Below are 109,359 nucleotides of genomic sequence, written 5' to 3'. Positions count from 1 at the left end.
TGTTTCACTGGCCGGTGTTTCGTATCGGTCATTCTCATGTTTGTGTGTTACCCGTTTGGGCAACTCATTTAGTCTATCGCGTTTCTTTTCTGTGTGTCAACTCGGTGTTCCGTGTTGTGTCTCACAGTGGCTTTTGGCTGGTGTGTTACCTCAAAATCTCACTCGTGTGAGTGGGGTTTCTTGGTTCCGGCTGTGGCCTGAATTCGCTATGTGACTAGTTGTTTTGTCGCTGGGTGGGTTTCCCCTGTGCCGTGGCGACTGGTAATACTTTACGCAGGTTCAAAACGCTTGGCAAGTCGAAAAAGACCCCAAAATCCACTCACACGCGCCCAAACACCCCTTTTTACCCCCATAAACCACACCTAAAGCTATCGTTTCTCCTAGTCACAAGCTCAAAGTGAGGCACATCTATGGCTCACATCTATGACCCACTACACCTAAAAATCTTTTAAAAACCTTCAAAAGCACCCCAAAACACCCCTAGAGCACCCCTTATTCAAGGAATATTGGGGTCCTGCTACCCGTTGCGCCAGATATAGAGACCCCTATATATAGAAAGGCACCCCTATGCCAGCCCTCTCCCTGCTCGACTTTGCCCTCATCTTTCCCGGCGAGCGCCCCGCAGACAGCTTCAAACGCTCCGTAGCCCTAGCCCAGCACGCAGAAAAACTAGGCTACAAACGTATCTGGTACGCAGAGCACCACAATATACAGCGCATTGCATCAGCAGCTCCAGCAGTCCTCATCGCCCATATAGGTGCCCACACCTCAACCATCCGCCTAGGGGCAGGCGGCGTCATGCTCCCCAACCATTCCCCTCTTACCGTCGCAGAACAGTTCGGCACCCTAGCCGAGCTATACCCCAACCGCATCGACTTAGGCCTGGGCCGAGCACCAGGCACCGACATGCGCACCCTAGCTGCCCTGCGCCGAGACCCACAGGATGCAGAGAACTTCCCCCAAGACGTCCAGGAGCTAGCAGGTTATCTGAGCGGAAATACCCGGGTGCCCGGAGTGCAGGCAAACCCAGGGGCAGGCACCAACGTGCCCCTCTATATTCTGGGGTCCTCCCTCTTTGGTGCCTCTCTAGCAGGTGCCCTGGGCTTGCCCTACGCCTTTGCCTCCCACTTCGCACCCACACATCTAGAAGAGGCCATCGCTGTTTACCGCCAACGCTTCGCCCCCTCAGAGCAGCTAGAACAGCCCTATGTAATCGCCGCAGCCAACGTCATTGCCTCCGACACAGAAGAGGACGCCCGCGCCCAAGAGGTCATTGCCCACCGGCAACGGGTCAAATCCATGATGCGCATGGATGACCGCCACCTAACCGATGATGAGCTAGATATGCTGGTCGCCTCTCCCCAGGGCCAGCAGATTCTAGATATGCTGCGCTACACCGCAGTGGGCACCTCGGAGCAAGTGGGTGACTATCTCACCCGTTTCGCTAACTCAGTACAGGCAGATGAGCTGATGATTTCTAACCTCTCACCCAGCACAGAAGAGGCCCACCGCGGCCTAGAGGTACTAGCACAGGCCATGATTCAGGAGTAGGACGATGAAAGAGAAGTGCAGCTAGCCTTCTAGGAAAGCTAGAACAGCGCGGACGCGGCGGTTGCCGGTATCAGCTGGTAAATCCAGCTTGTCAAAAATATTGCCCACATGCTTAGCCACAGTGGCCGAAGAGATAAAGAGCTCGGCCTCAATCTCTGCATTTGATCGGCCCTGGGCCATAAGCCGCAGGATTTCTAGTTCACGCGGGGAGAGCCGGGCCAGCTTGCCCTCAGCAAGATGGCCAGCTCTCATACCTGGGCGAGAGACTAAGGAACTGCCGGTAGTGTCTGATTCAGGTAAGGAAGAGGGGGTGGGGGCGTCCGCACCGGAAGTAGCTACCGCCCTTTCCTGGGCGGGCTCGACGGGCTGCTCCCGAGACGAGGTTCCCCCTAAGAGGTGCTGCACGACGTCCGGGTCAATAATGGTGCCGCCTGCCACCACAGTATCGAGGGCGCGGGCGAACTCTTCGATATCCCCCACCCTATCTTTTAGCAGGTAGCCCAAACCTGCCGCCGAGCGGGCGAAGAGCTCACGGGCGTAGGCTGTGGTGATGTACTGAGAAAGCACCACAATAGGTAGGCCGGGGTAGGTCTCGCGCAGCTCTAAAGCGGCCTTGAGCCCGTCAGAGGTATGGGTCGGTGGCATGCGCACATCGGTGATAACAGCATCAACCCCCTCCCCCGCCATAGCCGCATCAACGGCGGTGAGCAGGGCGGGGGCGTCCTCAACCTCTGCAAGCACAGAGTGCCCCAGCGCTCCTAACACCATGGTCAACCCCTGACGGAGCAGGGCGGAATCTTCGGCGAGGATAATGCGCATGGGGCACCTTTCATGACAATGTTTCACGTGAAACGCTACAGGGTTGCAGAACCCTTGGGTAGAGGCAGAACCAGAGTCAAGCGGGTAGGGCCACCTACTGGGGAATCCACCTGAACGGTGCCACCCAGGGCAGCAGCACGCTCCACCAGGCCAGCCAGACCGGTGCCACCAGCAGCATCAGCACCACCAACACCGTTATCTTCGATAGTAGCCACCAGAGAATCCCCAGCAACAAAAATCGACAGAGAAAGGAACTGGGCCTGGGCATGCTTGAGAGTATTCGTCAGCGCCTCATTGACCGTGTAATAGGTAGTCCGTTCAAGATTACGTGGCAGACGATCCGGAGCATCATAGGTCAAATGAACAGGAAGGACGCTATGACGCACTAGCTCCTCCAGGGCAGCCTTCAGGCCGTGATCTTCAAGAACAGCCGGGTAGATACCCCGGACAGTATCGCGCAAGGTCTGCTGGGCGTGAGAAAGCTGGGCACGAGCCTCAGTCACATGGTTGAGCAAAGCTGCCGCACGAGCGTCCTGACTATCAGCAACCAGATTCTTACCTTCCATCTCAGCCAGGCCAAGACGCAGGTTAAGATTGACCAGCTCCTGCTGGACACCATCATGCAGGTTACGTTCAATACGGCGACGCTCCCCCTCAAAGGCATCAACAATCTTGGCGCGTGAAGCAGTCAGACGAGCCAACTCGCGCTCCTGCTCCTCAGGGCGAGAGGAAAGAATCAGCTTGGAAAGGCTAGCACCAGCAGCAGCCAACAGACCATTGAGGTAGGCAAAGATAATGAGCAGCACGGGAATAGCTGCCAGGAATACCCACCAGTACTGGGGCATAATCTCAAAGATCTGACCAGTCGAAGGAAGAATCTCCCGGCTCATGTAGTAGTCCAGCTCCCACTGGGAGTAAAGGGAAAGGTGCTGCCAGTCAAGGTAGAGCCTGTTCCCCACGCCGGTGTAATAGCTAAGGCCAGTAAGCACGCCCAGCAGGCTCACCTCAGCCACAAGAATCATGCCAGCAAGAGAACCCCACAAGATCGTCAGAGCCAAGGACCCAACCTCACGCCAGGTAGCAATCTCTTTAAGACGGAAGAGGGCACCCTCCCAAAAACTGGCGTTAGGGTAATCGACGTGGCCATTAGCTACAGCACCATGACCGGTCTTAGCCAGACGCCAACGCTCATAAAGACCAAAGGCAATAGCAACAAAAGGCAGGGCCACAATACCAATGAGGGAAGCGGTCAGACCCATCACCAAAGAGGCAATAACACCCTGGGCAAGCAGAACAGCAAGCGCAATCCAGGGGCCAGCAGTAAAAATATAGAGGGTTAGCCATGCGGCGCCACAAATTCTGGGTGGGCTGATGGTCAGAATCAGTATCAAAGGACGCCGGTGAGTTACTCCCTGCCGCAGGGGCGGCAGGTGCGGCATCATGCAGGGTGTAATCAGTGCTTGTCATACTTCTATTCTTCCGCGCCCCATACCCGTATGCAGTGGGGCCGACTCTACTCTTACCCCACCCACACCCCAGCGGATAGGTAGAGCTAGCTCTACCCCAGGCGCTTCGACCCCTCACGCACACTCAAAGGGGCCATGCGAGCGCCATGACGGGCCATAAAGTCAGCCACCCAGTCAGGGTCAGTTTTAGAGTATTCACGCAAGGCCCACCCAATGGCCTTATTAATAAAGAACTCTTGCGAACCAAAGTTGAGGGTAATGATTTTTTCGAGTAGGGCGGTGTCAGTTGCGGCCTTGCGGGGGCGCTGGTGGCCGATAGCGACCCGGCGAACCCAAAAGTTGGCGTACTGGAACTCGCGCTCAGGGGCCTGCCAGCAGGCCTCAACAAAGCCACGGTCGATTCCTTGAGTTTTAGCTTCGGTGCGGGCCTGGGCAAGGAAGGATTTAAGCAGTTCTCGGCGTTGTGGGGTTTTGATGCCCAGAAAGAGAAATTGGTTGCGCATATAGGCGGCCATCGGCACAGCCTGGGCGGGGTTAGACACTGCGATGAAGGTTTCATAAAGGGCTGGAAAGTTCATGGGGGCTCTTTCCGGTGATGAAGCTGACGGGTGCTGGGTACCTTTCTTGTTCCACCCTACATAATTCAACAGGTGAGGATATTACTCTACAGTTGAAGAATTAAATCTACAGGTGAGGAATTAAGGGGTTAGACTAAAAGCATGGCAGCTCAGAACACTCACACCCCCACAACACCCCGCGGACGACGCAGCGGCGGCACCCGCTCACGCAAGGACATTCTGCAGGCAGCTACCGCACTCTTCGCTGAGCACGGATTCGAGGGCACCTCCGTGCGAGCTATCGCCGCACAAGCACAGGTCGACCCCGCTCTCATCCGACATTTCTTCGGCTCCAAAGAAGCCCTCTTCACAGCCCTACTCGATAACATAAGTAACTGCCCACTCTCCCCACCATCAGGGCAAAAAACAGAAAGTCAGGGTGCAGCAGTAGTAAGAGCCTACCTGCAGATGTGGGAATCAGAAGATACCGGCCCCCTACTTGCAGGGCTAGTACGATCAGCCCTCGCCACATCTGAAGGAAACCCCGCCATCAAAGAAACACTGGCACGGCACCTCACCCAAAGCTGCACCAGCCCCCTACTAACCAATCTCGATCAGGCGTCCGCTGAACTTCTCAGCACCCACCTCTTAGGGGTAGCGGTAGGGCGCTACCTGCTACCCCTGCCCCACCTTGCTGCCCTCAGCCCCGACGAACTGGTTGAACGCACCGCACCTGCTATTCAAAGCTACCTTGAGAGAACCCAACAGCCGCGCAAAACCCAGCCCGCCCCGAAAAAACAAAGCACCCAGGAGCAACTACCGCTATTTGACGGGCTGTTCTAACACGACAGCAAAGCTCCTGGGCGCTTACACCAGGTGGGGCTAGAAAGTTTCGGTGCCAGTGTACGAATCGTGCACCATGTTGGCAAACCGTGAATAATGCCCCTGGAAGGCAACCGCAATAGTCTTAGTAGGGCCATTACGGTGCTTAGCGACAATGACGTCCGCCTCGCCTGCGCGGGTTGATTCCTTCTCGTAGTAATCCTCACGGTGCAAGAGAATGACCATGTCAGCATCCTGTTCAATAGAGTTATGAACGGTGATGCCGTTGGCGATGAAGTTGTGGTTCCCTAGCACAGTGGCGTCGAAAACCTCTTCTTCCCCCTCGTACTCGATAGAAGTGACGGTGTCCCAGAAAAGGTCATTGACTGCAAGCATGTCGAGCTCAGCGGCATCAAGGACGCTAGCTACCTTTGCTAAACGAGAGCGGGACGGTGCGCTTTTATAGTAGGCCGAACCACAATACTTTGAACCCATGGCAGCTTGGAATTCACGATGCGTCATTCCCTTCTCAGACAGGATTTTCTTAACATCGTTCCACACCTGCACCGGAGCAGTATCAACGTTGGTGTTAGAGCGAACGCCTTCAGCAGTAATTGCCGCAAGCAGTTTCTCGCAACTCTTAGCGCGTTCCCCGTAAACAGAGATTTCATGCAAGAAGCGGAGCTGTTCATCGCGTCCGGAGATATCGAGACTGTACCCCTGACGATACTCGCCCTTAATGGTGGTACCGCGGACACGAGTGTTAATACCAAAACGCAGAAGCAGAAGAGACAGCTGGTCCAGTATGACACGAGAAGTTGAGGCGTAGTAGATACGTCCTGAACGCCCGTTCTTATTTACGGTAACAGAGCCGTCAGTTGCCCATAGATGTCTGATAAAGAGGGCAATCTGCTGTTTAGGCAGGGCAAAAACCTGATCTGGAATAAATTTTTCCCACGACCGCTTATCGAAAAGACCTAAATCATCGAGCCATGCAGCGAGCGGATTCCGCTTACCGTGGGTTAGCTTCTCCGGCGAGCGCAGTCGCAAAGAAGTGCAACGCGCTACTTCGTGAGTATCCCTGACGCTTTCAATTCCGAACTGCTTGTATGCAGATTCAGCAACTATAGAGAGGTTCTCTTCGTCAATAGATGCATAACGAATTGGCTGTCGAGCTAAAGCAGATCCGTCACCAATCATGTGAGCCAGCAAAATGACCTGCTCGTCGCTCCAGTGCGTCCGGGCAGACGGCCCGTTAACATGGCGGGGTACGCCCAAACGATCGCCCACTGCAAGCTCACCCAGCCCCTTCCAGCCTGTGTAGGTAAAGAAGGGGTGATTGGCGGTAGCGCGCAGGGTCTTACCCGAAGCTAGCGTTAGACGATAAACAGGTTTCACGCCCGTAGAAAAGACATGGGTCAGGTGCCGCTCCACGAAACGCATATCGTCCCCCAGGGACCATACCGGGACGTCCTGAGCGCCCTGCTCAAAAAGCTCACCCATCGTTGTTTCAGCTCCAGTATCAGAGCGAAGCACACGAGTATCAGCAGTCAGACAGCCCGACTCACGAAGATCCGAGACTTGCGGCTTCTTATCAGTGCGTTGCTCAGAACCACGATTCAACTGCGACAAAGCAATAACCGGAACCTCAAGCTCCTTAGCCATCAGCTTGAGAGCACGCGAAAACTCCGAAACTTCCTGCTGACGCGACTCAACCTTCTTACCCGAGCTCATCAGCTGTAGGTAGTCCAGAACAATCAGCTTGAGGTTATTCTTCTGCTTCAGGCGGCGGGCCTTAGCGCGAATCTCCATCAGGGTCATGTTGGGTGAATCGTCAATAAAGAGCGGAGCCGAATCCATTTTGCCCATGGCGGTAGCAATCTTGGCCCACTGGTCATCGTCCAGCTTGCCCTTGCGTAGGTCTGACAGATTGATGCCGGCCTCAGCCGAAAGAATCTTCATGGCGATTTCGTTGCGGCCCATTTCCAGGGAGAAGAACACCGTGGTCATACCGTGCTTAATGGCAGCAGACCTGGCGATGTCTAGGGCAAACGTCGATTTCCCCATGGCCGGACGCGCCGCAATCACGATCATCTGCCCAGCCTGCAGACCAGCGGTGAGCTCATCAAACTCAATAAATCCAGTAGGCACACCATGGATACCACCATCGCGAGAACCATTAGCCTCAATCTCTTCGACCGTGCTATTCATGGCCTCAGAGAGGGGAACATAGTCTTCCTTGGTGTTATTCGAAGAGACACCATAAATCTCGGCCTGGGCGGCATTGACCAGGGCCTCAGCCTCGCCGTCACCTGAATACCCCAGCTGCACAATCTTGGTGCCAGCCTCAACCAGGCGGCGCAGCATGGCACGCTCGGCCACAATCTCAGCGTAGAAACCTGCGTTAGCTGCGGTGGGCACGCCCGCAATCAGGGAATGCAGGTAGGCGGCCCCGCCCACGCGATTCAGTTCGCCGCGCTTGGTCAGCTCATCAGCCACGGTGATAGCATCGGCCGGTTCGCCGTGCCCGTAGAGGTGGATGATAGCCTCATAGATCATCTCGTGGGCAGGCTTGTAGAAGTCTGCCCCGCCGCCGATAACCTCGACAACGTCGGCGATGGCGTCCTTGGAGAGCATCATGCCGCCCAACACTGATTGTTCGGCGGTGTCGTCGTGCGGCGGTGTGCGGACGAACTCAGACTGGCTCTCAGACAAGGCGGCCCCCTCGGTAGTAAAACGGTGAGCTTCTATCATCTCACCTGCGAGCGCTCCCGGCGATATCGCTTCGCTGTGAGACTAGACGTTGGTGAGGCAGTAGTAGGCGGCAAAGAGGGCATAGAGCAGTACCAGGGTGGGAGCGGTGGCTGCTGCGAAAAGGCGGGGTACGGAGGGGGCGCGGCGTAGGGCTGCGAGGAGGCAGAAGTAGCCGGGGGCCAAGGCCACAATGGCAAGAAGGATATTGGCGCCGAAAGGGTCGTAGCTGAGTTCTACCCAGTCTTTGGCGACAGGCACTCCTAGGAGGCCGAGGGGAACAGCGAGCAGGTGCGCTACGGGGGTCAGGAGGAGGACGACACCGATGATAGTGAGGGTAGTAGCCGCTCCTGTGGGTTGGGGGTCGGTGGTGTGAAAACCGGTGACGTGGGGTTGGGTGCTGTCTGACATTGTGTTCTCCGGGGGGTTAGAAGGTGGCGCTCTGGGCGATAAGTGCCCCTACCCAGAAAATAAGAAGAGCGCTAACTACCAGTGAGATGGGCAGCCATAGGGCGGTGCGCAGCACCTGCCCGGCTTGGCCTCTGTAGACTGCGACCAAACCGAGGATAAGCCCTAGGTTGAAAACAATGATGCCTCCGCCGAAAGTAGCAGGGAGAAGGTTGAATAAAACCCAGGAGGGTTCGGAGTAGGTCAGTCCAGCGATAAAGGCAGCAAGGGCAAGCCCAATTCCACCCCAGATCAGTAGTCCTGCTGCTCGATTGAGGGCGGGAGTGCCGGGGGCAGGGGAAAGAGTCATAACTACCTCCTTTGGTGTCCACAGCGACGGTGATGTGATGGGCTTAACTTTATCTCGGTAGCATGGGTTCTAGCTAGAGTACTTAAGTACTAGAGATTGAGCCGGCCAGTGCCAAGAGGGGCTGGTCGTAGCCAGAGAAAGGACGCCTGTGGGCAGCACAAAGAGCAAGGGCAAGGACGCCAAGGAGCAGCTCAAGAGCCTCAAAGCTGAGGTGAAGTACCTGAAGAAGGGGCAGAAGCAGCTGCTCAAGCGGGTGGAGAAGCTGGAGAAAGCGCTCGCCGCCGGGCAGGGTTCGGCGCTCGCGGCCTCCCCCGTGCAGAGCCCACCCCGGCCCCAAGCTGCCGGGGGCAGCCGGGGCGGGGCGGGAGCGTCCTACCCCCAGCCCATGAAGTCGGGCAAGTACCGGGGCGGCTACACCCACTACCGGGTGACCGAGGTGGGGCAGCTGACACCCACCGTCATGCGGGTGGTTGCCGAACCCGCTGACGGCAAGTGGGTTGAGGCCCAGGGGCTAGCGGGTGAGTACGTCTACCTGGTGACCGGCAAGAAGGGTGAGGTGCTGCCCGCGCCGACCTTCGAGAAAGGCAAGGCGCGATGGAGCCAGCCGACCACCACCGCCAAGTACACGGTCAGGCGCTTTGATGAGCGCACCGGGGCCCTGGAAATTAACATCATGCTGCACGAGCACGGGGCTGGAACCACGTGGGCCCGTACCGTTGCCGTGGGCGATAGCGCGCATTTTCTGGGTGCGAAGTCGGGCTATTCCATCAGCGACGACTACGACTTCTACCTGCTGGCCGGTGACGAGAGTGGCCTGCCCGGTATGGCCCGCTGGATTGAGAGTCTGCCCGCGAGCGCCCGGGGCGCGGCCTTTATTGAGGTGCCCGGGGAGGCGTCGCAGCAGGTGATTGCTACTCCTGAGCATTTTGAGGTGGTCTGGGTGGATTCTGCCCGGCGCGGGGCGCTGGCTGAGGCCGTGATGGCTTACCCCCTGCCGGAGGGGTCGGTGTGTACCTGGTTGGCGGGCGAGTCCGGGTCTATCCATCCCTTACGTATCTGGGCGCGGCGACAGCTGGGCGTGCCCAAGGGGCACGGCTACGCTAAGGGGTATTGGAAGAAGAAGTAGTTTGGGTACAGGGGTGTCATCAAACAAAACAAATTTTTAGGGTAACTCAAACAAAGATTTAGGAGGCTTATTCATAAGGGGTGCCCCGCAGCCAAAAACACCAACCCACACACCAGAAGAAAACACCCGCCCATACAACCCCAACAGCCGCCTGAACCCAGTATGAAGAATCCACCAGGTCTTTACCTGAGCAATCACCAGCTCAACCACCGACCGCACACGATTGAGCACCCGATTATTCATCTTCTGCTCCCGATCCAACCGCTGGCCAGGCCTACGCTTGGTCTTAAGCTCGTATATACCGTCCCTGTGCACAGCCTGGGAATCATGAGGTTCCGAATGAGTAGGCAGGACGCCCACCGGTGGCGCCAACACTTGCGGAAGCCCACCCTTGCCATAGGACATCCGCCGGTGCAGGGCCTCTAGCGGGCCGGGCTTGCCCGCCGCTTCAAGAACCATTACCAGCCACCCGGCGGTGCCAACCAGCAGGAGCACGAAGGCCCCGGCGTCCGCAAAGAGCTCCAGAGCATAAGCCCGCGGGCAACGTCGGGCACCAGCATGCGCGAGCGGGCAGACGCCACCGGGGCTTGCAAGACGGAAGACTGCGAGGGCTGAGCCTGTGGTGGTTGTAGATGAGAGGGCTGGGTGGGGTGCTCCATTGCTACCTTTCGTGTGTGGGTACCTACTTCTACCCTAGAGAAAACGAGTAGGTGGCGCATCCGCCGGGCGGGTGAAAAACGCTTTAAACACCGATGGCGAGACCCCCATACTGGTCTCGCCACCTGTAAAAGAAAATCAGGTTCAGCATTACCCGATTTTCGAAGCACACACATTCGCTTCTTCCAGCCTTTCGAGCTGTTACATCTATATAACCGCACAAGCCTTAGCCTGGGTTCCAAGTTCCCTGGGAGCAAGCTGGGTATTTTGAAGGACGCTGGTGAACGCTACCCGAACAAACAGTCAGATATGCCCACCCCTCATAGCAGCCTACGAGAAATAGCCAATCAGGAAGACCCAAAGAACCGGATTAGCCAGAACAGATAAGACCAAGATAGCGACAAACCACCCTGTATGCCGGGCAAAGCGCAGCAGGCCCACCAGCGCCAAAATGAAGGCCAAGGTAGCTGCTACAACAGAGACAACAATAAACCCCAAGAAAGTCGCTAGAACCGTTGAGGGTGACCCCACGTTCACCACAAAAGCTAATACCAGCATCAGAACCGCCACAGCCTCAGTCACAGCAGCCGCAATCAGAGTCTGGGTGCTCTGTGGGTGGCGGGTACGGGCAGAAGACGTAGATGATTGTAAAGCCATACCCTCTAGCATGCCAGACTCCCCTGTGAAAACCGCACTAGCTGCACACGCAAAAACGCCCCGCTCCCCCACAGAGGGGGCGCGGAGCGTCCTAATGCTGCTAGAACCCTAGCGAATAATCCTCAAGGGAATTACTCGGCTACAACGTCCAGCTCAACGTTGGCTACAACGTCTTCGTGCAGACGCACGGTAACGGTGTAAACGCCGGTGCGCTTGATAGCGGAACCAAGGTTGATTGCGCGCTTATCAATGGAACCTGCACCTGATGCCTCAATAGCATCAGCAACGTGCTCAGCCTTGACGGCGCCGAAGAGACGGCCGTCAGCGCCAGCCTTGTGAGCAACAACAACGGGCTTTGCTGCCAGAGCAGCTGCGGTTGCCTTTGCTTCTTCAAGGTTAGCCTTGGCGCGAGCAGTGCGTGCTGCGCGGATGGACTCAACCTGCTTTTCGCCGCCTACAGTCCAGGTGACTGCGAAGCCGCGGGGCAGCAGGTAGTTACGTGCGTAGCCGTCCTTAACGGTGACGACGTCGCCAGCGGCGCCGAGGCCGGTGACTTCCTGAGTAAGAATGATCTTAGCCATGTTCTTCTACTCTCCTATCGATTTAGCGGCCAGCGCCTGAGTAGGGCAGCAGTGCAACTTCGCGGGCGTTCTTGATTGCCTGAGCGATCTTGCGCTGTTCCTGAACAGTCACGCCGGTGACGCGACGTGCACGGATCTTGCCGCGGTCGGAGATGAACTTACGCAGAAGTGCGACATCCTTGTAGTCGATTACGGTGACGTCAGCAGCCTTCAGGGGGTTCTGCTTGGGTTTGGGCTTACGGATTTCAGCCTTAGCCATCGTGGTGCTCCTTTTTCTGGTGGGAGCCCGCGGGATAAACCGCGGGATGGATGAATATTTGTCTTGTTTCAAAGAAGGACGCCGGGGCGCCCCTTCCCGTCTATTGTGCAGGTGATACCTGCGCGAGGTTTAGAAGGGAGGTTCGTCGTCTGAGCCTGATCCCCAGTCGTAGTTGCCACCGGACTGCTGGCCCCAAGGGTCAGCAGCAGGTGCCTGCTGGGCAGGAGCTGCTTGGGGGGCTGCGGCCGGTGCGGCAGGGGCTGCCTTGTAGCCGCCCTGCTGGGCACCGCCGGTGTTACCACCGAAGTTGCCACCCTGGTTGCCGTAGCCTGCCCCGCCGTTGTAACCACCTTGGTTGCCGGCGTTGAAGCCGCCACCTTGTTGGTTACCGTAGCCGCCACCGAAGTTCTGGTCGCCACCGAAGTTGCCACCTGAGCGCTGGTTGCGGGTTACGTTAGCGGAGGCGAAGCGGAGTGAGGGACCGATTTCTTCGATCTCTAGCTCCATGCTGGTACGGCGTTCGCCTTCTTTGGTTTCATACGAGCGAGACTTCAGACGGCCCTGCGCGATAACGCGCATGCCCTTCTTGAGGGTCTCGGCGACGTTCTCGGCAGCTTCACGCCAGACACTGGCGCGCAGGAAGAGGGTTTCGCCTTCTTTCCATTCGCCTGATGCACGGTCGAAGTTGCGGGGAGTTGAAGCGATCGTGAAGTTAGCTACCGCTGCACCGTTAGGGGTGAAGCGAAGCTCAGGATCGCCGGTCAGGTTACCGATGACGGTAATGACGGTATCGCCAGCCATGTGATGCCTCCAGTCGTAATAAGAGTAAGTATTTGAAGTCTTGCACGGGGGTCTGACATTTTAGTGAACAGGGCCCCGTATCAAACATTTACTTGGAGGAGATCTGCTGATCTTCCGGGCGGATGATCTTGGTGCGCATAACGGATTCGTTCAGGTTCAGAACGCGGTCCAGTTCAGCAGCAGTCTCGGGGGTTGAGGTGAAGTTAACGACGGCGTAGATGCCTTCGGACTTCTTCTGGATTTCGTAAGCGAGCTTACGGCGGCCCCAGATGTCCATGTTGTCAACGGTGCCGTTGTCTTTGGTGACAACTTCGAGGAACTTGGTGAGGGTGGGCTCTACAGCCTTGTCCTCAACCTCGGGGTTGAGGATAACCATCAGTTCGTATGCACGCATGATTAAACCCCTCCTTTGGGCTAAGCGGCTATGGGATTTCCATAGCAGGAGATTACGTACGGTCTGGCCGGTCTCAGGTGTTGGCCAAGCGCCAGCACAGACCTGACCAACTTTACCGCAGGACGGCCGGTTTGGGCAGGGTTTAGAGGTTTAAAGCGGTGTTCTTCACAGCACCAAACAAGAAGAAAAAGCCCATGGTTTCCCGCCTTGAGACACTAGGGCTAGGGTGAGGGTACAAATTTTTGGAGAGTGGAGGTGGAAGATTCTTCTTCTCTGATGGCTTGCTGTACCTGGGCTTCGCTTTCTTCGCTCCCTCCCAAACCTACGTTAATAGTGGCCTGGTTCCCATCTGAGACTACTTCAGCATTGATATAGAAGGGGATGACTTCTCGTTGGGCTTTACCATCGGCAAGATAGGTAACTTCAAAGGTCGCTTGGCGGTAGCGGGAGGCCCGCCAAACTCGCGGGTCAGTGCGGTCTGGCACCAGGTAGAAGGCAGGGCGGTCGGTAAGCTTCCAGACGACGTTGCTGACCGTGGCAGTAGACTCTGAACCATGCAAGGTAGAGGTGGGGCAGCCTGCAACATCCAACCTGCGGGCACTTTCGCAACGCTCTAACCAGGAGGTAATGAAGTTATTAGTTTCGTTCCACATGCGCGGTGAAGGGCGCACCTGAAGGGTAAGTTCTTGGTGGTTATCTGCTGAGCCAGGCAAGGGTGCAGTGACTGTGTGGTCAGTATGGCTCAGGGTGTAGTAGGAGCTAGCTGGCAGAGTGAAATTATAGGTGCCAGGCAAGGTAGGAATAATCCACTGATAACCAGCTTCAGTTTCAGTACGGCGAGTCACCGGCAAGCTCAGAGACTGGTCGTTAACCTGCACCCCGGCAAGGGCAACAGGTGCGGTAAGAGTCAGATAAGACTGGGCGGGGGTAGCTAGATCCCAGGTGTCATTAAAGGGCCCGGTTCGATGCACCTTGCTCAAGGGCAGGATCATCTCGTGGTCTTGACCGTCGATAGTAGCAAGGACGCTGGCGTGAGCTTGACCGTCTGGCCCTTCAGTTGCGCCCGTAACCGTATATTTTTCTACCCGCCCTGGGGCTGAGCGGTAAATGGAGTTAGTCAGATAGGTGTAATCAAAGTTGCTGTAGGCGTCACTGTCGATACCTGCAACATAGTCCCCTCTTTCTAAAGCACTCATATAGTGCTCCACACTGCCTTCCGGGGTGCGCGTCAAGGAAAAATAGTTACCTACAGCAGCTACCAGCATTGCTAAAAAGGTAACGAAGAGGGTAGTCAGAATCAGGCGGACGCGCACAATCTGCACGTCCTTACGGGTGAGGATGCCAGCGGCCCGGCCAGGAATCCGGTTAATGCGCTCAATGGAGGTGGTGACGGTTTGACGCACAGCATCGGGTTTAGTCTGTGCAACAGCACGGGCCAGCCACGTATTGCTAGCACGGATTAGTCGTCTTTCACCATCATGTTTACGCTCAACCATGGTTCTAGTTTACGAGCTAAGGGGTGCAATGAGGCGCAGGAGGTGGGGTTAGCCAATCTATGAGACAGATAGATAAAGGGCCGGGCACCCCTTCGAGTGACCGGCCCATAGCTTATGTAAAGGCTAGTTAGTTTTAGCCGCGGGTATCAGTAAAAGCGAAGCGCAGGTAACCCAGCAGGGCAGGGACTGCACCCCACAGGGCGAACCAGGAGCCAGCCTCAAGATAGCTAATCTCAGCATCAGGGGTCAGATCATAGGTGAGAATGATGCGCCCCAGGGCTGAGGGCAGGTAGTTGTAGGCATCTGCTACCCACTCGAACTGGCCCATGAAAATCGCGGCAATAATAGGCAAGATGAAGAGGAGGAAGACCACCATGACAATACCGCCAGCATTATTGCGGAAGAGGGCACCGAAGCCGTAGCCCATCCAGACCATGAACATGAAGTAGAGACCTACCGCCACCCAGTTCAGCAGTAGCCCATCGGTAAAGGGTAAGGAATCCTGCAGAGTAGAGTTCAGCACAGGGTAACCGACCGCATAGGCTAGGGCAGCAAGAATGAAGCCGATGACAAAACCGTAGATACTCAAGACCACAAGCTTGGCCAGGTAGAGGGATGCACGGCGGGGAACAGCGGTCAGGCTCGTCTGTATAGACCGGGTGGCATATTCAGAACCAATGAAGACCGCCGCTACAGCAGCAATCAGCATATTAGCCAAATCAACACCAGAGCCTCCCATCGCGTAGGCCAGGCTAGTAAGAGACTCAACCCCAGCATTAGTCTGAGCCATACCCTCAGAGGCTTGAGCCATCACCTCAGGGCTATCAGCCATAGAGTTCAGCATCAGGGCATAGAGCGGGGCCATGCCCAGCATGACCAGAGCCAGCACCAGGGTCATCACCCAGTTGGTGGTCAAGGTGCGGAACTTCAGAAATTCAGAACGTAGCACGCCCCAGAAGGTCAGCTTACGTTCAGCAAAACGAGAATGGTTGGCCTGCGCGGACGCGACAGAAACAGGTGCGGTAGTCATAAGTTAGTTCTCCTGTGCTGAAGTTGAGGACCAAGGGGTTTCTGAGTCTGAGGCATCTGCCTGAGCCGGGGTGCTATCTGAGGTGCTTGCACCAAGGTTCTGCTGAGGGGTAGCAAAGCTAGCCGAAGTGTATTCCACATCGTCGCGGGTCATATTCATATAGACCTGCTCCAGGGTAGATTTTTGCGGGGTCAGCTCATGCACAAGCACACCGGCCGCCTGCGCCAGGCGGGCTAGGCCGCGGGCGTCCGCATGTTCGACCATCAGCCCATCTGTTTCAAGAGCAGTGACAGTGTGACCGGCTTCCTTCAGAATCGGAGCCAAAACATCACGGGCGTCGGTACGCACCAGCACCTTATTCTCATCACCAATTTTCAAGAACTCTTCCATGGAGCAATTAGCCAGTAAACGCCCACGACCAATCACGATAAGGTCATCTGCGGTCTGAGACATCTCGCTCATCAGGTGGGAGGAAATCAGCACAGCACGCCCCTCTGAAGCCAGGTAACGAGCTAGATTACGCACCCAGATAACACCCTCAGGGTCAAGACCGTTCACAGGCTCATCAAGAATGACGTTCTGAGGGTCACCCAGCAAGGCCGCAGCAATACCCATACGCTGGCCCATGCCCAAGGAGAAGCCCTTAACCTTCTTCTTCGACACCGCAGCCAGACCGGTCATCTCAATGACCTCATCAACACGAGATTTAGGGATACCGTGGGTCAGCGCCAGCGAGCGCAGGTGGGCTACCCCATTACGCCCGGGGTGCATGGCTTTAGCATCAAGGAGGGTACCAACGGAAGTTAGCGGGCTCTTGAGGCAGCGGTAGGGCTGCCCATCGACCAGGGCGCTGCCCTTGGAGGGGTTTTCTAGGCCTACTAGCATGCGCATGGTGGTGGATTTGCCGGCACCGTTGGGCCCAAGGAAGCCGGTTACCTTGCCGTTGGGTACGGTGAAGCTGATGTCGTTGACGGCTATTTTGGGGCCGTAGTTTTTGGTGAGGTTTCTGACCTCGAGCATGAGTCTCCCCTTGTTGTGTGACGCTATCGTTATTTAACACTAGGGGGTTAGGCTAATAAAATCATCAGCCTGCGGAATGAGTTTTCGCCATTCCCCGGTATGAGAACTCAGCGAGAGGGGCGGTTACTGGCCTGGCTAGGCCAGGTTGTCTTTGCCCCATTCCAGTAGGCGGGCAGTGGCTTCGTCCTTACCTAGGGCACCTTCGTCTAGGCGCAGGTTGAGCAGGAACTTGTAGGCTTGGCCTACCTGGGGGCCAGGCTTAATGCCGAGAATCTGCATGATTTCTTCGCCGTCCAAATCGGGGCGGATAGAGTTGAGTTCTTCTTGCTCAGCAAGTTCGTCGATACGGCGTTCTAGATCATCGTAGGCGGAGGCGATGCGGTTGGCTTTGCGCCTGTTGCGGGTGGTGACGTCCGCCCGGGTGAGCCGGTGCAGGCGCTCTAGCAGGGCCCCAGCATCGCGAACGTAGCGGCGCACAGCCGAATCTGACCAGCCGGCGTCCCCGTAGCCGTAGAAGCGCATGTGCAGTTCTACCAGGCGGGCAACAGCCTTGATGGTGTCATTATCGAAGCGCAGTTCGCGCATACGTTTCTTGGTCAGCTTAGCCCCCACCACATCGTGGTGCAGGAAGCTCACTGACCCGTTGCTCTCAAATTTGCGGGTGGCAGGCTTGCCAATATCGTGCATAAGCGCAGCAAAGCGCAGGATGAAGTCGGGGCCGGGCACAGGGCCGTCCGCGCCGGTTTCTAAGGCGGCCGCCTGCTCCATAACGGTCAGGGAGTGCTGGTAGACGTCCTTATGGTGGTGGTGCTCATCGACTTCCAGTTTCAGGGCCGGAATCTCAGGGAGAACAAAGGACGCTAGCCCCGACTCCACCAGCAAGTCAACACCGCGGCGCGGTGCCTTGCCGCAGATCAGTTTGACCAGTTCATCGCGTACACGCTCAGCCGAAATAATCTGGATACGGTCGGCCATATCGACCATGGCCTCAAAAACCTCGGGGGCCAGGTCAATATCTAGACGTGAGGCGAAACGGGCAGCGCGCATCATGCGCAGCGGGTCGTCAGAAAAGGAGGCCTGCGGGGTGCCAGGTGTGCAGATAAGGCCCCGTCGGAGGTCTTCTTGCCCACCGAAGGGGTCAACCAGTTCCAGGGAGGGCAGGCGCAGGGCCATAGAGTTAATGGTGAAGTCGCGGCGGAAGAGGTCTTCCTTCAAATCTGTGCCGAAGGCAACGACCGGTTTACGAGAATCAGGGTCATATTTTTCAGCGCGGTAGGTGGTAATCTCAACCATCTCATTACCCTTACGGATACCGATGGTGCCGTATTCCTTACCGATTTCCCAGGTAGCGTCAGCCCAGCCTTCCACTACGGTCAAGGTTTCATCGGGGCTGGCGTTGGTGGTGAAGTCTAAATCTACCGAGGTCTGCCCCAAAAATAGGTCGCGGACAGGCCCGCCGACTAGGGCCAGTTCAAAGCCCGCGCGGGCAAAGAGCTCGCCGGCCTCAAGTGCTACCGGGTGAATAAGGGAAGTATCAAAAACATGCGCCATAACCCTTCAATCGTGCCAGCAAACCGCACAAGTTACCACTTACACCCTCAACTTTTAAAACATCACCCCTTTCTATCGGTTAAGGTAGAGACATGACTTTTCCTATTCCCCGGGCACCCAAGAGGCGGGCTTTCATGCCCGTTGCTGCCATGCCCACGGTTGAGGAGGTCTCTGCAGGCGGCGTCATCGTCAACTTTGACGACCGCAACCTGCCTGTTGCCATCATCGCCCGCGTCAACCGCGGCGGACGTCTAGAGTGGTGCCTGCCCAAGGGTCACCCCGAAGGGGAGGAAACCAGGGCGGTAGCGGCGGCCCGCGAAATTGAAGAAGAAACCGGTATCTCTGGTGATGTGATTACTTCGCTGGGGTCCATCGACTACTGGTTCAATGTGCCAGGGCACCGCGTCCATAAGACGGTTCACCATTTCTTGTTCTCTGCAACCGGTGGTGAGCTGACCACAGAGAACGACCCCGACCATGAGGCGGTAGATGTCGCCTGGGTCAACATTGATGATTTGGGGCGCAAACTCTCATTCCCCAACGAGCGGCGCATCGCTGAGATTGCCCGTGAGTACATCATTCACCAGCTCTCCTAGCTGACTGAGTAGATAAGGATTCCCGTGGCACGTTCCGGTGCTTTATCCAGCGCAATTATGGCCGCTGGTACGCTCGTTTCGAGGGTTCTCGGCTTCGTTAAAACCTTCCTCATTACTGTTGCTCTCGGTGCTACTGCCACCGTGGGCGACATTTTTGAAACCGCCAACACCCTCCCCAACCTGATTTACGTGCTAGTAGCTGGCGGTATTTTTAATGCCGTGCTGGTACCGCAAATCATTAAGGCAGCCAAGCACGATGACGGCGGCTCCGACTACGTCTCGCGCCTAGTGACACTAGCAGTCAGCGGCATCGCCGCAATTACCGCCCTGGTTTTGCTCTTCTCTTGGCCCATTATTGCCATCATGGGTAGCAAATGGACGCCAGAGCAGCAGCACTTCGGCTGGATTTTTGCCCTCTGGTGCCTACCCCAGATTTTCTTCTACGGCCTCTACACGATACTGGGGCAGGTGCTCAACGCCAGGGGTGCCTTCGGCTGGTACATGTGGGCACCTGTGCTCAACAACATCGTAGCCATTGCCGCCCTCATAGGCTTCATCTTTTACTTTGGCCCGCAGGACGTCACCACCAACCCGCCCTTCCACAATCTAGAGAGCTGGACCTCCACCCAGACCCTGGTGCTCGCCGGTTCAGCAACCCTGGGTGTGGCCCTGCAAGCCCTCATTCTCTTTATCCCCTTGCGAAAAGTGGGCCTCAAGCTCAAGCCCCTCTTCGGCTGGCGCGGCATCGGCCTGAGCACCGCAGCTAACCTGGCAGGGTGGACCCTAGCTACCGGCATCATCTCCAATTTGGCCTTCCTCTACCTGACTAAAATAGCTGCCGACGTGGTGGGCTCCCGCGAAGATTTCCTAGCTCTAGGGCAACAGATTCCCGGTGTGCAGGCCCTGAACTATTCCTCCATGCTCTACTCCCTACCCCACGGCGTCATTGGCTTATCCATTGCAACGGTACTTTTCAACCGTATGTCAGCTGCCTCCCAGGGGAATGACCAGGCCTCAGTAGCCGCCACGCTCTCATCTGGCCTGCGCACCGCCTCCATCGCCACCATCTTCTGCACTGTAGCCCTGATTGTCTTCGCCGGGCCCATCGGCATGATTTTCGGTGGTGGCTCCCAACAAGCAGGTGCCGTCATCGGCCAAACTATCACCCTCATCGCCCTCGGCGGCCCCTTCCTCACCATCGCCTTCATGATGGGCCGCGTCTTCTACTCCCAAGAGGACGCCAAAACCCCCTTCTACATTCAGCTCATCTCAGCGGTGCTCATCCTCATCATGGGCTTCATCGCCTCACGTTTAGCACCCCAGTACATCATCTACGGTCTAGCCCTCACCTATGCCCTCCAGAACGTGCTAGCGGTCTACCTGAGCCACCGCGTCCTCACCCGCCGCCTAGGCGACTACGGGGTACGCGAACTTGTTTCTACCCACGCCCGTGTATCTTTTGCCTCCATGAGTGCAGGGCTAGCCGGTGCCGCCGCTCTCTACCTACTAGGTGGCTACACCTTCGACGGCTTCGCCTGGGCCTCACGTAGCAGCGCCTTCATCACCGTAGCCGTCGGCGGTGTGGTCATGGCAATCGCCTACTACGCCATGCTCATGATGTTAAATGTGCGTGAGCTTGACACCCTCATGAACCCAATACTGGCCAAAATCGGAATACGCCGCCACATCGCCCGCCACAGAGGGTAAACTCAGTAACCTAACTAATCACTCACCCATTCGCCACGGGAGGCCCCACTTGACACAGCAGATTCCCCTCAACACCCTGCTGGGAGATCGCTATAAAGTCACCGCACACCTGCTCGACACAGCCAGCGGCAATACCGTGCTCGACGGCCTCGATACAGTGCTTGGCCGCAAGGTCTCCATCATCGTCGCCGCACCCGACCAAAGCCGCCTACTAGTCACCAACGCCCGCAACTCCAGCGCACTCTCACGCTCCGCGGTACAGGTACTCGACCTAGGCAACCACAGCGAGCGCACCTACCTGGTGACCTCCCACTCCCGCCCCGAGCACCTGCTCAATGTTCTACTGACCGAAAGCGGGGCCAACTCTACCGAAGAGTTTGGCGAAGAAATCTTTGGTGACACCGGCTCTATGACAGCCCCCAACAGGTACGTAGTAGCCAAGGGCACCCCTGCCAGTGAGAGCACCCGCGCCATGGCAGGTGCAACAGCAGGCGCAGCAGCTATCTCTGCAACCCGCACCCCCTCCCCCACAGAAGAAGCCGCCAACGAGTTCGAAGAATACGATGCCGAAGAAGAAGGCTACTACGAAGGCGGTGAGCCTACCGAACGTAACGGCGGCATGTGGGTGGTTGGTATCGCAGCAGCCCTCCTACTGGTCATCGGTGCCGGGGCGGTCTTTGCCACCCTCGGCGGCATGGTGGACTCCGATGCTTCTCAAGAAGTTCTGGACGCTAACGGCACAGCCATAGCCACCACAACAGCTAATGCACCTGCACGCACCTCAGCTAAGGCGTCCGCCTCCCCCACGCCCAGCGAGACCACCCTGCCTGCCCCCAAGATTGATGGCACTTTCACCCGCACCGTGCCCTCATCTGCCAACCTTATGGCAGAAAGTGATGCCACACTGGGGCACCTAACAGATGGCAACCCTGCCACAACCTGGATGTCCCTAGCTTTCGGTTCGGCTAACTTTGGTGGGCTCACCGACTCCTTCTACCTCTCAGCCAAGCTCGATGAGGCCACCACAGTCAACAGCATCACCATTAACCAAATCTCCGGTGTAGGGGGCGCTTTTACTATCTACGCTAATGACTCGGCCTCTCTTGAAAGTGCCACCGAAGTTGGTTCTGGCACTTTTGCTGCCCCTGGTGAGACCACCGTAGAGCTCAATAGGGACGCCCAGGACGGCAAGACCGAGTACATCATTGTGCAGTTCACCAGCGCACCTCAGCTCAGCCAGCCCATCGTACCCGGCTACACCTACGGCCTGCGCCTGGCAGAAATTTCCGTCAAATAACAGCACATCTACCGCCGGCGGGTGGGTTGGGAATAAAGCCCACCTGCCCGCCGTTTCTTTCCATAGCGCACTACCCCACCGTCATCAAGGAGAACAATGACTACCAACGCACTTGGCGGCCTCTTCGGCAACGCCGCTACCAGCCTCAACCTGGCAGGCGCAGCTACCAGTGAAACCGCATCCGCCGCTTCTACCCAAGACGGCGAGCAGACCGTTCACAAGGTCATCATCGTTGGCTCAGGCCCCGCAGGCTACACCGCCGCCATCTACACTGCCCGCGCCAACCTCAACCCCCTACTCTTTGCCTCATCTATCTCCCCCGGCGGCGATCTGATGACCACCACCGAAGTTGAGAACTTCCCAGGCTTTATCAACGGCATTCAAGGCCCTGAACTCATGACCAACATCGGCGCCCAGGCTGAGCGTTTCGGTGCAGATATTCGCTATGAGGACGTCGCCAGCCTTGAGCTTGAGGGCGACATTAAGAAGGTTATTCTGACTGACGGCTCAGTTCACCTGGCGCAGACCGTCATTATTTCCACCGGATCGGAGTACCGCAAGCTGGGTGTGGACGGCGAATCTCGCCTCTCTGGCCACGGCGTCTCCTGGTGCGCCACCTGCGACGGCTTCTTCTTCAAGGAGAAGGAACTGGCCGTTATTGGTGGCGGCGACTCAGCCCTCGAAGAAGCCCTCTTCTTGACCGCCTTTGCCTCTAAGGTCTACCTGGTGCACCGCCGTGATTCCTTCCGTGCCTCAGAGATCATGGCCCAGCGTGCCTTAGCCCACGAGAAAATTGAGGTTATCTGGGATTCAGTCGTCAAGACTATCGACGGGGAAGAGAAAGTCTCTGGCCTGACCCTATCGAATATTAAGAGCGGGGAGGAAACTTCACTGAGCGTTGAAGGTGTCTTTATCGCTATCGGCTCTGACCCCCGCACGTCCTTGGTGCAGGGGCAGCTAGACCTTACTGAGGCTGGCACTATCGCTGTAGAGGGCCGGTCCTCACGCACCTCTATTCCCGGCGTTTTTGCCGCAGGCGACGTCATCGACCCCACCTATCGTCAGGCCATCACAGCGGCCGGTTCAGGCTGCGTTGCGGCTCTGGATGCCCAGCACTACCTTGAGGCCCTCTAGGTTCTCTCACCCCTATCTACGAAAGGTTATTTACCATGGCACAGCAGGTTACTGACGCTACTTTTAGCGACGAGGTTCTTAAGTCAGATAAGCCCGTCATTGTCGATTTCTGGGCTGAATGGTGCGGCCCTTGCCGCATGGTTGGCCCCGTCATCGACCAGCTCAGTGAAGAGTACGGCGATAAGGTCAAGGTACTCAAGCTCGATGTTGAGAACAACCCCGCCACCGCAATGAAGTACGGCATCACTTCTATCCCCGCCATCTACGTCTTCAAGGACGGTGAGGTTGCCAAGCAGACCGTCGGCGCTAAGCCCAAGGCTGCCTTGGAGCAGGAGTTTGCAGAATTTCTTAAATAGGCCTTACCTTCCACCGGGAGCCTCTAGCCTGCCGATATTTTCTCTCGACACCCATACACGGCACTATTCATTAGGCACTCACAAGCCCCTCAGCTTCTTCTGAGGGGCTTGTTAACGCCCTCAGAAGGTTGCTAGAAGAACAAAAGATAAAATCAGAATGTTTCACGTGAAACCCAGCAGATTTATTCTAGGGAAAGCAGCTAGGGGGCGAGATGCGCATGATAGGAGAAAACGCATAAGCCGTGTTGCGTCATCACGAGTAAAGAGAGTATCAAGTGCTTGATTGAACTCTAGTTGAGGTCGGATCCCTGGGTTAGGGCTATTTCGCGTAAGGTCGCGGGAGTAGGCTCTGTTTTTCCTTGGGTGATACGGAGCAAAGTTGAGCGAGCTATACCAGCTTTTCGAGCTGTTTGGGTAGGCTGCCCAAAAGACTAGATCCCCCTAATAAAAGCACCAGCGGTGTCAACAGGGTCGATAAAGGTGGGTAAATTTTAACGCCCCCTAGGGAAAGAATCCCAAGTGCAGGCATATCCCAACGGAATAAGAGAAACTCCGGCATCGCCATAGATTAATTCTAGATTTGTTGGGCACGAAGTAAACATACGAGAAAAAACAAATACTTCAATAAAGGCAACAAATACCCACAAAGAGAGAGCCATAAAAAAAATAATTTTTTATACATATCTTCAACCTCCACACATGATATATATTCATCAAAGGGTGACTTATAAACGGGTGATGTTTCGCATGAAACGGTAAAAAACTCGAAATTTATACCAATTCAACCTTGAAGAGGCGCTTTTAAGATTCTAGAGGGTCTTTGTCGGGGCCATAAATCGACGAGCTCTCCCGATTACTTTTCTGAGGTGCTTCAGATCTGACTGACCGCCCGGGGGTAAAAGAAGAACCATTTAATTCTATAGGCTGGGCTAAACTATCACCCAACGTCGATTTATCAACGGAACATGTATCACCTTTACTAGCGACAGGTTTATTTTTAGATTTTCCAGCTTTAGATTTTTCTTTAATAATCACACGACGCACAATGACGACAAAGGCAAGGAACATCAACCCGTAAATAATGAAACCGCCAAACCAGGAAATAAGTTCATAGAAAAAATTCATTATTATCACCTCCTTGGGATACCCTCATCCTACAACATATGACATTCACCCCACACCCCTTCAGCTCCACTTCCCGCCCCTCTTGCACAGCACTCACAATAGGTTAGAGAAATCAGAGCATCCCATGAGATAAGGACCAGATGAGTTCCGATTGCACGCATACACATCAAGGAATTCAGGAGGATTTTGGCCCATGCCGCAAAAAGTGGAGCTCCAGAAGCCGCCCTCAGCGCCTAACTCAACACATTCCTAGTTCCATACAGGGGGAGCCCCTGTAAGGCCTACAGGGGGCCATATAGAGGTTTTCACCATCTCCAAGGCCTCATAAAACCAAAAAACAGGCCCCGGAGTAGTACCTCATGGCATGTTTCACGTGAAACATAGAGAAGCGGCACCTGCACTTCTGGCAGATACCGCTTCTACATTTCAGGGGTAGAAATAGCACCCCTACCCCTATTAGGCTCCCCTATTTTCTCTTGAGCTGAGGGTCAATCAGATCCAGGATGCGGTTGAGGTCTTCCACCGAGGCGAACTCAATAGTCATCTTACCCTTACGTGCCCCCAGATTAATGGTGACATTAGTATCCAGTTTGTCAGCCAAAGCATCGGCCAGATAATCCAGCCGCTCAGTATGACCCTGAACCTTTGTGGTTTTCTTAGCTCGCTCAGCATCAGAAGTAGAGCCTGCTGCTACGAGTTCTTCCACCGCTCGAACAGAGAGCCCCTCGTTGACAACTTTCTGAGCCAGAGTCTCAATATCAGCGGCCTTCTTCAAGCCCAGCAGGGCGCGGGCATGCCCGGAAGAAATAGTACCGGCGGCAACGCGGCGCTGCACCAGGGCCGGCAGCTTCAGCAGACGAATAGTGTTGGAAATTTGGGGGCGAGAACGTCCAATGCGCTGGGCTAGCTGTTCCTGGGTAGTTCCAAACTCTTCGAGAAGCTGCTGGTAGGCGGCCGCTTCTTCAATAGGGTTGAGCTGCGACCGGTGCAGATTCTCCAAGAGAGCGTCCCGGAGTAGGTCTTCGTCCTGGGTTTCACGGATAATTGCCGGGATGGTGGTCAGCCCAGCTCGTTGGGTGGCACGCCAGCGGCGCTCGCCCATAATGAGCTCGTATTTTTCGGCACCGCTCTCCCGGCTGGGGCGCACGACAATCGGCTGTAGCACACCGATTTCTTTGATGGAGTGCACCAGCTCCTGCATATCCTGTTCATCAAAATCTGTGCGGGGCTGCTTGCGGTTAGGGTGAATATCGGTGACGTTCAGGGTGGCAAAGTCTGCGCCGGGCACCGGCACAAGGTTCTCGCCTGCCCCAGCGGTTTCGTCACCAAAGAAGAAATCGACAGGACGCCGGGAAGGAGTGGTGGTGCGTAGGGCAGCTCCCATATCTGCCCGCTTCTTCTTTGATGTTTCACGTGAAACACTCTTCTGAGAAGGAGTGGGAATGTCTGCGCCCAAGCCTAGGTCTAGCTGTTCGGTAGCCACCGGCTCAGCTTTTTTCTCTTCTACTGGGGGCTTGGCGCTCTCTGGGATGAGGGCGCCCAGGCCACGCCCTAGACCGCGTTTCTTCTCTGCCATATTGACCTCCGTGCTCAAAAGTTTTCCTCACCCAAGTCTAGTGGAGTGAGCCCCCCAGCAAAGACCAACGGCGACCTGGGATGACAGAGGGCGCCGTTGATCCTTAATTTTATGGGTGAAACATATCGTATAGGGTGTTTATGCTTTCTTTGCCATTTCTACGGCAGCTTTCAGATAGGCTACAGCACCAGGTGAGGCTGGGTCGTAGCTCATGACGGTTTGCTGGTAGCTGGGAGCTTCAGAGATACGCACGGAGCGGGGAATAGCGGTTTCAAGTACCTGTTCAGGGAAGTGTTCTCGCACTTCGTCGGCGACCTGGGATGAGAGGTTGGTGCGGCCGTCATACATGGTGAGCAGGATGGTGCTGATGTGTAGTTCAGAGTTGAGGTGCTTTTGAATCATGCCAATGTTTTTGAGTAGTTGGCTGAGCCCTTCTAGTGCGTAGTATTCGCATTGAATAGGGATGAGCACCTCGCGGGCTGCGCAGAAGGCGTTGATAGTGAGCAGGCCCAAGGAGGGCGGGCAGTCGATAAAGATATAGTCTAGGCGGGGCAGCCCGGCTGCTTCTCGGGCGGCGGCGTAATCAGATAAGGCGGTTTTTAAGCGGGTTTCGCGGGCGACCATGGAGACCAGCTCGATTTCGGCTCCTGCCAGGTCGATGTTGGCCGGGGCGCACCAGAGGTTTTCAATATCGGGGCAGGGTTGCACAATATCTGCCAGGGGTTTGTCGTCTATTAGCACATCGTAGGTGGAGGGTACTTCTACCCCGTGTTCTATGCCCAGCGCGGTTGAGGCATTACCCTGGGGGTCGTTATCGACGACCAGTACATTCATACCTTTGAGGGCGAGCGCTGCTGCGATGTTCACGGCGGTTGAGGTTTTGCCAACCCCGCCTTTCTGGTTGGAGATTGTGAAGATGCGAGTTTCTTGGGGGCGGTTCAGTGTCTCACCGGTGAGCTTTTCGAACTGTTGTTTTGCCGATTGAGCCTGTTGGGTGATGGGGCTGGTCTGGGCGGAGATAAGGTCAGTGCGCTCCAGTTTTTCACGTGTTTCACGTGAAACATGTGAGCCGCGGTCGGGCTTGGCGGGGACGTTCTGGGGTTCAGGCGGTAGCCCAAAGTCTGGGATATTGGAGATGGTAGACACCGGCTATACTCCCTTGGTAGGTATGGTGGTCTCGCTTATCTAAGATTACCTGCTCTCACCAGCCTCTCGAAACAGGGAAAATTAAGCACCATGAATACGTTGTTTTATGAATAAAGAATCTATGTTTCATGTGAAACATTCCCACTCAGCCTTATAACCACTGCCCACCATCACCGCTCGCCACACTTTCACCTAAGACGCGCAGGCTCTGGCAGCTTCATCTGCCACCACTTACACTCAGGGCTAGGTAGCAGGTATATAAAAAGCCCGGCTACCTCACACAGGAGGTAAGCCGGGCTTTGCTAGAGCTAAGGCTCTTAAAGGCTCACACGCACCACAGTGGTGGGTTCTTCGAGCAGGGACTCACCAGCGATAAGAATCTCGGTCTGGCGAGCACCGTACTTATTGAGCTTCTTCTGGGCCTTGGTGATTTCATCAGCCGCACTGCGCCCCTTCAGAGCTAGGAGCTGGCCAGTGCCGCGCAGAATCGGCAGGGTGATGTCCAGCAGTCCAACCAGGGCAGAAACTGCACGGGCGGTCACATAGTCTGCTTCTACCTGCCCTACGGCCTGTTCAGCACGCGAACGTAGAATATCAACGTTCTCTAACCCTAGGTCATCTACGACCTCTGTCAGCCAGATGACGCGGCGTTCTAGGGGCTCGATGAGGGTCAGGTGCAGGTCAGGGCGGGCGATAGCCAGGCAGAGCCCTGGGAGGCCCGCTCCTGAGCCTACGTCAGCCACGCGAGCACCGTCCTCAATGAATTCCTCAACCACGGCACAGTTGAGCACGTGACGCTCCCAGAGGCGGGGAACCTCGCGAGGGCCGATGAGACCGCGTTCGATGCCGCTGGTTGCCAGATGTTCAACATAACGCTCTGCCAGGGGCAGGCGGTCACCGAAAACTTGGTCAGCAGCTACCAGGGTAGGGCCAGCTAGCTCCGGCAGGTGGGTGTTTCCTTCGCTCATGGTTTAGCCCTCCTCTAGCATGATGACGATATGGCGGTCAGGCCCAGAGCCTTCTGATTCTGAGTAGAGCCCGTGGGCTGCCACGATGTCGTGCACGAGTTTACGCTCGTAGGGTCCCAGGGGGTCTAGGTGCACTTCGTCGCCGGTGTCTTGGACCTGGGCGATGGCAGTTTCAGCCATCTCTACCAGGGCTTTTTGGTGGCTAGCGCGGTGCTCGGCGATATCGAGAATTAGGCGGGTGCGCTGGCCGGTGGCAGCTAGGACGGAGAGGCGGACGAGCTCTTGCAGGGCGTCCAGCACTTCACCGTCCTGGCCGACGAGAGCTTGTAGATCGGTGTTGTTGCCATCTTCGGTAACGACCGACAGGTGGGTGCGGCCATTGCGCACTTCGATGTCGATGTCGCCGTCGATATCTGCGATGTCGAGGAGTTCTTCGAGGTAGTCTGCGGCGATGTCGCCTTCGTCCTCAAAGCCCTGCTCTGGGGCGTCGTCTAGGACGATTTCTGCGGCGTTTTCTTCGTATGCTTCAGTCATGGGGGTTTCTCCTGTAGCTGCCGCTATTTCTTCTTCTTTTTCTGCTGCTGCTTTTGGCGTTTCTTGCTCATGGGCTGCTGACGTTGGCCGCGGTTGGCACGCTCACGCTGGGCTTCGATTTCAGCTTCGTGCTCTTCCTTGGTCTTGCCGACAGGGGGCAGGCCCTTAGCGGCGCGGCGTTCGTTCAGTTCACGTTCGGCCTGGGAGCCGGGGGTGGGGTTGTTCTTAATGACCCAGTACTGCTGGCCTACTGACCAGAAGTTTGAGACGGTCCAGTAGACGAGCACGCCGAGGGGGAAGTTAATACCTGAGATAGCGAAAACTAGGGGCAGTACGTAGAGCATGATCTGCTGCTGACGGTACATGGGGGACTGTTTAGCGGCGTCCGACATGTTCTTTGCAGAGAGCTGCTTGGTGGTGTAGAACTGGGCGGCGCTCATAAGCACAACCATGATGGCGGCGATAAGGATGGTGGCGGTGTGGTTACCATCGCCAGGGCGCATCATGGAGGAGAAGAGGGGGGCACCAAAGATGTAGGCGTCGTTGAACTGCTCAATTTTGGCATTTTCGAGCACCAGGATACCAGTGTTGTTGGCTGCTGCGGTGGGCACACCGTTGAGCACCTGGAAGAGGCCGAAGAAGATGGGCATCTGCACCAGGATAGGCATACAGGAGGCTAGGGGGTTGGAGCCCGATTCGCGGTAGAGGGCCATCTGTTCCTGGGCCATGGCCTGGCGGGAGAGCTGGTCGGTTTTGCCCTTGTATTTAGCCTGTAGTTTGGCCAGTTCGGGTTGCAGTTCCTGCATACCGCGCATGGCCTTGATTTGCTTCATAAAGAGCGGGATGGTGAGGGTTCGCATGACCAGGGTCAGGCCGATGATGGCAAGTACCCAGGTGATGCCGGAGGCGGGGTCCATGCCGATGGTGGTGAAGAGTTCGTGGAATGCCCAGAGAATCGCAGAGACGATCCATTTAAAGGGCCAGAGAATGATGTCGAACATAGTTCTCTCCCTGGCTCGATGAGGTGAGCCGGTTGTGGTGGATTGCAGCCAGGACCTGTTAGTGGTTCAGGTGCTGGTGCGGGTGGTTTAGAAGAATTATTTTGGGTTCTTTGCCCGGTGCAAAGGTGCGTGGGCCCTTAGGTACGGGGTCCAGGCCGCCGGTGGCCCAGGGGTGGCAGCGCAGTATGCGGCGGACGGTCAGTGAGAGGCCGCGTATTGCGCCGTGGGTGGTGAGCGCTTCAAGCCCGTAGGCGGAGCAGCTCGGGTAGTACCGGCAGACGTTGCCGTAGAGTGGCGAGACGATTGCACGGTAGATCTTGATAAAAGCGATGAGGACGTTCTGGGGCAGGGTGATGGCTGCTTGGACGATGCTGGTGGGGACCACAAATTCGTGGGGGGCTTGGGTGAGTAGGACGTCTTCGTCCTCTTGGCCCCGGGTAGGTGGGGTGTGGGAGCTGCTCATGGGTTAGAGCTCCTCGGGGGCGGTGGCACCGAGTTTTTTGAGGGTGGTGGTCAGGGCGCTTTTTAGGTCTGTTTCTAGGTCGCTGTAGGGTGCGGACGCTGCGGGGGGCAGGGCGCGCACAACTATCTGGTAGCCGGTGGGATGGGTGGCAATGAAGGGGGCGATGATTTCGCGTAGGCGTCGTTTGGTTTTGTTGCGGGTGACCGCGTTGCCGACGGCTTTTGAGACGATGAAACCGATGATGGTTGGTTCTTGGCCTGTTTTGGCTGTATATAGAACTAAGTTCCGACGCCCTGAGCGGGCGCCGGAACGTGTAGTTGCTGAGAATTGAGCCGAGGCTCGCATCCGGTGCTGTTGTGCCAGCACGTGTTCTCCTTTGTTTTCTTCGGTCGTCTCTCGGCGGGCTGCGTGTTCACGCTGGCCTGCACAAGGGGCTAGGCCGAGGCGAGGAGATGGGAAGCCTTATGCTGAGAGGCTTGCGCGGCCCTTTGAACGACGGTGCGCGAGGATAGCGCGGCCTGCACGGGTGCGCATACGAAGACGGAAGCCGTGCTTCTTGGCGCGACGGCGGTTATTCGGCTGGAAAGTCCGCTTGCTCATTTGGTTACTCCAAAAATGGTTGGTACGGGGGCCAACCTTTCAACAGTTCTTCGAACAGGTTGACGCTTCTTGCTGTGTGCTAGCTCCGACACTGAGGGGGCGGATATCAGGCCTTAGATATAGGCATAGTCCTAGCACACTTTGACTAAACAACTCTAGAAGAGGTTGCGATATAAGGTCAAGCCCGCTAGGGGTAGGTCTTTAATCACAGGAGGGCAGGAGAGTTTGCCCACACCTGTGGATAGTCTGCAACTGCACCCACCCTAGCGAGAGTTATCCACAAGGTGGCCGAGAAAAGTTGTAAGTTACAAAATCTGCGACTTTGAGCTAGCGGTGCACGGTTTAATCACATACTGTAAACAGGTAACCCACTCGTTAAATCACAAGTTTTCCACCCTGTGGATAACATGGTGATAAATTGGTGGAGCCTGTGGCTAAGCTGTGGGTAAGTTTTTTTGCGTGACCTGAGATTATAGGAGAGCCAGTGGGCGATTACATGGACCCGGAGCTTCAAAAGAAGTGGATGCACTTGGTAGCTCTGTTGCGTGCAGATACTTCGGTGGCTCAGCGTCACCGTGCACATATTGGTTTAGCTCAGCCTCACGCCTTCATGGGAAATGTGCTCCTGATTGCGGTACCTAGTGAGTTCACCCGCGACATTTTTCAGCACGAGCTGAAAGAGACTCTACAAGAAGCGATTACCGCCACTTTCGGTCAGGGCGTGACTGAGGCTTTCATTATTGATACCAGCCTAGAGAACTCCCCCGAGAAGGTAGCCCTACCTGCCACCGAGCGTCCTACTGCACCTTTCTCTGCCCCTGTTGAGCGGGAACCTGCTCCTGGGGCAGGGTTCGAGGAAGTAGCACCCCAGCGTCCGGCCCACTCCCCCACCGAGACTCCGGCTGCAAGTGCTGAGAGCATTCAGACTTCCCAGGAACCAGCCCCGGTCCAAGAGCCGGCAGAAGCTGGGCAGATGGTAGAAGCATCTGCCGAGCCTGGTGAGGTAAAAACCTGGGATTCCACCGCACGCCTGAACCCCAAGTACACCTTCGATAGCTTTGTGATCGGCCAGTCCAACCGTTTTGCCCACGCTGCGGCCTTCGCCGTCTCGGAGACTCCAGCCTCAGCCTATAATCCCCTCTTTATCTATGGCGGATCAGGCCTGGGCAAGACCCACCTGCTGCACGCCATTGGCCACTATGCTAAGAGCCTCTACCCCGGTTTGCGGGTGCGCTATGTGAACTCTGAGGAGTTTACCAACGACTTTATTAATTCCATCCGCGATAATAACGGCATTACTTTTAAGCAGATTTACCGCAACGTCGATATGCTGCTGATTGACGATATTCAGTTCCTGGCTGGGAAAGACAGCACCCAAGAAGAGTTCTTCCATACCTTCAACGCCTTACATAATCACCAGAAGCAGGTAGTGATTACCTCTGATTTGCCCCCTAAGCAGCTGACCGGTTTCGCTGAGCGTATGCGCTCGCGCTTTGAGTGGGGTCTGATTACAGATGTGCAGCCCCCGGAGCTTGAGACCCGTATCGCGATTCTTAGTAAGAAGGCTCAGAATGAGGGCCTTGATGTGCCTGATGATGTAATGGAATATATTGCCTCGCATATCTCCACGAACATTCGTGAGTTAGAAGGTGCGCTGATTCGTGTGACGGCTTTTGCTTCTTTGCAGGGCCAGCCGGCAGATATGCAGTTAGCGGAGCAGGTGCTCAAAGATCTTTTGTTGGACGATGGTGCCCAGGAAATTACCGCTTCGCAGGTTTTGCAGGCAACAGCTGAGTATTTCGATGTGACGATTGAAGATCTTCGTTCGAAGTCTCGTAGCCGTACCTTGGTGAATGCTCGTCAGATTGCTATGTATCTCTTGCGAGAGCTGACTGATATGTCTTTGCCGCGTATTGGCCAGGAGTTGGGCGATCGTGACCATACCACTGTCATGTATGCAGACCGTAAGATTCGTAATCTCATGGCAGAGCGGCGGCCTATCTTTAACCAGGTCACAGAGCTAACTAACCGTATTAAGCAGGGTTCTCGCGATTCGTCCAAGTCTTAAAGGCCCTTGTCAGAGGGTTGTGGATAAGTCTGGGGCTTAAGGGGTTTTGCTGTGGATGTTAAGTGCATGAATATGCATAGCCTGTGTAGTTCTTAGATTGCATAAATATCCATCCACTATTCATTCACAGTGAAGCTAGATTTTCTACACAGATACCCCACAAGCTCTGAGGCTAGATTCCGGGCTGAAAGAGAGTTTTCCACAGTTTTCACAAGGGTTATTAACACTACGATTCTTAAAGAAAAAACGTCAAATAACAAAAAACCTTGTGCTCGTGCTGCCGTGAGGTTCAGGCTCTTGTAATTACAGATTTCAGTGCGGTAAGGTCGGTGCAGGGTCACTGCTTGTAATTACAGAAAAACAGCGTTAGCACTCAGGCAGTCCGGTAGACTGAACACTTGAACTTCGCCCACTGTCAGGGCTTCTTACGTTTAACCTTTGGAAGGTACTCCGGTGAAATTTACTGTCGAACGCGATACCCTAGCCGAGGCTGTCAGCTGGACTGCTCGCTCCCTCTCCCCCCGTCCGCCAGTACCCGTACTCTCTGGCCTGCTCATCAAAGCAGCAGCCGGTGAAGTCTCCATCGCAAGCTTCGACTACGAAACCTCAGCCAAGCTCAACATCGCAGCTGACATCGCTGAAGAAGGCGAAGCTCTCGTCTCTGGCCGACTACTAGCCGATATCTGCCGCTCTCTTCCTAAAGCAGATGTACTCTTTGAACTCCGTGAAGGTAAAGTTCACCTCTCCTGCGGTTCCTCTAACTTCAACCTTTCCTCCATGCCAGTAGCCGATTACCCCGAGCTGCCTGCCCTACCAGCAGTATCAGGCACCGTCGAAGGCTCCGAATTCGCTAAAGCCGTAACCCAGGTATCGGTAGCAGCATCTAAGGATGACACCCTTCCGATTCTGACCGGCGTGCGAATGGAAATTGAAGGAAACCAGATCACCTTACTGGCAACTGACCGCTACCGTCTGGCCATGCGCGAACTGACCTGGAACCCCGCAGACCCCTCCATCTCCACCGCAGCTCTGGTCAAGGCCAAAACCCTCTCTGAGGTCGCAAAGACCCTAGGTGGTGCTGGGGAACTAGCTATCGCCCTCTCCGATGCCCACGAACTCATCGGCTTTGAATCTGACTCACGCCGCACCACCAGCCTTCTGGTTGACGGTGAATACCCCAAGATTCGCTCCCTCTTCCCCGATGTAACCCCGGTACACGCTATCGTCCGCACCTCAGACCTCATGGAGGCTGTGCGCCGTGTTTCCCTCGTGGCTGAGCGCAACACCCCCGTGCGCCTGTCCTTCAGCCAAGGCCAGGTCACCCTGGACGCTGGCACCGGCGAAGATGCCCAGGCAACTGAGGTCCTACAGGCTCACCTGCATGGAGGAGATATCACCGTAGCCTTCAACCCCAGCTACCTCTCTGAAGGTCTGCACACCTTTGCCGCTAACAAGTTCGTACGGTTCTCCTTCACCGACCCCCGCAAGCCCGTTGTACTCTCAGAGCAAGAGGACTGGCAGGCAGACAATGAGAAGAACTACCGCTACCTGCTCATGCCTATCCGCCTACAAAACCAGTAAAACCCTAGAACACCCCCTTTATCTCAAGGAGAGCGCGCTGTACATCGACCACCTTTCGTTGATGGACTACCGCACCTACCAGTTGCTGACCCTGCCCCTGAGCCCCGGCGTCACCGTCTTTCTCGGGTCAAATGGGGTGGGCAAAACCAATATCGTCGAGGCCATTGACTACACCGCGCAATTAGCCTCGCACCGAGTCAGTCAGGACGCCCCGCTGGTACGTGTGGGTGCTGACCGCGCCTATATCCGTACCCGCACGGTACGGGGTAACCAGCAAACTATCCTTGAGTTTGAACTGGCACCGGGTAAAAGTAACCGGGTGCGCATCAATCGGGCAGCGCCCGTGCGTGCCCGTGAAGCCCTGGGTGTTACTCGCACCGTGCTTTTTTCCCCCGAAGATCTGCAACTGGTCAAGGGGGATCCCGCCGGGCGTCGCCGTTTTCTCGATGATTTGGCGGTCTCCTTACGTCCGTCTGTGGCTGCTTACCGGGCTGATTATGAGCGTATTGTGCGCCAGCGCAATTCCCTGCTCAAATCTTTGCGCTCGCACAGGCGGGCAAAAGCGGACGATAGCTACACTCTAGAGGTGTGGAACAAGCAGCTAGCGGACGTCGGTGCCCACCTCTTGCAGGCCCGTTTGCGCACTCTGGCCCTGCTGCTGCCGCAACTTCAGAGAGCTTATGGGGAGCTAACAGAGGGCTCTAAGATGGCAAGCCTGGTCTATGACTCCACCGTCTTCCCTGCGATCTCAGCTGCCGTTTTACCCTCTGCTGCGCTGATGGGTGTGGATGATATGCGGGCAGCATTGATGCGTGCTTTTGCTGAGAAACAGCAAGAAGAAATAGAGCGCGGTGTGACCCTAGTGGGCCCTCACCGTGATGATGTGGTCTTAGAGCTGGGAGGAATTCCAGTTAAGGGTTTTGCCTCTCATGGGGAAAGCTGGTCCTATGCTTTGGCTTTGAAATTGGCGTCCTGGTATGTGCACCTGGCTGATCATGATGCTCCTGGTGCCTCTCCCATTCTGATTCTTGATGATGTCTTTGCAGAGCTTGATACGGCCCGCCGTCATAAACTGGGGGCCATCGTAGCGGGTGCTGAACAAGTGTTGGTGACCTGCGCGGTTGCAAGCGATATTCCTGAGGAACTGGGCGATATCACCCTGGTGCGGGTTGAACCTGGCAAAGCCTGGGTAGATAGCCTACCACTAGGTGATATTCCAGATAAGGAATAGCTTCTGATGCCTAATGATATGACTCATTCAGAATACGAGGCAGAATCGGTTGACGCCCCCCACGCCCTACTTAGCCGCATACGAGCTGCAAAAGAGGCCCGCGGCGAACACCGAGTCAAAGGGGCCGCAGGGCGAAAAATTATCAAAGACTTTGGCCGCGTCATGAACACCGAACCCGGCACAAAAAAACGCCGCTTCAAACCCGCCGAATCCACCGGGCAGCTTGGCGGCTACACCGGGTCAGGCCCTAGCGCCCGCGACCCCCAAAATCTCAGTGGGCTACTAGATCGCGTCATCATGGAACGAGGCTGGAGCACTCCCCTAGCTGTCTCATCCGTTATGGCCCGCTGGGATAAACTGGTCGGCCCCCAAATTGCCTCAAAAGCCACCCCTGAGAGCTTTGAAGATGGGGTGATGACCGTACGCTGTGAATCAACCGCCTGGGCCGTGCAAATTCGCCAAATGAAATACGACATCATGCGCCGCTTCAACGGAGAGCTAGGTGATGATGTGGTGAAGGACGTCCGCGCCTTTGGCCCTGCTGCCCCCTCCTGGAAAAAAGGGCGACGGGTTGCCCCCGGCGGTCGTGGGCCGCGCGATACCTACGGGTAAAAAACGAAGAGCAGAAAATGATAAAAATCGCTTCTGCGCCCCTGACCCCCTCACCCTGTGAGAACCCACAGTGTAGGGGTTCCATTCGCTCTCATGGCTCACTCAGGCTCTTGTGGCCCTAAGTGCCCTGCTAAAAGGTCACAAAACAGGCTCAAAAATAGCCCTGTGCGGTAGAATTGAGAGCATATATACGCGCGCCTGCCCGCCCGCACAGTAGCCACACCCCGCAACCTAACCGCCGGGCGTCCGCGCTGAAGGGCCGCCGGTGCGAGACCGACCATGCAAGGAGCCTAATTACCTGTGGCAACTGAAGAAACCTCCCACGAATACGGCGCCGCCGACATCATGGTCCTCGAAGGCCTTGAAGCTGTGCGCAAGCGCCCCGGTATGTACATCGGTTCAACCGGCGAACGCGGCCTACACCACCTGGTCTATGAAGTTGTCGATAACTCCGTCGATGAAGCCCTAGCAGGGCACGCCGACCTGATTGAGGTCGTCATCCAGCAAGACGGCGCAGTACGAGTTGCCGATAACGGTCGAGGCATCCCCGTCGACGAACACCCCACCGAAAAGAAACCTACCGTCGAAGTCGTCATGACCATTCTGCACGCCGGCGGTAAATTCGGCGGCGGCGGCTATGCGGTCTCCGGCGGTCTGCACGGTGTAGGTATCTCCGTGGTCAACGCACTGTCCACCAAGGTCGAAACCGAAGTACGCCGCCAAGGCTACAAGTGGCACATCAGCTACGCCAACGGTGGTCACACCACCCAGCCCCTTACCCGCGGTGAAGCAACCGAAGAAACCGGCACCACCCAGACCTTCTACCCCGACCCCGAAATCTTCGAAACCGTTGAATTCGACTTCGAGACCCTGCGCGCCCGCTTCCAGCAGATGGCCTTCCTCAATAAGGGTCTAACCATCCAGCTCACCGATGAACGCGAGCTCCACGAAGGCGATGAAGTCACCGGCGAAGAAAAGCCCGAAAAGCTACCCCTCAACCAGGTAGGGGCCAACGCCCAGGGCCACAAGACCGTCACCTACATGTACAAAGACGGCCTCTTCGACTACGTCAACTTCCTCAACACCTCCAAGAAACTCACCGTAGTTCACGATGACATCATCGCCTTCGACACCGAAGACACCGACCGCATGATGAGCCTGGAAGTGGCCATGCAATGGACCACCGCCTATAAAGAATCGGTGCACACCTACGCCAACACCATCAACACCCACGAGGGCGGTACCCACGAAGAAGGCTTCCGCACCGCCCTGACCACCCTCATTAACCGATTTGCCCGCGATAACAAGATGCTGCGCGAAAAGGACGATAACCTCACCGGTGAAGACGTCCGTGAGGGCCTTACCGCCGTCATCTCCGTAAAAATCTCTGAACCCCAGTTCGAGGGTCAGACCAAGACCAAACTGGGTAACTCCGAAGCCAAGGCTTTTGTCCAGCGTGAAACCATGGACCAGCTGGGCGACTGGCTGGGGCGCAACCCCAGCACCGGTAAAGAAATCGTCCGCCGTGCCATCACCGCATCCCAGGCCCGCCTGGCAGCCCGCAAAGCCCGCGAAACCACCCGCCGTAAAGGCCTGCTAGAAACCGGCTCCATGCCCGGCAAACTCAAAGACTGCTCATCAAAAGACCCCTCCATCTCAGAGATTTACCTGGTAGAGGGTGACTCAGCAGGCGGCTCAGCAGTGCGCGGCCGCAACCCCGAAACCCAAGCCATTTTGCCCCTGCGAGGCAAGGTGCTGAACGTGGAGCGCGCTCGCATAGATCGTGCCCTCTCTAACGCAGAAATTCAGTCACTGATTACCGCCTTTGGTACCGGCATCGGTGAAGAATTCAACATTGAGAAAGCCCGCTACCACAAGGTCGTGCTCATGGCTGATGCGGACGTAGATGGCCAGCACATCACCACCTTGCTGCTGACCTTGCTCTTCCGCTACATGCGTCCGCTCATTGAAGCTGGCTACGTCTACCTGGCCCAGCCCCCGCTCTACCGCATCAAGTGGTCCAATGCCCCCCATGACTACGTCTTCTCAGATGCCGAACGTGACGCTGCCTTAGCGGCAGGTTATGCCAAGAACCAGCGCATCCCCAAGGACAACGGCATTCAGCGCTATAAGGGTCTGGGCGAAATGGACTACACCGAACTGTGGGACACCACCATGGACCCCGACCGCCGCACTCTATTGCAGGTCAAGATGGAGGACGCAGCCGCGGCCGACCAGATCTTCTCCGTGCTGATGGGTGAGGATGTCGAAGCCCGCCGAGAATTCATCCAGCAGAACGCAAAGGATATCCGCTTCCTTGATATCTAAGGCTTATAAGTGTGAAACAAACGCTATATAGCCACTATGGAATATAAACATCAAGGACGAAATACGAGGAACTTATGAGCGACGAGAACACCACCAGCTCACCCCAGCCCATCGACGGCGAAACCGTTGCAACTGACGCAACCCCGGCACCTGCCGGCGGCAAGGTCGAAGTTGTAGACCTGCGTTCTGAAATGGAACGCTCATACCTGGACTACGCCATGGCCGTCATCATCGGTCGCGCCCTACCTGATGTGCGCGATGGCCTCAAGCCCGTCCACCGCCGCGTCATCTACGCCATGTACGACGGCGGCTACCGCCCCGAACGCTCCTTCAACAAGTGCGCCCGCGTCGTTGGCGAAGTGATGGGTCAATACCACCCTCACGGTGACGGGGCTATCTATGACACCCTGGTGCGCCTCATCCAGGACTGGGTCATGCGCTACCCCCTAGCCCTCGGTCAGGGTAACTTCGGCTCCCCCGGTAATGACGGTGCCGCAGCCCCCCGTTATACCGAAACCAAGATGGCTCCCCTGGCCCTGGAGATGGTACGAGATATCACCGAGGAAGCCGTAGACTTCCAGCCCAACTACGACGGCAAGAACCAGGAGCCGGTCGTCCTGCCCTCGCGTATCCCCAATCTGCTGGTTAACGGCTCATCCGGTATCGCCGTTGGTATGGCAACCAACATCCCGCCGCATAACCTGCGTGAGGTAGCGGACGGCGTGCAATGGTTCCTGCAGAACCCCCAAGCTAGCAACGAAGAGCTGCTTGAGGCCCTGATTGCCCGCATTAAGGGCCCTGACTTTCCCACCGGCGCCACCATCCTGGGCCATAAGGGAATTGAGCAGGCCTACCGTACTGGCCGTGGTTCAATCACCATGCGCGCAGTGGTCAACGTTGAAGAAATTCAGGGGCGCACCTGCCTGGTCGTCACCGAGCTGCCCTACCAGGCCAACCCCGACAACCTGGCCATCAAAATCGCTGAATTGGTCAAGGACGGCAAAATCAGCGGCATCGCTGATTTGCGCGATGAAACGTCTGGCCGCACTGGCCAGCGCCTGGTCATCGTTCTCAAACGTGATGCTGTGCCCAAGGTGGTGCTGAATAACCTCTACAAGCACACCCAGCTCCAGGAAAACTTCTCAGCTAACATGCTGGCGATTGTGGACGGCGTGCCCCGCACCCTCTCCCTGGATGCCTTCATCCGCCACTGGGTCAACCACCAGCTCGAAGTGATTGTGCGCCGCACCCGCTACCGCCTGCGTCAGGCCCAAGAAGAAGCGCATATTCTGCGCGGCCTGCTCAAGGCCCTCGATGCCCTCGATGAGGTCATCGCCCTGATTCGCCGCTCTCCCACCGCCGATGACGCCCGCGCAGCCCTGATGGACTTCCTCGACATTGATGAGGCCCAGGCTCAGGCGATTTTGAACATGCAGCTGCGCCGCTTAGCCGCCCTGGAACGTCAGAAGATTCAGGACCGCCACGACGAACTCATGCGCATGATCGATGAGTACAACGCGATTATCGCCTCTGAGGATCGTCAGCGCGCCATCATCTCTGAAGAACTGGCCGAAATTGTAGCCCGCTTTGGTGATGACCGCCGCTCCAAGATCCTTATGGGCTATGACGGTGATATGTCTATGGAAGATCTCATCCCTGAGGAAGAAATGGTCGTCACCATTACCCGCGGTGGCTATGTCAAGCGCACCCGCAGCGACCAGTACCGCTCCCAGCACCGCGGCGGCAAGGGCATTAAGGGTGCCTCCTTGCGCGGGGACGACGTCGTTCAGCACTTCTTTGTTACCTCCACCCACTCCTGGATTCTCTTCTTCACCAACCTGGGTCGGGTCTACCGCACTAAGGCCTACGAGCTCATGGAAGCAGGCCGCGACGCCAAGGGCCAGCATGTGGCTAACCTGCTGGCCTTCCAGCCTGAGGAGACCATCGCTAAGGTCATGGAGCTTAAGTCCTATGAGGATGCCCCCTACCTGATTTTGGCTACTAAGAACGGTTTGGTGAAGAAAACTGCCCTGTCGGATTACGACACCAACCGTGCCGCTGGCGTCATTGCCATTAATCTGCGTGAGGGCGATGAGCTGGTCTCAGCCCAGCTAGCCAGCGCTGACGATGATTTGCTGCTGATCTCCCGCCAGGGCCAGTCCTTGCGTTTCACTGCTTCTGACGAGGCCCTGCGACCTATGGGCCGTGCAACCTCTGGTGTGACCGGTATGAAGTTCCGTGACGGGGATGAGTTGCTCTCAGCCAACGTGGTCACCGATGATTCCTTCGTCTTTGTGGTGACCGCAGGTGGTTATGCTAAGCGCACCCAGGTTGATCAGTACCGTGTTCAGGGTCGTGGCGGCCTGGGCATCAAGGTTGCCAAGCTGGCAGAGGACCGCGGCGAGCTCGTGGGCGGTCTGATTGTCAGTGAAGAGGACGAGGTCATGGTCGTGATGCAATCCGGTAAGGTCGTGCGCACCTCAGTTGCAGAGGTGCCGGCTAAGGGCCGCGACACCATGGGCGTTATTTTTGCTAAGCCTGGCAAGAACGATGAGATCCTTGAGGTTGCCCGCAACTACGAACGCAACATCGATGAGGTAGACGACACCGAGGAAAACGGCGCTGAAAGCCCCGAAAAGCCGGCAGATGAAGTACCTTTAGAAAACAAGACCACCCCGGCAGTAGCCGACACCGCAGACGCACTTGGAGGTAAGAGTGAGCACTAGAAGCACCGGAACCGCACCGCGGCCAGCGCCGCGAGCCGGCACCCCGCGCGCTGCCCAAGGTAAGGCACGCCCCCAGGGTGGAGCGTCCGCAAATGCCCAGCGTAAGCCTCTGGTGCGCCCGGCCCCTCGCTCCAAGATTCGCCGTGCGCGCCTGGTCATTGCTAAGGTCGATACCTTCTCTGTAGCTAAGCTTGTCTTCCTGCTCTCGGTTGCTATTGGTATCGCTACCGTTGTTGCAGCGGTGATTCTCTGGCTGGTTATGCAGGCCACTGGCACCTTCCAGAGCCTCAATGATCTGCTGACCTTGCTAGGTACCACTGGTGATGCTGTGGATATATCCCAGTACCTCTCCTTGGGGCAGGTGGCTCTTTATAGCACCATTATTTCCGTCGTGAATGTAATTCTTTACACTCTGCTAGGCACTCTAGCTGCCATGTTGTATAACCTGGCAGCCAGATTGGTTGGTGGTGTGGGCGTGACCCTCACCGACGAATAAATCTGAGTTAGAGCCCTGATGTAGCCTCGTGGTGCCCTGTATTTTTAGGGCGCCACGAGGCTTTTAACTACCAATTTAGATGATGTGTCTCAGAACACCCATTTTTAATTTGGCAAGGTGTCAAAACCTGTGTAAAGTTATATCTCGTTCTGATGAACATCAAGGGCGTATAGCTCAGACGGTTAGAGCGCTACACTGATAATGTAGAGGTCCCAGGTTCAATTCCTGGTACGCCCACTCACCTTGGTTGAAAGGTTGACATGAAGAAATTTATGACAATCGCACTTGCTGCACTGGCAACAGTGATGGCGGTGAAGAAAGCTAAGGATTCTCAGGAGAATAAAAAAACTTGGGAAGAAGCTACAGATAAAATCTCATAGGTAGCACCCGATGGGGGCGTGGCGCAATTGGTAGCGCACCTGCTTTGCAAGCAGGGGGTTAGGGGTTCGAGTCCCCTCGCCTCCACTCTTCGGTGATTATAGCAAGAGGGAAACACCCGGTCCCATCCCGAACCCGGAAGTTAAGGCTCTTAGCGCCGATGGTACTGCACTGGCGACGGTGTGGGAGAGTAGGTCATCGCCGAATTATATTTGGTAAGGAACCCCAGTCGAAAGACTGGGGTTCCTTTTTGTATGTGCGGTTCTTTTTTTGGGGGGGGCTCGCGCTACTTGTGCCCTTTAGTGGGATTATGGGTTATAGGCAGAAAAGTGTGTCCCACCCCTGCGAGCGTGCACCATATCACTGAGCGTGCGTTTACCCTGCGCACGCTCAGCGATATGGTGCACGCTCGTTACTTTGGTTGATGCTGTCGAGGTATGTGTCTCAAGAATAGGTTTCAAGTAAGCCTTGAGCTTTTATGGCAGTTTATGAGCAACCCCACGGGAGTATAAAATGAACAAATGGTAAACAACATCGCTCTGCATGTGGGTTTGCCGCTGTAGAAGGGGCTGCCTGCTCAGGTAAAACCATGTAAAACCACATTTCTTTAAGGAGCAGTATCGCAAAAAATATCCCCTAACCAGGTGAAACGAACATATCTTCACCTCTATCGTTGCAGGTATCTCTGCCCAAAATATGTATCTTGTGGGTTTTAAGAAACTTAATCAACATTTCACCCTTGCCTAATCCCTCAGACGCCTGATGTTTCCCAAAACCTGCCTTGCCTACAAGAATAGAACTGTGACTACAGAACTCATCATTCTGGTGATCGTAGTGCTCACCGCACTAGCCTTCGACTTCACCAACGGCTTTCATGACACCGCCAACGCCATGGCCTCATCCATCGCCACAGGAGCCCTCAAACCTAAAGCGGCTGTGGCGCTCGCGGCCGTCCTTAACCTAGCGGGCGCCTTCCTCTCCATTGAGGTAGCTAAAACCGTCGGCTCTGGCCTCATCGACCTGGAGACAGCCGGGGGCGGACCCAGTCTCATGCTGATTGTCTTTACCGGGCTGGTGGGTGCAATCCTCTGGAACGTCTTCACCTGGCTGTTAGGATTGCCCTCCAGCTCCTCTCATGCCCTCTTTGGTGGCCTCATCGGCGCGACCCTGGCTTCACTGGGTGCTAACGGTGTGCTGTGGAATGGCGTGCTGATGAAGATTATTATTCCGGCCCTGCTGGCCCCGCTCATTGCCGGTGTAGTTGCTGGTGTGGGTGCTGCTCTGATTTATGCTCTCACCAAGACCGTGCCTGAGCAACAGAAGAAAAAGAACTTCCGCTTCGGCCAGATTTCCGCCGCTTCTCTCATGTCTCTAGCTCACGGCACCAATGATGCGCAGAAAACCATGGGTGTTATCTTCCTAGCCCTGGTTGCAGCCCAGGAAATCAACCCCGAAGCAGATATTCCTTTCTGGGTGCGCCTGGTCTGTGCGCTGGCTATCGCCCTGGGAACCTACCTGGGTGGCTGGCGCATCATTAAAACCTTGGGTAAGGGCATTGTTGATATTGAAGGCCCCCAGGGCTTTGCTGCGGACGGCTCCTCGGCAGCTATTATTCTGACCTCCTCCCATTTCGGTATGGCCCTGTCTACTACCCACGTGGCCACCGGTTCTATTATTGGATCCGGCATTGGCCGTCGCGCCAAGGTAAGCTGGTCAACCGCCCGCCGTATGGTCATCGCCTGGGTTATTACCCTGCCGGCTGCTGGCTCCGTCGGTGCGCTGACCTGGTTCGTGGGTAACGGCATCAACTCTTTGACCGGTAGCGCCTGGATAGGTGAAGCTGCTGTTTTCCTCCTTCTGGTGGGCTTCTGTGTTTGGATGTGGGCTCACTCCCGCAAGAGCGCCGTCAGCCATATTGATATGCACTCGGGTGAGGCTGTCACTACCCGTGAGGTACACACCGAGTCGATTCCCATCGTGAAGGCTGGTTCCTAAATGCTGATTGTTGATATCTTCCACAAGATTTACCCCGTCTTCCTGGCCGGTCTGGGTTTTGGTGCTGGCCTGCCGATTCTCTATGCCCTGGGTGTGCGCCTGATGAGTGGCATAGCTGTAGAAACCCCTGAGGGTACCGTCTACACCGAGCCTGCCCCGGCAGCGCGTGCTGCCGCCTATGTACTGTTTGCGGTGCTGACTCTGGCTGTTGTGAGCGGTATTCTCTGGATCGCCAAGGACTTCATCTACGCCTACACCGGCTTCAACTTCCTAGGGACTGCAGGCTAAATAGGGCAGTTATGGCCTGTTCTTCAGGTTTTTATCTTAAACCTGTGGTGGAGCTAACCGTTTATTTGGTAGAATTAGTTTGCGCGTGCAAAAAACCTGTAGTAAGGTAGAAGCATAACACCACGGGGGCGTGGCGCAATTGGTAGCGCACCTGCTTTGCAAGCAGGGGGTTAGGGGTTCGAGTCCCCTCGCCTCCACTCTTCGGTGATTATAGCAAGAGGGAAACACCCGGTCCCATCCCGAACCCGGAAGTTAAGGCTCTTAGCGCCGATGGTACTGCACTGGCGACGGTGTGGGAGAGTAGGTCATCGCCGAATTATATTTGGTAAGAAGCCCTGGTCGAAAGACCAGGACTTCTTTTGTATTTCCTTCCCGCTACGATTATCTGCAAAGCCTCACAAGACCGTCGGCATACGTCCTCACGTTACAAGAACATCAAAGTCCCTGCCCCCGCCGTTCTCGGCCGGTAAGCTAAGGACTATGACATCACCAACATCATCTCCTCCACGCATCCTTGCTATCACAGCCTGCCCCACGGGTATCGCCCACACCTATATGGCCGCTGAAAACCTAGCTGCTGCGGCAGAAGAAAAAGGAATCAATCTCAAAGTTGAGACTCACGGCTCCATCGGCGTCGAAGGAGCCTTTACCGCTGATGATATTAAAGAAGCGGACGCTATTCTTATCTGTGCTGACATCGACGTTGATAAAAGCCGTTTTGCCGGGAAAAAACTACTGGCCACCCCCGTAGCCCAGGCTATTAAGAACCCCCAAGCTCTACTCACTCAGGCTCAAACCGCCCCTATCTACCAAGAGGGCAGAGCACAAACTGACCAAGAAAACACTCAAAAACCCACCAAACAATCTATCGGCCAGCAACTCTACCAGGCACTCATGAACGGCGTATCGCACATGATTCCCTTCGTGGTAACTGGCGGTCTGATGATTGCTGTGGCCCTATCACTGGGAGGAACCCCCAGCACTGAAGGCCTAGTAGTCCCAGAAGATTCTTTCTGGAACACCCTCTTGCAAATGGGTGTACTGGCCTTTAGTCTCATGGTGCCTGTTCTCTCAGCCTTTATCGCCTCGGCTATTGCTGGTCGGCCTGGTCTAGCCCCAGGCTTCATCACCGGTCTCATCGCTGTGACTGGGTCCCTCTACGGTTCCGAAGCCGGAGCAGGGTTCATCGGAGGTATTCTCACCGGTTTTCTCTCCGGTTACCTTGCTCTTGCCATCAAAAAAATACCGGTGAACCGCTACCTGGCCACCATCTGGCCGATCCTCATTATTCCCATCGTCACCACCGCAGTCGTAGGCTTCCTCTTCGTCTACCTGCTCGGGCACCCCATCTCTCTTCTCTTTGAAGCACTCACCCAGTGGCTAGCACATTTGGATGGCGCTTCTGTACTGGTGCTTGGTGCTGTGTTGGGAGCTATGATTGCCTTTGACATGGGTGGGCCCTTTAACAAGACCGCCTTTCTTTTTGCCGGCGGCATGATTACCGCCGGTAATGCTGCACCCATGGGTATGGCAGCAACTGCTATCGCCGTCCCGCCTATTGCAGTAGGTATTGCCACTCTTATCCGCCGACAGGTCTTTAGTAAGGCCGAACAAGAATCTGGTATTGCAGCGCTACTGATGGGCTTCTTCGGTATCACCGAAGGCGCTATTCCCCTGGCCGCTGCGCGCCCCCTTCAGGTAATCCCCGCTAACGTACTCGGTGGAGCTACCGCTGGGGCATTAGCTGGTCTCTGGCAGGTAAAAGATAACGTCATGCACGGTGGACCCATCGTGGCAGTTCTTGGCGCTGTAGACAATACTCTTTTCTTCTTCCTAGCACTTCTAGCAGGTGTGGCTACCACCGTGGTACTGATGCTGGCCCTTATCCACATCAGTAACCGCAGCTCTTCTCCTGCCATCTCCAAGACGGAAGAAGATAGTACTCAGAACACCGCAGGCTCTATGCGCTCTGAAACTACCCTCACACCAAAGGCTCATCATGAGCACCAGAGCGCCGCTGAGCTCATCGAGAGTGACCTTATCCTGCTCGATGACCAGGCACCTACCGGTTCACCGGATACCGTTATTCGAGGCCTAGTCGATGCCGCCTCAGCACGATTCTCAAATCCCCAAGCTGTCATTGAAGCTGCCTTAGCGCGTGAAGAGAAAACCTCAACCGCGGTAGGCCACGGAGTAGCAATTCCCCACGCCCGCACCGCGGCAGTCGTAACACCCACGTTGGCCTTCGCCCGTTTACCCGAAGGAATTGACTGGAAAGCCCCCGATCAGTCTCCGGTACGTCTGGTCTTCCTCATCGCGGTACCTGAGAGCTCTGGCAACGAACACCTACGCATCTTATCGACCTTAGCTCGTGCCTTGATGCGTGATTCTTTCCGCCAGCAACTCCTCACCGCACCAGACCAAGAATCAGTAGAACAGGCCATTCAGCAGGTAATTGTTCAGACTAAGACCCCTGCTAGCTAGTCACTGCCAGTACATAGCAAAAGGCCCCGGCCTCCCGCTAGGGGAGCCGGGGCCGGGCGTCCGCGCTCGCAATCAACGAGGGGCGGACGCGCGTGAGTAACTAGTGAGGACTAGGCGGCAGGAGTCTTCCAGGGGTCCTCAACGGGGCGAGAAGCCTTGAAAGCAGCTGCGCCAGCAGCAACACCAGCAACAACCAGGCCAAAGACCAGCAGACCCTTGTTGCTCTTAGAAGCCTTCTTCTGCTCCTTGGCGTAGCTCTTAGCGGCCTTAACGGCAGCCTTCTGAGCCTTCTTCAGGGCCTTCTTGTCGCCAGTGACCTTAGCGGCAAGGTGCTCAACCTGGGTGGGAACCTCAGCATCAGAGAGCTTATCTGCAACGGTGTTTGCAACGTCAGCAGCCTTCACACGGGCGGTTGCTACAGCGTTTTCAACGGCGGGGGTGACGTCGTCGATGGTGTGCTGAATCTTATCGGCCAGGGTGGACTGGACGTTCTCAAACTTCTTAGCGCCATCCTTAGCAGCAGACTGGGTGGCCTTGGAGACGTTCTTACCGTACTTCTCAGCAGCCTTCTGCAACTGGGAGAACTTCTTACCGGTCAGCTTCTCAGCACGAGAAGCCTTCTTCTGAGCCAGGCTGGTCAGCTTGTCAGCCTTCTTGCCAGTGGTCTTAGCTGCCTTTGAGAAGAACTTCTCTGCCTGCTTCTGAGCTTTCTTAGCCTTGCTCTTCTTGCACAGTGCCATGGTTATTTCCTCCATGTCTGGGCCCGCCCCGGCAGGTTGCCGATCTTCACAGACCAGCTCACGGCCGAATGCGAGCGACTTACATTTAGTATCAGCTTACTTTCTAAAACTCTAAAGTTCTCTGTACTAGGGCAAAAACTCGTATGTTTCTCTGCCCGCTAAAGTAGTAGACAGTGAATCAAGATCTTAACCCCTTTACCCCCGGTGCAGGGCTTACCCCGCCTGAACTCACAGGGCGAGACCAAGAAATCATCGACTTCGATAGGCTCGTAGCCCGTAGCAAAATGCGACTGACCGATAGAGTCTTATGCTCTACGGCCTGCGCGGAGTCGGTAAGACCGTTCTGCTTCGCAGATTAGAAAACCACGTAGAACGCTCCGGCTGGCTCACTCTCAGGCTCGAAGGGAGCCTTACTCCCTCTGCCCAGAAACAACTTCGAATCAAACTCGCACGAGACCTTGCCCAGCAGACTATAGAGTAGCTACCCAGGGGCACACTGGAAGCGCAATACAGCGAGCAATCGCCTCTATCGCCGAACTATCGCTCACGCTGGGCTTTGCCCAAGCCCGCCTAGTGCTCAAACCTAAGAATGACGAGCCTGCCTTCACCACCGGCGTCCTCGATATAGACTTCCCCGAAGCAATCTTGAACCTAGCAGAAGCCCTCAAAGAACTTCCCCAGCCTAAAGCTATCGGTTTTTTCATTGATGAAATCCAAGACTTTGATAGTGAACTACTCGATATGCTCCTGACAACCCAACACGAAGCAGGGCAACGGGAACTCCCCTTCTACATTATCGGGGCTGGTCTGCCCTCAGTTCCCACGCGGCTAGGAGAAATAAAAACCTACGCTGAACGTCTCTTTAGCTACCGTGAAATAGGTGCTCTCACTCCTGATGCAACCCGCCGGGCTTTCATAGAACCCATCTGCAGGCCAGGCGGGAACATCATAGAAAGCGCCCTCGAAAAAGCCACTGCCGCTTCGCAAGGCTACCCCTACTTCATCCAGCAATATGGGCAGGCCATCTGGAACTCTGCTGCTCAACAGACAATTACTGATGATGACGTGCTTGCTGGCCTTGCAGTAGGGCGAAGCGAGTTAGATAGCGGTTTCTATCTCACCCGCTGGCAGCGGACTACCGATGCAGAACAGGACTACCTGGTTGCTATGGCCCACCTGATGAAAGGTAATGCCGCCCGCACCGGAGAAATCGCAAAGGCTCTGGATAAGACCACTAACGGAACCAGCGTAGTGCGTAAATCCTTGATTGAAAAAGGGTTGGTGTATTCGCCCGGTGTGGGTCAGCTGGCCTTTACAGTACCAGGAATGCAGGACTTCGTACTTAGGCAAGCAGAAGTAGGCTAGGGCACCTAGTGCCGACCATGCCCTTTCACTGACCGCAAAAGCCCAGTGCATACCTAGCGGCTGCCCACCTACCCGTGCGAGAATAGGGGCATGACTGCAACTGCAAAAGCAACAATTCACACCAACCACGGTGACATCGTCGTTAACCTCTTCGGTAACCACGCACCGGCAACCGTCAAGAACTTCATCGGCCTCTCCGATGGCACCCAGGAATGGCGCCACCCCCGCACCGGTGAGGTGCAGGAAGGCCCCCTCTACAAGGACGTCATCTTCCACCGCATCATCCGCGACTTCATGATCCAGGGTGGTGACCCCCTCGGTCAGGGTATCGGCGGCCCCGGCTACCAGTTCAAGGACGAAATTCACCCCGAACTGAGCTTCAACAAGCCCTACCTGCTGGCTATGGCCAACGCAGGCCCCGGCACCAACGGCTCACAGTTCTTCATCACCACTGTTGAGACCCCCTGGCTCAACGGCCGCCACACCATCTTCGGTGAGGTCGCAGATGAAGACTCCAAGGAGGTCGTTGACGCTATTGAAGGTGTAGCAACCGGTGCTATGGACCGCCCCGTTGAAGACGTCGTCATCTCTTCCATCGACATCGAAGAACTCTAAACCTCACAGAGGTTAGTACCAAAGGCCCGCCCATCTTGGGTGGGCCTTTCTTCTACCCCTAGAAAAATTTTTTATGTGAGCGGCTAAGGCCGCAGGTGAAAGGACGAGCGCGTGAGTGAGCAGGTAGGCCGATACGGCTATTCCAGTGATGAGGTGCCGGTGTGCCCCCGTCACCCCAACCAGGTGACCTATGTGCGGTGCGGACGCTGCAACCGGCTAGCCTGCGGGCAGTGCCAAATACCGCTAGAAGTGGGCATGATGTGCGTGGACTGTATGGCAGCAGCACAGCGTTCAGCCCCGCGTCCTTCTTACGCCAAGGCCCGCCCCACTCTTACCTATGCTCTCATCGCTATTAACAGCGTGGTGTGGGTTCTGCAGCTTCTCTTCCCCCAGGTGACTATGTGGGGTATCTATAACCCTCTCTACGTGGAATATTCGGGGCAGTGGTACCGTATGCTGAGCGCGGGCTTCTTGCACGCGCCATCTAATATCACCCACCTGCTGCTTAATATGTTTACTCTCTACCTCTTTGGTCAGATGTTAGAGCCGCTGATGGGCAGATGGAAGTTCCTTGCAACCTACCTATTCTCGATTGTTGGTGGGTCTGTGGCTGTGCACCTGCTGGCTTCTGTTGTCGGTGGTATGAGTGTGAGCACCCTGGGGGCTTCTGGGGGCGTCTTTGGTCTTTTTGGGGCGTATTTTTCTCTGGCTCGTGCCCGCCGGCAGAGTACCAATGGCATCGTCGTTCTGGTAGCTATCAACTTTGTTTTTGGTTTTATCATGCCGGGTATCTCGTGGGAGGCTCACCTGGGTGGGCTGGTGACAGGTGCGCTGGTAGCAACGATTCTTGATCGTTTACCGAGTAAGCCTGGCAGGTTCTAGGGCAATAAAGAGAGTGTGGGCCCACCATCATGGTGAGCCCACACTTTTTGTCCACAGTGCTTATCCACAGCTGTTAATAACTACAAGAGTGTAATTCCACAGTTGTTAAAAACCTGTGTATATGGCCCAAAGGCCTTAAGAATGGGCTGTAATTACACTGATGTAAGCGATTTCCCCAGTTTTATCCCCACCTGTGGATAACTTCTATCCGCAGGGTGTAGACAACCTGTAATTTCAAAAATCTACTCTTACCGCTTACTCGCTACTTGCCTGAGGCCTCGATCAGCTCGGCAACAGTCTGCGGTGCGCTGGCTGCAGAAGCAACAAAAGATCGCTCAGCAGTGCGAACGGTGGGCACCACAGCATTACCGTCATTAACGCTCTTGACGTAGGCCTCGGCGTCCGCATCCTCCCAGATATTGACCCATAGGGCCCGCTGGCCTAGCTCACCTAAGCCAGTTTCAAGTCGTTGGCAGAAAGGGCAGCCCGGCCGCCAATAAATGACAACACCGCCTTCGGTAACAAACTTCTCAGCCTCAGCGTGGGTAGAAGATGTGCGTGGCATTGGAAAACTCCTTAGAAAATAGGGTGGTAGGGAAGTGGCAGTCAGCATCAGATTGCCAGAGTTAATAGATGGGGTGGAGATAGCAGTAGGGGAGGCTGCCGTAAACGGCAACCTCCCCTTCTAAAGTTAGCAAGGATTAGTCCTTCTTGAAGGAATCCTTAATGCCATTGATAGCGCCTTTAGCCTTATCAATACCATCTGAGAGTACCTGCTTGACCTCATCGACCTTGTCCTTGGCTTCAGCCTTGGCCTGATCGGTCTTGCCTTCAGATTCTAGGCGGTCGTTGCCGGTGAGCTTGCCGCCAGCCTCCTTGGCCTTACCTGCCAGGTTGTCGAGGCCGTTTTCAAACTTGTCTTCTGTAGCCATGATGGGCTTCCTTTCATCTCTCGCTTCTGCGAGCTTGGGCTGCGGGATAGTTCGCAAGCTTCCCTTATTGATAAGTTTACGCATTAACGCCATAAAAAGAAAGTCCTGCCCCATATCAGCTAAAAATCCCGATCCGCCGGGAAACCCGCCACCATAGGCAAAAACTCAGGGTCAGCATAGCCTCGCTGAGCATACGCTAACGCCACCTGCTCCGCAGCCGACTCCAGCAAATCAACAGGAAGCAGGGCCATCACAGCCCCACCAAAACCGCCACCCACAATACGAGCACCCAAAGCACCAGCGGCCAAACAAACATCCACCGCACAATCAATCTCCGGGCGCGAGACCCGCAACTCATCGCGCATAGACACAAAACTCTCCGTAAAAAGCCTGCCCAGCTCATCCCAATCAACCCGCTCACCGGCGTCCTGACGGCCCAAAAGATAAGCAGCCCGCTCCACCAGCGTCATATCATGCAAAGTATGGCGAACCCAGCTGCGCGGGAAAGTACGGGGTTGCCCACTCTCCTCCAGGGCAGTCAAAGCACGATTAACCGTCTGATCCACCAAATCCAGGCGGCACCGCTTAGCCTCACGCTCGCTCAAACCAGAACAGGTCAAATCCTCAGGCAAGGCATTACGCAGATAATCAAGCCCCATCGCCTCAGTCACCGCCTCATTAGCCGCACGACGAGCCGCAAACTCACCCCCCGCCAGCTCATGAGGAGTATGAGTATCAATCACCAGCCAACCCAAACCAGCGCTGGTCACATCAACAGTCAGCGGAGTAATCGAAAAATCACGGAAGTCCACCACCAGGGCCTTACCCGGTGCTGAACGCAAGGAAGCCGTCTGGTCAAGGCCACCAGTACGAGCCCCAGCCACCTCATTCTCAGCCCGAATACAAACCTGGGCCAGGCGAGCCCGCAGGCCATCATTAGCGGGGGAGAGATCAGAGGGAAGAGCCTCAGCGCAAACACACCCCTGGTGCAGGGGGCAAGAAAGATCCAGCAGAGCCAGGGCTGTGGAGCACTCCAAAGCAGCTGACGACGATAGCCCCCCGCCCACCGGCACCTGGGAGGTAATCAAGAGGTCAGCCCCGAACTGGTGGGGGAGAGCAATATCTTTACCACCCTCCCGGTTCATGGCCCAGGCAACCCCCGCCACATAGGTAAACCAGCCCTTAAAAGTGCCCGGAGCAATTTCACGGATTACGACCGTGCGGTCATCCCCCGGCATCTGTAAGGATGCTGCCCGCAAAACCCCATCTGTGCGTACCTTACCTGCCACATAGGTACGGTAGGGCAGGGGCATGGGCATGCACGAGCCTCCCAGAAAATCGATGTATTCCCCCAAGAGGTTGAGACGCCCGGGGGCTGACCAGACTCCATCCGGCTCTACCCCGTACTTCTGGGTAAAGGCACGACGGGCCGCCTCAACTTCAGCACGATGATCTGGCAAGGTAGCCCAGGTGGGCTCAACACGGAGGGTCACGGTCTTATTTTCCTTCTGCGGGGTTTGTGAACGTTGAGGCATATTAGGCGGTGAAGCCCTTAATGATGGCCGTGAGCGCAGCGATATAGGACGCCGGTGGTTCAGCAGACGGGGTGATGGCAGTGAGAAGAGCTCGGGTCTGCTCCTGCTCAATCAGACTCAGGCAGGTGTGCATGAAAATCTCAGCCGCTAGAGCTGGTTGTGGGGTGCCGGTTGCGGCAGCAAAGTCATCTTCTAAGGTATCGAGTAAAGTGAGTCGGTCGGGGGCTAGGGGTGAGGGGCGAAGGGCTAAAGCTAGGCGTATGACTTCGGAACATTCCTTAACAGGAATAAGTTGCTGGTAGGTATTGTGAGCTACCAGTAAGAGACTGTTACTACTTGCAGGGCCGCTGGGGTGCTCTACCCTAGCTAGCATGCGTGAAGCTAAAGAAGCCAGCAGTTCCTGCTTATTTTTCACATGGTAGTAGAGCGCACCGGGCGCTACGCCAAGCTCGGTAGCTAGGCGGCGCATGGAAAGGTCAGCCAGACCGAATTGGCACAGTACATCAAAAGCAGTGTTAAGAATCTTCTCACGGGATAAAGCCACCCCCTCATTGTGACCTACTTTCGGCCCGTACAACAGCTGACAGCAGGTCTATCGAGTAAAGAGTAGTAAATTTGAAGCCATGACCCTCAACTTCTCAGATCTCGTTACCCGCCTACGTGCCGGTGAGAATGCCTCCCTGGGCGACCTGCATAAGGTACTTATCGCCAGCCCTGCTGCCACCTTCGCCCTCATCGAATTAGCCGCAGAACTGCGTATTGAACATTTCGGTACAACTCTTACCGTCACCAACCTGCTGGGTGCACCTGGTGATCAGGTGGCGTCCGCCCCGGTGGAAGTCAGTGCCCCGCTTGATGCTCATGCTTTGGCGGCGACTCTAGTAGAACTAGCAGCTAACACCTCGGTGCAGCGCATTGACCTGGACTATGTGGGCCAGCCTTCTCTCACCCCCATGGAGGCCCTGTGCGTGCTTGCTGCTACCCGCCTAGCTGCACCGGCAAAGAGCCTGCACCTGGGGGAGGGGCGTGAGACTACCCTGCGCTCCTTGCAGCCCCTGGCGGTGAGAGCCCTGGATTCTCTGGTGCTCACGGTGGACCCTGCCCAGCCGTCCTTGGTCTTTGAGGATCTCAAGTTGATAGTGGGTGCTGGTTTGACCGTTGCTCATGCAGGTGACCGTGACCTGGTGGCTGACTATGTGGCCTATTTGCGTAATGCCGGAGTTGAGGGCGCGGACGCCTACGCCCACAGTGCACTGGAGGGTGCGGACGCTGGTGGCGGCTGCGGCGGGAATTGCGCCTGCGGGGCAGGAGGGTGCGGCGCATAATCGCCCTTCTCTTCCTTCCCTAAGGGGGTGTATGAGCGGTGGGTGATGAAGTAACAATTTGAACACCGTTCAAAATCAGTGTTGACTAGTTCCATGACTGATTTCTCTTCCATCGCCGAACGCGCACTCAAGGGCCAGCCCGCAACCCGCGAAGAAGCCCTCGCCGCCCTCACCGCCAGTGACGCCGAAACCTTCGCCCTCGTTGACGCCGCATCCCGCCTCCGCCGCCACTACTTCGGAAACACTGTCAAGGTTAACTACCTGGTCAACCTCAAATCCGGCCTCTGCCCCGAAGACTGCACCTACTGCTCCCAGCGCCTAGGCTCAGAAGCTGAAGTGCTCAAATACTCCTGGATCAAAACAGACGAAGCCGTCAAACAAGCCGGCTACGGAATCGCCGGCGGCGCCTCCCGCGTCTGCATGGTCGCCTCAGGTAAAGGCCCCACCGACCGCGACGTGGAACGAGTAGCCACCATGGTCGAAGACCTCAAAGAAGAGCACCCCCAGGTAGAAGTCTGCGCCTGCCTAGGCATCCTCAAAGACGGCCAAGCCAACCGCCTCAAAGAAGCCGGTGTAGACGCCTACAACCACAACCTCAACACCAGCGAAGACCACTACGCAGATATCTGCACCACCCACACCTACGCCGACCGCCTAGCCACCGTCGATAAAGCCCAGGACGCCGGGCTCTCAGCCTGCTCCGGCCTGATTGTGGGCATGAAAGAAACCGACGAGCAACTAGTCGATGCCATCTTCGCCCTGCGTGATCTGGGTGGTGACTCCATCCCCGTCAACTTCCTCATGCCCTTTGATGGCACCCCGCTTGCAGGCACCTGGGAACTGACCCCCATGCGCTGCCTGCGCATCCTAGCCACCGTGCGCCTAGTAGCCCCCGAAAAGGAACTGCGCATGGCAGGTGGCCGCGAGATGCACCTACGCACCCTCCAACCCCTGGCCCTGCACGTGGTCAACTCCCTCTTCTTGGGTGACTATCTGACTTCTACCGGCCAGTCAGCACTTGATGACCTGAAAATGATTCGAGACAGCGGGTTTGTGGTACTCGGTGCAGAAGACCGTGACCTGGTCGCTGAACACGAAGACTATCTACGAGCTCACGGGGTAGACCTGGCCGAAGAAGCTACCCCTGAAATCACCCCCTGCGGCTCATCTGCTGGCTGCGGTGGCTGTAGCACCGAAGCCTGCGGCAGCCACCCCTCCGCAGAAGAACAGAGCGAGCACGCAGGCCCTGCTGATGCGCAAGATGGCCAGGTGGTAGTGCCTGAGATTCGCCGCCGGGGCGTAGGAACGGACGCCACCCCCAACTTCTAGTACCAGGGGATGTGGTGCATAAGCCCACCTCAGAGGCAGGCTCACCCCAACCTGAAGGACTAGAATTATAAATTGGTAGATTAAACCAGTTGTGAAGGGGTGGGCGTGGAAGTCCTCATTGTTATCGTGGTGCTTTTGCTAGCGACAGTGGTGCTGGTGAGCGTGGGAGAGCGGTTAAACCTTCCCTGGCCGGTGCTACTGACGCTGGTAACCACCGTGGTTATCGTGATTCCGCAGATGCCTAGTCTACACATTGAGCCTGAGATTATTCTGCCGATTTTTCTGCCACCTTTACTGTGGGCTATTGGCCAGCGCGTCTCTTGGGGAATGCTACGCAGAAGCTGGCGGAGCGTCCTCATCTACTCCATTGCCCTTACCACCGTCTCTGCCCTGGCAGTAGGCTGGACGACCTGGATGATTGTACCCGGTATTAGTATCGCCCTGGCCCTGGCCATTGGTGCTGCTGTTGCCCCGCCTGACCCTGTGGCGGTAGAAGCTGTTGCCGAGCCAGTAGGCATTCCCCGCCGTGTTATTTCTAACCTGCAAACTGAAGGTATCTTCAATGACGCGGTTTCTCTGGTCCTTTTCCAGATTGCCCTAGCTGCCCTAGCAGCTGGTACTGACCCCCACCCGCTCTCTGCCCTGGGTAGTTTCGTCTATAGCGCCCTTGTGGCTGTGGCCTTAGGGCTGACTATGGGGTGGGGCGGCAGCATGCTACGCCGTAACCTCTCCGATACTGTAGCTCGTAGCGCACTGACCCTAGTTATTCCTTTCGGTGTATATATTATCGCTGAAGAACTCCACGCCTCAGGTGTGGTGGCAGTGGTCATTGCAGCAATTCAGATGGCTAGCTACAGTGCGGATCTAACAGCCGAAGAGCGCCTGGCTAATGCATCCTTCTGGAGCGTGCTTGAAATGCTGGTGACTGGTCTGGCCTTTGGGCTCATTGGGCTACAAGCTGGCGAATTACTCTACAGTGCAGATAACAATGTGCTGACTATGGTGTGGCATGGGGTGCTAATTTCGGCTGTGGCAATTGGGACCCGTCTAGCCTGGATGACTGGTCTATGGCTCTGGGGTCGCTGGCAAAACTCTCGTCGCACCACTCCGCGTTCTTTCGCTGAAGTGCTGGTGATGACCTGGGCTGGTATGCGTGGTCTAGTAACCCTGGCCTTAGCCTTAATCCTGCCTGAGATGACCGATAGGTTGCGTGCCGAAGCAGTCTTCATTGTGTTAACCGTTCTCTTCTTCACTATGGTATTCCCCGGCTTGACACTGCCCTGGTTGGTGCGGGTGCTGGGTGTAAGTGCCACAGCCGAAAAGGATGACCATGAGGAAGAAGAACTCCTGCAGATTGCCCAGCAAGCCATGTGGAAGTCCATGTATAAGACGGTTGCAGAGAGCGGGGATTTGAAATCCTTTGAGCAACTCAAGAATGCGGTAACTAGTATGATGAATCGTGCTGAGGAGGGGCAAAAGACAGGGGACTTCCAAGAGCGCTCGGCTGAGCGGCAGCGTCAGCGTGAACTGATGAACCTGATGCGGCAGAAATCTGTGCTAGCTGCTCAAGCGGCTGTTCTGGATGTGCGTAATGAATATGACTATGAGGTAGTAAGTAGCGTACTCTATCAGATTGATGTGCAGGTAAGGGCTCAGAATGTTATGGAGCAAGGCCCTGAGGCGCTTACCATGTCATTGTCTAAGTCTCTTATTAACAGTGACTACAAGCTTGATTATGAGAAAGCAGAGGAGCTGTTCAAGACCACCGAGATGCGTATTATTTCAGCCCAGAAAGAGCTGGATGATGAGGCTCTGAGGGTAGCTACCCGGCAGCTGCCGGTCGTAGGCGGTAAGGACGCTGGCAGTCGGGAATAATTCGATGTGTTGGCTCGGTGGCACTCAAGAAATTTGCAGAATCATCACCTACTATGGGTAAGTACTTATTCCGCTGTGGGTCTGCATCTGCTCAGAGTTGTTTTCTGGGGGCTGGCGGGCACACCGCCACTATATTCTCTCAATGGAATATTAAGTTTTCTTATAGAATCAGGATCAATGGACATTAAAGACCTCTCCCCGGCATACCTCACCTCCCTTGCGGCCATCTTCGCAGCAGCCCTGATGGTAAGTGCAAACTCTACCTGGGTTTCGGTGCTGGGCTGGGTCTTGCTACTGGTAAGTCTGGGTTTGAACGCCTTTGCCACCCTGGTTATGGTGCAGCGTATCAAGGGCGGGCCCCTGCCTGCCCTGATTACCGGCGAGAGCTCCCACCCCCAGGTAGAGTATGAGGAAGAAGAGGGTGCTGAGGCCAGTGTTGACCTCTACGAGCCTGAAGCTACCACCGAGTCACAGCCCCTCGTCTCACCCGCACCATCTAGCGCAGCAAGCGACGAGCGTATCTTCCGCTCCCGTGCCCCGCGTCCGCGCGTCCGCTAGAAACACCGAGAGGACCCCATGGACACCCGCTTTCTTCTCTCTCCCGCCTACCTGGTCTCAGTTGCTGCCCTCATTATTGGTGCAGTCCTCAGCGGCACCGCCCTAATGGTCGTCGGCTGGATTATCTTCATCATCGGCCTGGCCCTGAACTCCCTAGCCCTGGTAGTGCTGGCTAACCGGGAGCAACTCTACAAGGCCCAGCGCGTTGGGATTATCCCTAAAGCCCCCAAACCGGGCACAACTGAGCAAAAGTAAAAACCTTGGACGCACCCACCTGCCGCCGGGTGCGATCAGTTACAATTTAGAGACTTTTAAAGAATGGCGGGGAGAGTTTCTGCCCTCCCCGCCATTGCTGTATCGGTAGATCGCCCCCTAGATACTCGGTGTGTTCCCTTTAAGTAATTCCTCAAAAGGGGTGACCGTCAGGGCTTCTAGCCCCGGGGCCTTGTAGGCTGCCGCAGGTGCCTGGCCACCCCGCTCTTTTTCAAGAATTCCAAAGAAGGAACCGGCGTTGGCGTCCTGAACTGTCTGCTGCTTGGCCGTCCTAGCCCCGCCCTTACTCGCCTGCTGGGCTGCCTGTTCTGCGGAGGTTGCCGCCCCGAGCGCCCAAAGCACCAACTGGGCAAACTCGGTAGCTGCCTTGGAGATGCGCGAAACCAAGCTCCTGTCGGAACCGAAGTCCTCGGTCGCAGCAAAGACGCCCGAGGGGGCTACGATTGCTTTGAGATAGCTAAAGAGCGGACGCATGGCCGTCTCCAATACCAGAGAGTGGCGGGCGGTGCCGCCGGTAGCAGCAATCAGCACGGGCTTACCTGCCAGAGAACCGTCCTCGACAAGGTCCCAGAAGCTTTTGAAGAGCCCCGAATAGCTGGCCTTGAAGACCGGGGTTACCACAATCAGAGCGTCAGCCTCCCTCACCTGATCCAAGGCGGTAGCCAGCTTGCCCATAGGGAAACCGGTGAGGTAGTGGTTGGTGATATCGGTAGCTAGAGAGCGGAGCGAAATCTGGGTGAAGCTCGCCTCAACTCCAGCAACAGCTAGGGCGTGGGCGGTAGCCTCACTGAGGTTCTCACCCAGCAGAGCGGTTGTGGACGGCTCACCCAAACCTGCCGTGACAACAAGGATAGAAGGAGTGATCATGATGGGGTTCCTGCTCTCTACTTACCCTGCTCGGCCAAGTAGGCAGCATAGCGAGGGTGGACGGGGGCCTCAGGTACACCGGAAGGACGTAGCTTAGCGAACTCCTCGCGCAGGACGGGCACAACCTGCTCGCCCAGCATCTCAATCTGATGTAGGACCTCCTTGAGGGGCAGGCCCGCGTGATCTACCAAGAAGAGCTGACGCTGGTAGTCGCCAGCATAGTCGCGGAAGGATAGAGTCTTTTCAATGACCTGCTGGGGTGAACCCACGGTCAGCGGGGTCTGGTCAGCAAAATCTTCCAGAGAAGGGCCGCCGCCGTAGACCGGGGCATTGTCGAAGTAGGGGCGGAACTTAGCAACGGCGTCCTGGGAGTTCTTGCTCATGAAGACCTGACCACCCAGGCCCACGATGGCCTGCTCGGCGGTGCCGTGGCCGTAATGCTCATAGCGCTCGCGGTAGAGGTTGATCATCTGCTGGGTGTGTTCCTTGTTCCAGAAGATGTTGTTGTGGAAGAAACCGTCCCCGTAGTAGGCGGCCTGCTCAGCGATCTCGGGGGTGCGAATCGAGCCGTGCCAGACGAAGGGGGCGGTGCCGTCCAGGGGTTGCGGGGTTACGGAGAAGGCGTTGAGCGGGGTGCGGAAGTTGCCGGACCAGTTGACCACCTGTTCGCTCCAGAGCTTACGCAGCAGGGCATAGTTTTCAATGGCCAGGTTGACACCCTGGCGGATGTCCTTACCGAACCAGGGGTAAACGGGGCCGGTATTACCGCGTCCCAGCATGAGGTCCATACGGCCGTCGGTTAGGTGCTGTAGGGTGCCATAGTCTTCGGCGATGCGTACGGGGTCGGTAGTGGTAATCAAGGTGGTGGCGGTTGACAGCAGGATGTTCTTGGTCTGAGCTGCAATGTAGGCCAGGGTGGTGGTCGGTGAGGAGGCAATGAAGGGTGGGTTGTGGTGCTGGCCGACGGCAAAGACATCCAGGCCAACCTCGTCAGCCTTCTTTGCAATTTCAATGATGGCCTTTTGGCGCTCGTATTCGCTGGGGGTCTTGCCTGTGGTGGGATCCATGGTGATGTCGCCGACGGAGAAGATGCCGAATTGCATAATGGTGACCTTTCGAGATTGTGGTGTTGTTTTTATGGTTTTAATCTACTCCCAAATACTTTCCTTGTAAAGTATTTGGGTGGGGTGAAGAGGTGAGGGCAAGATGATTTTTTGTGTAGGTTGGTGTGGTGTGCGTTGTAGCTAAAAAGGGTAGTGTAGGCGGTATAAAAGTACACTGATGAATTATGTGAAAGGTTTTCTGACATGCCAACCATCTCAACCGCCCAGCAACTCACTAATGCTCTGCCAGCCGGCACCAGCGTCCTTGATATCTCCAGTCGCATCGCCCTACTCTTTCTCTCATGACCCTAGAGGTTATCTCGGGGTGAAGAGAGAAAGAATAGGGTGTTATTTGTGACGGGAAAGGGGCAACTTCTAGCGATCTTATCCACAGGCATTTGACGAGCAGAAATGAGGGTTATCCACAGAAATGAATAGGGTTGCTTGAAACGCCCAAACCTTTTTTGCCACAGTAACGGCATGGAACTCAACCTCTCACATATCTGTTCAGCCATGCACACTCACCGCGAACTAAAAGACTCAGGTATGAGCAATAACCTCATCAGTGCAAAACGCCGCAGAGGCGAACTTATACGCTTGACCCGCGGGATCTACCTCAAAGGCGACATCGCACGACACTGCACAGACAGCGACCGAGCCAAAGCTATGACAGTAGCCCTTCAGAAAAACCGTCCCACAGCCGTAGTAAGTCACCAGTCGGCCGCCCTGCTATGGGGCGCACCGCTGCTGACCCTACCCCCTAAGGTGCATCTTTCCCTCTTAGGTACCAATAAGTCGGGGCACCCACAGGCAGTCCTACATAGCCATAAGGTAACGGAATGCTCTCTGGCTACTGATTTAGGCGGAGTCAAAGTCACGAACCCGCTAACTACCGTCGTAGACTGCGGAAAAACTATGCCTCTGCAAGAGTCGCTAGCTATCGTAGATTTCTTTTTAAAACATGGGAATCTTAAACTCGACATGGTGCGAGAAGAACTAGAGCAAATTGTGGGACGAGGCTCCCAGAAAATACGTGTTGTGGCTCATCTGATGAGCCCGCTGAGTGAATCCCCTCTAGAGTCCTTTGCCAGACTTCGCCTCTATCAGGGAGGAATCGAACAGCCTATTCAACAGTTTGAGATCATGACCCCCTCCGGTCGCCTGTACCGAGCTGACTTTGCGTGGCCTCACCTCAAACTACTTCTTGAGGTAGACGGTCTACATAAGTATTACGGAGCCTATCGGCCCACCGATGCGCAGTTGCGTAACGATACGCTGCGGCAACGGGAATTAGAACTGGCAGGGTGGACGGTCCTGCGTGCTACCTGGGGCGACCTGGCGCAGCGTCCGGAACTGTTGATATCGAGATTGCGTCACCTTGGCGTCCGGAAAACAAGCCAATGACCCTACTCTTTCTCTCTTCACCCTAGAGGTTATCTCAGGGTGAAGAGAGAAAGAATAGGGCCAACAACGCTAGGAGATACCGTACTGGTCCCGGGCCAAACGGGCAATATGAATCGTCAAATAGGTCAGCTCATCGTCCGTCAGGTTCTGCCCCAGATGCACCTCAAGCACCAGCTTCACCTTAGTAGCTACAGCAAAAGCGCGGGGGTGAGCCTCCTTCAAACTCTCCAAGAGCAGGGGGACGCTAGTGCCCACGTCCGTAGCCTGGGCGGCGCTCGCGCGGGCAAAGAGATAGCGCAGATGCGTCACGAAACGAGCTGCGCTCATCAGTGACCGTTCCATAGGGCCGCCAAAACCGGCCCCAATCACCTCAAAAATCTGGGCAAAAACCTCGGTCATACGGTAGGTGCCACCCATGCTCTCAGAAGCGAACTGCGAATTTACCAGGTGCATAGCCAAGGGGATAGCCTCCACCTCAGGCAGTTCAACCCCCAGACGCTCCTTCACTAGCTCCAAGGCGCGCCGACCAAAGCGAACCTCTTGCGGGTAGAGCTGAGAAACTTCAAGAGCCAAAGGGTAATCCACGGACAAGCCCTCACGGGCGCGCACCACCGCATAACTTATATGGTCGGCCACCGGCACAATAAAGGAATGAGAAATCGTAATGCCCTCAGCCTTGACCAGAAACTCAAGCTCAGTAGCTAGCCCCAAAATCTCAGAGGGAATCTTGGCCAGGGACCCGGCTAAATGCTCATCGGGGGTACCATGTTCAGGGACAAAAGTCTGCTCAATTAAGGTGGGATCTAGCATGTCGCCCTTGCGCTTACCAAAGGCTAAACCCCGACCAATGACCACCATGTGGTCACCTGTGTAGGACTGGGCCAGCGCCACATTATTGTTATAAATACGTGAAATACGCATTACGGCCCCCTTTCGCCTCAGTTTCACAATGCGAACATCCTTATCAGTTTACAGACCTGAAACTTAGAAGAAGGCTCTAACGCCCCTTTCTAGCTTTTAAGAGGAGTAGACTGACTCCATTCGTCCATACACAGAACTACCCCTTTCTTTTACCTATGAAATCAACATCCGTTAAGTCATCATCACCCATGATGAGCATCGTGTTTATCGCACTGATGCTCTTCTCCATGTTCTTCGGCGCAGGAAACCTCATCTTCCCGGCCATGCTCGGCGCAGAATCAGGAGAGAAATTCACCCCCGCCATTATCGGCTTCCTTGTTACCGGCGTCCTTATGCCTATTCTTGCGGTCATCGCGCTGGCTGTGACCGGCCGCGACATGCAAGATCTGGCATCACGCGGTGGCAAGATTTTTGCCCTGCTCTTCCCGCCCCTGGTCTACCTGTCTATCGGTGCCCTCTACGCCCTGCCACGTACCGCTACCGTCAGCTACGCCATGGCCGTTGAACCCCGCTTCAACGAGGGGGGCATGCTTCCTACCATCATCTTTGCCGCTATCTTCTTCGGTATCTCCTACGCCCTGGCAATGAATCCCACCGGCATTGTCGATAAGCTCGGTAAGTATCTGACCCCTGCCCTAGTTATTCTGCTGGCTGTGCTGGTGGTCATGAGCTTCATTACCTTGCACTCCCCGGCCTCTGCCCCCACCGAAGATTACGTCAACGGTGCTTTTGCTACCGGCTTTGTTAAGGGCTACCTCACCATGGACTCCCTGGCAGGTCTGGCCTTCGGTATTATCGTCATCGCCTCCCTGCGTGAAAAGGGCATCACCGGTCGTAACGAGCTGCTGCGCGGTGTGATTCTTGCCGGTAGCATCGCAGGCGTCTTGCTGGGTGCCTTCTACCTGGGCCTAGGCTACATCGGTAAGCACATCGCTGATGGCCAAGGCTATAAGGACGGTGCAGCCCTGCTAACCGATGCCGCTGCTCAGACTATGGGCGGCCCCGGCGCTATCATCTTTGGTCTAATCGTACTGCTAGCCTGCTTGACTACCGCCGTAGGTTTGATTGGTGCCACCAGCTCCTTCTTCAATAAGCTGCTCCCTGGGATTTCCTACCGTGCCTGGGCTATCGTTTTCACCTTCATTGCCTTTGTGCTGGCTTCCTTCGGCCTGGAAAACCTGATGAGCTTCGCTGTCCCGATTATTACCACCCTCTACCCGCCGGCGCTGACCCTGGTCGTCCTGACCCTGGTTGAGGCTGCCTTACGCGCCCCCTGGATGAACCTGACTCACCGCTTTGCTCTGGTTATTTCAGTGATTTGGGCTCTTCTGATGACCCTGAACTCTCATAGTCTGGGTTCAAGCGTCATTGAGCCTCTGATTGGCTGGGCTCCTGCTCACTCCTACGATTTGGGCTGGGTCCTACCTACCTTTATCGCCGCTGTTGTAGGTGCAGTTATCGATATCGTGCAGCACCGTAGCCGTGCGGCTGTCGCCCACTAAGGAGGTAACACCTTCATCCCGTTGAGGGTAAAAAGAAAGGGTCTTGCTCCCGCTTCTGCGGGGCAAGACCCTTTGCTATAGAGAGGCTCGCGCTGAGGGGAACCACAACCATCAACGCGAGCCCGTCTAACGAGTTGCAAGGTGGTTCATTCAACTCAAACTTAGAAAGCCTTTGGGCAACCCGTCATAAAGTTTCTTAAAAAATAAACAATTGACAGCCTCAGTAAAACTCTACCCGATGAAGCTGAGGAAAGAAACCCGTAAGGCTCATAAAGACAGGTCTTTGTGAAAAATTACATCTATATGTCACTTCAATTACACCTAGACTGCTCCCCCTGTTATTCAGCGCACCACCCCTGCCCCCCATATACAGCGCTAGCCGCAAGTGCCGGTCTTGCCCTAGGAGCCCTCACCCAAACCCCTCGCACAGAACCTAACACTCCCTGTAAAGACCCAGCTAAAATCGATACACTCAAGCACACAGCACCCCACCACCTACGAGGCCATGCGGTACTACTTCTACTTCTCCATCCCAGTGCTCCACCAAGCACTCTCCCTCTGGGCCCTGCTCATGATATTTATCGTGCCCACCCTCTGTTGGCGCGGCCGTAAACTACCTACCCGCAGGCTCCTACGCCGCATAGCTGCCACCAGCGTCCTCGTCCTCTACGCCACCGGGGTCATCGCCTACACCTTCCTACCCCTACCCGATCAAGACACCTTCATCTGCCCCGACGGCTGGGGCAACACCTACCCCCGCTTCTACCTCGGCTGGAGCCTCCAATTCGCCATAGCAGCAAACGATGGCCTACTCGGCGCCCTCTTCTCCACCTACATGCTGCAGATGCTACTCAACGTCTTACTCTTCCTACCCTTTGGCTTCCTAGCCCGCTGGCGCTGGGGAGCAAGCTTCCGCACCGTCATGTTCAGCGCCTTCAGCGCCTCCCTCACCATCGAACTAACCCAAGTAACCGGCATCTGGGGCTACTACGACTGCGCCATCCGCACCTTCGACGCAGAAGACATCTTCAACAACACCCTAGGAGCCCTCATAGGGTGGAGTGCCCTAGCAGCCTGGCAACACCGCCACACCCTGCCCAGGCACCTCCGCCACCTCTTCGGACGCCAAGGGACTACTGGCCCCTAGCCCACTCCAAGACCTTCACCATAAAACGATCACACGCCTCAATCTGACTCAAATCAATCCACTCATTAGGGGTATGAGCCTGGGCAATATCACCAGGGCCACAAACCACCGCCTGCACCCCACCATAAAGGGCAAACTGGCCAGCCTCAGTACCATAAGTCACCTTCTGCGACTCCATAGAACCCGCACGACCAGCCCACCCATTAGCCAAGCCAATCACCTCAGCCCCATCAGCAGTACCCAAAGGCGGCACCGCAGCAAGCAACTCATGAGTAATACCCACCGCGCCCACAAACTCACCAGAAGCAGCACCAGCCAAAACCTCAGCGTCCGCCGCCCGCGCCTTCAAAGCAGGCAACAAATCATCGGCAATCTTCGCCTCAACCTGAGCCACCACCTCAGCGGTAGTCATCTGCGGAACAGTGCGGAAATCATACTCCAAAACCACATGCTCACCCACAATGTTGTACTGAATACCACCACGAGCAAAATTCACCCCGCCCGTAGAATAAGGCACCACAAAACCCTCATCAAAAGGGCCCTCAGCCCGCCAAGTAGCAGCCAACTTCTCAAAGAAAGTAATAAACTCCGCCGCCTGCGCCAAAGCATTCACACCATGCGGGCCCAAAGACGCATGCTTAGCAATACCCTTAAAGGTCACCCGGCCACGATGAGAACCCTTATGAGCCGAAATCACCTGCATCATCGACGGCTCACCAATCACCGCGAAATCAGGGGCAATACCGCGCTCCCGGAAATCCTCAATCATGGCAGGAGCACCCGCACAACCAACCTCCTCATCATAAGAAAAAGCGAAATGCACCGGCCTCACCAAATCCACCTGCATCAGCTGCGGCAACAACCACATAGCCGACCCAATAAAAGACTTCATATCCGAAGCCCCACGGCCATACAGCTTCCCGTCCTTAACAAGAGGTGTGAAAGGGTCAGTGACCGTCCAAGCCTGCCCCTCAACCGGCACCACATCCGTATGCCCCGACAAGACCACACCACCGTCCGTACCGCCATCTGCTGCAGGTACGGTCACAAAGAGGTTAGCGCGCTCGCCGTCCTCGCTATAGGTGTAATAGGACGTAAGGCCATGAGCCTCAAACTCAGCCGCCAAGAGGGCAAGCACGGGCAGATTACTGGTCTGGCTGATGGACTGGGCGGCAATCAGCTTTTCAGTCCAAGGAAGAGATGCAGGAAAAGTCATAAGAACCAGTCTAAAACCAGAAACCTGCCGTACACCCTTTAGGTCGTGAGATTACAGAAGCGAATGATCGCCCAGACCATGGAAACAATGAGCCTGAGAGGCAGACGCTCTGGCAGCCAGAATATCTAAGGGGCGGACGCCGATGAGCAGCTCACATAGCTACCGGCGGTGACAACAGTAACAAGCATGACATGCCAGAAGGGCAGCCCGCAGGCAAGAAGGTAAATCATAATAGACCCAGCACTACAAAAGTTGCCACCCACACCTAGAAAGAACAGGTCAGTATGCCTCTTCCCGATGATTGGACCCCGACCCTCACCGCCGGTCCCCTCCTCGCCCTTGCAGCTGGTGCCGTCCTGTTGCTCCTGCTGCTCATTATCAAATTCAAGCTCCACGCCTTCCTGGCCCTGATTATCGTCAGTCTGGTCACTGCCATAGCAGCAGGCATCCCCCTGATGAGTATCGTTACCGTCATGCTCGAGGGTTTCGGCTCAACCCTCGCCACCGTCGTCCTTCTCGTGGGTCTAGGGTCCATGCTCGGGGCCCTGCTAGAGCACTCCGGCGGCGCACAAGTGCTAGCCCACAAACTCATCTCAGTCTGTGGTGAAACCCGCGCCCCCCTAGCTCTAGGCATCGCAGCCCTCCTCTTTGGCTTCCCCATCTCCTTCAACGCCGGGCTCGTCGTTATGCTCCCCATCGTCTTCTCCGTAGCCCGCTGGGTGGGTGGATCGCTCCTCTACTACGGCCTTCCCGTGGTCGGCGCCCTAGCCGTGATGCACGTCTTTGTGCCACCCCACCCCGGAGTGGTTCTGGCAACCTCCTTCTTCAAAGCAAACATCGGCACGCTCCTGCTCATCTCCCTCCTTATCGCTGTGCCCACCTGGTACATCGCCGTCTACCTCTATAGCCGCTTCGTTGGCCGCCGCATCAATGTGCCCGTACCTGCCCTCCTTGGCCACGAAACCGCCCAAAAAGACCCCCACAACCCCCCAAGCTTCGGCACCGTCCTTTTTATCTTGCTGCTCCCCATGCTGCTGATCTTCCTCAACAACGGCCTAGAAATGCTGGTCGCCGGCGAAGTTCTCCCCCCAGAAACCACACAAGAACCCTGGTTCCAAGGCATCAAACTCCTGGGCGAAACCCCCGTCGCTCTTCTTTTAACCTGCCTTCTAGCCATGTACCTGCTGGGTTATAAACGCAAAGAATCAGCCCTAAGCATTCAAAACATCATGGACAGTGCCCTGCCCTCTGTCTGCTCCATCCTGCTCATTACCGGGGCAGGCGGCATGTTCGGCGGGGTGCTCCGCACCTCCGGCATCGGAGACGCTATCGCCGACACCCTAGGCGACCTAGGTGTTCCCCTCATCGTGGCAGGCTTCCTCATCTCAGCCATGCTGCGTGTAGCACAAGGGTCAGCCACCGTCGCTCTCACCACCTCAGCAGGGCTCATTTCCCCCGGCGTCCTGGCAGCTGACTACAACCCCATCCAACTTGCTGCCCTGGTTGTCTCTGTTGCGGCAGGATCCATTGTGCTCTCCCACTTCAACGACTCCGGCTTCTGGCTCATCAGCCGCTTCTTCGAAATGGACGAAAAAACCACCCTCAAAACCTGGACCGTCATGGAAACCCTCATCGGCCTCGTCGGTTTTACCGGCGCCCTGACCGTCTTCGGGGTAGCTAGCCTGCTCTAACATCCCCAGGGCTATGACCCTAAACATGTCTACAGATTTAGAACTGTTCCCAAGAGCTAGCTAGCTAAGCACTAGACTTGGGGAGGACGCTTTACCCCCGTGGACATACACAAGGAGAACGATGAGCTGGTTCGAGATTGCAATGCCTTTCACTCTAGGGCTGCTGTACTTGTTTATTCCGGGGCTGCTGATGGCCACCGCCTTGCGGGTGCGCGGCTTCGACGCATTCGCCCTGGCCCCTGCTCTTTCTATTGGGGCAATCATGATAGGTGTGATAGTCGCCCCTGCCTTGGGGGTAACCTGGGGGCCCTTAGTGCCCTTTATTGCTGCCCTGGTGCTCGCCTTGGTACTGGGTGGGCTGGGGCTAGTTGCCCACCGGCTGGGAATCTGGGACGCGCCTGCCCCCCGCAGAGCTCAGAGGGAACCTGCTGGAAGTGTAGCCGGAAGCCTAGCTGCTCCCCGCCTAATCCAGCGCACCCCCTGGTACTCCACTGAACAGGGAATTTACTGGCTCAGCGCCCTGATAGGTGCCGCCTTCTTGATGCGAAACGTCACCAATGCCCTGGGAAGCCCGGAATGGATTTCCCAGACCTGGGATAACAACTTCCACCTCAACGCAGTACGCTACATCGAGAACACAGGCAGCGCCTCACCGCTTACCCTGGGTGCTATGACCGCAGGCGAAGGGGAGCCCACCTTCTACCCTGGAGCCTGGCATGCCCTTGTATCGCTGATTTTCATGGGGTCAGGAGTCGATATCCCCGTGGCTACCAATACTGTAGCCCTGCTAGTGTGTTCAGTAGTGTGGCCTTTAGGTATGGTCTTCATGGTGCGTCAGCTCCTTAACCTTAGCGCCCCGGCTGTACTGGTTACCGGTGCCCTGGCGGCGTCCTTTACTGCCTACCCCATTCTGCTTCTGGACTTCGGGGTGCTCTACCCCAATCTGCTGGGCATCGCCCTTATCCCCCCGGTTCTTGCTCTTCTTGCGCAGCTCTTCCGTGTGGTGAAGGTGCGATATGTGGCAACTGTTCCGGCAGTCTTGCTGGGAATCCCCGCGGGTCTTGCCCTGTCGTTGGCTCACCCCAATGCCCTGATGTCAGCTCTTGTCATGGCAGTTCCTATTTTTGCTGCCCGTCTGTATGCCCAGTGGGCGGCAGTCTTTAGCCGGCGAGCCTCCTGGGTCAGTGCGGTGCTTACTTCTGTAGGTATTGCAGCTCTACTTGCTGTGATTTATACCCTCTGGGTAGTAATACGCCCGCCGAAAGAAGCGGGTGAAATGTGGGGCCCGGTTCTGTCACCTGCCCAGGCTATTGGAGAATCCTTTGTGCAAGGGCCTATGGGGCAGGGGGTTCAGTGGCTTCTCTTCGTGCTGTTTGTGATGGGGCTTTATGCTCTGGTGCGAACTCGCCACGCCCCCGTGTGGGTTTTCTTCTCATGGGTGGTCGTGACCTATTTCTATGTTGCTGCCCGTTCCTTGACCTGGGAAGAAGGCCGCTATTTTGTGGTGGGCATCTGGTACCACGACTCCTACCGCTTGGCCGCCATCCTGCCCATCATGGCTATTCCCCTGATGGTACTGGGTGTTGATTGGCTAGTAGGTAAAATTCAGGACGCCCGCGATTGGTCAGGTGCGACCAGCTGGTCACCGCGCACTGTAGTAATCGCACTGAGCGTGGCCGCCTTGGGCCTGGTAGGTGTGCTGGGTCAGATCTCTCAGCCCCTAGAGGACCAGGTTCGAGCAAGCTACTTCTCTTATCAGCCGACGAATGATTCCCCGCTGCTGACTGAAGATGAGCGGGCTTTGCTGGAAAATCTTGACGAGTATGTGCCTGAGGAATCAGAAATCGCCGTTCAGGCCTTTACCGGGGCACCGCTGGCCTACGCCATTGCTGACCGTAAGGTAACGGCCTACCACACCATTTATTCGGCTGACGAAGAGACTAAGTACCTTCAGCACAATCTGAATAATGCCCTCTATGACCAGCAGGTATGCCAGATTATTGATGAGAACAATATTGATTTCTACCTAGATTTTGGGAAGAAAGAAGTGAACTCAGGCGACCACATCGGGTGGTACATGGGCTACGAGGATCTTCCCCAGTCAGGTGTGCTGCGCGAAGTCTACCGTTCAGGGGATGCGGTGCTCTATGAAATTGTTGCCTGCTCATAGCTAGCGTGAGCTGAGCTTACGTGCCGCCCTATCTCACACTGTTCTTGCGGGGAAGTCCTCTGAGGCCAAATGTTAGACTGGGTTGTATCTTTGCCCTGAGAATCTGGGCGGACGGACCTCCGAGGAGAACCCTTTGTCGATGAACCCCTCATCTGCTTCTGTTGGTGAACCGCGTACCCTCATCATCATGCCCGCATGGAATGAAGAAGAGGTTATTGGTGGCACTATCACCGAGCTTTACCGTATGATGCCTGAAATTGACCTTCTGGTGGTCAATGATGGTTCAACTGACCGCACTTCGGAGATCGCCCGTGAAGCTGGCGCTTTCGTGATTGATTTGCCCTACAACATGGGTATTGGCGGGGCGTTGCGTACCGGGTATAAATACGCCCGCCGCATGAATTATGACCGCGCTATCCAGGTGGATGCAGACGGCCAGCACGACCCTAAGGGTATTCGTACTGTACTGGCTGGTCTGGATGATGGAACTGATATTTCCATTGGGTCACGTTTCGCTGAAGCTACCAACTACAAGGTACGCGGCCCCCGTAAATGGGCCATGGTTGTCTTAGCCTTCCTCTTCACCCGCATCTCAGGCAAAAAGTTCACTGACGCGACCAGCGGTTTCCGTGCCGCTAACCGTCGGGCGATCGCCCAGTACTGTGAGCATCTACCGGCAGAATATTTGGGTGACTGTATTGATGCCTGTGTGATGGCAATCCGTGCAGGGCTGACTGTCAAGCAGGTGCCGGTGGAGATGCGTGAGCGTCAGGCTGGTACCCCTTCGTCTAACCCGTGGAAGTCCGCGATTTATCTGGTTCGCTCTTTCTTCTCGTTTGCTATGTCGATGACCCGTTCTAAGACCTCAGTAGGGGGCAAATAAAAATATGTCAATCAACGCATATATCTTCTTTTTGGTCTTTGCGGCAGTAATTGTCCTGCTGGTGCTTGCCCAGGTGCGCAACCAGAACATGAAAGAAAAGTACGCAGCACTATGGTTGATTGTTTCAATCACCATTATTGTCCTGGTAATTTTCCCCCGCCTGCTGCTCTTCTTTGCCGATCTAATCGGTATTGAATCCCCCGTCAACCTGCTCTTCCTGCTTTCTATCATCATGCTCATCGGGGTGTGCCTGCACTTGACTGCGGCCCTGTCAAAGATGGGTGAGGACGTCCGCGTGCTTGCTGAAGAGGTCGCTATTATGCGGGCTATCCAGAACCAGCCTGATAATGAGCAGCACCAGCGTGCAGTTGCGCGCGCAAAGAACCTGACTTCAGGTAAGTAGCAGGCATCTAGGGCGCTATCGCAGAACAGGCTTTTCTGCTCGAAAGGACGTGACCGCATGACGGTTGACATTATGATTCCCTACTACGGCGACGTTCAGCAGATGAAAGATGCCGTATCTTCTGTGCTCCGGCAGACCAGCCAGAACTGGCGCCTAGTCATCGTTGATGACCGCTACCCTGACCCCACTATCCGTGAATGGGTAGAGGCTATGGACGACCCCCGCATCGTCTATGTCCTCAACGAAGAAAACCTGGGTTTAAACGCTAATTTCCGCCGCTGTGTTGAGCTGGCGGACAATGAACTTACCGTCATCATGGGCTGCGATGACGTTCTCTTACCTAACTACGTTCAGTGGGTAGAGCGCACCGCTCTGTCGCACCCGGAGGCTACTATTTTTCAGCCTGACGTTGTGGTCATTGATGAACACGACGCCCTGTCGAACACCCTGGTAGAGAAAACCAAGGCCTACTACCGCCCCAAGACTTCAACCCTCATTTCGGGGGAAGATTTCGTGATGACCGTCCTGCGTGGTAACTGGCTTTACTTCCCCTCTTTGGCTTGGCGTACTGACGCGCTCAAGAAGCACAGCTTCCGTGAGGGCTATGACATCGTGCTAGATATGGGGCTGCTTCTCGATATCGCCTTTGATGGGGGAGCTCTCTACTATGATCAGACGCTTGCTTTCATGTACCGCCGCCACAGCGCATCCTTCTCATCAGCCGGCGCTGTGGATGGTGTGCGGTTCGATGAAGAGCGACGATTCTTTAATGAGATGAAGCAGCGCTCGCAGGAGCGGGGCTGGTCACGGGCCGCCCGTACCTCTGCTGTGCACCTCTCCTCTCGTCTGCACGCTGCCACACTCTTGCCACGGGCAGGGGTAGGCCGCGATTGGTCGGCTGTATCTAAGCTGCTACAGCATGTGGTGTGGTAGTCGTGCCTTCTGAAACTTCTCAGCCTGATCTTGAAGCTGCACCTATCCAAGACAAGCCTCAGGCAACTATTAACCGTAATGAGTCTTTGGCCCTACTGATGGGCTCCCTTCTGACTGCCGGTTCTTCTCTGCTGGTGACGGTGCTTGCCGCGCGCACACTGGACCCCTCTCAGGCGAGTGAATTCGTGGTTTTTTGGGGCTTGCTGTTTGGTGTCTACGGTGTTTTGACCGGTATCCAGCAAGAAGTAACCAGGGCTGTAGGGTCCGCCCATCAGAATAAAGCCTTACACGGTGTTCGCGTTATGCCGGTAGCTCTACTCTTTGGGGCTACCTGCGCGGTGCTGGTAATAATCATGGGTCTCTTAGAGGGGCCTGACCTGCTGGCAACCAACACTTGGAGTGCCTTTGGCCTAGTGGCGCTGGCCTCTATTTTGTACTCTGGCCAGAGCGCTATGATGGGGTCAGCCTCCGGCTCTCGCCGCTGGTATCTCTTAGCCACTATTACAGGTGGGGACGCCTTGGCCCGTCTTCTCTTGGCCGCTCTTGTCGCGCTGACTGTAGCAGGTTTGGTTCCTTACTACCTGGCGGTCACTTTTCCCGTGCTGGTGTGGGTGCTTCTTCTGGGGAGTAAAGCCGGTAGGGCTGCGGCGGCTGAGAGAGCTGATGTCCCTACCCATCTGCTGGCGCAGAAACTGGGTTTTGCGGTGATTTCTTCTGCGGCTAACGCTGTTCTGGTCACCGGGTTCCCCGTTGTTTTGCAGTTTGCTTCCTCAGAAGAAGAACTACAGAACGGGGCCGGTTTACTGGCGGCAGTGGTTTTCGCTATCACAGTAACCCGCTCTCCTATCATGATTCCCCTCCAGTCTTTTCAGGGAGTGGTGATTTCCTCCTTCCTGAAACAACAGCACCGCCCGCTTCAGGCCCTCCATACCCCCATGCTCGTACTCCTGGGGGTAGGGGTACTTGGGGGTGTCCTCGCCTACCTGCTAGGGCCCTGGCTCTTTACTCTTATCTTCGGGGCCGCCTATGAGGGTCTACTCACCGGCCTCTTCTTAGGTGCCCTCACCTTCGCCTCAGCCTTCATGGCCTTACTGATGATCACCGGGGCGGCAACTCTTGCTACCAACCACCACCGTGCCTATACCCTGGGTTGGGTGACTGCCGCTGTCCTAGCTATCCTGCTTGTATTTGCGCCGGTGAGTTTAGAAGGTCGAGCCCTCCTCGCCCTCTACCTTGGCCCAGCAGCTGGGGCGCTGGTACACCTTATCTCCCTCTATCTAGCGCGGAAGACGGTTGCCCCCAGCTAGGCACCCTACGCGTGATAACTATCTTCTGAGAAGCCTCTGAGCCCTATGGTAAACTGCCCAAGTTGCCCGGCCACAGAGTAACAACCACACTACAGAAAAGCACTATCAATGAACCGAACCAGCCACAGACACAAGCCCTTGGGTAGCTTCGTTGAGCAACCCAAATTCAGGCCAGAAGTTCAAGGGCTCCGCTCACTGGCGGTTCTCCTTGTCGTGATGTACCACGTCTGGTTCGGTAAGGTCTCCGGCGGTGTGGATGTATTCCTCTTCATCTCTGCCTTCTTGCTCTCGCTCTCCTCCTTGCGCAAGATTCAGGGCGGTAAACCCCTCAAGGTTCTCAGCTACTGGCTCCACGTCTTCCAGCGTCTGCTACCTGCTGCTGCAACCGTCATTCTGGCTACCCTGATAGCCGCCTACTTCATCATCGCCCCCTCCCGTTGGGCGTCCCTGCTGGCCGATGCTAAAGCAGCCCTCTTTTACTTCCTCAACTGGCGTCTAGCCTTCACCTCGGTGGACTACTACGCCCAAGATGCCACCCTTAAAACCCCTTTCCAGCATTTCTGGTCCCTCTCTATGCAGGGGCAAATCTTTATCATCTGGCCCTTGCTCTTTGCCTTTGTTGCTTTCTTAGTGGGCTACCTACGCCTTAAGGTGCTCCCTACCGCCCTCTTTATCTTTGGCACAGTTTTTGTTACCTCTTTGACTTTTTCGGTGATTGAGACTTCCACGAACCAGTCTTTCGCCTACTTTGATACCCGCACCCGCCTGTGGGAGTTTGCGGCCGGTACCTTGCTGGCTATGCTCATGTTGGCTTGGCGTGTTCCTTCTTGGCTCAAGGTGCCCATGGGCTGGGTAGGCGTAATTGGTCTTATTACCTGTGGCTGGCTCCTACCCGTTGAGAAAGCTTTCCCTGGCTATCTGGCTCTGTGGCCCTTGCTCTCGGGCGCTTTTGTGATTGCTGCTGGTCAGACCGGTTCGCCTTTCGGTGTAGATCGCCTTCTCTCCGTTAAGCCTTTACAGAAGATGGGGGCAATTTCTTACTGCCTTTACCTGGTGCACTGGCCCATCCTCATTCTGTATACCACCGCTATCGGGGAACCTAAGGCCGGATGGTTGGACGGATCTTTGGTGATTCTCTCGTCTATCGGGGTTGCCTGGGTTTTGCATAATGTGGTTGAGAAGCCCCTCCGGGCATGGGAGAAAAAACCCAGCCGCCGGTCCTTGCAACAGGTAACGCACAGTGAGGCCCCCTGGGTCCACAAAAAGCAGGACGCTCGAGGCCGCTGGGTGCGTCCGATAGCTATTATCGCTACCTGCCTGGCACTCGTTGGGGGGAGCGTCTCAGCAGGGCAGGCGTGGGTGCGCCAGCAACAAGACCGGTCAGAAGAGCTTGCTCTTCTTGCTGGTACTAAGGCCTACCCAGGCGCCCTAGCTGCTGGGAGTAACCAGCGGTACCGCGATACACCTATTCCTCAGGGTGATATTGCCAATCAGTTTGATAACCTGAGCGTACCTTGTGCCGCCTATAATGATTTAGCCAATGTGGCTCTTGCCGAGTATTGCACCACCGAACGGTGGGGTGGCACGGACGCCCCTCTTACGGTCGTGGTGGGTGACTCTCACGCGGAGCAGGCTATCTCCATGTACCGCCCCATTGCAGAGTCTAACGGGCAGAACATGATGGCCTTCCTTCTGGGTGGCTGTAAGTTCCCCACCCAGCCTCCCGGGTGGGAAGAATGCGCAGCTTTTAGCCGGGATGTTACTCAAGAGATTCTCGATTTGCGCCCTGCGAATGTTCTTGTGATTTCTACGGCGGCTAGCTCTACTAGCACCAACGAGGTTCCTATTGGTGAGCTGGGCCCTGTGGTGGACCGTCTGACAGCAGCGGGGATTAACGTCATTGCCCTACGCGATAACCCTCGCTATGACTTCAACATGTATGTGTGCGGGCAGGATAACCTGAGTGATCTTTCCGCATGTTCTGAGCCTGTGGCTGAGAAACTGGCCCCGGTTAACCCTTCGCTGGGTCTGGCGGATTTCAACCCCCAGGTCTATACGGTAGATTTGACGGATAAAATCTGCCCCAACGGTATTTGCCGGCCTGTTGAAGGAAATATCTTCGTCTATATCGACGATAACCACATCTCAAAGGCCTATGGTTCCACTATGGCGGTAGAAATGGAAAACCAGTTGCTGATGCAGGGTTGGGACCCTTCTGCCCCCAACCCCAGTAAGGAAAACCCAGGAGAGGAATAGCTAACCTCTCAAGGTAAGACGCCCGCCCTAGCTTATATAAGCTAGGGCGGGCGTCTTTCTGTAGAAAGGAAACTTAGGGCTTTCTCATGCCGCGGGGTTAGTTACATTCTGGCCGATAAGCTGTCGTAATTCATTACGGTCGTTGCGGTTGAAACCATCAACGTTTTTTCGTCTTAATCGCGCACTTATTGTATGCAACTGGTGCGCGGTATCTTTACGTAACCCAATGAGATTTTTACGATGAAGGCCCCAGGGAATGCTCATAAAATGTTCTCGTATCAGTAGGAGTGACCTGAGATCTTTGAGATCTCTATCGAGATAACCTCTACCTGCGGTGGCGAAGGTTTTTAGAATGACAGCCTGTTCAACTGGAGGAATACATAGAGTTGCTGTGGTTTCAAAATCTGAAAAATATACTTTGAGTCGAACTGGTGGAACGGTGAGAACATGCTCTAATTCGAAGAGGGAGTCAAGCTGGCGTAGGCTATCTTCATCGGCAAGAGGAATCCGCGCGGCTTGAATCTTCCCCGCTTTAGGGTTGGCATTGAAGGGCTGTAGAAAATTTACCTCTTGATAACTGTCTGTGCCGTGTTGACCCCGTATGTATGCAGAACCACCTGCCTTAGTGAAGCCTACGCGGATTAATTGCTGGTCTGCCTTTTCCAAGAGTTCCAGAACTGAGGTGTTCTCTTTGAGAGGCGTTTCAGTATTACCTAGGGCAGCATCTGTGTCGAGGGTGAAGCGGGGCTCAGTTTGTTCTGGTAGAGGGTAAATCTTCTGGAGAAGCATGACCATCTGACCTCCAATGATTCGATAGTCAGTTCTTCCGGCGTATGCTTGTGCAACAAGGAGTAATGTTTCATGTGCGAGGCTCTCAGCCTTACTTGTGGAAGTGAGCGTAATTGGAATTTCGGATTCTGACATTACTTCATAACCCCTTCTAGTATTTTGGTTTTGAGTATCTGAGCAGCTTCACGGATATCTGCTTCTTTACTGCGTAGCAAGGTTAGATAGGTATCAACGGGGTCGGTGTAGATTCCTGGGAGGCCAGACTCATCGCTCCACCATTGTGCAGTAGTAAAACGTGTAGGGTCAGCCGGTATTGATATCTGCATAGTTGCTTTTTCTGGTGAGCTCTCGAAAAAGCCCTCCTCTTCGAAATCAGTAATTTTTGAAGTGAGTATTAGGCCTGTTTGAGGGTGCTTCCATGGTGAATACATGTCACTGGCTGCTACTCCTGCTACTGCTGAAGGGGTACCTGTTGCTGATAGGACTTTCTGAACGGTTTTAATTTGCTGAGCAAGGGGCGCTGAAGAGGACCAATATGTCGTGAAATCATGCTTGGTGGGGTAAACGTGTTCAAGCCAGCTCAAGAGGTTTGATTTTTGGGTAAGGGAGGTGGAACTATCGAATTGTTTGAGGTTATGGCGTAAGAGGCTGAAAGTGCGTGAGATGGTGGGCTGGGTGGTATTGAGTATGTCGGCTATCTCTTGCTGATGGGGAATGGTTGGGGAGAAAATGATGAAACGAGCCAAGGCATAGAGATTCCAGGGCAGGGGGCGGGGTGTCTTACCCGAGCTGCTGACTGCATGTTTCTGCTGATAGAAGGTGCCATCTAAGTAGGCAGAACCTTGATGGAGGGCGATGTAGCTGCTACCTGTGCGTATGAGCTGTTCGCGCGCTTTCGCTGTGATGGTTGAGGCTATGACGAGGCAAGGCGAAGTATCGTTATCAGATTTGTTGTAGTGGTTGGGGCCCTCAAGGGAGGTAAGCTGTAGCATCTGTGAGGCCCCTACTGTTTCAAAAAGATGGGTAGAGAATGTGACGGTTCGGTTGCTGGGAAGTTCTAACTTCCACAGTTGGTGAGAGTGGTTACGAGGTTGCTGAGGATAAGCTGAGGCTTGAAGAAGGACGCTACCGATCTCTTGCAAAAAGCCATGGATAGTATGCTCTGACATTGCTCTTTTCCGCTTTCACACAAGTGTGTATACGTTACATCAAATAATTTTAATATAGCGTATATGACAATATTTATAAAATATGATATATGAATTTGGTTGCGATACTAGCTTTTAATCAGCAATAAGCGCACGCCCGCCCTAGCTTATATAAGCTAGGGCGGGCGTCTTTTGGGGTGGGGGAGTGGGCCGTGTTAGGCGGCGGCGAGCTTAGCTTCGATAGCTGCGCGTAGGGCCAGGGCTTCTTCGACCCAGGCCTCAAAGTCGCCCTTGTCGTTGATATCGGGTAGGGCACCTGCTTCTAGGCGGGCTGCACGGAAGGCGCGGGCGATATCGTTGGCTGAGGCCCCGTACTTTTTCTTCATCTCGTACACGAAGGTGATTCCCGTGTGGTTGATGATGCGGTTGGCTGCGCGGGTTGCAATGATTTCGCTGCGCAGGGGGTGCTGGTTAAAGTAGGGGGCAAACTTTTCGGTAGCGGCGGCTGGGAAGTAGTCGGCTAACAGATCGTTGAGGTCTAGGTCTGGCTCGTCGGCGTAGTTGCCCTCAAGAAGTGCGGCGGTCAGATCAATTTTGGCGTAGGCGGTCAGCACTGAGAGCTCTGGGCTGGTTAGGGGGACGTTTGCTTCTGCCCGGTCTGCCAGGTCTGCCTCGGAGGGGAGCAATTCGACCTCCCGGTTGAGGTGCACGGTTTCGGTCAGGTAGTCCATGAATTCGCCGGCAATGCTGTTGGTGTTGAAAACTTCGGTGCGTTCTGCTTGTAAGAGCGTGTTCTGCTCTAGGTTAGAGCGCAGGACGCGGCGGCCTACTTCTTCGACCTGGGTGGCGATGAAGTCTGCGCGGTGAGAGTCAGCGAAGTCACCTGCTTCGATGGCGCGGTCCATGAGGATTTTGAGGTTGACTTCGCGGTCGGAGGTTTCCACACCGGCTGAGTTGTCGATGGCGTCGGTGTTGATGAGGATTCCGCCTGCTGCTGCTTCGATGCGGGCGCGCTGGGTGAGGCCCAGGTTACCGCCTTCGGCAATGACGCGAACTCGCAGCTCGGGGGCGGTGATGCGGAGTTTGTCGTTGGCGGGGTCCCCGACCTGGCTGTTGCTTTCTTCGGTGGAGCGCACATAGGTGCCGGTTCCGCCGGTGTAGAGCAAATCTACGGGGGCTTTGAGGAGGGCGACGATGAGTTCGTCGGCGCTCAGGGCTTCGGCTGAGGTTTCCAGGCCGAGGGCTTCACGCATCTGGTCGGTGACGGGGATTTCCTTGTCCTTGCGGGAGAAGATACCACCGCCAGCTGAGATGAGGTCATGGTCATAGTCGGTCCAGTAGGCACGGGGGAGGCCGAACAGGCGCTTGCGCTCTGCGAAAGAGGTGGCCGCATCGGGGTTGGGGTCGATGAAGATGTGGCGGGAATCGAAGGCACCAATGAGGCGAATGTGCTCTGAGAGCAGGGCACCGTTGCCGAAGACGTCGCCGGCCATGCCGCCGATGCCAACCATGGTGAAGTCTTGGGCCTGGGAGTTGTGGCCTAGGGCGGCGAAGTGGCGCTTGGTGGATTCCCAGGCGCCGCGGGCGGTGATGCCCATTTCTTTGTGGTCGAAGCCGACAGAGCCGCCGGAGGCGAAGGCATCGCCTAGCCAGAAGCCGCGTTCTAGGGAGATGCTGTTGGCCATGTCTGAGAAGGTGGCGGTGCCCTTATCTGCGGCAACGACTAGGTAATGGTCGTCCTCGTCGAGGGCTATAACTGCCTCGGGGTGCACGATGGTGTTCTTGCCGTTCTCAGTGACTAGGTTGTCGGTGACATCGAGCAGGGAGGCGATGAAGAGCTTGTAGGCGTCCGCGCCCATCTGCTGGTATTTTTCTTGCTCTGTATCGCGGTCGGGCAGGTTCTTGGGTACGAAACCGCCCTTGGAGCCGGTGGGGATAATGACGGCGTTTTTGGTGACCTGGGCTTTGACCAAACCGAGCACTTCGGTGCGGAAGTCCTCAGGGCGGTCGCTCCAGCGCAGACCGCCGCGGGCTACCTTGCCAAAGCGTAGGTGTACGCCTTCTAGGGCTGGGCCTTCAACAAAGATTTCGAAGAGGGGCTTGGGTAGGGGCGCAAAGGAGATGTCGCGGGTGGAGATTTTTAGGGCGATGGTGTCTTTATCCTGGTAGGCGTTGGTGCGCACGGTTGCCAGGACGACCTCAAGCAACTGGGTGAAGAAGTCTTGGGTGTCGGCGTCCTTGAGTTGCTCAATGTCGGCGCGGACGCCTTGAGCCAGGTTGCGCTGGTTGGCGCGGCGGGCGTCCTTATCCTCGGTGAGATCGGGGTCAAAGCCTGTGGTGAAAATGTCGGTGATACCTGCGGTGATGCTGGGGTTATCAGAGAGGGCCTGAGCCATGAAGTCTTCTGTGAAGCTCGCTCCTAGCTGGAGGAGGTAGCGGGAATAGGTGTGGAGAACCTTGGGTAAAAGCTGTGAGCTGCTGGTCGATGACATTCTTAGCCCTTCGTGGGTGCAACGGGTGGATGGGGTGAAATTCCAGCATACGATTGCTTGGGGCCCTTGAACGACAGTTTCTTCGCAATATGAGATTTTATGTCTCGTATATGAAGAGAGGAGCCAGAGATATCTGGGAGTGCCATTCTGGGAATTTTCCAAAAGAGCTGTAACACAAGTGGTTCAGAAGATTAACACGGCAGTAATGGCCCAGGATTCACTCTTAGAGTGTTCGAGACTACTATTAAAGGAAGCTCGTATGAGGAACACCACAGGCATTGCGGTATGACCCCGCCCCGGCCCACACCCCAGAGAAAGGCAAATCCTTGCTCACCAACACCCACTCAGTTACCTGGTCAGCAGACAAAGACTGGATTAACGAATACTACCGGCACAGCTCAGCCGAAGAACTGCAAGGACTCACCGGGGAACAACTCACCGAGCTCGCCCAAACCCACCACCAGCTAGCCGCCACCCGCCACAGCGGGCAAGAACTAGTCACCGTCCACCAGGATGACCACACCGGCAGCACCCTCTTTATCATCACCGACGACACCAGCTACCTGGTCTCATCGGTCACCGCCCAAATCGCCAGCAACTGGGGCGGCATCGCAGGGCTGATCCACCCCACCTTCATCACAGAACGAGACGCAACCGGCCATCTCACCAGCCTCCAAGGCACCGGTGCCCCCCAGCCCGTAGCCAGCGGCGACACCATCTCCCTTCCCACCCTGCCCCAGACAACCAACGGCAGCACCAAACCCGCCATTGAATCCTGGATTGCCGTGCGCCTGACCCGCCACCTGACCGCCGACCAAGCCAGCCGCCTCGAAAACGAAATCCGCGCCGTCCTACTCGATGTGCGCCGCGCTGCCCACGACAACCAGGCCATGGCTGCCCGAACCCTAGAAATCGCCCAAAAAATTGGGGAACACACGGCCAACCCCCTGAGTGCGACCCTCAGCAAGACCGGATCCATTAGTGCGGACGCCGACCCCGCCACCAACCCACAAACAGTACAAGAATTCCTCCGCTGGCTCACCCACGGCAACTTCCTCTTCGTGGGCATTAAAGAACGAGACATCTCAAACCACTCAGGGGAGGTGCTTCTGACCGACCGTGAGGGCTCTGGCCTAGGTATTCTCTCCGACACCGGAAAAGGTGAGCCCATCGTCCTCACCGGTCTAGGCCTAAAAAACGCCCGCGACCCCAAACCCCTCTACATCACCAAAGCCAACTCCCGCTCCACCATCCAACGCCACGAATACCTGGACTACATCGGGGTGCGCGACATCGACGCATCAGGTACCATCATCGGCGAATACGCCATCTTAGGGCTCTTCACCAGCCAGGCCTACTCCCTGCCCGCAGCAGAAACCCCCCTCATTCGTGAACGTATCGCCAGCATGCGCCGCGACCTGGGCTACCAGCCCGGCTCCTACTCCGATGAAGCCCTCACCGGAATCCTCGAAGACTACCCCCGCCTGGAACTGCTCCACGCTAACCTCAACGAACTCACCGACACCTTCCGCGGCATCATGGGCCTAGAAGAGCGCCGCGCCACCCGCCTCTTCCTCCGCCCCGACGCCTTCGGACGCTTCGTCTCAGCCACCGTCTTCCTACCCCGCGACCGCTACAACACCCACGTGCGCCGCCGCCTAGAGTCGGTCTTCCACCAATATATTGAGATTGAAAGCATCGACTACGAGGTGCACCTCTCCACCTCATCTCTGGTGCGTATCTTCTTCCGCATCCGCCTCAGCACGCCCAACATCGTCCCGGTACTCGATACTGCCACCATAGAGCGCAGCCTGCAACAAGCCACCCGCTCCTGGGCCGAAGCGACCTCAACCGCTGTAGAAAAAGCCGCCCTCAAGGCCGGTTGCACCGCCCAAGAAGCCCGCCAAGCCTCCTACGACTGGGCTGATGCTGTACCTGCCACCTACCAGGCTGACTACGAAGTGGCTGATGCAGTAGAAGACATCGTCATCTTCGAATCCCTCAGCCCCAGCAAACCCGCCGCCATCGGCATCATTGATGACGCTGAAGGCACCCGCATCAAAACCTACCTGGCCTCAGCTCACACTCTCACCGAGCTACTACCCATCATGCAGAACATGGGCCTCGTAGTCATCGACCAAAAACCCTACGACATCACCCCCGCAGACGGACGCTCCTTCTCCCTCTACGACTTCGGCGTACAACTACCAGCAGGAGTTGACTCCCAAAAAATTGCAGGCCTCTACGAGGACGCCCTCAACGCCTATCTGCTCGGCCAGCGCGAATCAGACACCCTCGACCGCCTCATCCTGACAGAATCCCTCACCTGGGAGCAGGTGCGCGTCCTGCGCGCCTACACCCACTACCTGGTGCAGCTCGGGCAGGTCTACACCGCCGAATTCATGTCTGACACCCTGCTAGCCCACCCCCAGGCCACCCGCCTGCTCACCCAATACTTCTCCACCAGTTTCAACCCCGACACCCCCTTTGAAAATGATGACCACCGCGAAGAAGCCCGCGAAGAAGTCTGGGCGGAACTTGGCAAGGTACTAGACCACATCCCCACCCTCGACGTTGACCGCTTCATGCGCTCCCTAGCGACCGTCATGAAAGCCACCCTGCGCACCAACGCCTACCTGGGCCGCCCCGCCCTCTCCCTCAAGGTGGCACCGGGCCAGATTGACTTCGCACCGCTACCGCGGCCCACCTATGAAATCTTTGTCTACTCACCCCGCGTTGAAGGCGTGCACCTACGCTTTGGTGCTGTAGCCCGCGGTGGCCTGCGCTGGTCTGACCGCCGCGAAGACTTCCGCACCGAAGTGCTCGGTTTGGTTAAAGCCCAAATGGTTAAAAATGCCGTCATTATTCCCACCGGCGCCAAGGGCGGCTTCTACCCCAAGCAACTGCCCAACCCGGCTGCCGACCGCGACGCATGGGTTGCCGAGGGCCGCGAATCCTACAAGGTCTTCATCGCCTCCCTGCTCGATGTCACCGATAACCTCAGCATCGCAGCAGATGGCACCGAAACCGTAGTGCACAACCCCCGCGTCATCGCCCGCGATGGTGACGACTACTACCTGGTCGTTGCTGCAGATAAGGGAACCGCCTCCTTCTCAGATACCGCCAACGCTATCAGCGCCGACTACAACTTCTGGCTGGGTGACGCCTTTGCCTCCGGCGGGTCAGTGGGTTACGACCACAAGGCCATGGGCATCACTGCCCGCGGCGCCTGGGAATCGGTCAAACGCCACTTCGCAGAACTGGGTATCGACTGCCAAACCGAAGAGTTCACTGCCGTTGGTATTGGCGATATGAGCGGTGACGTTTTCGGTAACGGGCTGATGCGCTCACGTGCCACCCGCCTGGTCGCTGCCTTTGACCACCGCGATATTTTCCTTGACCCCAACCCCGATGCTGCGGCTTCTTTCGAAGAGCGTGTGCGCCTCTACAACCTGCCCCGTTCGTCCTGGCAGGATTACAACCCTGAACTGATTTCAGCCGGTGGCGGCGTCTACTCCCGTGGCGCTAAGTCCATCCCCGTATCTGAGCAGGTTCGCGCTGTGTTGGGCCTGGAAGAGGACATCACCGAACTGCCCCCCACCGAGCTCCTGTCTGCCATTCTTACTGCCCCTGTGGATTTGCTCTACAACGGTGGTATCGGCACCTATGTGAAGAGCCAGGAGGAAAGCCACACGGCTGCAGGGGATAAGGCCAACGACGCTATCCGCGTCAATGGTGCTGACCTGCGGGCGCGCATCGTGGGCGAAGGCGGCAACTTGGGCTTTACCCAGCTTGGCCGTATCGAAGCTGCCCGCAAGGGTATTCTCATCAACACTGATGCTATTGATAACTCTGCCGGTGTAGAGACCTCTGACCGCGAGGTGAACATCAAGATTCTGGTGGATCGTCTGGTGACTGCCGGTGAGCTCTCTGCAGATGAGCGCGCAGAGTTCATTGAGGCTCAGCGGGAGGACGTCGGCGCCCAGGTTCTGCTCACGAACGTAGAGCAAAATGTGCTCTTGCAGGCAGAACGCCACTACGCCGCCCCTGGCATGGAAGGCTACATTCGCCTCATTCAGGACTTGGAAGAAAAGGCCGGGCTCAACCGTGCAGTGGAGTTCCTGCCTACGGACGCTCAAATTCGTGAGCGCTACGATGCGACAGGGGAGACCCTGAGTGGCCCTGAGCTGGCGGTGTTGGTGGCCTATGTGAAGATTTATCTGACAGAGCAGCTAGAGAAGACTGATATTGCTGATGACCCCTACTTACAGCGGGTGCTGAGGGGCTACTTCCCCCCTGCGCTGGTGGAGCGTTTTGGTGAGCACCTTGACTCTCACCCCTTGCGCAAGCAGATTATCTGCACCCAGGTCGCTAACGAAATCGTCAATATTGGTGGTCTCACCTACGCCTTCCGCGCTATGGAAGAGACAGGCATGCCCGTGGACGCTCTAGCACGCGCCTTCTACGTTTCACGTGAAACATTCGGGGTTGGCAACTCTGCACGGTTGCATCGCCAACTTCCTGCCTCTACCCCGGTAGAAGGCTGGCAGGCACCCATCAGGGACTGGCAGCGCATCCTGGACCGCCTGGCCCGCTGGTTCGCCGCCGAACAATCAGTGCTAGCAGGCACCCCCATCGACCAGATGATCGAGCGGTTCAAACCAGTAGCCCAACTCATCCCCTCACTCAACGACTATTTCGCTGATCAGACCCGCGCCCGCGTCCGCGCCCTGCGCAACCAAGGTGAAGCCTGGGAGTTCCCCGAGGAACTCATCGTCAACTGGATCCGCGGCTTTGAAGCCTTCGCCCTGATGGATGTAGTACGCATCGCTGAAAGCCACGGGCTGTCAATTGAGCAGGTAGCCCGCGTCTACTACTCGGTCTACGACCGCTTCCAGATTGACATGCTCCTCACCACCATCTCCGAGCTGCCGCGCGCTGACCGCTGGGAGACCCTAGCCCGCTCAGCCCTGCGTGAGGGACTCTACGAAATCACCGCCACCTTGGCATTGAAGATCGTACAAGAAGCCGGGGATCGCTTCATCTCAGGGGAGGAAACCGGCGACCAGGCGGTGGCCCGCTGGACCCAAAACCACCCCGTCCAGACCAGCCGCGTAGACTCCATGCTGGCAGACATTCAACAAGCAGCCCCCGATGAGGAGGGCCGCCCCCGCCTGGCCGTCCTGCAGGTAGCCCTACGCGCCCTGCGAGGCATGGTCAGCTAGGCTTCGAACTACATAGGCCCCTCTCTTATAGCCCACAGTTGTCTGCGGGTGCACAAGAGAGGGGTCCTTTGTGTTAAGTGAGAATCTGTTGAGCTACACTTCTCATTAATCGGCAATATTCTGCCGGTTAGGAGCTGCTGTGGAGTTGGGGAAAACGATACGTTCTTACCGGAAGAACCTCTTACGGATGAACCATTTATCTATCAAGCTGGTGCTCTGCCTCCGTTTTTTACAGGTCTTTTACCCGAAGGTCGTCGTCTGACGAGCTTACGAAATACACTGAAAGTATCTAAAGATGACGAGCTCTCTCTCCTCTTAGCGGTAGGGGCTGACACTGTGGGGGATGTACGAGTTCTTCCTCCCGGTAGCGTGCCTAATAATGAGTATGTTCAACCCATAACAGAGTTCAATCCAACCCAGCTGTCATCAATTTCGTTTGCTGATTTTTTCTCGGCCCAAGGGTTAGTAGATTATGCTGCTCTTCCAGGGGTTCAAGAGAAAGTGTCGGGGAAGATGCTGACCATTCCGCTTCGCCATCATCACAATTTCTATCACTGAATCTTCAGGCAAATATCGATTAGCTCCTGTGAATCCTCTTTATGCTTTTTGCTTCGTATAGTGAGGCATGCTCAGAAGGATAAGCAAAGCATGCCCACAACGAATTCCTGCAAGCTAGCTAAGAGTGACGGGCACCCAGACCTGCAACTGAAAATCATCGGCGGACGGGTCACCGGGGCCGTACGCCTCAAAGATTGGGCCGTTAGGCTTGAAACCTGAAGCGGGCAGGAAAGTGCCCATCAGGTGATCGATTCCGGCCATAGTGCTCATAGGTACAGGGCCCTCAACCTGAGTAACAGCGAATTCGCCGCCCTCCACCTTCAGAGCATTAAGGCCCAGACCCTGCGCGGTTTCTAGATTCTTCACCAGAACCCCGGCCATGTAGTCAAAATCGCCGACTGCATTCATGCCCATAATTACACCCACAGAGCGCACCTCAGGCATGGTGACACCCCGCTTCTCGGCGTGGTCGGTGAGCTTCTTCCAAAGCTCACTAATGCCCGAACCCTGCTTGACGGTCTCACGGAAGCCCGCAATAAAGAACTCATCCTTGTGCTCTACGCGTGCACCAATCATCAGCTACTCCTTAGAAAAATGTGTGTTGGCCTTATTCTAGTGGCCGCACCCGCAAGAGCCGCCGCACCCGCCACCAGAGGCACCCTGCGACGCTGGTGCCGAATCGTGCCCGCCTAGCAGGTTGATACGGTCGCCAATCTCAGGGCCACCGGCAGGCTGAGGGGTCACACCTGCCAAAACGGCCGCAAACCCGGCCGGCTCCGCAAGAGGAACCGTTGTAGGGGCGTTCGCGCCCCCGGTGCCGCAGGCAGCCGCCGCAGCCTTAACCTTGGGCTGCTTGACCTCACCAAACCGTGAAAAACGGCGTAGCTGCTCAGCGGTGGGGTACATGTAGGAGACCTTCACCAGTCCCTCAACGAGCAAGATAGGTAAGACCTCAGAACCGGCTATGGCAAGCTGTTCGGCTACCGGCTCGCAATCGGTAAAGGCAGAGGGGTAGGAGTCGGTGGAGTAGACGGCAATATCTAGGCCCTCATTGAGGAGTTCCTGGGCTGCTGCCAGGAAAATCTCGCGCTGGGTGTCGCCGGGGTCGTCCGGGTTTTCGCCGGCTGCGGGGATGAAAACTTCAAGGGGGGTGCTGCCCAGGGTGTCTTTTGGTGAGCGTGCCACTGCTACTCCATTCGTTGATTCGTATGCCTTATAAGCCTACGCCTGCGGCTGCCCACAGAAAAGGTCAGCTAATAGGCTCAGGAAGGGAATGTGTTAGGTGTGGGGCTGATGGGATGAGAAATCCTTCTCACCTTTCTTGGAATTTCTCTGAGTACATCGGTGTGGGTGCTATGCTAATTTCTACTCAAACACTTTTAGGGGAAAATAAAATATGTCTACCACATTAAATCGCCGTGCCCTGGTGCGCGGTGCTGCCTGGGCGGCACCTGTTGTCGTCGCGGCCTCAAACATTCCGGCTATGGCCGCCTCCTCACCCACAGGTCAGCTGGGGGTTGGCACGGTGCGTTCCTACCAGCAAATTTTTATGCGCCAGCCTAATAACTGCAACCCCACCACCAACCCTCGAGAAGGTTTTATCGACACTCTCTGCTGTGATGCCGCAGTGACTCCCACCGACTCAAACTGTCTCCGAGATCCTGATACTTCTGTTGGGTGGTGGGTTGAATCTGATCCAACGACTCCCGGAAGCGTCGTCATCGATACTTTCACCGTCACTCATACTTTTTCTCGTCCCGTCACATTTACTGATGCACCTCTTGAGGGCGGTGGCGCATCTACTGCAGGTACCACAAAATGGACGAACCCTACCCAGCTACAGCCAGGCTGGTCTATCGTTTCCACCACCTCTACCTCCATCACCTTGATCTACAAGGGCGACGGAACTCCCGTTGATATGTCTGATGATGTCGCTGGTAGTGGTTTCTGCACCGGCTACTTCCTGAATTTCCGTGAAGAAGTGTGTTCTCTTAGCCGGAATACGCTTACTACTACTCGACAGGCAATCTACACTGACGCAACAGGTTCTCATACTGTTAACTGGGTTGTTGGCCCCAGCAGAATGTAAAGCTACGACTTCGCTGACCGGCGGCGTGAGATAGGGAGTCACGCCAGCTCAGGTAAGAGGTTCTGTTACAGGGAATAAGGAGGGCTGGTGCCCCATGGGTTTCATGGGGCACCAGCCCTCTTTTGGTGCGCTCAACTATAAACAGTGGGTGGACGCCTGCCCCATCAGAGTGTGTGAGGTGGGCTACCTTAGGGGGTGAAGGGGGCGTAAGATGGTCAGAAGAAAAGCTATCTGAGACCCTCACCACATAAGTGGTGTGTGAAAGGTGCCCCAGCCATGACCGTAAACATCAAAGAACTCCTAGCAAAAGTCCCCACCGACCTACTCATCGGCGGCCAATGGACAGAAGCACAACAAGGCGAAACCTTCACCGTAGAAAACCCCGCCACCGGCGAAACCCTCGCCACCCTAGCCTCCGCCGGTGAAAAAGACGCCCTAGCCGCACTCGATGCCGCCTGCACAGCAGAAAAAGAAGCAGGCGAGCACGGCTGGGCTGCCACCACCGCACGCGAACGCGCCACAATCCTCAGCCGCGCCTTCGAACTTGTCACCGAACGCGCCGAAGAATTCGCCACCCTCATCACCCTAGAAATGGGAAAACCCTACACAGAAGCCCTCGGGGAAGTCACCTACGGGGCCGAATACCTGCGCTGGTTCGCCGAAGAAACACCCCGCCACTACGGCCGCTCCCTCGACGCACCCGAAGGCAACCTGCGCATGATCACCCGCCGCAAACCAGTGGGCCCCTGCCTACTCATTACCCCCTGGAACTTCCCCCTAGCCATGGGCACCCGCAAAGTCGCCCCCGCCATCGCAGCAGGCTGCACCATGGTGCTCAAACCTGCCCGCCTCACCCCACTCACCAGCCAATACTTCGCTAAGACCATGCTAGATGCTGGCCTGCCCGCCGGCGTCCTCAATGTCGTTTCCTCCAAGTCAGCTGCCGCTATCTCTAAGCCCCTCATGAGCGATCCGCGCCTCCGCAAAGTCTCCTTCACCGGCTCCACCGCCGTAGGCAAAGACCTGCTAAAACAAGCCGCCGACAAGGTACTGCGCACCTCCATGGAACTCGGCGGCAACGCCCCCTTCCTGGTCTTTGAAGATGCCGACATCGACCAGGCCGTCGCCGGTGCCATGGCCGCCAAGATGCGCAACATCGGCGAAGCCTGCACCGCCGCCAACCGCTTCATCGTGCACGAATCCCTGGCCGAAGAATTCTCCCAGAAGTTCGCCGAAAAAATGGGTGAGCTCAAGGTCGGCAATGGCCTGGACGAGGGCGTCACCTGCGGCCCCCTCATCAACAAAAAAGCCCAAGACACCATGGTTGACCTCGTTGAGGACGCCCTCACCAAAGGCGCCCGGGTACTCACCGGCGGCGAAAAGGGCGAGGGGGCAGGCTACTTCTACCAGCCCACCGTACTCATAGATGTTCCCCTCAACGCCCGCGTCATCCGTGAAGAAATCTTCGGCCCCCTCGCCCCCATCCTCACCTTCACAGACGAATACGAAGCCTACAAGCTAGCCAACGACACCGAATACGGCCTAGCCTGCTACGTCTACACCGAATCCATCGACCGCCTCTACCGCGCCAGTGACCACCTAGAATTCGGCATCATGGGCCTCAACGCCGGGGTTATCTCCAACGCGGCAGCCCCCTTCGGCGGCGTCAAACAATCGGGCATAGGCCGGGAAGGCGCTGCCGAAGGCATCGACGAATACTCATCCACCCAGTACATCGGCATCCGCAACCCCTACACCAACTAAGGCCCCAACTTTTTGTAGTTACACAAAAACCTCAGCAAAGGAAACCCAGCCATGGCCGACATCACCTACCGCCTACCCCAGCAGATTAAACTCACCACCGCCATCCCCGGCCCCGCATCCGCTGAACTTACCACCCGCCGCACCAAGAGCGTCCCAGGCTCCGTAGCCTCCACCCTGCCCATCTACGCAGCAGACGCCGACGGCGGCATCATCACCGACGTCGACGGCAACTCCCTCGCCGACCTAGGCTCAGGCATCGCCGTTACCTCCGTCGGCGCCTCCGCCCCCAAAGTCGTAGACGCCGTACGCCAAGCCGTCACCCACTTCACCCACACCTGCTTCATGGTCACCCCCTACGAGGCCTATATAGCCGTTGCCGAAAAGCTCAACCAGCTCACCCCCGGCAACTTCGACAAACGCACCGTACTCTTCAACTCCGGTGCCGAAGCCGTCGAAAACGCCGTCAAAATCGCCCGCGCCGCCACCGGCCGCAACGCCATCGTCGTCTTCGACCACGCCTACCACGGCCGCACCAACCTCACCATGGCCCTCACCGCCAAAGCCGCCCCCTACAAGAAAGGCTTCGGCCCCTTCGCCCCCGAAATCTACCGGGCCCCCATGAGCTACCCCTACCGCGACGGCACCACAGACGGCAAAAAAGCCGCCGCCCGCATCATCGACATGATCGAAAAACAAATCGGCTCCCACGACGTCGCCGCAATCCTCATCGAACCCATCCAAGGTGAAGGCGGCTTCATCGTCCCCGCCGAAGGGTTCCTGCCCGAACTGGTCACCTGGGCCCGCGACAAAGGCATCATCTTCATAGCGGACGAAGTCCAAGCAGGCTTCTGCCGCACCGGCAGCTGGTTCGCCTCCGACCACGAAGGCATCGAACCCGACCTCATCACCACCGCCAAAGGCATCGCCGGGGGCATGCCCCTCTCCGCCGTCACCGGCCGCACCGAACTCTTCGACAAGGTCCAGCCCGGCGGCCTAGGCGGAACCTACGGCGGCAACCCCGTCGCCTGCGCCGCCGCCCTAGCCACCATCGAAACCATGGAAGACTGGAACCTCAACTCCCGCGCCACCCGCATCGAAAACATCACCCGCGAAAAACTCGGCCCCCTGGCCGACGAACTCGATATCATCGGTGAAATCCGCGGCCGCGGCGCCATGCTCGCCATCGAATTCGTAACAGATTCCAACTCCAAGGAACCCCACCCCACCGCCGCCAAAGACATCGCAGCAGCCTGCGCCCAACGCGGCGTCCTTATCCTCACCTGTGGCACCTACGGCAACGTCATCCGCCTGCTACCCCCACTGACCATGCCAGAAAAACTCTTCAACCAAGCCCTAGACATCCTCATCGAAGAAATCCGCAAGGCCGCGGGGAACTAATCACCAGTTTTATGTGGGCAGGGCAGGTGCCCAGCCCCAACCTACAAACACAAAGGAGCTAAACCCATGAGCTACCGACTTGAAGACCCCACCACCGGCGAGGTACTCAAAACCTACGACACCCTCACCGACGAGCAAGCCACCGCAGCCCTAGAACGCGCCCACAGCGCCTACCTAGAATGGCGCACCACCAGCATCCAAGAACGCGCCGCTACCCTGGGCCGTATCGCCGAGCTCTTCAAAGAGCGCAAGCAGAAACTAGCCGAAATTATCGCCCAAGAGATGGGCAAACCCATTGCAGAAGGCATCGAAGAAGCAGAATTTTCCGCTGCTATCTTCACCTACTACGCCACAATCGCCGCCGACCACCTCAAAGACGAACCCATCCCCTCAAAAACTAAAAATTCTGAGGCCTACATCCAACGCAAACCCCTAGGCGCCCTACTAGGCATCATGCCCTGGAACTTCCCCTACTACCAGATCGCCCGCTTCGCCGCCCCCAACCTCATGCTGGGCAACACCATCGTGCTCAAACACGCCGAAATCTGCCCCACCTCAGCGCTCGCCATCGCTGACATCATGAAGGACGCCGGGCTACCCCACGGCGCCTACGAGGCAGTTTTCGCAAGCCACCACCAGATCGAAACCATGATCGGCCACCGCCACATTCAGGGCGTTTCCCTCACCGGCTCCGAACGCGCCGGGGCCACTGTGGCCGCTATCGCCGGGCGCAACCTCAAAAAAGCTGTGCTGGAACTAGGCGGCTCAGACCCCTACATCGTGCTGGATACTGACAATGTCGCTGAAGCTGCCGCCACCGCCTGGGCCGTGCGCATGTACAACACCGGCCAGGCCTGCAACTCCAACAAACGCATCATCATTATGAGCGACATCTACGAAGAGTTCGTAGCTGAACTCGTCAAACACGCTGAGGCTATGAAGCCGGGCAAACCCACTGAAGCCACGGAAAAAACCTACATGCCCCTCTCATCCCGATCAGCAGCTGAAAACCTTAAAAAGCAGCTGGATGCCGCCGTGGCAGCCGGTGCCACCCTGCATACCGGTGGGCAGCTCCTGGATGAGAAAAGCGCCTACCTTTCCCCAGCCGTCCTCACCGATGTGCCCGTCGGCTCTGAGGCCTACTATCAGGAGCTTTTTGGCCCCGTTGCCACCGTCTACCGGGTTGAGAGCGACCAAGAAGCTATCGAGCTGGCCAATAACACCCAGTACGGTCTAGGTGGTGCCGTATTCTCCCAGGACGAGGCCCGCGCCCGCCACCTGGCCCAGCAGCTTGAAGCTGGCATGGTCAACGTCAACACTCCCGCCGGTGAAGGCGTCGAAATTCCCTTCGGTGGTGTGAAGAACTCCGGCTATGGCCGCGAACTTGGCCCCTACGGCATGGACGAATTCGTCAACAAGCGCCTCTACTTCGTGCAGAAGTAAAAGCTTCTACACTCCCAAAATTCCGTCTTCCTACCAAAACTCCCTATAGTCATTGGCCAGCCCCCCAAACGCCACGAAACCCGCAGCTTTAGCTGCGGGTTTCGTGATAAACAGGGGGAGGCTAATAAACCTTAGGAGTTAGCCTTGGTGAGGGCGGCGGCAACGTCAGCCAGCAGGGCGGGGACGTCGTCCTTACCCATGAGCACCTCGATAAAGACCATCTTGTCGCGAGTCTTCTTGGTCAGTTCGGTAGCTTCAAGCAGCTCAGCGGCGGTGGAGACGCGCAGGGTGAGAACATCGTCCTCGGTTGCGCCCAGGGCCGCAGGAACCATCTGCCAGTTGTAGCCGCGGATGTCGTTGTAAGCCTGGGTGGGGCCGTGGATAGCGCGCTCAACAGTGTAACCATCGTTGTTGATGAGGAACACTACAGGGTTGAGCTTGTGCTCCAGAACAGTACCCAGCTCCTGGATGGTCAGCTGAGCTGAGCCATCACCAATGAGCAGGACGCCGCGGGCCTCACGGTCGGCCATAGCCGCACCCAGCAGGGCCGGGAGGCTGTAACCGATAGAACCCCACAGGGGCTGACCAATGAACTTGGAGTTCTCGGGGAAACGGCGTGAAGCCATACCGAAGAAGGAAGTGCCCTGCTCAGCGACCACAATGTTGCCCGGTGACAGCTCGTGAGAGAGCAGTGACCAGAGGGCGTCCTGGGTGAGGGGGGCGTCCTGATCTACATTCTCGTGACCCTCAGCTGACCAGTCCAGCAGGGGCTTGGGCTCAGCCTTAACCTCTAGGGCTACCTCGCGCACAATATCCAGGGCAACATCCAGGGTCAGGGGTGCGTAGGTCTTGCGGCCAATCTTGGCGGTCTGAGCGTCCAAGAAGACAGTGTTTTCGGGCAGGTTCTGTGAGAAACCGGCGGTGGTGGTGTCGGTGAAGGTCACACCGGCGCAGATGAGGGCCTCTGCCTGCTCCACGGCGTCCTTAGTGCGGTCGCTAGAGACCACACCGGCGTAGATACCTGCGAAGGCGGGCTTGGACTCATCAACCAGGGTCTTACCCCACATGAGGGTTGCATAGGGCAGGCCGGTAGCTTCAAGCATCTGGGTCAGGTTGCCCTGGGCACCTAGGCGGTGTACCAGCAGGTCAGCCAGGACGGTGGTCTTCTTGCCACGCAGAACCTCAGCCAGGTCGGTGCGGAAAGCCTCAGTTGCCCCAGCAGATGAGAGAGCGGCAGGGATTTCTAGGGGCTCGGTGGGGCGCTCTACCTCAACACGGGCCACGTCGGTTGCCAGCAGAATGTAACCGGGGCGCTTCTGAATCATTACTTCGCGCAGAACACGGTCGATCTCGGTGGTTGCGGTAGCGTGGTTCAAATCTGCTACGGCACAAGAAACCTCTTCGGCCATACGGAGGAAGTGGGTGAAGTCCCCGTCGCCCAGGGTGTGGTGCATGGCCAGGTGTGCAGCCTGGGCGTCCTTAGAAGGAGCACCAACAATGTGCACTACCGGCACGTGCTCGGCGTAGGAGCCTGCGGTGGCGTTGATGGCAGAAAGCTCACCGACACCGTAGGTAGTGACCAGTGCGCCAATACCCTTGATGCGGGCGTAGCCATCAGCTGCGTAACCGCCGTTCAATTCGTTGGCGGTACCTACCCAGTCCAGCTTTTCATTGGAGATAACGTGGTCAAGGAACTGCAGGTTGAAGTCACCGGGTACGCCGAATACTTCGGCTACGCCTAGAGAAGCAAGGCGGTCAAGCAGGTAGTCGCTGACGGTATAGGTCATGGGTGGTGTCCTTAATGGTGAAGATGCCCGCAGGGTGGTGCGGTCATAAGTGGTCATCTTTTCTATGATAGGGGCGGGCAGGGCAAATACGCTAGGCCAAGGCCTGGGCCAGGACGCGGAAGGAGCAGTAGGGTGCCTGTGTTGCCCTGGGCGAGTTCCTTGACTGCCTGTAGAAGCCCCTTATCGGTAAGCAACTCAGCCCTACCTCACCTTCCAGTTATGTGAGGAAGCATACAGAGTTACTTTGGGCTAGCTGGAAGAAAGCTTGGAAAATCTTTACGCTTAGACCTATGACAAACCAACCACATGAAGCAGCCCCTGCCACTGCTGCTCCTCAATCTCACACTGGTGAAGGTCACAACATGGGTGGTGCCTACCAGGAGAAACTGAACCGTCTGCGTGCGGCCGTGCTCGGCGCTAACGACGGTATCGTCTCTGTAGCGGCCACCGTGGTCGGTGTTGCCGGTGCAACCTCTAACACTTCCGCTATCGGTGTGGCTGCCGCCGCCGCTGTCGTCGGTGGCGCCATCTCAATGGCCCTAGGCGAATATGTCTCTGTCTCCTCCCAGGTGGATAGCCAGGAAGCCTTGATTGCCAAGGAAAAGGCCGAGCTGCGTGACATACCTGAGCGCGAGCTCGATGAGCTAACTGAAATCCTTGAAGATCGCGGTATCGCCCCCGATACTGCCCGCAAGGCCGCTATCGAGATGACCGAGAAGGACGCCCTCAAAACCCACCTGCACTTTGAGCTGGGCATTGACGCTGAGGACATCCCCTCACCCTGGTCTGCTGCTTTCGCATCAGCCGGTGCCTTCCTGGTCGGTGCCTTACTGCCCACTTTACTGATTCTGCTCTTCCCCGAATCTATCCGTATCCCGGTGACTTTCGCTGGTGTTCTGATTGCTCTGGCTATCACCGGTAGCCTGGGTGCCAAGTGGGGCGGCTCCCCGCGCTATGGCAAGGCCGCTTTGCGTGTGGTCATCGGTGGTGCCCTGGCCCTGGCTGTGACCTTCGGTGTCGGCTCCCTGCTGGGTGCCACCGGCGTGGTTTAATCTCTCACAACACTTCCTACCAATGTGGGGTTCCTTTCGGGGTGCGGCGTGTGCCGCAGACCGCCAGGAACCCCACTCTTCTTTAAAACGCTCTTTCTTTAGTGGGTGACCTGGTGCAGGCTGGTGACTTCCCAGCTAAAGGCGGGGCCGGCGTCCTTACCGCAGGAGGCTGGGCGGGGCGCCAATTCGGTGCGACGGGCTGTTACTAGCCAGGAGCGTCCGTCGCGGTGGGTGATGCGGGCAGTCTGCTGGTTGGTGTCAGTGGCAGCCAATTCGCCCAGGCTCAGCTCGTTGAGGTTCACACCGGTGGGGCTCAAGTCGCTGGGCCCTGCCTGCTCACCGGCCTCCTGCAAGAGGGTGCGGACGGCCACCTCCGCTACCTGCTCGATAGGGCAGTAGCATGAGCGACCGCGCAGACCGGCCACTTCTACACGGCCTTCCTGGGCGCTACGGGTGAGAGTGAGGGCCTGCTCGACAGTGAGGCGTCCGTAGGTGTAGCCGGTAGGTAGGCTGAGGGCTACCGGGGCAAAACGGTGCCCGCCGGTGTGTGAGCACTCCCAGATACTGCCATCCGCTAGGTGTTCTGCTAGAAAGGACGCAAGGGGGCGGCCGCGTACTGCACAGCAGCGGTCGCGCTTGGCGTGGGTGCAGATAAGGGTGAGGGTTTCACCTGAAACAACCGCACCGGGGATATTATCCGGTTCATCCAGGGGCAAGGTTAATAAACTCTCCGCACCAGGTATCTCAAAAGAGTAAAGGGTGGCCTCAGCAAAACCCCTACCCCCGGTGACCGCAAGAAAAGCACGGCGGCTGGCAGCGTCCTTATTCTTCTGCCCTGCCCGGCCAGGTTGCCTCATCAGGAGCAAGCGGGCACCTACCTGAGCCATTTTCTCCTTCAAGGCGGCTGAGAGTTCGGGGCCAAAGGCTGTTCCGTCCAGAATATCTCGCCCCCACCCGCCGGGGTGCTCTAGGAGCACCCAGCGGGACTCACCGGCAGCGGTGCCCGGCAGGTTCTCATCAATCGGCAGGGAACATGAACCAAGGGGAAGGGTAGGGGTGGTAGGGCTAGTCATGGGCACAAGTGTACGGCAGGGCAGAACCCGTTGGGTCGCGAAAGTGCGTCATATCGCCGAGAGTGCGCACGGCTGCCGCACTCTCGGCGATATGGTGCACGCTCGGGTGGGGAAGAGGCGGGGAAGCATCTCATTCGCTCATTAGGTAGCCTAGAAACATGAATTCACCCAGCGCCCACCCGCTAGTAGAGGCCCCCGGCCCCACAGGGCCACAGCCGCCAGTGCGTATCGACGCCTGGCTCTGGTCCGTGCGCGTTTTTAAAACCCGCTCACTGGCGTCCGCCGAAGTCAAAGCTGGGCACGTGCGCATCAACAGCGAACACGCCAAGCCCTCGCAGAAAATCAAACCCGGCGATACTATTACTGTGCGCTACCCTGGCTGGGAGCGCGTACTGGTAGTGCATAAGACCATTTCTAAGCGGGTTGGTGCGCCGGTGGCTGCCACCTGCTATAAAGATATCTCTGCCCCTAAACCTGCCTACCTCACCAGCGGCGCCCTACCCCGCCGTGAGAGGGGCGCAGGGCGACCAACAAAAACTGAACGCCGGGCCTTGAACAAGCTCCGCGGTTACGAGAAAGAATAAGGATGAGCTACACCCTACGCCCTGCTACCCTCGCTGACGCCCCGGCCCTCTCAGCTTTCGCCAGCGCCCACTTCCCGGACTCCACCCCGCCGATAGTTTCCAGCGAGCACATAGAAGTCTTTGTGAGCGAAAACCTAGATGAGGCCTCTTTCACCCATTTTCTAGAAACTGGCTCCCACAGCTTCACCCTGGCAGTGGATAAAAATGATGACATCATCGCCTACGCCGGTATTGACCACACTGCCTCCCAGCCCGATGAGGTCCCTGGGGATGCCGCCTACCTGAGCAAGTTCTACCTCTCTGCTGAGACTCGCGGCACCGGTCTGGCTAGGGAGCTTATGCAGTCTGTGATTTCTGAGGCCCGCGCCGATGGTAAGGACGGGCTGCATTTACGCACCCCTCAGCTTAACCACCGCGCCCAGGCCTTCTACGAGAAGGTGGGTTTTAGCCAGGTCGGTGAGTGCCCCTTCCACCTGACTGAGACGGTAACGGTACAGGACTACATCTACCACCTACCGCTCTAAGACCTGGATTCGGCGCAGGCCGGTTGCGGTATCATGACTCTACGCCTTGCCCCCTTTCGCTGACTCGCAGCTGCACGGCGCAAGGAGAAGAATGAACTTTGAGATCCGGCCCCCTGCGCCCGCAGAGGCTAGAGCCTGGGAAGAACTGCGCATGGTTTCCTGGCGTCACGCCTATGCAGGAACTTTCACCCCGCAGATGTTTGCCGCCCAGGAGCAACAGCTTGAGACCCGCGCTACCGGGTTTGCAGATTGGCTAGAATCTACCGGCGGCACCGGTGAGGACGTCCAGCAGCAGCTCGGTCAGCGCCGCCGCGCCCTGGTTGCGGTAGAAGCAGGAGAAAAGGACGCCCCCGGCAAGCTGCTGGGGTTGGCTTTTGCCTCCCAAATGCCCTACGAGGTACAAAAACTTGAAATGCTCTACCTGCTCCCTGAGGCCTTCGGCACGGGGGTTGCCCAGGCCCTGATGGGCCAGGTGCTGGACTCAGGCCCGGCTGAACTTGAGGTGCTTTCCACCAATGCCCGTGCCATTCGCTTCTACGAAAAAGAAGGGTTCGCCATCACCCGTAAGGACGAATTCGCTGGCCGTAAAACCTACATCATGACCCGCCCTTAACACCTATTCTGCTGAGGTGGCAGGTAGGGTGGTTTTCATGCCTTACACACCACCGCGCCCTGCCCTGTCTCAGCCTTCCTTGAACCGCCAGATCCTTGCCCTGGCGGTGCCCGCTTTTGGTGCCCTGATTGCTGAGCCCCTGCTGGTGTTGGCTGATTCTGCCATCGTAGGCCACCTGGGCAGTGCCCCTTTGGCAGGTCTGACGCTTGGCTCAACGGTGGTGCAGACCCTGGTAGGTTTCATGGTCTTTTTGGCCTATTCCACCACCCCTGCTGTGGCCCGGGCGGTAGGGGCAGGGGATATTCCCCGGGCTTTGGCTGCTGCCCGTAATGGCTTGTGGGTGGCTGCTGGCCTGGGTGTTTTCTTTGCCCTGCTGCTGGCCCTGACCGCAACTCCTCTCTTGCGGGCCTTGGGGGCTAGCGGGGAGGTGCTGACCTATGCCACCGCCTACCTGCTACCTTCACTGGTAGGCCTGCCCGGTATTTTGCTGGTGCTGGCGGCTACTGGTGCCCTGCGTGGTTTTCAGGACGCCAAAACCCCGCTCTACGTTGCTAGTACTGGCGCTGCTCTCAACGTGCCGCTGAGCTGGGCCCTGGTTTACCCGGCAGGGTGGGGTGTAGCTGGCTCAGCGGTGGCAACGGCTGCGATTCAGTGGGGCATGGCCCTGGCCCTGACCTACGCGGTAGTAGCCAGGACGCGCACCCACAGCTCTAGGGGGCGGGTGCAGCACTCTGCCTTACCGGCGCAGGGTCACAGGCCTGGCTGGCTACCGGATCGGGCTGGGCTAGCTGCCGTCTTTAAAGTGGGGGCCTGGCTGATGGTGCGGGCCGCCTGCCTACGAATCGCCCTGCTGGCTACAGTTTTTGTGGTGACCTCCCAGGGCGAGAAAAACTTGGCCGCCTACCAGCTGACCATGGCCTTCTTTAACCTGCTAGCCTTCGCCCTGGACGCTTTAGCTATTGCCGCCCAGGCCCTCCTCAGCAAGGAGATGGGGGCGCAGGATCTTTCAACCCGGCAGGGGCAGGACGCGGTGGTTCAGCTCAAAAACCGCCTGGTGCGGTGGAGCCTGGTCTTTGGTCTGGTCACGGCCTTGGTCTGCCCGGTGGTTGGCTTTGGTCTGGCCTGGGTCTTTACCTCCGACACTGAGGTGCAGCGCCTCTTTGCCCTTTCCCTGCTGGTGCTGGCGGTGGGCCAGCCCCTGGCCGCCTATGTTTTCATTCTGGACGGCGTGCTCATTGGCGCCCAGGACGTGCGCTACCTGGGGCTGGCGGGGCTCTTTACCCTGGTGTCCTATCTGCCGGTGCTGGCTGGGCTGTATTTCTGGTTCGGTGCCGGTGCCGGTGCCGGTGCGGACGCCCCCACCCCTCTTACCGGGGGCGGGCAGCTGGGCTGGGCTGGGCACGTCGATACCTCCACTCTGGCCTACCTGCTGCTCTGGTGCTCCTACGCCCTGTGGTACATGGGCGCTCGCGCCTTAACTCTCCGATGGCGGGCCCGCAGTGGGGTTTGGGTAGCTTAGGGAGGCTTGATGTTCAACAGTAAATAAAATTTTATATCAGAGTATTGATAATTACTGAGTTGGGTGGTTAAAATAGCTCTAAGAGGTTTCCCTTTGATCCCCAAGTTCAGCCAAAGGTGGTTGACCAAGAACTCAAGGAGAATAATTTATTATGGATGATATTTTTAGGAATGAATTTATCGGATTTTTAAGTGTTCCTCCAGGAAAAACTCCTGAGTGTACCTATCTAGCGTGGATAAAATTTCATGGAGGTAGAGGTGAAAATTTATTCTAAATTTTCTAGGATTTTCTTAACTTTCCTTCTCAGTATATTTTTGCTTGCTTGTTCAAGTGATTCCAAACTTTCAACTGAATCATGGTGCAACGATGTGCGTAGCCAGCTTGAAATTTTGGGTGTTGGTTGGCCCGTTGCTCAAAAAACATTGAGTCTTGAACAGGCTAAGCGGGTGGAAGAAGTTATGCGTGATATGTCTGGTAAAGCTCGTGATAAAGATTTATTATTTGCCAGTAAGGTGTGGGTAGAAAAGTATAATTTAATTTATCCATATATTGTCGATAATGACCTTGAAGGTTTTGATTATAACGTCAATAAGAATGACCAAGAAGCTATGCATCTTGCGAATATCAGTATTTCAAATTTTTGCCAGTGGGAAAGTTGGTGAGTTCAAGTGAAAAATTTTTTTCAATCTTTTTTATAGCTATTTTTCTGGTTTTTGGTGTTCGAATGCCAGATGCCTCTGCTGTAGATAATGTTGTTGAAGTGCAGCGGATTGAGCGCCTTCAAGATATAGCAGGGATTCCTCAGGGTTATTTTGAGGTTTCAAATTCCGGCAATATGCAGCTATATAGCTATGTTGATTCAGGGTGCACTCTTTATCCGAGTGCAGTTCACTTGAGAAAGTCAGGTGGTTATGGAACTATTGGGGCTAAGCCTTATACAAAATGCAACTTCAGGGTGCAAAAGATCCATCATAATTCAGCACTGTATATTGTTGAATGGGGAGGTTTGAGCTATAGGAAGATGACCGATAAATCCCAGGTTGGTTATAATATCAGCTCTATGGAACTAAAGAGTTTGGCATGGCCGTGTAAAAACTCTAATAAGTCAAAATTTCAACAAATAACCTATGGTGAAGTAACTATTAGTGGAACGACCATAAGAACTGTTGTGCAGACGGCGAAAAAAGATGAAAACTGCGGCTACTGATATTTCAGATTTTATCTACATAGTTTTGCACATCCCTTTTGGGGATGTATCAGTTGCCGCTGTATATTCCAGCTACCAGAAGGCAGAGAAATACTGTCAGGCCTATTGTGAGGCGGAAAAATCTGCAGCCCCCTGGATTATCTGCGCACCTAAAAGAACCAGGCTCTATAATCTTTACCCCCAGACCATGGGGCAGATGGGGGCAATACGGGAAAAAATATCGGCAAACCCTTACTCTCAGGAAGGGGTAGATTCTGATGTCTCTCCCGGAGAAATTGGCCATGATGGTTACATTCTCTTGGTGGAAGGTAGCCCCAATGCCCCTCACATCTTGGGCGTTTTCCCTCATCACAAATTGGGAGGGGAAGCTGACCTTTATGCGGATGAATACCTTGCTGTCCATCCTAAACAGGTTATTGAATTTTGGGATTACACTATAGATACTATCTATTTTCCTTTAGTGGAATATGATTATGAGGGACAAGTTTTCACCAATAAAATAGATGGAAGTATTTGGGAAAGTCAAGACGTAAGAATTTATCGCTAAAATAAAATTTAGGCTCAGAAAGAGGCTTACTCATAAGGGGCGCCCAACAGCCAAAAACACCAACCCCCTCACCACCGAAAACACACACCCATAAACACCCAACGGCCGACGGAAAACCGAATGCAAAACACGCCAGGTCTTAATCTGCGCGATGACATGCTCCACCACCGCCCGCAACTTATTGATGACACGATTGTTGTCTTTAACAACCTTGGGCATTTTCAGCCCAGGCTTACGCTTGGTCGGGGTCAGTAGCCCCAAACCAACGTAGCCCTTATCCGCCAGAGTGGTCTCACCCAGATACTTCTCAAGACCGTGTTCCTTAAAGGCAAAAGCATCATGCCTGGCACCAGGCAATTGATCCGTGATGGCAAGGAGTTTCCCATCAACGGTGCAGATGACCTGCTGATTGAAACCTGCACGTTTGTGTTTACCGGAGAAGTTTATTTTCCCTAGCGAACGCCAGTTCCAGACCGGTATCAGTGTGCCGTCGATGACCAGTGAACCTGGTGCATCGAGTGCTTTTTCAAGAGGCTGGATTAGCGGCCTGAAAATCTTCACTAGTGCCTGTTCTATCAGGTTGATAGTCCTTGAAATTGTCGCTTGAGAGACGTCGTGGAATCCTGCCAGGAGTTCTTCGGTCAGATTGTGCCGGTGGTAGAGCAGGGTAATTTTCAGAGCCTGGGCCAGGGTGAGTTTGCGTGGTTTTTGGTCGGGTTTAATCCAGGTGAGGTGGTTGTTGAGGGCTGTCAGTAGCGTGGTGAATTGCTGGTGCCTAAGGCCTGTTATAGGCTTGTGGGGCAACGGTCTCTCCGGTTTGGCTTTGAGAATATTTGTGATGATTTATCCTCAATTTTTTGCCGCTGGTGGGGCTGTTGTCTAGTTGGTGGTTGCTACCCCTTATGAATAATCCTCTATGTCGGTGGTAAATCAGTGTTAGGGCTCCACAAGTTCAGCCAGTAGGGCTTCGACGCGGTGCTCCTGGCCGGTGGCGCGCAGCAGCTCAATGCAGGCGTCCAGGGCAGCGGCACGGGATTTCTTGAGCTTCATCAGGTCAAAAAGCTTAGCCGCCAGCTCATAGCGGTCAATCGCCAGCTCACCCTGCCCGGTGTCAGCCGCAGCTTCAGCGGCAACCACCAACAGGCGGGCAGCCCGCTCCCACTGCTCACTCTCACAGTAGGCCTCCACCAGCTCATCAAGGAGCTGCTGGCTACCAGGAACCTTAAGGGCCAGGCACAGGCGAGCGCTCAGCTCCTGAGCCTGCAAGCAGGTCAGCAGATGGGGGCGGAGCACCTGACTATCAGCTTCGGGGTCTTGGTGCTGGGCGGCAGTGATAGCCTGCTGGGTCAGCTCTTGTAGTTCATCAACCGGGCCGCGCAGGGCCTCTAAAGCGCCCATCTGCTCCGCTGCTGGTGCCCACAGGCGCACAACCTCCACCAGTAGGGCAGGGGTGGCGTTGCCCTCCACTAGCAGGGGCCAGGCCTTCTCAAAGTAGCTGTGGGCCTCCAGCGCCTGCGCCCCTGCACTAGAGCCACCCGTGAGTGTCAAGAAAGCAGCCTCAGCATAGGCCAGCCCTGCCTGGTGGGCAGGCCCGGTAGCCTCTAACTGGCGAGCTATCGCCAGGTAAGGCTCAACCGGAGTGAAAGATAGGGGAGTGGGCTCCAGCTCAGTAGGCCCCGCCTCAGTAGACCCCAGCCCAGTAGCGGCCTGGGTATCTGCACTCGCTGAGTCGGCACCGTCCGCCCCGGTGGGTAGCACAATGGGCACCAGAACCGGCAACCTAGTGGCGGCCTCAATGGACTCTGAGAAACGAGTGTTACCCGCCCGCCGGTCAAAGGCCTGGGAGAGCGGCTTTGATTCTTCCACTGCCCACTCATAGAGCTGTCGCAAGGTCGCCCGAGGCACCTGACCGGCAGGTTGCACACCAGTGGGCATATCCGCCTGGCTCTCCACAGCCCAGGCCAAACCGGCAACAATATAGCGCAGAAAATTACGGTTATCGCCAGGGTCGCCCGCCAGGTCAAGGGCACGTTTGCCGTGGTCAGCCAGCAAATCAAAGGCCGCCTGAAGGTTCTGCCCGCGGGCTAGCACCTCAAACTCAACCCCCACATCATCTGGGTCATACTGGCCCCGGTGAGCCGCCGCCCGCAAGAGGTGACGCCCAGCCGCTTGGCCATCCCCCGTATGCAGGTAAGCCAAAGCCAACTGCCGGTGGGAGGCCGCAGGCTCCCTATTACACAAATCATCGGTGGGGGCACCTAGGCGAACAGCCGCCTCAAATTCCCCGTCCGTCACATAATCACGCAGGATCCCGCCGTGCCTACAGGAGCCGCAGTCCATCTCGTCCTCACCGTGCGACAGCCAGCGGGCCCGCCACCTCTCAGCGGCCTCATCCTCGCCAATATGGGCTGCCCACATATACTCGGCCCGGTCAGGGGCCATCTCGCCCATGCCCGCCAGGCGGTAGCGGCGGCGCATCTCATCGAGCAGCTCACGCGCCTGCTCCTTAGAAATCTGCGGGTAGGCGGTCATATCGCCAATAATCCACTTAAACTGCCAGAAAAGGGTGCGAGCGGTGAACTCATCAAAATGCTCAGGGTGAGCATCGTAAAGACGCAAAAGCTTAGAGAAGACCGCAAAGGAAGCCGGGGTGGGCTGCCCAAAGACGTAGGCCTCCACCAGGTTAAGGTAGGCCTCAGGCAGCATGGATTCAGGGCCCTCCCGCTCCAGGGTGCGGGTAATGTACTCCATGGCTGCGGTGCGGGCGCTACCGTAGGGCAGGTCGCGGGTAGCAGCAATTTTCTGGGCGGCTTGGTGGGTTGACCACACAGTCTTCTCCCTCGTGGGTAGCTAAAAGTTAGGGCTGGCGCAGGGCAGCCTCAAGCAGCTGGGCCAGGCTGTCGCTGAGCAGGTTAGTTTCAGACCCGCGCAAGCCCTCTCCCGCCAACATAAGAGCTGACAGGTAAAGAGTGACCAGGCCCGGTTCAAAGGACGCGTGCTCCGGCTGATGCAGTAGGCGGCGGGTATTCTCGTTAGCGTCATTGAGCACCAAGGTGCGGGTCGGCTCGGCTGCCGCCTCGGTGAAGGAGCCGAGGATTCCACCCCAGGGGCCACCGGCGTCCTCAGCCTCCTGGGCCAGGTCACGGGCACGCTCGGCCTGCGCATCACGCAGCAGCACCGCGGGTACCTCAGCGGGGTCAAAGGTGCGCAAGAGGACGCCGCAGTCATGGGCCGCCAGTACGGCCCGGGCGCGCTCTAAGCCGCGCAGCACCTCGAACTCGCGTTCCATCTCAACGGCTGTAAGAGTCTGGGTGACGTCCTTACTGGTCAGCTCAGTGACCTTCCAGCGGGGCCGGTCAGCCAGTTTAGCCAGCAAATCAGAATCATAGACGTACCCGCCATTGACCACCCACAGCCCCTGGGCCCGCGCCACCGGGGCAACCCGGCGGTAGGCCTCCGTGGTAGGGGTGTAGAGTACCTGCCCGGTCTCTTCCACAACCTGGGAGAGGGTGGCGATACCGCCGGTGGTCTCAAAGGGCAGGGAACGCGCTACTACATCGAGCATGTCGTCACTGGCTAAGGCCACCGCGCGCAGGGCCAAAGAATGGGTCTCCACAAAGCGATCACGCAGGGTACTGGGCTCAGAGAGAGTGGCGGTAATCCAGGCCTTGAGCTGCTCACCGATAGCCTCACGGGTCAGCAGAAGAATCTCATCCTCGCGCAGCTGCTCGCGGGAGGCCGTGGGAGTCAAGGACTCCGAATTCACCACCGCCCGCACAAAGAACGCCCAATCAGGTAGCAGACTATCTTCACGGGTGTTCACCAGCATGTTCTTCACATAGACCCGGTGACGGCCTGAACCAGGGGAGACCGCCTGCGGCAGCACATAAGCCACACCGCTTGTACCGGTGGCAGGGACCTCCATCTCAAGAGCCGCCAAGGGGGTGAAGCCCAAGGTCTTCTCCGCATAGTTAGTCAGCGCCATAGCCCGCTCATGCTCATTAGGCTGGCCCTTACCCTCACCCTTGGCCCAGGGCAGGGCAGGTAAAGAGATACGCCGCCAGATGCGCTGACCGGCAGCCGTGACCCGAACCGACACCTCAACCGGCAGCATATCGGCGTAGTCGCTGGCCAGCGTCACCACCGTCTCCTCGGCAACCCAGTGGGCGGCGTCCGCCCGCGCCTTCAGGCGAATCGTCGTGCCGACCTCGGGAACCTGCCCGGTGGCGTCCTCACCGCCGGCTAGCTGAAGCACCTCAAAGGTGCCGTCCGCATGACCCAGCCAGCGCACCGGGGCAGCCCCCGGCAGCACGCTCTGCGAGGTGACCTCAACCGTATCGGCAATCAAAAAACAGGCCAGCAGGCCAATACCGAACTGGCCCAAAAACTCGGCGCGACCCTCGTTAAAGACCTCATCGCGCTTAGAGGTACGGCCAATCGTCGCCAGAAACTCCTCAGCCTGCTCAGCCGTCAGACCCACACCGGTGTCGGTAATGGTGATGCCTGTGCCATCTTCCCAGGGCTCAAGGAGCACCCGGGCGGGGGCGTCGGCGTCCTGCTCCCGGCGGGCAGTAATAGCGTCAACCCCGTTCTGAATCGCCTCGCGCAGGTAAACCTGCGGGCCCGAATACAGGTTCTTCGACAGCAGCTCAACCAGGCCACCCAAATCAACTTTAAAGCGCTGTGACAAGGCTACTCCTCCCCGCCGAAGGTGGAGGCCACGGTCTCGAAGTACTCCAGCGAAGTCTGCAGGGCAGCGCGCAGGTGCTCATCCAGCTGGGCGTCCGTCACCCCGCCCGCATAAACCATGCTCAGCTCAACCGGCAGCACCACAAACCCCTGCCCCTCCTCTTCAACCCGGTAGGGGAAGACCTTGGGGAAGAGGTTCTGCTGGTTCCAGGCGTTGGTGAACTCGTTGAGGGCGGGCAGCGCCTCGAGGGGGAAGGTGCCCCGGTAGCTGCCGCGCACGCTCAGCAGGTCGCGGCTGGCGTTGCTGGAGAGGGTGTAGTAGAAGTAGCCCCGCTCAAAATGGAACACAGCGGCCCCGTCATCGCCCAGCTCGTAGTCCACCTCAAGGCGGTCAAGAGCCTGCAACATACGCTCATCGGTGAGCGGCTTGAGCAGCTGCGCGGCAGACTGGACGGACTCAAAGTACCCCATGGTTCCTCTTTCAACGGTGGAAGATAGTGGTGCGGTTCCTTCTATCCTATAGGTTCGGGCGAAGGTGGGGTTGGGGTGGAGGGCTAGCCTGTTATTTATAGGTGGCCCCTTTAACCCTCTACGCCCCTTCGCTCCTGCCTCCGGGGTGATACATCGGGGTAGAAACGAAAGGGCGTAGGTTAGGGGCCTTGATTCTTTAGGCGCTCGCCAGGACGGCCCGGCGGGCCTGGCGTTCGGCCTCCGCCTTATCTTCGCGGCGGTGGCGAATCCAGATGCTCAGGGCAGTGCCCGCAACACCCAGAGCAATCCAGCCCAGCAGCCAGACAATACCCGTTGCAATACCGATGGAGCCACCGGCAATCAGGGAGCGGAAAGCCTCCAGCGCGTGAGTCAGCGGCAGCCAGGGGTGGATAGCCTGCAGGAAGGCAGGGGCTGTCTCAATCGGGTAGGTACCGCCCGCCGCACCAATCTGAACCACGGTCAGAATCAGAGCGATGAAACGGCCAGGGGCATCCAGCAGGGCGATGAGGGCCTGGTTGATGGCCAGGAAGGTGATAGAGGTCAGAATGGCGAAGCCGGTCAGGCCCCAGAAGTTTATCTCTTCAATGCCCACCCAGTAGTGAATCACGGTAGACATCACCGTGCCCTGAATAATACCCATGAAGAGTACCGGAACCAGGGCACCGCGCAGGGTTCGCAGGCCGGAGTGGCCGCCGCGGGCGAACTTGCTGGAGATCGCCGGGTACATCATGAAGTAGGCGATAGCGCCGACCCACAGGCCCAGGGTCATGAAGTAGGGGGCCAGGCCGTGGCCGTAGGTGGACACCTCGTTCAGGCGGGTTTTCTCAATGGTGACGGGGTCGCTGGTGACCGCGCTGAGTTCGCTGGCCTGGTCGGTGGTGTAGCTGGGAACCTGCCCCACGGCGTCCCCCAGGGAGGTCGCGAGCTCGCTGTTACCATCGTTCAGGTCGCTGAGGCCGTTGGAGAGGCTGGTGGCGCCGTCAACGGCGGATCCTGCGCCTTCGTCCAGGGTCTGGGTGCCGTCGGCGAGGGTGCCTGCGCCGGACGCCAGGGAGTTGGTACCGTCGGCCAGGGTTCCTGCACCGTCGGCGAGGGTGCCTGCGCCGGACGCCAGGGTGCTGGTGCCGTTAGCCAGGGTTCCCGCGCCCGATGCCAGGGAGCTGGTTCCATCAGCCAGGGTTCCCGCGCCCGATGCCAGGGAGCTGGTTCCATCAGCCAGGGTTCCCGCACCGGAAGCCAGGGAGCTGGTTCCATCAGCCAGCGTCCCCGCTCCCGATGCCAGGGAGCTGGTTCCATCAGCGAGGCTGTGCGCGCCGGAGGCCAGGGTACCTGTGCCGTCAGCCAGGGCAGAGGCACCGTCATTGGCCTGAGAAATTGCGGTGGCTAGCGAGCTCAAGCCGCTCGCCATAGAACCGGCCTTGTCATTGAGGGTTGCAGCCCCGCCGGCCAGGGTGTCGGCCCCGTCAGAGAGGGAGGTTGCGCCAGCGGCGAGCTGTCCGGCTCCGCTTTCAAGGGATGAAGCGCCGGCGGCAAGCTTAGTCAACCCGCCCGATTCGTTGCCGACGAGGGAGGATACACCGGTAGCGAGGTCGCCTGATGCGCTATCCACGGCGCTCGCACCCTCGGAGAGGGTGGTGGCACCGGCGTTAATCTGTTGGAGCGCGGCAAGCCTTTGAGCGTCGCTGAGGGAGCCCCAGTTATCGATGAGCTGCTGGGAGCTGCTGGCTAGATCACTCGCGCCGGACGCGAGGGTACCGGTGGCGGTGTGGAGAGCTTGCGTTCCGTCGGCAAGGGTTTGTGCACCCTTGACCGCTGCGTCGGCGCCGTCAGAGACTGCGGTGCTTCCACTGGCGAGCTGCCCGGCGGCGTCCTCAAGGTTCTGAGCGCCGGTGGCGAGGTCGCTCGCGCCGGACGCCAGGGAGCTCGTTCCGTCGGTGAGGGCCGGTAGCTGGGAGGGTAGGGCAGAGACGCCGTCGTTGATTTGGTTCAGGCCATTAGCGAGGGTTGCGGCTCCGCTGGCGGCACTATCGGCGCCGGATGCGAGGGATGAGGCTCCGTCGTTGACCTGGGTTGCGCCGGATGCGAGGGATGAGGCTCCGTCGTTGACCTGGGTTGCGCCGGATGCGAGGGATGAGGCTCCGTCGTTGAC

General features: G+C 56.6%; 96 protein-coding genes, 3 tRNA genes, 2 rRNA genes and 1 pseudogene. 56 read left to right on the top strand and 46 right to left on the bottom strand.

Annotated elements, in window-relative coordinates; genetic code table 11:
- Positions 1-567: 567 nt before the first annotated feature.
- Complete coding sequence (locus ACED87_RS06320) at positions 568-1,551, top strand: LLM class flavin-dependent oxidoreductase (protein ID WP_449089733.1); 984 nt, start codon at positions 568-570, stop codon at positions 1,549-1,551.
- A gap of 21 nt (positions 1,552-1,572) precedes the next feature.
- On the opposite strand, the gene ACED87_RS06315 is transcribed toward ACED87_RS06320, so the two are convergent.
- The 3 genes from ACED87_RS06315 to ACED87_RS06305 form a co-directional block, all read right to left on the bottom strand.
- Entirely contained in the window at positions 1,573-2,370 is a 798-nt protein-coding gene (locus ACED87_RS06315; RefSeq protein ID WP_449089732.1) for a LuxR C-terminal-related transcriptional regulator, read from the bottom strand.
- A 35-nt stretch (positions 2,371-2,405) separates the two neighbouring features.
- Positions 2,406-3,812, bottom strand: a complete 1,407-nt coding sequence (locus tag ACED87_RS06310) for a histidine kinase (protein WP_449089731.1) — start codon at positions 3,810-3,812, stop codon at positions 2,406-2,408.
- A 116-nt stretch (positions 3,813-3,928) separates the two neighbouring features.
- Positions 3,929-4,414, bottom strand: coding sequence for a DNA alkylation repair protein (locus tag ACED87_RS06305; RefSeq protein ID WP_449081634.1), 486 nt, complete (start codon positions 4,412-4,414; stop codon positions 3,929-3,931).
- A 141-nt stretch (positions 4,415-4,555) separates the two neighbouring features.
- Between ACED87_RS06305 and ACED87_RS06300 the strand changes: the two genes are divergently transcribed.
- Complete coding sequence (locus ACED87_RS06300) at positions 4,556-5,236, top strand: TetR/AcrR family transcriptional regulator (protein WP_449081632.1); 681 nt, start codon at positions 4,556-4,558, stop codon at positions 5,234-5,236.
- Positions 5,237-5,275: 39 nt separating this feature from the next.
- Here ACED87_RS06300 and ACED87_RS06295 read toward each other — a convergent pair whose 3' ends face one another.
- The 3 genes from ACED87_RS06295 to ACED87_RS06285 are packed head-to-tail and all read right to left on the bottom strand — an operon-like array spanning position 5,276 to position 8,723.
- Entirely contained in the window at positions 5,276-7,969 is a 2,694-nt protein-coding gene (locus tag ACED87_RS06295; RefSeq protein WP_449081630.1) for a replicative DNA helicase, read from the bottom strand.
- Between the two features lie 42 nt (positions 7,970-8,011).
- Positions 8,012-8,377: a hypothetical protein gene (locus ACED87_RS06290; protein WP_449081628.1), complete on the bottom strand. Its 366-nt coding sequence runs from the start codon at positions 8,375-8,377 to the stop codon at positions 8,012-8,014.
- 16 nt (positions 8,378-8,393) lie between these two features.
- The gene (locus ACED87_RS06285) at positions 8,394-8,723 is read right to left on the bottom strand and encodes a hypothetical protein (protein WP_449081626.1); all 330 of its coding nucleotides are present in this window, start codon (positions 8,721-8,723) and stop codon (positions 8,394-8,396) included.
- A 148-nt stretch (positions 8,724-8,871) separates the two neighbouring features.
- Here ACED87_RS06285 and ACED87_RS06280 point away from each other — a divergent pair, with 148 nt between their 5' ends.
- Complete coding sequence (locus ACED87_RS06280) at positions 8,872-9,849, top strand: siderophore-interacting protein (RefSeq protein WP_449081624.1); 978 nt, start codon at positions 8,872-8,874, stop codon at positions 9,847-9,849.
- Positions 9,850-10,836: 987 nt separating this feature from the next.
- On the opposite strand, the gene ACED87_RS06275 is transcribed toward ACED87_RS06280, so the two are convergent.
- From ACED87_RS06275 to ACED87_RS06235, 9 genes are all read right to left on the bottom strand, one after another.
- Positions 10,837-11,163, bottom strand: a complete 327-nt coding sequence (locus tag ACED87_RS06275; RefSeq protein ID WP_449081622.1) for a hypothetical protein — start codon at positions 11,161-11,163, stop codon at positions 10,837-10,839.
- A gap of 131 nt (positions 11,164-11,294) precedes the next feature.
- Positions 11,295-11,744: a 50S ribosomal protein L9 gene (gene rplI / locus ACED87_RS06270; protein ID WP_449081620.1), complete on the bottom strand. Its 450-nt coding sequence runs from the start codon at positions 11,742-11,744 to the stop codon at positions 11,295-11,297.
- Positions 11,745-11,766: 22 nt separating this feature from the next.
- Positions 11,767-12,003, bottom strand: a complete 237-nt coding sequence (gene rpsR / locus ACED87_RS06265; RefSeq protein ID WP_004005948.1) for a 30S ribosomal protein S18 — start codon at positions 12,001-12,003, stop codon at positions 11,767-11,769.
- A gap of 129 nt (positions 12,004-12,132) precedes the next feature.
- Positions 12,133-12,804, bottom strand: coding sequence for a single-stranded DNA-binding protein (locus tag ACED87_RS06260; RefSeq protein WP_449081618.1), 672 nt, complete (start codon positions 12,802-12,804; stop codon positions 12,133-12,135).
- Positions 12,805-12,892: 88 nt separating this feature from the next.
- Positions 12,893-13,198 (bottom strand): 30S ribosomal protein S6, encoded by a 306-nt coding sequence (rpsF, locus tag ACED87_RS06255; protein ID WP_135011322.1) that lies wholly within the window; start codon positions 13,196-13,198, stop codon positions 12,893-12,895.
- Between the two features lie 221 nt (positions 13,199-13,419).
- A complete protein-coding gene (locus ACED87_RS06250) occupies positions 13,420-14,694 on the bottom strand; it encodes a hypothetical protein (RefSeq protein ID WP_449081615.1) in 1,275 nt (424 codons plus the stop codon).
- Positions 14,695-14,827: 133 nt separating this feature from the next.
- Complete coding sequence (locus ACED87_RS06245; RefSeq protein WP_449081613.1) at positions 14,828-15,724, bottom strand: ABC transporter permease subunit; 897 nt, start codon at positions 15,722-15,724, stop codon at positions 14,828-14,830.
- A gap of 3 nt (positions 15,725-15,727) precedes the next feature.
- A complete protein-coding gene (locus tag ACED87_RS06240; protein WP_449081611.1) occupies positions 15,728-16,744 on the bottom strand; it encodes an ABC transporter ATP-binding protein in 1,017 nt (338 codons plus the stop codon).
- Between the two features lie 135 nt (positions 16,745-16,879).
- Complete coding sequence (locus ACED87_RS06235) at positions 16,880-18,295, bottom strand: CCA tRNA nucleotidyltransferase (protein ID WP_449089730.1); 1,416 nt, start codon at positions 18,293-18,295, stop codon at positions 16,880-16,882.
- Positions 18,296-18,387: 92 nt separating this feature from the next.
- Between ACED87_RS06235 and ACED87_RS06230 the strand changes: the two genes are divergently transcribed.
- From ACED87_RS06230 to trxA, 5 genes are all read left to right on the top strand, one after another.
- Complete coding sequence (locus tag ACED87_RS06230; protein ID WP_449081607.1) at positions 18,388-18,891, top strand: NUDIX hydrolase; 504 nt, start codon at positions 18,388-18,390, stop codon at positions 18,889-18,891.
- A 24-nt stretch (positions 18,892-18,915) separates the two neighbouring features.
- Complete coding sequence (gene murJ / locus ACED87_RS06225; protein WP_449081606.1) at positions 18,916-20,598, top strand: murein biosynthesis integral membrane protein MurJ; 1,683 nt, start codon at positions 18,916-18,918, stop codon at positions 20,596-20,598.
- A 49-nt stretch (positions 20,599-20,647) separates the two neighbouring features.
- Positions 20,648-21,895, top strand: a complete 1,248-nt coding sequence (locus tag ACED87_RS06220; RefSeq protein WP_449081604.1) for a serine/threonine protein kinase — start codon at positions 20,648-20,650, stop codon at positions 21,893-21,895.
- A 96-nt stretch (positions 21,896-21,991) separates the two neighbouring features.
- Positions 21,992-23,029 carry a thioredoxin-disulfide reductase gene (gene trxB, locus ACED87_RS06215; protein ID WP_449081602.1) on the top strand — a complete coding sequence of 346 codons (1,038 nt, stop codon included), beginning with the start codon at positions 21,992-21,994 and terminating at the stop codon, positions 23,027-23,029.
- Between the two features lie 35 nt (positions 23,030-23,064).
- On the top strand, positions 23,065-23,385 hold the full coding sequence (gene trxA / locus ACED87_RS06210; protein ID WP_449081601.1) for a thioredoxin: 321 nt from the start codon (positions 23,065-23,067) through the stop codon (positions 23,383-23,385).
- A 290-nt stretch (positions 23,386-23,675) separates the two neighbouring features.
- On the opposite strand, the pseudogene ACED87_RS06205 reads toward trxA, so the two are convergent.
- The 10 genes and pseudogenes from ACED87_RS06205 to rpmH form a co-directional block, all read right to left on the bottom strand.
- Positions 23,676-23,789 (bottom strand): annotated as a pseudogene (locus tag ACED87_RS06205) (helix-turn-helix domain-containing protein); the annotation flags it as partial.
- Between the two features lie 397 nt (positions 23,790-24,186).
- Positions 24,187-24,510 carry a hypothetical protein gene (locus ACED87_RS06200; protein ID WP_449081599.1) on the bottom strand — a complete coding sequence of 108 codons (324 nt, stop codon included), beginning with the start codon at positions 24,508-24,510 and terminating at the stop codon, positions 24,187-24,189.
- A gap of 466 nt (positions 24,511-24,976) precedes the next feature.
- Entirely contained in the window at positions 24,977-26,086 is a 1,110-nt protein-coding gene (locus tag ACED87_RS06195) for a ParB/RepB/Spo0J family partition protein (protein ID WP_449081597.1), read from the bottom strand.
- A gap of 138 nt (positions 26,087-26,224) precedes the next feature.
- Complete coding sequence (locus ACED87_RS06190; RefSeq protein ID WP_449081653.1) at positions 26,225-27,028, bottom strand: ParA family protein; 804 nt, start codon at positions 27,026-27,028, stop codon at positions 26,225-26,227.
- A 521-nt stretch (positions 27,029-27,549) separates the two neighbouring features.
- Positions 27,550-28,200 carry a 16S rRNA (guanine(527)-N(7))-methyltransferase RsmG gene (rsmG, locus tag ACED87_RS06185; protein WP_449089729.1) on the bottom strand — a complete coding sequence of 217 codons (651 nt, stop codon included), beginning with the start codon at positions 28,198-28,200 and terminating at the stop codon, positions 27,550-27,552.
- A gap of 3 nt (positions 28,201-28,203) precedes the next feature.
- Complete coding sequence (locus tag ACED87_RS06180; RefSeq protein WP_449089728.1) at positions 28,204-28,734, bottom strand: Jag family protein; 531 nt, start codon at positions 28,732-28,734, stop codon at positions 28,204-28,206.
- Positions 28,735-28,757: 23 nt separating this feature from the next.
- Complete coding sequence (yidC, locus tag ACED87_RS06175; RefSeq protein WP_449089727.1) at positions 28,758-29,735, bottom strand: membrane protein insertase YidC; 978 nt, start codon at positions 29,733-29,735, stop codon at positions 28,758-28,760.
- Positions 29,736-29,793: 58 nt separating this feature from the next.
- Positions 29,794-30,198 (bottom strand): membrane protein insertion efficiency factor YidD, encoded by a 405-nt coding sequence (gene yidD, locus ACED87_RS06170; RefSeq protein ID WP_449081590.1) that lies wholly within the window; start codon positions 30,196-30,198, stop codon positions 29,794-29,796.
- Positions 30,199-30,201: 3 nt separating this feature from the next.
- The gene (rnpA, locus tag ACED87_RS06165; protein WP_449081589.1) at positions 30,202-30,564 is read right to left on the bottom strand and encodes a ribonuclease P protein component; all 363 of its coding nucleotides are present in this window, start codon (positions 30,562-30,564) and stop codon (positions 30,202-30,204) included.
- Positions 30,565-30,660: 96 nt separating this feature from the next.
- Positions 30,661-30,798 carry a 50S ribosomal protein L34 gene (rpmH, locus tag ACED87_RS06160; RefSeq protein ID WP_449081587.1) on the bottom strand — a complete coding sequence of 46 codons (138 nt, stop codon included), beginning with the start codon at positions 30,796-30,798 and terminating at the stop codon, positions 30,661-30,663.
- A gap of 496 nt (positions 30,799-31,294) precedes the next feature.
- Between rpmH and dnaA the strand changes: the two genes are divergently transcribed.
- The 16 genes from dnaA to ACED87_RS06080 all read left to right on the top strand — a co-directional run bounded on the left by dnaA (position 31,295) and on the right by ACED87_RS06080 (position 46,985).
- On the top strand, positions 31,295-32,866 hold the full coding sequence (dnaA, locus tag ACED87_RS06155; protein WP_449089735.1) for a chromosomal replication initiator protein DnaA: 1,572 nt from the start codon (positions 31,295-31,297) through the stop codon (positions 32,864-32,866).
- A gap of 453 nt (positions 32,867-33,319) precedes the next feature.
- Positions 33,320-34,447 (top strand): DNA polymerase III subunit beta, encoded by a 1,128-nt coding sequence (dnaN, locus tag ACED87_RS06150; protein ID WP_449089726.1) that lies wholly within the window; start codon positions 33,320-33,322, stop codon positions 34,445-34,447.
- Between the two features lie 37 nt (positions 34,448-34,484).
- Positions 34,485-35,678, top strand: a complete 1,194-nt coding sequence (recF, locus tag ACED87_RS06145; protein WP_449081649.1) for a DNA replication/repair protein RecF — start codon at positions 34,485-34,487, stop codon at positions 35,676-35,678.
- An 18-nt stretch (positions 35,679-35,696) separates the two neighbouring features.
- A complete protein-coding gene (locus ACED87_RS06140; protein WP_449089725.1) occupies positions 35,697-36,290 on the top strand; it encodes a DUF721 domain-containing protein in 594 nt (197 codons plus the stop codon).
- Positions 36,291-36,635: 345 nt separating this feature from the next.
- A complete protein-coding gene (gene gyrB / locus ACED87_RS06135) occupies positions 36,636-38,618 on the top strand; it encodes a DNA topoisomerase (ATP-hydrolyzing) subunit B (protein ID WP_449081647.1) in 1,983 nt (660 codons plus the stop codon).
- Between the two features lie 74 nt (positions 38,619-38,692).
- A complete protein-coding gene (gyrA, locus tag ACED87_RS06130; protein WP_449081582.1) occupies positions 38,693-41,344 on the top strand; it encodes a DNA gyrase subunit A in 2,652 nt (883 codons plus the stop codon).
- On the top strand, positions 41,334-41,840 hold the full coding sequence (locus ACED87_RS06125) for a DUF3566 domain-containing protein (RefSeq protein ID WP_449081580.1): 507 nt from the start codon (positions 41,334-41,336) through the stop codon (positions 41,838-41,840). Before gyrA ends, ACED87_RS06125 begins: the two co-directional genes overlap by 11 nt.
- Before the next feature lie 163 nt (positions 41,841-42,003).
- Positions 42,004-42,077: transfer RNA gene (locus ACED87_RS06120), tRNA-Ile, on the top strand.
- Positions 42,078-42,100: 23 nt separating this feature from the next.
- The gene (locus tag ACED87_RS06115; protein WP_449081578.1) at positions 42,101-42,220 is read left to right on the top strand and encodes a DLW-39 family protein; all 120 of its coding nucleotides are present in this window, start codon (positions 42,101-42,103) and stop codon (positions 42,218-42,220) included.
- A 12-nt stretch (positions 42,221-42,232) separates the two neighbouring features.
- Positions 42,233-42,305: transfer RNA gene (locus tag ACED87_RS06110), tRNA-Ala, on the top strand.
- Between the two features lie 3 nt (positions 42,306-42,308).
- Positions 42,309-42,425: ribosomal RNA gene (gene rrf / locus ACED87_RS06105) — 5S ribosomal RNA — on the top strand.
- Between the two features lie 594 nt (positions 42,426-43,019).
- Positions 43,020-44,213, top strand: coding sequence for an anion permease (locus ACED87_RS06100; protein WP_449081577.1), 1,194 nt, complete (start codon positions 43,020-43,022; stop codon positions 44,211-44,213).
- A complete protein-coding gene (locus tag ACED87_RS06095) occupies positions 44,214-44,501 on the top strand; it encodes a hypothetical protein (RefSeq protein ID WP_449081575.1) in 288 nt (95 codons plus the stop codon).
- A 124-nt stretch (positions 44,502-44,625) separates the two neighbouring features.
- Positions 44,626-44,698, top strand: a tRNA-Ala gene (locus tag ACED87_RS06090).
- Positions 44,699-44,701: 3 nt separating this feature from the next.
- Positions 44,702-44,818, top strand: a 5S ribosomal RNA gene (gene rrf / locus ACED87_RS06085).
- 163 nt (positions 44,819-44,981) lie between these two features.
- Entirely contained in the window at positions 44,982-46,985 is a 2,004-nt protein-coding gene (locus tag ACED87_RS06080; RefSeq protein WP_449081574.1) for a fructose-specific PTS transporter subunit EIIC, read from the top strand.
- 110 nt (positions 46,986-47,095) lie between these two features.
- On the opposite strand, the gene ACED87_RS06075 is transcribed toward ACED87_RS06080, so the two are convergent.
- Positions 47,096-47,725, bottom strand: a complete 630-nt coding sequence (locus tag ACED87_RS06075; protein WP_449081572.1) for a hypothetical protein — start codon at positions 47,723-47,725, stop codon at positions 47,096-47,098.
- 573 nt (positions 47,726-48,298) lie between these two features.
- On the opposite strand from ACED87_RS06075, the gene ACED87_RS06070 reads away from it, so the two are divergent.
- The 3 genes from ACED87_RS06070 (at position 48,299) to ACED87_RS06060 (ending at position 50,587) form a co-directional block, all read left to right on the top strand.
- On the top strand, positions 48,299-49,090 hold the full coding sequence (locus ACED87_RS06070; protein ID WP_449081570.1) for an ATP-binding protein: 792 nt from the start codon (positions 48,299-48,301) through the stop codon (positions 49,088-49,090).
- A 90-nt stretch (positions 49,091-49,180) separates the two neighbouring features.
- Positions 49,181-49,705 carry a peptidylprolyl isomerase gene (locus ACED87_RS06065; protein WP_449081568.1) on the top strand — a complete coding sequence of 175 codons (525 nt, stop codon included), beginning with the start codon at positions 49,181-49,183 and terminating at the stop codon, positions 49,703-49,705.
- Between the two features lie 111 nt (positions 49,706-49,816).
- On the top strand, positions 49,817-50,587 hold the full coding sequence (locus tag ACED87_RS06060) for a rhomboid family intramembrane serine protease (protein WP_449081566.1): 771 nt from the start codon (positions 49,817-49,819) through the stop codon (positions 50,585-50,587).
- Between the two features lie 262 nt (positions 50,588-50,849).
- Here ACED87_RS06060 and ACED87_RS06055 read toward each other — a convergent pair whose 3' ends face one another.
- From ACED87_RS06055 to ACED87_RS06040, 4 genes are all read right to left on the bottom strand, one after another.
- Positions 50,850-51,152, bottom strand: a complete 303-nt coding sequence (locus tag ACED87_RS06055; RefSeq protein ID WP_449081564.1) for a glutaredoxin domain-containing protein — start codon at positions 51,150-51,152, stop codon at positions 50,850-50,852.
- Between the two features lie 136 nt (positions 51,153-51,288).
- The gene (locus ACED87_RS06050) at positions 51,289-51,519 is read right to left on the bottom strand and encodes a CsbD family protein (RefSeq protein ID WP_449081562.1); all 231 of its coding nucleotides are present in this window, start codon (positions 51,517-51,519) and stop codon (positions 51,289-51,291) included.
- 119 nt (positions 51,520-51,638) lie between these two features.
- Positions 51,639-53,054: a galactokinase gene (locus ACED87_RS06045; RefSeq protein ID WP_449089724.1), complete on the bottom strand. Its 1,416-nt coding sequence runs from the start codon at positions 53,052-53,054 to the stop codon at positions 51,639-51,641.
- Between the two features lies 1 nt (position 53,055).
- Positions 53,056-53,598 (bottom strand): TetR family transcriptional regulator, encoded by a 543-nt coding sequence (locus ACED87_RS06040; RefSeq protein WP_449081558.1) that lies wholly within the window; start codon positions 53,596-53,598, stop codon positions 53,056-53,058.
- Positions 53,599-53,677: 79 nt separating this feature from the next.
- Between ACED87_RS06040 and ACED87_RS06035 the strand changes: the two genes are divergently transcribed.
- From ACED87_RS06035 to ACED87_RS06015, 5 genes are all read left to right on the top strand, one after another.
- Complete coding sequence (locus ACED87_RS06035) at positions 53,678-54,379, top strand: hypothetical protein (protein ID WP_449081556.1); 702 nt, start codon at positions 53,678-53,680, stop codon at positions 54,377-54,379.
- Positions 54,380-54,472: 93 nt separating this feature from the next.
- Complete coding sequence (bioB, locus tag ACED87_RS06030; RefSeq protein WP_449081555.1) at positions 54,473-55,708, top strand: biotin synthase BioB; 1,236 nt, start codon at positions 54,473-54,475, stop codon at positions 55,706-55,708.
- Between the two features lie 105 nt (positions 55,709-55,813).
- Complete coding sequence (locus tag ACED87_RS06025) at positions 55,814-57,583, top strand: cation:proton antiporter (protein WP_449081553.1); 1,770 nt, start codon at positions 55,814-55,816, stop codon at positions 57,581-57,583.
- Between the two features lie 177 nt (positions 57,584-57,760).
- Entirely contained in the window at positions 57,761-58,141 is a 381-nt protein-coding gene (locus ACED87_RS06020; protein WP_449081551.1) for a hypothetical protein, read from the top strand.
- 18 nt (positions 58,142-58,159) lie between these two features.
- Positions 58,160-58,396 carry a hypothetical protein gene (locus ACED87_RS06015; protein ID WP_449081549.1) on the top strand — a complete coding sequence of 79 codons (237 nt, stop codon included), beginning with the start codon at positions 58,160-58,162 and terminating at the stop codon, positions 58,394-58,396.
- 117 nt (positions 58,397-58,513) lie between these two features.
- On the opposite strand, the gene ACED87_RS06010 is transcribed toward ACED87_RS06015, so the two are convergent.
- Positions 58,514-59,281, bottom strand: a complete 768-nt coding sequence (locus tag ACED87_RS06010) for a CE1759 family FMN reductase (RefSeq protein ID WP_449081548.1) — start codon at positions 59,279-59,281, stop codon at positions 58,514-58,516.
- A 17-nt stretch (positions 59,282-59,298) separates the two neighbouring features.
- Positions 59,299-60,384: an LLM class flavin-dependent oxidoreductase gene (locus ACED87_RS06005; protein WP_449081546.1), complete on the bottom strand. Its 1,086-nt coding sequence runs from the start codon at positions 60,382-60,384 to the stop codon at positions 59,299-59,301.
- Between the two features lie 666 nt (positions 60,385-61,050).
- On the opposite strand from ACED87_RS06005, the gene ACED87_RS06000 reads away from it, so the two are divergent.
- Positions 61,051-61,788: a hypothetical protein gene (locus tag ACED87_RS06000; protein ID WP_449089723.1), complete on the top strand. Its 738-nt coding sequence runs from the start codon at positions 61,051-61,053 to the stop codon at positions 61,786-61,788.
- Between the two features lie 69 nt (positions 61,789-61,857).
- On the opposite strand, the gene ACED87_RS05995 is transcribed toward ACED87_RS06000, so the two are convergent.
- Entirely contained in the window at positions 61,858-62,709 is an 852-nt protein-coding gene (locus tag ACED87_RS05995) for a PRD domain-containing protein (protein WP_449089722.1), read from the bottom strand.
- A gap of 200 nt (positions 62,710-62,909) precedes the next feature.
- Here ACED87_RS05995 and brnQ point away from each other — a divergent pair, with 200 nt between their 5' ends.
- Together brnQ and ACED87_RS05985 are read left to right on the top strand one after the other, a co-directional pair.
- On the top strand, positions 62,910-64,211 hold the full coding sequence (gene brnQ / locus ACED87_RS05990; protein ID WP_449081540.1) for a branched-chain amino acid transport system II carrier protein: 1,302 nt from the start codon (positions 62,910-62,912) through the stop codon (positions 64,209-64,211).
- A 505-nt stretch (positions 64,212-64,716) separates the two neighbouring features.
- Complete coding sequence (locus ACED87_RS05985) at positions 64,717-65,358, top strand: VanZ family protein (protein ID WP_449089721.1); 642 nt, start codon at positions 64,717-64,719, stop codon at positions 65,356-65,358.
- Here ACED87_RS05985 and ACED87_RS05980 read toward each other — a convergent pair.
- Positions 65,345-66,574, bottom strand: coding sequence for an acetylornithine deacetylase (locus ACED87_RS05980; protein WP_449081537.1), 1,230 nt, complete (start codon positions 66,572-66,574; stop codon positions 65,345-65,347). The genes ACED87_RS05985 and ACED87_RS05980 overlap by 14 nt on opposite strands.
- Before the next feature lie 284 nt (positions 66,575-66,858).
- On the opposite strand from ACED87_RS05980, the gene ACED87_RS05975 reads away from it, so the two are divergent.
- From ACED87_RS05975 to ACED87_RS05945, 7 genes are all read left to right on the top strand, one after another.
- Entirely contained in the window at positions 66,859-68,265 is a 1,407-nt protein-coding gene (locus ACED87_RS05975; RefSeq protein WP_449089720.1) for a GntP family permease, read from the top strand.
- 121 nt (positions 68,266-68,386) lie between these two features.
- Entirely contained in the window at positions 68,387-70,435 is a 2,049-nt protein-coding gene (locus tag ACED87_RS05970) for a DUF6541 family protein (RefSeq protein ID WP_449089719.1), read from the top strand.
- Positions 70,436-70,574: 139 nt separating this feature from the next.
- Positions 70,575-71,318, top strand: a complete 744-nt coding sequence (locus tag ACED87_RS05965) for a glycosyltransferase family 2 protein (RefSeq protein WP_449089718.1) — start codon at positions 70,575-70,577, stop codon at positions 71,316-71,318.
- A 4-nt stretch (positions 71,319-71,322) separates the two neighbouring features.
- Positions 71,323-71,721 (top strand): DUF2304 domain-containing protein, encoded by a 399-nt coding sequence (locus ACED87_RS05960; RefSeq protein WP_449089717.1) that lies wholly within the window; start codon positions 71,323-71,325, stop codon positions 71,719-71,721.
- 57 nt (positions 71,722-71,778) lie between these two features.
- Positions 71,779-72,654 carry a glycosyltransferase family 2 protein gene (locus ACED87_RS05955; protein ID WP_449089716.1) on the top strand — a complete coding sequence of 292 codons (876 nt, stop codon included), beginning with the start codon at positions 71,779-71,781 and terminating at the stop codon, positions 72,652-72,654.
- 2 nt (positions 72,655-72,656) lie between these two features.
- Positions 72,657-73,961 (top strand): hypothetical protein, encoded by a 1,305-nt coding sequence (locus tag ACED87_RS05950; RefSeq protein ID WP_449089715.1) that lies wholly within the window; start codon positions 72,657-72,659, stop codon positions 73,959-73,961.
- Positions 73,962-74,069: 108 nt separating this feature from the next.
- Positions 74,070-76,217, top strand: a complete 2,148-nt coding sequence (locus ACED87_RS05945) for an acyltransferase family protein (RefSeq protein ID WP_449089714.1) — start codon at positions 74,070-74,072, stop codon at positions 76,215-76,217.
- 84 nt (positions 76,218-76,301) lie between these two features.
- On the opposite strand, the gene ACED87_RS05940 is transcribed toward ACED87_RS05945, so the two are convergent.
- The 3 genes from ACED87_RS05940 to ACED87_RS05930 form a co-directional block, all read right to left on the bottom strand.
- A complete protein-coding gene (locus ACED87_RS05940) occupies positions 76,302-77,141 on the bottom strand; it encodes a hypothetical protein (RefSeq protein ID WP_449089713.1) in 840 nt (279 codons plus the stop codon).
- Positions 77,141-77,998: a helix-turn-helix domain-containing protein gene (locus tag ACED87_RS05935; RefSeq protein ID WP_449089712.1), complete on the bottom strand. Its 858-nt coding sequence runs from the start codon at positions 77,996-77,998 to the stop codon at positions 77,141-77,143. Before ACED87_RS05935 ends, ACED87_RS05940 begins: the two co-directional genes overlap by 1 nt.
- A gap of 371 nt (positions 77,999-78,369) precedes the next feature.
- Entirely contained in the window at positions 78,370-80,646 is a 2,277-nt protein-coding gene (locus ACED87_RS05930; RefSeq protein ID WP_449089711.1) for an NAD-glutamate dehydrogenase domain-containing protein, read from the bottom strand.
- A gap of 326 nt (positions 80,647-80,972) precedes the next feature.
- Here ACED87_RS05930 and ACED87_RS05925 point away from each other — a divergent pair, with 326 nt between their 5' ends.
- Both ACED87_RS05925 and ACED87_RS05920 read left to right on the top strand, forming a co-directional pair.
- Positions 80,973-85,871: an NAD-glutamate dehydrogenase gene (locus ACED87_RS05925; RefSeq protein WP_449089710.1), complete on the top strand. Its 4,899-nt coding sequence runs from the start codon at positions 80,973-80,975 to the stop codon at positions 85,869-85,871.
- A gap of 108 nt (positions 85,872-85,979) precedes the next feature.
- Positions 85,980-86,429 (top strand): HipA N-terminal domain-containing protein, encoded by a 450-nt coding sequence (locus ACED87_RS05920; protein ID WP_449089734.1) that lies wholly within the window; start codon positions 85,980-85,982, stop codon positions 86,427-86,429.
- Between the two features lie 114 nt (positions 86,430-86,543).
- Here the strand turns inward: ACED87_RS05920 and ACED87_RS05915 are convergent, their stop codons facing one another.
- Positions 86,544-87,005 carry a GyrI-like domain-containing protein gene (locus ACED87_RS05915; protein WP_449089709.1) on the bottom strand — a complete coding sequence of 154 codons (462 nt, stop codon included), beginning with the start codon at positions 87,003-87,005 and terminating at the stop codon, positions 86,544-86,546.
- Between the two features lie 36 nt (positions 87,006-87,041).
- The gene (locus tag ACED87_RS05910) at positions 87,042-87,614 is read right to left on the bottom strand and encodes an arsenic metallochaperone ArsD family protein (RefSeq protein ID WP_449089708.1); all 573 of its coding nucleotides are present in this window, start codon (positions 87,612-87,614) and stop codon (positions 87,042-87,044) included.
- Between the two features lie 211 nt (positions 87,615-87,825).
- On the opposite strand from ACED87_RS05910, the gene ACED87_RS05905 reads away from it, so the two are divergent.
- The 4 genes from ACED87_RS05905 (at position 87,826) to ACED87_RS05890 (ending at position 93,123) form a co-directional block, all read left to right on the top strand.
- On the top strand, positions 87,826-88,518 hold the full coding sequence (locus tag ACED87_RS05905) for a hypothetical protein (protein ID WP_449081511.1): 693 nt from the start codon (positions 87,826-87,828) through the stop codon (positions 88,516-88,518).
- 276 nt (positions 88,519-88,794) lie between these two features.
- Positions 88,795-90,282 carry an NAD-dependent succinate-semialdehyde dehydrogenase gene (locus ACED87_RS05900; protein ID WP_449089707.1) on the top strand — a complete coding sequence of 496 codons (1,488 nt, stop codon included), beginning with the start codon at positions 88,795-88,797 and terminating at the stop codon, positions 90,280-90,282.
- A 51-nt stretch (positions 90,283-90,333) separates the two neighbouring features.
- Positions 90,334-91,680 carry a 4-aminobutyrate--2-oxoglutarate transaminase gene (gabT, locus tag ACED87_RS05895; RefSeq protein ID WP_449089706.1) on the top strand — a complete coding sequence of 449 codons (1,347 nt, stop codon included), beginning with the start codon at positions 90,334-90,336 and terminating at the stop codon, positions 91,678-91,680.
- A 66-nt stretch (positions 91,681-91,746) separates the two neighbouring features.
- On the top strand, positions 91,747-93,123 hold the full coding sequence (locus ACED87_RS05890) for an NAD-dependent succinate-semialdehyde dehydrogenase (RefSeq protein ID WP_449089705.1): 1,377 nt from the start codon (positions 91,747-91,749) through the stop codon (positions 93,121-93,123).
- 131 nt (positions 93,124-93,254) lie between these two features.
- Here the strand turns inward: ACED87_RS05890 and ACED87_RS05885 are convergent, their stop codons facing one another.
- Positions 93,255-94,910 carry an alpha-keto acid decarboxylase family protein gene (locus tag ACED87_RS05885; RefSeq protein ID WP_449081504.1) on the bottom strand — a complete coding sequence of 552 codons (1,656 nt, stop codon included), beginning with the start codon at positions 94,908-94,910 and terminating at the stop codon, positions 93,255-93,257.
- A 290-nt stretch (positions 94,911-95,200) separates the two neighbouring features.
- On the opposite strand from ACED87_RS05885, the gene ACED87_RS05880 reads away from it, so the two are divergent.
- Positions 95,201-95,962 (top strand): VIT1/CCC1 transporter family protein, encoded by a 762-nt coding sequence (locus ACED87_RS05880; RefSeq protein WP_449081502.1) that lies wholly within the window; start codon positions 95,201-95,203, stop codon positions 95,960-95,962.
- 98 nt (positions 95,963-96,060) lie between these two features.
- Here the strand turns inward: ACED87_RS05880 and ACED87_RS05875 are convergent, their stop codons facing one another.
- Positions 96,061-97,035, bottom strand: a complete 975-nt coding sequence (locus ACED87_RS05875; protein WP_449081500.1) for a sucrase ferredoxin — start codon at positions 97,033-97,035, stop codon at positions 96,061-96,063.
- 158 nt (positions 97,036-97,193) lie between these two features.
- On the opposite strand from ACED87_RS05875, the gene ACED87_RS05870 reads away from it, so the two are divergent.
- The 7 genes from ACED87_RS05870 (at position 97,194) to ACED87_RS05840 (ending at position 102,029) form a co-directional block, all read left to right on the top strand.
- Complete coding sequence (locus ACED87_RS05870; protein WP_449081498.1) at positions 97,194-97,619, top strand: RNA-binding S4 domain-containing protein; 426 nt, start codon at positions 97,194-97,196, stop codon at positions 97,617-97,619.
- Positions 97,620-97,621: 2 nt separating this feature from the next.
- Positions 97,622-98,143, top strand: a complete 522-nt coding sequence (locus ACED87_RS05865; RefSeq protein WP_449081496.1) for an N-acetyltransferase family protein — start codon at positions 97,622-97,624, stop codon at positions 98,141-98,143.
- A gap of 91 nt (positions 98,144-98,234) precedes the next feature.
- A complete protein-coding gene (locus ACED87_RS05860) occupies positions 98,235-98,756 on the top strand; it encodes a GNAT family N-acetyltransferase (RefSeq protein WP_449081494.1) in 522 nt (173 codons plus the stop codon).
- A 37-nt stretch (positions 98,757-98,793) separates the two neighbouring features.
- Entirely contained in the window at positions 98,794-100,275 is a 1,482-nt protein-coding gene (locus ACED87_RS05855; protein ID WP_449089704.1) for an MATE family efflux transporter, read from the top strand.
- Between the two features lie 257 nt (positions 100,276-100,532).
- Positions 100,533-100,937: a hypothetical protein gene (locus ACED87_RS05850; protein WP_449089703.1), complete on the top strand. Its 405-nt coding sequence runs from the start codon at positions 100,533-100,535 to the stop codon at positions 100,935-100,937.
- On the top strand, positions 100,934-101,482 hold the full coding sequence (locus tag ACED87_RS05845) for a hypothetical protein (protein WP_449089702.1): 549 nt from the start codon (positions 100,934-100,936) through the stop codon (positions 101,480-101,482). Before ACED87_RS05850 ends, ACED87_RS05845 begins: the two co-directional genes overlap by 4 nt.
- The gene (locus ACED87_RS05840) at positions 101,463-102,029 is read left to right on the top strand and encodes a hypothetical protein (protein WP_449089701.1); all 567 of its coding nucleotides are present in this window, start codon (positions 101,463-101,465) and stop codon (positions 102,027-102,029) included. The genes ACED87_RS05845 and ACED87_RS05840 overlap by 20 nt, the downstream gene beginning before the upstream one ends.
- Positions 102,030-102,059: 30 nt before the next feature.
- On the opposite strand, the gene ACED87_RS05835 is transcribed toward ACED87_RS05840, so the two are convergent.
- The 5 genes from ACED87_RS05835 to ACED87_RS05815 form a co-directional block, all read right to left on the bottom strand.
- Positions 102,060-102,833 (bottom strand): transposase family protein, encoded by a 774-nt coding sequence (locus tag ACED87_RS05835; RefSeq protein ID WP_449089700.1) that lies wholly within the window; start codon positions 102,831-102,833, stop codon positions 102,060-102,062.
- 132 nt (positions 102,834-102,965) lie between these two features.
- Positions 102,966-104,858 (bottom strand): hypothetical protein, encoded by a 1,893-nt coding sequence (locus ACED87_RS05830; RefSeq protein WP_449089699.1) that lies wholly within the window; start codon positions 104,856-104,858, stop codon positions 102,966-102,968.
- 28 nt (positions 104,859-104,886) lie between these two features.
- Entirely contained in the window at positions 104,887-106,719 is a 1,833-nt protein-coding gene (locus ACED87_RS05825) for an HSP90 family protein (RefSeq protein ID WP_449089698.1), read from the bottom strand.
- 2 nt (positions 106,720-106,721) lie between these two features.
- The gene (locus ACED87_RS05820; protein WP_237236195.1) at positions 106,722-107,189 is read right to left on the bottom strand and encodes a type III secretion system chaperone family protein; all 468 of its coding nucleotides are present in this window, start codon (positions 107,187-107,189) and stop codon (positions 106,722-106,724) included.
- Between the two features lie 196 nt (positions 107,190-107,385).
- On the bottom strand, positions 107,386-109,359 hold a 1,974-nt coding region (locus ACED87_RS05815), incomplete at its 5' end, for a YhgE/Pip family protein (RefSeq protein WP_449089697.1).

Source organism: Rothia sp. 32237D007AR (assembly GCF_053544675.1).
Note: the sequence above shows the minus strand (reverse complement) of the source record. Positions and strands in the feature narration are given on the sequence as shown.

Bases quoted from the DNA above. Each gene is read 5' to 3' on its own strand.
- trxB (WP_449081602.1), top strand. From the start codon at position 21,992: ATGACTACCAACGCACTTGGCGGCCTCTTCGGCAACGCCGCTACCAGC.
- ACED87_RS05970 (WP_449089719.1), top strand. From the start codon at position 68,387: ATGAGCTGGTTCGAGATTGCAATGCCTTTCACTCTAGGGCTGCTGTAC.
- ACED87_RS06230 (WP_449081607.1), top strand. From the start codon at position 18,388: ATGACTTTTCCTATTCCCCGGGCACCCAAGAGGCGGGCTTTCATGCCC.
- ACED87_RS06015 (WP_449081549.1), top strand. From the start codon at position 58,160: ATGGACACCCGCTTTCTTCTCTCTCCCGCCTACCTGGTCTCAGTTGCT.
- ACED87_RS06195 (WP_449081597.1), bottom strand. From the start codon at position 26,086: ATGGCAGAGAAGAAACGCGGTCTAGGGCGTGGCCTGGGCGCCCTCATC.
- gyrB (WP_449081647.1), top strand. From the start codon at position 36,636: ATGGTCCTCGAAGGCCTTGAAGCTGTGCGCAAGCGCCCCGGTATGTAC.
- ACED87_RS06045 (WP_449089724.1), bottom strand. From the start codon at position 53,054: ATGCCTCAACGTTCACAAACCCCGCAGAAGGAAAATAAGACCGTGACC.
- ACED87_RS05975 (WP_449089720.1), top strand. From the start codon at position 66,859: ATGCCTCTTCCCGATGATTGGACCCCGACCCTCACCGCCGGTCCCCTC.
- rsmG (WP_449089729.1), bottom strand. From the start codon at position 28,200: ATGAGCGAAGGAAACACCCACCTGCCGGAGCTAGCTGGCCCTACCCTG.
- ACED87_RS05880 (WP_449081502.1), top strand. From the start codon at position 95,201: ATGACAAACCAACCACATGAAGCAGCCCCTGCCACTGCTGCTCCTCAA.
- ACED87_RS06300 (WP_449081632.1), top strand. From the start codon at position 4,556: ATGGCAGCTCAGAACACTCACACCCCCACAACACCCCGCGGACGACGC.
- ACED87_RS06260 (WP_449081618.1), bottom strand. From the start codon at position 12,804: ATGGCTGGCGATACCGTCATTACCGTCATCGGTAACCTGACCGGCGAT.
- ACED87_RS05865 (WP_449081496.1), top strand. From the start codon at position 97,622: ATGAGCTACACCCTACGCCCTGCTACCCTCGCTGACGCCCCGGCCCTC.
- ACED87_RS06180 (WP_449089728.1), bottom strand. From the start codon at position 28,734: ATGACTGAAGCATACGAAGAAAACGCCGCAGAAATCGTCCTAGACGAC.
- ACED87_RS05905 (WP_449081511.1), top strand. From the start codon at position 87,826: ATGTCTACCACATTAAATCGCCGTGCCCTGGTGCGCGGTGCTGCCTGG.
- ACED87_RS05985 (WP_449089721.1), top strand. From the start codon at position 64,717: ATGCGGTACTACTTCTACTTCTCCATCCCAGTGCTCCACCAAGCACTC.
- ACED87_RS06305 (WP_449081634.1), bottom strand. From the start codon at position 4,414: ATGAACTTTCCAGCCCTTTATGAAACCTTCATCGCAGTGTCTAACCCC.
- gabT (WP_449089706.1), top strand. From the start codon at position 90,334: ATGGCCGACATCACCTACCGCCTACCCCAGCAGATTAAACTCACCACC.
- trxA (WP_449081601.1), top strand. From the start codon at position 23,065: ATGGCACAGCAGGTTACTGACGCTACTTTTAGCGACGAGGTTCTTAAG.
- ACED87_RS06250 (WP_449081615.1), bottom strand. From the start codon at position 14,694: ATGGTTGAGCGTAAACATGATGGTGAAAGACGACTAATCCGTGCTAGC.
- ACED87_RS05940 (WP_449089713.1), bottom strand. From the start codon at position 77,141: ATGTCAGAATCCGAAATTCCAATTACGCTCACTTCCACAAGTAAGGCT.
- ACED87_RS06010 (WP_449081548.1), bottom strand. From the start codon at position 59,281: ATGATCACTCCTTCTATCCTTGTTGTCACGGCAGGTTTGGGTGAGCCG.
- ACED87_RS06235 (WP_449089730.1), bottom strand. From the start codon at position 18,295: ATGGCGCATGTTTTTGATACTTCCCTTATTCACCCGGTAGCACTTGAG.
- ACED87_RS05870 (WP_449081498.1), top strand. From the start codon at position 97,194: ATGAATTCACCCAGCGCCCACCCGCTAGTAGAGGCCCCCGGCCCCACA.
- ACED87_RS05860 (WP_449081494.1), top strand. From the start codon at position 98,235: ATGAACTTTGAGATCCGGCCCCCTGCGCCCGCAGAGGCTAGAGCCTGG.
- bioB (WP_449081555.1), top strand. From the start codon at position 54,473: ATGACTGATTTCTCTTCCATCGCCGAACGCGCACTCAAGGGCCAGCCC.
- ACED87_RS06290 (WP_449081628.1), bottom strand. From the start codon at position 8,377: ATGTCAGACAGCACCCAACCCCACGTCACCGGTTTTCACACCACCGAC.
- ACED87_RS06095 (WP_449081575.1), top strand. From the start codon at position 44,214: ATGCTGATTGTTGATATCTTCCACAAGATTTACCCCGTCTTCCTGGCC.
- ACED87_RS05955 (WP_449089716.1), top strand. From the start codon at position 71,779: ATGACGGTTGACATTATGATTCCCTACTACGGCGACGTTCAGCAGATG.
- ACED87_RS05890 (WP_449089705.1), top strand. From the start codon at position 91,747: ATGAGCTACCGACTTGAAGACCCCACCACCGGCGAGGTACTCAAAACC.
- ACED87_RS05965 (WP_449089718.1), top strand. From the start codon at position 70,575: ATGAACCCCTCATCTGCTTCTGTTGGTGAACCGCGTACCCTCATCATC.
- gyrA (WP_449081582.1), top strand. From the start codon at position 38,693: ATGAGCGACGAGAACACCACCAGCTCACCCCAGCCCATCGACGGCGAA.
- ACED87_RS06050 (WP_449081562.1), bottom strand. From the start codon at position 51,519: ATGGCTACAGAAGACAAGTTTGAAAACGGCCTCGACAACCTGGCAGGT.
- ACED87_RS05995 (WP_449089722.1), bottom strand. From the start codon at position 62,709: ATGCGTATTTCACGTATTTATAACAATAATGTGGCGCTGGCCCAGTCC.
- rpsR (WP_004005948.1), bottom strand. From the start codon at position 12,003: ATGGCTAAGGCTGAAATCCGTAAGCCCAAACCCAAGCAGAACCCCCTG.
- ACED87_RS06315 (WP_449089732.1), bottom strand. From the start codon at position 2,370: ATGCGCATTATCCTCGCCGAAGATTCCGCCCTGCTCCGTCAGGGGTTG.
- rplI (WP_449081620.1), bottom strand. From the start codon at position 11,744: ATGGCTAAGATCATTCTTACTCAGGAAGTCACCGGCCTCGGCGCCGCT.
- ACED87_RS05945 (WP_449089714.1), top strand. From the start codon at position 74,070: ATGAACCGAACCAGCCACAGACACAAGCCCTTGGGTAGCTTCGTTGAG.
- ACED87_RS05980 (WP_449081537.1), bottom strand. From the start codon at position 66,574: ATGACTTTTCCTGCATCTCTTCCTTGGACTGAAAAGCTGATTGCCGCC.
- ACED87_RS06240 (WP_449081611.1), bottom strand. From the start codon at position 16,744: ATGCTCGAGGTCAGAAACCTCACCAAAAACTACGGCCCCAAAATAGCC.
- yidC (WP_449089727.1), bottom strand. From the start codon at position 29,735: ATGTTCGACATCATTCTCTGGCCCTTTAAATGGATCGTCTCTGCGATT.
- ACED87_RS06005 (WP_449081546.1), bottom strand. From the start codon at position 60,384: ATGCAATTCGGCATCTTCTCCGTCGGCGACATCACCATGGATCCCACC.
- ACED87_RS05885 (WP_449081504.1), bottom strand. From the start codon at position 94,910: ATGACCTATACCGTCAGCGACTACCTGCTTGACCGCCTTGCTTCTCTA.
- ACED87_RS06080 (WP_449081574.1), top strand. From the start codon at position 44,982: ATGACATCACCAACATCATCTCCTCCACGCATCCTTGCTATCACAGCC.
- rpsF (WP_135011322.1), bottom strand. From the start codon at position 13,198: ATGCGTGCATACGAACTGATGGTTATCCTCAACCCCGAGGTTGAGGAC.
- ACED87_RS05930 (WP_449089711.1), bottom strand. From the start codon at position 80,646: ATGTCATCGACCAGCAGCTCACAGCTTTTACCCAAGGTTCTCCACACC.
- dnaA (WP_449089735.1), top strand. From the start codon at position 31,295: ATGGACCCGGAGCTTCAAAAGAAGTGGATGCACTTGGTAGCTCTGTTG.
- ACED87_RS05900 (WP_449089707.1), top strand. From the start codon at position 88,795: ATGACCGTAAACATCAAAGAACTCCTAGCAAAAGTCCCCACCGACCTA.
- ACED87_RS05840 (WP_449089701.1), top strand. From the start codon at position 101,463: ATGAAAACTGCGGCTACTGATATTTCAGATTTTATCTACATAGTTTTG.
- ACED87_RS06320 (WP_449089733.1), top strand. From the start codon at position 568: ATGCCAGCCCTCTCCCTGCTCGACTTTGCCCTCATCTTTCCCGGCGAG.
- yidD (WP_449081590.1), bottom strand. From the start codon at position 30,198: ATGAGCAGCTCCCACACCCCACCTACCCGGGGCCAAGAGGACGAAGAC.
- rpmH (WP_449081587.1), bottom strand. From the start codon at position 30,798: ATGAGCAAGCGGACTTTCCAGCCGAATAACCGCCGTCGCGCCAAGAAG.
- ACED87_RS06115 (WP_449081578.1), top strand. From the start codon at position 42,101: ATGAAGAAATTTATGACAATCGCACTTGCTGCACTGGCAACAGTGATG.
- ACED87_RS05960 (WP_449089717.1), top strand. From the start codon at position 71,323: ATGTCAATCAACGCATATATCTTCTTTTTGGTCTTTGCGGCAGTAATT.
- ACED87_RS06035 (WP_449081556.1), top strand. From the start codon at position 53,678: ATGACCCTCAACTTCTCAGATCTCGTTACCCGCCTACGTGCCGGTGAG.
- ACED87_RS06000 (WP_449089723.1), top strand. From the start codon at position 61,051: ATGACAGTAGCCCTTCAGAAAAACCGTCCCACAGCCGTAGTAAGTCAC.
- ACED87_RS06055 (WP_449081564.1), bottom strand. From the start codon at position 51,152: ATGCCACGCACATCTTCTACCCACGCTGAGGCTGAGAAGTTTGTTACC.
- ACED87_RS06200 (WP_449081599.1), bottom strand. From the start codon at position 24,510: ATGAATTTTTTCTATGAACTTATTTCCTGGTTTGGCGGTTTCATTATT.
- ACED87_RS06075 (WP_449081572.1), bottom strand. From the start codon at position 47,725: ATGGCACTGTGCAAGAAGAGCAAGGCTAAGAAAGCTCAGAAGCAGGCA.
- ACED87_RS05820 (WP_237236195.1), bottom strand. From the start codon at position 107,189: ATGGGGTACTTTGAGTCCGTCCAGTCTGCCGCGCAGCTGCTCAAGCCG.
- ACED87_RS06020 (WP_449081551.1), top strand. From the start codon at position 57,761: ATGGACATTAAAGACCTCTCCCCGGCATACCTCACCTCCCTTGCGGCC.
- ACED87_RS06065 (WP_449081568.1), top strand. From the start codon at position 49,181: ATGACTGCAACTGCAAAAGCAACAATTCACACCAACCACGGTGACATC.
- ACED87_RS06285 (WP_449081626.1), bottom strand. From the start codon at position 8,723: ATGACTCTTTCCCCTGCCCCCGGCACTCCCGCCCTCAATCGAGCAGCA.
- ACED87_RS05875 (WP_449081500.1), bottom strand. From the start codon at position 97,035: ATGACTAGCCCTACCACCCCTACCCTTCCCCTTGGTTCATGTTCCCTG.
- ACED87_RS05915 (WP_449089709.1), bottom strand. From the start codon at position 87,005: ATGATTGGTGCACGCGTAGAGCACAAGGATGAGTTCTTTATTGCGGGC.
- ACED87_RS06140 (WP_449089725.1), top strand. From the start codon at position 35,697: ATGACTCATTCAGAATACGAGGCAGAATCGGTTGACGCCCCCCACGCC.
- ACED87_RS05935 (WP_449089712.1), bottom strand. From the start codon at position 77,998: ATGCTACAGCTTACCTCCCTTGAGGGCCCCAACCACTACAACAAATCT.
- ACED87_RS06310 (WP_449089731.1), bottom strand. From the start codon at position 3,812: ATGATGCCGCACCTGCCGCCCCTGCGGCAGGGAGTAACTCACCGGCGT.
- ACED87_RS05855 (WP_449089704.1), top strand. From the start codon at position 98,794: ATGCCTTACACACCACCGCGCCCTGCCCTGTCTCAGCCTTCCTTGAAC.
- ACED87_RS06245 (WP_449081613.1), bottom strand. From the start codon at position 15,724: ATGACTACCGCACCTGTTTCTGTCGCGTCCGCGCAGGCCAACCATTCT.
- ACED87_RS06295 (WP_449081630.1), bottom strand. From the start codon at position 7,969: ATGATAGAAGCTCACCGTTTTACTACCGAGGGGGCCGCCTTGTCTGAG.
- ACED87_RS06275 (WP_449081622.1), bottom strand. From the start codon at position 11,163: ATGGCTTTACAATCATCTACGTCTTCTGCCCGTACCCGCCACCCACAG.